The sequence below is a fragment of the Leptolyngbya sp. CCNP1308 genome (assembly GCF_034932455.1).
Taxonomy (GTDB): domain Bacteria; phylum Cyanobacteriota; class Cyanobacteriia; order Phormidesmidales; family Phormidesmidaceae; genus Nodosilinea.
The window spans coordinates 1-113019 of record NZ_JAYGIH010000003.1 but is presented as its reverse complement, the minus strand read 5'-3'; the positions used below and the strand labels follow the sequence as shown (position 1 = coordinate 113019).

Here is a 113019-nt window from a genome sequence, read left to right as displayed (position 1 = left end):
CAGGTCGTAGCGGCTAATCACGTCTCGCCGGGTCTGGTCGAGGGCGTTGACCAACTCCTGGCGGTCAAAATCGCTGACGATATCAAAGGAAGAACTAGAAGCCATGGGTACCGTTGGGTATCTGCGCACCAACAGACTACATCAAGGCCGACCGACAGCTCAAGACATAGAGGGTAAAGGTGCTGAGGTTAGCCACGGCAAACATCAGCGATCGCCCGATCGGCACATTCAAAATGTAGGCCACTGGGTACAGGGTGCGGGCAATCAGGTAGGCGATCGCAGCTCCCAGCGCCAGCCCCGACTGCTGCTGGGTAACATAGGCCATCAGTGCCGCCGGAGCGTAAAGGGTAATGGATTCAAAGGCATTTTCATGGGCCCAAGTGGCGCGCTGGGCGTAGGGGGGCAGTTTGGCCAGCATGGCTCGGGGCGCAGCCTGGTCGTAGCCCACCGCAAAGCGCCCGTAGCCCACCGCCAAGAACGGCAGATAAACCAGCAGTGCCGCCAGCCCAATGCTGACCAGCAAAAAACCTGGCATGGTGAGTACAGATGCCATCGATCGCTATCCTCGCTAATTTTTTCTATTAAGGAGACTGTGGGAGACGTTAACAGGTTGACAAATTAGAACGTTCTAAACCTGCCAACGTTCTAACCTTCTCCCCTTGTAACCTTCTCACCGTCCGAGAATCGCTAGTCGAAGTAAAACAGCGTCACAATCTTGCGCTGGTCTTCCGCATCCTGGCAGGTTTTCAGCAGGGTGGTGCTGTCGTGGAAAGCGAAGCAGATCAGCTGCTGACAGCGGGAAATTATTTCCTGGTTGCACACCGAACTGGCCTCTGCCAGCGAGAGGCTGTCGTTGGCTGGGTTCTCTACCAGGTGCATTACCTGCTCTAGCTGGTCTTTCGACTCCTGGGGCTGTCGCTCTAGGCTCTGGGGCAAAATGACGGTCAGCAGGTTGGGGTCGGCTTTCATCGCCCCCTTGATGGCGGCAAAGTTAGTACCCGTCGCCCCCGATGTAATGATGCGGTTACCCCCGAGGGCCAGGGCATAGGCCATTAGCTCGATCAGCTGCTGGTGGGTAATCGGCACGTGGCGCGACCCCAAAATAGCCACCCGCTTAGAACCCGACTGCTGAATGGCCGCGAGTTCCTGCAAAAACGTGTCGACTTTAGCGGATTCGAGCGACGCTTCCATGGACTGACTCAAAGGCTGCACCGAATGCGAGAATAACGCGCTTCATTGTATCAGACCAAACGGCTCAGGCTACATTCTGTCGCCAGGCCAGCCCGATCTCAGGTCGCCGACACCGGCAGTTTGAGATCGAGCAGGTGCAGCAGACGCTCTAAGTCGAAGTGGTCGGCCACCAGTTCTTGAATGCACTGCACCTTGATGGGCTCGTGCAGGCGCACCTGGCCAAACAGCTCGTCAATGCGCTCCACCGTCGAGAGGGTATCAGAGTCCACCGACACAATCGGCACCTCCAGGTCTGAGGCCCGCTCCAAAATTTCTGGGGACGGCGGAATTTGCCCCGTCAAGACGAGGCATTGGGTGGAGGTTTCTAAGGCCGCAAACTGAATGTCGGTGCGATCGCCCCCCGTCACCACCGCCATATTGGTCGCTTTGCGGAAGTAGCGCAGGGCCGAATTCACGTTCATGGCCCCAATGGTGAGGGTTTCCACCATTAGATCCAGTCGATTTGAACAGCACAGTACCTCAGCGTTAAGGCGAGCCACAATCTCGCGCACGGTGATGCTGCGCATGATGGGCGATCGCGGCAGCAGCGCCAGTACCGGAATCCCTTGATTTTCCAAAAAGGGGCGCGCCAACTCGGCGCAGGCCGCCGCCGCCTCGGTGGGCACGTCGTTGATAATCACCCCGATCAGACGCGAACCCAGCTGGGCCTTAGCGGCCAGCAGCCGATCCACCAGCAGCAGCGAATCGTAGCGCGTCACCAACAGCACCGCAGCGTCAATCTCCGCTGCAATATGGGCCACAGACAGGTTCAGCAGCGTGCCCTCGGTCAAATTGCCAGGCCCTTCTAGCAGCAGCAGATCTTCGCCTCGCTGTTCGGTGTATTCCTCCAGGCTGTAGCTGTCTAGCGACGGGCCGTTGGGGGCGAGGCGATCGGCTACCGTAGCTTCGCTCAGCGAAATGACGGGGGGGTAAAACCGCTCCCCCGGCAACCGCAGCGTCTCGACAATAAAGTCTAAATCCGGGTCTTTTTCATCCCCGTTGATCGAATTGCCCATGGGTTTACCAAACCCAATATCCATGCCCAACCCCTGAAGCTGGAGTCCAAAACCCAGTAAAATTGCCGATTTGCCGCTATACGACTCGGTTGAACCAATCACCAAACGCTTCGCTGAACTGGGCACGCCACAAGTCCTCCATGGGGGTAATGCACTGCTCCCTAACCCCTAGCGCCGATGCTGCGAAGCAATCCGGTACTTAGGTCAAAACGTCAGTGGGCACAGCACCATCCCCATTCTGCCACCTCAGGGGGTGTCAGCGTCGGGTATCTTCTCACCCTGATCTCAGCCCCGGCATGGCCTTAGTCGTCTAAGCGCAATAGCTTGCGATAGAATCCTTGGGAAAAATCCGCTGGGCGCTTCTGGCGCAGCGCCACGATCACATCAAACAAAAAATCTACAAATTCAAAGGTCGCCATCGTAATCTCATAGCTGAGATCGCTGTCACCCTCAAACTGCATTCGGCAGCGAGTCAAGTCTGCTGGCAGTACAGACACGTTCCAGGTGGCCACAAAGGCAATGCTATCGCTCCCCTCAATTTGTCGTTCCCCTTCCAGATTGCCTTGCTTATAGAGAGAAATGGCGTAAGGCAGCGCATTACGCTTATTGCCCTGGTAGTAGGGCATGTAAACGCTGATATCCTGCTTGCCTGCGGGCTGAATCGCCTCAAACGTCAAACTCATGGGTCTGGCCTTAGGTCAAGTTTCAACAAACGATCATGCGGACGATCATCGGGGCTAGATGCTTAGGATACTGGATACCCATCTCGCCGGATTGCCGATGATGACGCGACATAGAGCTAGCATTCCCCAGGAGGGTCTTAGGGGTATCACCAAAATTTTCTGCAAAATCGAGGATGATAGACCTAGGCCGAGGCCGTGCTGGGCGTTAAGGTATTGATTCTATGGCGCGGTCTGATCGCGATCGTTTTCTGTTGTGCTCTCTCCCTGATTAAATGCCTGATTTTCCTGGACGCTTTTCTCCTAGGCGCTTCTACACTCCGATCGACGAGTTGGAAATCGAAGATTTTCCGGGATTTGCCGGTCGGCGCTCTAAAGCGGCCCTGACCCTAACGGTGCTGTGGGGCATCACCGTCGTGCTCCATCTGGTGTCTTGGGGCAGCTGGGTTGTACTGGGGCTGACAGCTCTGCTTACTGCCCATGCGCTGCGAATTTTGTCGGGTCGGCCTTTGCCGCCGCCGCCGCCGCTACTGTCTACCGCCCCCAGGGGTCGTCAGATTACCGATGCGATCGCCGAAGGCCGGTCTATGTCCATCGCAGCCCCTCCTTGGGAAGCTTGGCCCTACGTATCTCTACTGGTCGCTGCTAAAAATGAAGAGACCGTTATCGAACCCCTAATTGCCGCCCTGTGCCAGCTAGACTATCCAGCCTGCCGCTACGAGGTCTGGATTATCGACGACAACAGCACCGACGGCACTAACCAGCGACTGCAAGCGCTCACCACTCAATACCCCCAACTGCGAGTACTGCGCCGTGCCGCTGGAGCCAGCGGGGGAAAGTCGGGAGCACTCAACCAAGTATGGCCCAGTACCAAAGGCGACATCATTGGCGTGTTTGATGCTGATGCCCGAGTTCCTGAAGAGCTGCTGCGCCACATTGTGCCCCTGTTTGACCAAGCTGAGGTTGGTGCTGTGCAGCTGCAAAAAGCCGTTGTCAACCGAGCTAAGAATCTCTGGACTCGTGGTCAGCAGGCCGAGATGGCTCTCGACACCTATTTCCAGCAGCAGCGTATCAGCCTCGGCGGCATTGGTGAACTGCGGGGTAACGGCCAGTTTGTCCGTCGCGCCGCCCTAGCCCAGTGCGGCGGTTGGAACGAAGAAACCATCACCGATGACCTCGACCTCACCCTGCGCCTGCACTTTAGCGGCTGGGAGATTCAGTTTTTGCTGCAACCTGCCGTAGGGGAAGAGGGAGTGGAGCGGCCCTTGGCTCTGTGGCACCAGCGCAACCGCTGGGCCGAAGGGGGCTACCAGCGCTACCTCGACTACTGGCGGCTGATTGCCCAGCACCGTCTGGCTCCAGCCAAAACCTTTGATATGGTCGCTTTCTGGATCATTCAGTACGGGTTGCCCACGGTGGCCCTACCGGACTTTGTCGTGGCGGTGTTGCGCCATCGGCTACCGCTGTTTTTACCGCTGTCGAGCCTGGCCCTGACGCTCTCTATGATTGGTATGTTTTGCGGGCTACGCCGCACTCGGCAACAGTCTGTATGGGTGAGCGGTGTGCAAACCCTGTGGGGTAACCTGTATATGCTGCACTGGCTGGTGGTAATCGCCACCATGGCGATGCGGCTGTCGGTACGGCCCAAGCGACTGCGCTGGGTCAAAACCATTCACCTGGGCAGCGAAGATGACCTCCAGGTTGACTTGCCCTAGCCTACTTTTCTGTGCCGCCCTGCCATGCCGTGGTTCGTTAAAATCGAAAAAGGCGTTGTTAGCAAAGCCACCTTTGATCAATACGTAACGGCCCACGTCGCCTACGTCAAAGACCTAATCGCCCAGGGCCACGCCGCTAAAAGCGGCTACTGGGCCGAATATGGGGGTGGTATGCTGTTGTTTAGGGCTGATTCTATTGAAGAAGCCCGCGCCATTGTGGCCGCCGACCCTCTGATTGCCAACCACTGCGTCGAGTATGAGCTGCACGAATGGCGGGTGGTGGTCGAATAGGAGGGTGTGTCGTGGCCGATTCAAGCAATGGATACAAAATTGTCAGCGATAACCGCCAGGCCCGCCACGAGTACGAAATTATAGAAACCTATGAAGCTGGCTTAGAGCTAATGGGTTCGGAGGTCAAATCAATTCGCCAGGGCAGAGTTAACCTGCGCGATGGCTACGCTCTGATCAAAGATGGCGAGCTGTGGCTGCACAATGTGCATATTTCTCCCTACACCATGACCAACAAGGCCTACAACCACGAGGCCAAGCGTGCCCGCAAGCTGCTGCTGCACCGCGACGAAATCCGCAAGCTAATCGGCAAGGTGGAGCAAAAGGGGCTGACCCTGGTGCCACTCAAGCTCTATCTCCAGCGGGGCTGGGTCAAGGCCACTATCGCTCTAGCCAAGGGCAAGAAGCTTCACGACAAGCGCGAAAGCCTCAAGCGCAAGCAGGAAGGTCGCGAGACCGCTCGGGCTCTGAGTGGCCGAGATTAGACAAGGTTGTACCGCTCTTCGCATGGGAAAGTGCGGGGAATATCCTGAACTAGGCGGGGCTATTCAATACTTACTCCGCCAAAGGTTTCGGCCTTTTTGCCTGCCCGAGCAGGGGCCGCCTTTTCGAGCTGGCGAGCCTGCTGGCGATGACTTTGAAAATGGCTGAGCCAGGCTTCCGGAGCGTTCATGGTCTCGCCGCCGTGCTGGGTCAGGCGTTTGCGCACCTGGCAGAGTACCGGGGTATTGACGCAGGCCCCTGATACGATTACCTGGCCTTTGGTGAGCGAGGGCAACTCTTTGAGCAGATCGCGCCCGGCGGCTTCAACACCGTACTTGAGGCTGTCCTGGTCTACCGGGTTGACGATGCGCATGAGAAACTGGCTCATACACTGGCTGAGCACATCGGAGTCAAGCTTGCCGGGGCGTTGGGTGATCAGCCCCACACCCATGCCAAACTTACGGCCTTCGCTGAGAATCGTCCGCAGCACCTGCTTGCAGCGAGCGGGTTCATTGGCCGGGGCAAAGCGATGGGCCTCTTCGATCAAAATGAACACCGGGTAGGGCAGATAATTTTCGTCGTCAGTAGAGATTTTATCTTTGGCGGTGTTGATGCGGGCCTGGTAGCTCTGGCGCAGTACGGCGGCACAGATTACCTGCTGTTCTTCCTGGCTGATCTCGTTCATTTGCAGCACCGTCACCTGTCCAGGGGCGAAGAGATCCTTGGGGGCGAGGTGCTCCATGCGGTGAAAGTAGTCCGATCGCTCCAGTTTACCCAATTTCCACTCCAGAGCCGGGGCCGAGGAGCCGGTCTTCTCGTTGCCCTCGTCGTCGGTGGTGCGGTCTGACTCGTAGCAGGCCGAGATTAAATCCTGCACATCCCAGCGGTGTTCGCCAAACTTATGCTTGCCTAGAAGGCTAAAGGCTTTGTTGAGAATGGCCTGCTGGCGATCGCTCATATCGGGCAAGAGCGTCAGAATGTCGTAGTAATCCAGCGACGACATGCGAATGCGAATGTCGTCGGGGGTAAGCAGCTTGACCTCGGGGCTGTAGCCGTCGTCGCTGGCAAAGCTGGGGTGGCCCCGCATGTCGGACAGGGTGCCATACTCGCCGTGGGGGTCAAAGATCAGCACGGCGGCGCGGTTGTAGGGGCTGAGTAGTTCTTCGATCAGTACCCCGGCGGTGTAGCTTTTGCCGGAGCCGGTGCCCGCCAAAATCGCCATATGGGTGCTGACCAGCTCTTTCACATCCAGCGTCACAGGCACCCGCCCGCCGGGGCGCAGCAATAGAGAGCCAATCTGAGCCGATCCCACTTCTTGGGGCTGCTTTTTGTTGATGATCTGGCGCAGGCTTTCGTCGTCAGCCAGGCAGACCTTAGCGCCGGGGTCGGGGGCAATGCGGGGGTTCATGAACCCCAGGGCGGGGTGAAAGTGACCCACCACATCGACGGTAACTTCGTAGATTTCGGGATTGGGGTGGGCAAAGCCCACCAGGGCGGCGATCGCCTCCGGGTCAATATCCGGGTCGGCAAAGATGCGATCGGGTAGGTGGTCAATTAGGCGGCGTTCGGAGATCTTGCCGAGGATTTGGGCGCTGGGGATATCCGCCAGATCCACGGTGTAGTAGACAAACTCGCCGATCTTGACCTGGCGGTTGTCGGCGGTGATGAACACGTACTGGTTGCCGGTTTCCCCTGGCCCCTTGACGGTGCCAATCACTGGAGAAGCCGAAGGTTGCTTTGACCGTGCCATAGGAACCCGCTAGAAAAGATAGTGCTGCCAGAGTAGCGAAAGTTGAACTATTCCCAGCGCTGACTTCATTAATACTAATGTCCTGCTGACGATTAGGGTAGAGGCAACGTCATCAGGACATGAAGAAGCTGTAACGCTGGCCTCGCCCCAGCGCCGGAGATTGCGGATCTCTAAAAACTAGAGCGGTCAAAAAATTGGCGTATTCACGGATACTGCTCGGCGGGCAAGTCAGTAGGCTGGGGGGAGTCGGGGGCGAAGCTGGGTTAGCCCCAACTTTCCCCCCGGCTGAGGAGATCAGGAACACTTCGCTCGATGGTTGCCCATGGCATCTGAAAATCCGACGGTTCTGTTCCAGGCGCGCCCCTCTGAGGGGGTGGCGCTTACCTCTCCCAATCTTTGTGATGGTCGCGAGACCTGGCCCATCGTCCACGCCTTGGCCGCTACGCTCAACGAGCCTGACCCTCTGCCTGCCTTAGCAGAGGTGTTGGGAACCCATTTTGGGGCGGGGGCCTGCCTGCTGCTCTGCCACTATCCCGATACCCACGGGGTCACCTACACCTGCTGGCACCGAGGCGCAGCGCCCGCTGGTGGTCAACTAAGGGTCACCGAAGCGGACTCGCCTCTGGAGGGGCAGCGCCACTTTGCTCTGGGGCTGATTCAGCAAACCCTTGATCTGTCGGCGGGTAGGGCTCGGCTGTGGTGGCAAAAGGGGGTAGCCGGGCTGCTGCGAAATGAGGCCGGGCCACCGGCTTGGCTGCGCTCTATGGCTAACTGCACCGCCATTGCGGTGGATGGGGCCGGGCTGCGGGGGGCAGTGCTGCTGCTGAGGGCTGGGGGATTGGCTGTGGAGCCCACGGTGCAAGCTAACCTGGCTAGTCTGGGGGCGATCGCCTTTCACCAGCACTATCTTCAGGGGCAGGCCCAGCGCCATACCGAGCAGCTGCGCTACCTCAACTATCTCAAAGAAGACTTTCTCAGCACGCTCAACCACGAGCTGCGCACCCCTCTCACCAGCATGATGCTGGCCATTCGCATGCTGCGCCGCCCCGACCTCACCCCTGAGCGATCGGCGATGTACTTAGATATTTTGGAGCAGCAGTGCACCCGCGAAATCAACCTGGTGAACGATCTGCTGATGCTGCAAACGATGGAGTCTAAAGTACCGGTGGCGGTGCGCCAACCCACGGATTTAGGAAAGCTGCTGACTGATTTAGCCGATCAGCACCAGGCATCGTTTCAGCAGGCTCAGCTCAGGCTGGCCTTGCAGCTACCGTCTCATCCGGTACTGCTGTCTACCGATGCAGAGCGGCTGACCAAGGTGCTGATCGAGCTGGTGGGCAATGCCCGCAAGTACTCGGCCCCCGAAACAGTCGTCACCCTGGCCCTGGCCGACAATCAGGCTGAGAACGGGCGGGTGACCCTGCAAATTAGCAACCTGGGGGCGGCCATTGAGGCTGACGACCTGCCCCACATTTTTGACAAGTTTCGCCGGGGAGCCAATGCTACCAAAGATGGCATTGCGGGAACCGGCACCGGCCTGGCCCTGGCCCGTGGGCTAGTGGAGCAGCTGGCGGGCACTATAAAGGTGTCGAGCCAGCCCAGCGATGCCCAACTCTGGCAAACCTGCTTTACCCTGGAGCTTGAACGCCATGACAGATCCCCCAATTCATAGAGCCATAATTCATCGGGGCAACACCATGCCAGCAAATTTTGCTGGTATTCTGGGCACAGGCGTGGTGGCCTGGCCAAACTACACCGTTAATGGCTGGTTTTAACCCATGACTGCGATCACCCCCGAAACCCCCAACCTTGAATCGGCGCTCTTAGACGCTGAGGTTTCTGCCCAGGCATCAGGTGTTACTATCCACACCGAAAAGCTGGCGGGGCAGCAGCGTCGTCTCTTGGCCTCTACCCATATTCCAGCCACGGCTGACCAGGTTTGGCAGGTGCTGACCGATTACAACAACTTGTCGAGTTTTATTCCCAACCTCTCCCACAGCCAGCGGTTGAGTCATCCTGAAGGAGGCATTCGGCTAGAGCAAATTGGCTCCCAATGCTTTCTCAACATCAAGTTTTGTGCCCGCGTGGTGCTGGATATGGTTGAGTCGTTCCCTAAAGAACTGCGGTTCTCGATGGTAGAAGGTGATTTCCGCCAGTTTGAGGGTAAATGGACGCTGGAGCCGGTGAAAGATACTGCTGGCGAGGTAGTTTGCCTAGGCTATGATCTGGTGATTTTGCCTCCCCGCGCGATGCCAGTGGCGCTGATCGAGCGGCACATTCGCAATGATCTGAGCCGCAATTTAAAGGCCATTAGCGATCGTACCCTCGTACTGTTCGGCGCTTAATTCACTAGCTTTCACTGCTGGGCCAAGGCTAGCTGGACACCAAAGGTTCCTGGCGTTCGGCGATGACGGCGTAGAAGGGGTCGCCACCGGCCATACCTAGCATTTGCAGAATAGACGGAACGCTAGGGGTGTGGGCGACTACCTCTGGGTTGCTAAAGCCTGGCACTGAGCCAAAGTAGCCTTTAACCAAATTGACTCGACGGGTTTCGCTGCCGTCGCGCCAGGCAGCGATCGCCTTTTGATAAAACATGCGATTTGAGAAGCTGACAATGGCGATGCCGCCCGGCTTGAGAATGCGGTAGATCTCGCCAAACACTACCTCAGGCTGCTGCAGGTACTGTACCGACACCGTGTTCAGCACCGCATCAAAGGATTGGTCATCCAACGGTAGCTTAGGATTTTCGTTGAGGTTTTGCACAAAGTAGTGGTTGAGGCGGGGGTTTTTGGCCAGCTCTTCGGCGTTCAAACCGTGGCCTTCAACCCATTCAAAGGCAATCTCTTTGGGCAGGTGTGAGACCCAGCTGCTCATCATGTCGAAGATGCGGCTGTTGGGAGTTAACCGCTGGCGATAGAGGTCTGTGAGCTGCTGAATGAAGCCATCGTCTACATGGGTGACGAAGCGGGGGGCATCGTAGAAAGCAGTGTCGCTAGACTCATCGAGCTTGGTGCGTTGGTCGGGCTGAAGCAGCATGGCAGCAGAATCTAAGGGCTTTCTTTGAGTGTAAACAAATATTAAGCCCAGGGCCACGGCTGTCTACTAAGTAGTTGCTGTAGTCCTGGGCTAGAACGTTTTAGTGGCGACTCGCCAGCCGACTTGTTCTGGGATTGTCCTGCCATCTTAGCTTTTGTCGATCGCATGCAAGCTAAGGCTCGACCCGCATCACCGGAGGCTGCCACTCGCTAAAGCCTTCCATATGGCCCCAGTAGGCGCGGAAGCCAATGATCGCCCACACCAGTGCCGCCACCAGCAGCACGATTGCCCCCAGGGTGCGCCAGTTTTTGTTGCCGCGCAGGTACACCAGCGTGGGGGCCGCCAGTACTCCGCCCAGACCAGTCAAAACAAAGCCCAACCCAGCCACTAGCGGCTGCTGGGTCTGCCCCAAATTGATAATGCGTGCCCCCACGACCACCGAAGTGAGGCCCGCAAAAAAGGCGTAGACCGCCAGCGAGAGCAAATCCCAGCCCTGGGCGATCGCGATCGCCGCCGCCACGTACAGACCGCCAAACAGCACTGTAGTTTCACCAAAGGAAATGTTGAAGCTACCCGGTACGGGCCAGGTTAGGGTCATGTGCAGGCCGGTGACGAGGGCGATCGCCCCCACCAACCCAAAGCCCGGTATCCAGCGTTTGAGGTTGGCCCCGTCTAGCCCGCGATAGACAAAATCGGCCAGCAGCACCAGCCCTGCAACCATATTGATCAGCATCAGGGTGATGTAGTCGATAAACATGACGGCAACGTTTAGAATGCAACGTTTTACATCCTACTGGGCGATCGGCCGATCAAGAGTGATGAGTTGATCTGACGATGACCTGGCTAATGGCGTTGGATGGGGCATTCAAAAGTTAGGAGCACCTGATATTGCCGTCTGCCAATCGTATTGGCTGATACTGACCCGCCCTAAACCAATTGATACGTATAGATGAAATCGATTTGCCCCTTGGCAGATCGACTGTCGGCATACCAAGTGCGGCGTGTAGTCCGCAAGGTATTCGTTTTCTTGACAAGCTTGAGAGCATAGCATCTAGGGTTCCGACTGGGCCGAGGGAAGGTTTATTCCCAAAGCGCTCAGTGACTGGTCCAAGAGGTGCAGCCGGGTACGACCTGTGACGACCTGGTTCACGGAGGGATAAAAGCCCGGGAGGAAAGATGTAGGCCGCAGGCGGTCTGCATTTGCTCCTGGGCTTTTGGTATCTACCGCTCGATGGTCATCAACAGTAGGTCAGGAGCTTAAACGGTATGGAACAGAGCATTTTTTCCTACGGCATCATTGCCTTTTTGCTGGGTACCCTCGGCATTGGGGTGTGGGCCTCGCAGCAGATTAAGGGCGATAGCGTTAATTTTTTGGTAGCAGGTCGAGGGTTGGCTTTGCCCTTAGCTGCCGCCACGCTGATGGCGCAATCGGTTGACTCTAACGCCACCCTAGGCAACACCGATCTCTCGTCGGCCTTTGGCTTTTGGGCGGGGGCGGCGCTGCCCCTGGGGTTATCCTTGTGTCTGTTGTTGACGGGTTTGTTTTTGGCCAAACCCATGAACCGCATGGGGCTAATCACCATTCCTGACTTTTACCGGGTCAAGTATGGCCGCACCGTAGAGCTGATTGCTGCCTGCATTATGTGCGTGAGTTTCTCTTTTTTATTGGCAGGCAACCTGGTGGCCGGGGGGTACATGTTCCAAAACTTTTTGGGCACCAGTTACTTTGGCGGTATTACCCTGCTGGCGCTGCTGGTGCTGGTATACACGGTATCGGGCGGGCTGTTTGCGGTGGCCTACACCGATTTTATTCAGGTGATGATTGCTTTAGTGGGGGCCTGGGCACTGCTGGCGTTTGTGTTGGCTAACTTTGGCCTGACCGTTGACCCCGGTATGGGGCCTGGGGCGATCGACCAGCTCACCGCTGTGAGTTCTGGGGCGGCAATTAACTGGGCGAGCATTATTGCCCTGGGGTTTGGCAATATGGTGGCGATCGACTTTATGGCCCGCATTTTTGCCGCCGAAAGCCCCGAAACCGCGCAGAGAGCCTGCTTTATTGCCTCTGCTGGCACGCTGATTATCGGTATTCCTTTCTCAATTATTGCGCTGGGAGCTAACGGCATTCTCAGTCAAGCGGGTATTGTGCCCGACGGCCCGGTGCTGTTTGCCCTGCTCGACGGAGTGATTCCGCCGCTGCTGGGCCTGCTGGTGCTGGCGGCGATTTTGTCGGCCTCTTTATCGACGGCGGATGGGGCCATTTTGGGAACGTCTTCTGTACTGGCCCACAACGTTGTGGGCATTCGCCACGCCACCGCCCACGGAGCCGGCGGCGACAAGCTGCTGCTGATCACCCGATTGATGGCGGTGGTCATTACGGTGGTGGGGGTGGTGCTGGGCCTGAAGGTACCCCAGACTGGGGTGCTGCTGCTGCTGGCTTTTGATATGAGCTTTGCAGGGCTGGTGGTGCCGCTGATTGGTGGTCTGTTTTGGGCCAAGGCGACCCGGCAGGGGGCGCTGGCCTGTATTGCGGTGGGATCGCTGTCGCGCCTGCTGATGTTTTCGCTGATGCCGACGATGTTTGGGGTTGACAACACCCTGCTGTATTTCCCCAATGGTTTGTTTACCGCCGATTTTGACGGCTTCCCTACGCTGATTAGCCCGCTGTTGGGACTGGTGGCCTTTGTGGCGGTGTCGCTGCTCACCCACAAGCCGCTCAGTGCTGAGCGACAGCGGAATCAGGTACTGGAGAAGGTGCGATCGCTTTAAAGCAAAGTTCCTGCTCTACTCGAAAGCCCCTTGTCCCAACATGGGGCTTGTTCGTTTGAACTCTTTGGTCGTAAGGGATGCACAATGCATCTCTGCAAAGCAAATCGATAGAATCTTCGCCAAGTACCTATAGCAAAAGCAACAAACTCGATATTGCGGGTAGCAGCTTAGCGCACTCTGTAACAAACGTTGTTGTCTCAGATAGTCCTGCGGTTGTGCCCTTTAATATTTTCATAGCCGTTTTAGCGGCTTTTTGCATAGCGTCATCTTCAGGATTTTGCCCGGCCTCAGCCAATACTTGAACTTGGGTAAGTGCCTCAGCTTTGTCGCCAGGTTCAAGAGCTGGCTCTGCTTCGATCGCGGCTTGAAGCTGCTGTAGTAAAGCTTTTAGTTCGGCTTTCTCTGCAGAGTCATCCGGGAGTTGACCAATCGAGTTAGTGACGTTACCACTAATGGTACCAAGGTTCATAACGCCACTGACGTTACCTCCCACGATGCCGCTGAGGCTGCCAATGTCACCACCGGCATTGATGTTGATTGAACTTTTTTCGGTCACGGTATCCCCCAAACTATAAACGGTTTCAACGTAAAACTTGTCGCTTTTAATCGCTGTCGTCACCATATTCTCAAGGCTGCGAATCCGCTCGTCTTTTTCTGCCATGCCTGCTAGTAGAGATTGTAGGTCGGCGTAGGGCATCGCCGACATCTCACGATACGCGGCGAAATATTCGGCACTAAGCTGAGAGCGATCGGCGATGCCCTTGACCTTGGCCTGCAACCGCACTTTGTCGTCGCCCCGTCCTTCGAGAGCGACGACTTCGAGATTTGCTTCGGGGTAGTGCTCGGCTAGCTGCTTGAGTGCAACTGCCGCCGCCGCCGGATCAATGCCTTCATGGTGAAACAAGTCTAACGTTTTAAACTGCTGCGCCACAACTCGCAGATCAACATTCTGGGTTTGATAAAGGTTCAATGTTTTGATGATAGGCGCAATGAAATCGGCGAAATCGCCCGGTTCAAAGTTCTCGTTACGGTTGTCGGGTTTACGGCAGGGGTCGGGGTCGGCTTTGGTGGGCAACTGCATATAGACATAGTCGCACTTCACTCCGTCAAACCTGGTGTCGGTTGAAATACTCCAGTCCTGGATGATTGCCCCGGTTAAGCTAGCACCGCTGAGATTGGCACAATAAAGCTGTGTTTGCACGAGCTTAGCGCGATCGAGGTTAGCGCCCTCTAAGGTTGCTTCGCTGAGCTTGGTGCCAATGAAGCTGGCATCTGCTAAGTTAGCACCCTGCAAGTTGAGGCCGCGTAAGTCCATATGATCAAAATTTTGGTCTTGCCCGTTGAGGGTAACCACTAACTGACGAATTTTAGGATTATCTAGATAAGTTCCAGTTGTTCGTGCTTTAGAAAGATCTATTGATTGAAACCAACGAGCACGAGTAAGATTTGCCTGACGAAAATCAGCTTGCTTGAGTTTGGCTGCGGTGAAATTAGCATTGGTCAGATTGGCTTCTTGAAAGCTCGTTCCTCTATAGCTACAGACTGCAATCGCAATCTTGCGAATTAAACTATATCTAGAGTCATCTGCGACCGCTTGCTTGCTGATGTACACACTTAGCCCTAACAAGACCAAAAACGTCAGAACCGCAGCCATCACCGCTAAAGTCACAGGTGTTTCCGTTGCACCTTCAGCGCCAGATATTGTTCCTAGTGGAGCACCAGCTAGAATAGCCAGGATGACCAAAGCAATCATCCATTTGTCGGACAAAATCCGAGCTGCTGTTACAGCAATTGTTCCGGCCACTACGGCAGTAATTTCAACAGCGAGTCCAAATACAAAAATCAGGAATATGAGTTTTGTATTGTTCATTGTTGGAAGCACAAGAGGAATTGTAATCGCTGCTGTAATAGCAAGCGCAAATCCCCACATCAAATTACCAAAACCTCGCCAAAGCGCAATTCCAATAAATGCGACAAACAACAGTGATGGAGCTGTGACAGCAAAAACTTTTCCGGTGACCGTTGCCGTTATTGGAATTGCGGTTGCAACAAACGCTCCTATATAAGCAGATATAAGACTGACTATCGTACTTAGGAACAGTAAGCCAACTGACAGGCCAATATTCCATCCGAAACTTGGGCCAGTGTGAACGCCCTCGAAATTAGTAGCTATTAAGCTTAGGCTGGCAAAGTTTACTCCTCGGATATCAGCACTACTTAAATCTATACCGTCTAATAATCTCCCTTCTCGCAACCTCCTCCGTAAATTCTTATGGTCAGAGATTGTAGTCATTGCTACGAGCGGTGATGATACAACTTACTGTATGAAGCTAAGCAGCCTGGCTCAATGAATGTACAACTGTAAAGCTGGAATTTCTAACCTGCAAGCAAATACTCACTTGGCCAAGCTTCTGACAGAAATCAAAAATTTCTTCTCCAATTATTTGCACGTTCGATTCAAGAAACAATTTGCTATTGTCTGACCATCATCACCACAGCCAGCGTACTTGACGTATTGACCGATGTACTCGTTAAAAGCAAAGGCTGAGGGATCATTCCTCTTTTCGCGGCGAGTACTCAAGTCTTCAAGATTGTTTTGTAAAAAAAAGTCTTGAGTATCTGATCCCATTGCTTGAAGAGTAGAAGCAGCTCTCCACCGAATAGTGATGTTTTCATTTCGGTTTTTCATCACAGCTTGCAAGGGCTCAACTGCATCACCAGTTGTAGTGGGCGGCATTTTACTCAGCGCAAAAGCAGCACCATAACGGACTTTTTCATCTGAATGCTGTAAAGCCTCTATTAGCTCAGGGACAGCCTCAGGACCAATATTTGCGATAGCAAGTGCCACCTTTTCTCGACTAAGAGCTTCACCGCAAAATCCTGTTGCACTTATAGTAGAAAATTCGTCATTTATGCTTTGCTCTTGAACATCCAGATTCGTTTCTGAGTATTCCCAGTCATCAAATAGAGTGATTAGAGTTGGCACCGCTGCTTTTGCGGCCGGGCCTATTTCAATCAGAGAATCAATTATTTTCTCGGCAAAGTATTCAGACTCACTTTTATCATTGAGCAATTCTATTAGAGGACGAACTGCATGTCCTGCATCTTGACCAAATTTTCCGATCGAGCTTACGGCAGTTGCCCTTATACCTTCTCTCATGCTTTTACGCATCTCTTCTTCTGAATTTGTAGGATCTGAATTATCTTTACCTTTTGCAAGCGAGATTAAACTTGGAATAACTCGCTCTGCATCTGCTTTAATATTACCTAGCGCTTCAATAGCAGTGTTCCTAATAGTATTGCCGCTATTTTCATCTTCTGCAATTTTCAGTAAATCAGGAACAGCTTGATTAGCATCCGCTCCGACATTTCCTATTGCTTTAATAGCACCACTTCGAATAAAAATTTCGTCATTATTTTCGTCTTTTGCAATTGTAAGCAAGGCGGGAATGACACGATTTTGCTCGTCACCACCAATATAACCCAACGCCTCAATAGCCTTGCTGCGGACGTTATGCTCCTCACCTGCATTAGATGACAGAGTTACAAGACGCGGGATGGCTTCTTGGGCGTTGACTCCCATGTGACTTAGCGCCTCAGCAGCACTGGCTCGAACGGAAGCATCCTTACTAGAGAGTAATGCTATTAGAGTAGGAACCTCATCCTGCGCATCAGCTTTCAGGATGCCTAGAATCGTCGCTGAATATGTCAACGTCGAGCCATCGGCACCACTGGCCAATGGCTCAGTGTATTTTCCACCACTCTTCATCTGTGCAGCGACGGTCGAGATGATTTGAGATTTTTCTTTTGGCTGCAAGTTTGCAAGTGCGGGGGCAATTTCCCCAAAAGTTTTACTGTCTAGATGCCTTAACAAGGCTAATGCTCTTGGCGTCCAAAGAACTTCAGAATCTAGGGGATCAAAGATGCTATCTTCCTTTAAACCGAAAAACTGCTCAAATTCCTCAAGAGCAGCTTGGGTCGCAGAATCAAAGGTGCCTGTTACTTGCAGTCGTTGACTGATTAGCGGAAAGCCCCAGTTGTTGAGCTGAGTTTGCAATAGGCGCACCTCCTCGCCCTCATCACCAAGCTTTAGGGCGGCGTTATCTTCTGGTGCATAACACATCTTGCCGTCTTCGATCGCTTTAGCAGTTTGTTCGTCAACAACGCCACTCATCAGCAGGCCATGCTGCCGCTGCAAACTTTTGACGGCGGCGGCTGTCACTTCGTCATAGCTATCGTTATTCATTATTGCTTGAGGCAAGCACCACGCTTCACGGAGGCGCTCTTTTAAGTACTCGACGTCTGCGCCTGGGTCTCCAAGCTCTAAATTAGTAGGTGCCGCTTCGGTCGATTGGGAGCCTGTGATGTATGCGCAAAATGCTAGTGACAGCCCCACTAAACCCTTGAGGGGTTTGAGGCAGATGTGTGTTGTTTCGTCGTTTTGTTCGTAGATGCAGCTGTAGTGCAGGTAAGCTAAACCTTCCAGCATTGGTCAACCCTGTGGTAGTGAGAGGAAAATAGCACACTACTAGCCAATTTAGTAAGAGAACAAGCGTTTTAGCTGCTTGAAACTATCTAGAGTTGCAAAGCCTGCGACCGCACCCAACCCAGCTTTATTTTGCAACTGCCTCCGATTCCAGTGCCGGTTGCAGCGTCGCTGGAACAGTTGGCTGTGGAGTGGCTTCTTTCACCCGCAGCGTCAGGGGTACAGCAATTAAAAAGCAAACCCCGCCCAGCACCACCGCCAGCAAGCGGTTGTTGTCGAGCAGATGGGCCATAATCCACCCCAAGCCCAGCGAGATAATAATCTCGGGCAGCACAATAAACATATTGAAAATGCCCATGTAGATGCCGCCTTTGCGGGCAGGCAAAGCCCCAGCCAGCATGGCATAGGGCAACGACAGAAGGCTCGACCAGGCTATCCCTAGACCCAGCATAGGCAGCAGCGCCCAGCGAGGCGACGGCACAAACCAGAGCGAAATCAACCCCAACCCGCCGCAGGCGAGACAGAGCGCATGGGCGATCGGGCGACTGGTCGCAGCGGCCAATCGAGGCAGCAAAAACGACGCCCCAAAACAAACCGCGTTGTAGGCCGCAATGCAGATGCCCGCCCACTCAATTCCTTGGCTGTAGAGGGCCGAAGCCTCATCAGTCGCGCCAAACAAGTTGTGGGCCACCGCCGTAGGAAAGTACAAAAAGACGCAGTACATGCCCAGCCAGCTGAACCCCTGTACCCAGGCCAACTGCCGCATGGTGGCAGGCATTTGCCGAAAGGCGGTGACAATTTCTCGAACCGTGGCACCGACCCCTAGCCGCCGCTCCTGCTGCTCCTTAAAAGCCTCCATATCGCGGGGAGGGCGCTCTTCGGTGGTGAGCACGGTCCACAAAACGGTGCCCAAAAAGAAGACGGCCCCCGTGTAAAACGACATTTTGACGGCTAAGGGCACGTCGTTGGCAGTGCTGGCCTGCACTTTAAAGACATTTGACAACAACCACGGCAGGGCGGAGGCCAGCACTGCCCCCAGGCCAATGAATAAGCTCTGCATGGCAAAGCCCTTGGTACGCTGCTTGGGGGGTAGCAAGTCGCTGACAAAGGCCCGAAAGGGCTCCATGCTGATATTGGCGGCTGTGTCTAGAATCCACAGCAAGCCAACGGCCATCCACAGACTGCCCGCATTGGGCATCAACAGCAGCGCTAGAGAACCAAAGACAGCCCCAATTAAAAAGTAAGGGCGGCGGCGACCTAACAGCCCCCAAGTGTTGTCGCTCAGATTGCCGATAATGGGTTGAACGATCAGTCCGGTGAGGGGAGCCGCTAACCACAGGATAGGAATTTGATCGGCATCCGCCCCCAGGTGCTCGAAGATGGCGCTGGTATTGGCCATTTGCAATCCCCAGCCAAACTGAATGCCGAAGAAGCCAATATTCATATTCCAAAGTTGCCAGAAGTTTAGCTCTGGCTTTGCCTGTGGTGAAGTCAAATGGGGCCTCCAAATTTCGTCGGGGAGCAGCAGCTGTCAGCAACGACTCGCTCGCTCGCGACTTACTGGTACCCAATTTTCTGCCACAACTGGCTTGCCACACCTGAACTGTCTTCAGCTGCCGCTAGGGCGAATGACATCCCCAGTGCTGTTCAGCGGCAGTTCTTCCGATCTCGATATAGGTCAAGATGCAACGAAATTTGGGACCAGCATTGCCAAACAGACTACAGACGCCCTGACTAAGACTTAAATGCCAGGACTTAAATGAATGGGCGGCGGCGTTTGCGCCAGCTCAAATCTGTAACCCGAACACTTCAAACGCGATCGCGTTTGTTGAATGCCGAAGCTGTCGATACACAAATCGTACTGCTACCTCTATAGTGACAGATTTTGGGCCAGGGCACCTGCTACCGCCGACCGATTGATCGCGCGATCGCCAGAGATCTACACCGCAACGGCTGCGGCTTGCTCACGTAGGCGATCGATCAGATCCTTCAATCCGTAGGGGTTGACCCGGTAGCTCAGCGGGTGGGCAATCAGCCGGGCGGTGCTGTGGTAGAGCACTTCCAGCTCCATCAGGTTGTTCTCCTTCAGGGTTTTGCCGGTGGAAACCAGATCCACGATCGCCTCCGACATGCCCGTAATCGGCCCCAGCTCTACCGAGCCGTAGAGCGGCACAATTTCTACCGGCAAATCTAGGCTCTCGAAATAGTCGCGGGCGCAGTTGACGTATTTAGAAGCCACCCGGCTGTGGGCAGGCAGATCCAGCGCCGAGCGGTAGGGGCTGTTGGTCTTCACCGCCACCGATAGGCGACAGCCGCCAAAGCCGAGATCGGCCAGGTGAGCCACGGCAGGCTTTTTCTCGCGCAGTACGTCATAGCCGACCATGCCTAGCTGCGCCTGACCGTATTCCACATACACGGGCACATCCTGGGCGCGCACCAGCAATCCTTTGGCCTGGCCGGTGGGGTCGGTAATTTGGAGCTGGCGGTTGGCGCTGTCTTGAAACAGGCTAAAGTCGAGGCCAACGGCTTGCAGCAGGCGAATGCTGTCTTTGAGCATGCCGCCCTTGGGCAGCGCGATGGTGAGCATGGTCGAGCTTCCTTAAAATTGCAGATGAGGAATGCGAATAGCAGAAATGAATGGCACGACATTCACCCTCAGTCATCATTGGGGTTAACTGGTGTAGGTAGCACCAGCTCATAGAAGGCCAGATCTAGCCATCGGCCAAATTTGAAACCAGCCTGTCGAATAGTGCCGCAGTGAATAAAGCCTAGACTCTCGTGAAGGTGGATACTCCCTGAGTTGGTAGTGTCGATACCTGCTACGAGAATATGATAATTTTGCTCCTGCGCGGCGGCAATCAGTTCTTGCAGCAAGCGCTTCCCAATGCCCTGACCCCGAAAACGAGCATCGACATAAACTGAGTGCTCGACCGAATACTTGTAAGCTGGCCACGCCCTGAAGGTGCCGTAACTTCCGAAGCCCATCAGGTCGCTTGACTCATTCTCAATCCCGATTACAGGAAAGTTTCCCTTGATTTTGGCATCAAACCACTCAGTCATCATCTCAGTGGTTCGAGGCTTGTAATCGTAGAGCGCTGTAGAATTGAGAATGGCATCATTCAAGAGCGCTAGAATCTTTTCTCCATGCCGTTCTGGCTCACACTGGATAATTCGCATCATCTTGCAGCCGTTGACAGCAACAGACAAAGGCATAGGCTTTGCGCTCAGCGTCTCCGGAGGGGACACGCAACAGCGATGGGCTTGGTTGGGTGCCGCTAGCGCTCTACTAACTTATAAATTCAAGCATGGCAGACCAAGCTGTATCTAGCCAAACTCTGCTGCGGCCCCCTTAAGCCCCAAGCTGAGTAAGTGTACTACTCTACCCGCGAAACTTCTCAGTGACGCGGCGCATGGCTTCGTTGACGTTTTCGCGGCTGTTGAAGGCCGAAATGCGGAAGTAGCCTTCGCCTGCGGATCCAAAGCCTGAGCCGGGAGTGCCGACCACATGGCAGCTGTGCAGCAGCTTGTCAAAAAAGTCCCAGCTGGTCAGGTCGTTGGGGGTTTTGACCCACACGTAGGGGGCATTGACGCCGCCGTAGACGGCGATGCCTGCGGCGGTGAGCTGCTCGCGAATGATGCGGGCGTTCTCCATGTAAAAGTCGATTAGGGTTCTAGTTTGGGCTTGGCCTTCAGGAGAATAGACCGCCTCGGCTCCCCGCTGCACAATGTATGAGACGCCGTTGAACTTGGTGGACTGACGGCGATTCCACAGGCCGTGGAGGGCGACCTCGCTACCGTCAGCAGCTTTGCCTATGAGTGTTTTGGGTACGACGGTCAGGGCACACCGGGTGCCGGTAAAGCCCGCATTCTTAGAGAAAGAGCGGAACTCGATCGCACATTCCCGCGCTCCCTCGATCTCATAAATAGAGTGGGGAATGGCCGGATCGGTAATGAAGGCCTCGTAGGCGGCATCGAACAGAATGATCGATCCGTGGGCGCGGGCATAGTTGACCCAGGCTTGCAGGTGCTCTTTGCTGGCCACCGCCCCGGTGGGGTTGTTGGGGAAGCAGAGATAGATGAGGTCTACTTTTTCGTGGGGGATGCTGGCGGTGAAGGCATTCTCGGCGCTGATGGGCAGGTAGGTGAGGCCGCCGTACTCGCCGGTTTCGTTGGCGGGGCCGGTGTGGCCAGCCATTACGTTGGTATCTACATAGACGGGGTAGACCGGATCGGTGACGGCGATCGAGTTATTGCTGCCAAAAATATCGAGAATGTTGCCGCAGTCGCACTTAGAGCCGTCGGAGATAAAAATCTCGCTGGCGTCGATGTCGCAGCCCCGGCCTTGAAAGTCGTGCTGGGCAACTTTTTCGCGCAGCCAGAGGTAGCCCTGCTCGGGGCCATAGCCGTGGAAGGAGGCGCGATCGCCCATATCTTCCACGGCTATGGCCATGGCGGTGCGGCAGGCTTCGGGCAGGGGCTCAGTCACATCGCCAATGCCCAGCTTAATAATTGGCGCATCGGGGTTGGCCTCGGCAAAGGCCGCCACCCGGCGAGCAATTTCGGGGAACAGGTAGCCCGCTTTGAGCTTGAGATAGTTGTCGTTGATGGTGGCCATGGAGCGTTGCGCGATGGTGACAGTTACTTAACTAAGGGTACAGCGCGATGGGGAACCCAAGGGTGTCCCCTGAGCAAACCAAGGATGAACTCAGAGCGCTACTATGGGATGTCCCTGATACCGCCCTACGACCATGGCCTCTGGTGATACTTCCGGCGAAAACATGTCTGGCGAAAACAATTTCGGCGAAAAACTCTACGAAGGCAAGGCCAAGATTATTTACGCCACCGACGACCCGGCGGTGCTGCTCACCTACTTTAAAGACGACGCCACTGCCTTTAACGCTCAAAAGAAAGGCCAGATTGTCGGCAAGGGGCAGATCAACTGCGCCATCTCTACCTATTTGTTTCAGCAGCTTGAGGCGGCGGGCATTGCTACCCACTGGTTGGAGACGACGGGCGATCGCACCATGCGGGTCAAAGCCCTCCAGATCATCCCCCTCGAAGTCGTCGTTAGAAATTTGGCGGCGGGCAGCCTCTGCAAGCAGACTGGTCTGCCCCTGGGCCAGCGCCTCGTTCCGCCCCTGGTGGAGTTTTACTATAAAAATGACGACTTGGGCGACCCGCTGCTGACAGGCGATCGTATTCGCGCCATGGCGATCGCCAGTGAGGAACAGATCGCCACCCTGCGCCGTCTTGCTCTCAACATCAATCAAATCCTGACGGATTTCTTTAGGGGCTGCGCCATCACCCTGGTGGACTTCAAGCTGGAGTTTGGCCTTGATGCCCAACAGCAGATTTTGCTGGGCGACGAAATCAGCCCCGACACCTGCCGTCTGTGGGATCAAACCACCGACGACGAAGCTCAACGGGTGCTCGACAAAGATCGCTTTCGGCAAGATTTGGGCCAGGTCGAAGCGGCTTACCAGCGTGTGCTAGAAAAGGTGGCGGCACAATCGGCCAAGAATTAGCACCATCAATGCGGTAGAATTTGTCCGATTGTGGGGGCAGCGGCCCGCCCAGGGCAGTTTTCCCTGGCTCTCAGCCCGGGAGAGGGTCCTTTGATTGGTGTGTGGACGTGTTTAGCAGGTGTGTTTAGATGCGGGTTTCTCCTAATTATTTATTGGCCGTGTTGGCCACCTCTGGGCTGGTAGGGCTAATTGCTGCCCCGGCCCAAGCCGATCCAGACGCCCCAGAATCAGTTGTCCAGTCAGCTCCCTCCGAAGCCGAACCCTCGGAGCCCCTCGAACCGGGCTATAGCCAAAGTGCTTCCGCCCTGGCCGAGCCGGTTATAGGCACTTCCGATCCCGCCAGCACTATCGACTTCGGCCAGATTCAGCCCGACCTCGGGCCTAGCCCCGTCGCCGAAACTCTTCAGAGTGCGATCGACGGCTACCGCTCCGTTGAGGGTGAGACCACCGCCGATGCTGCCACGGCCCTCTCGCCCGCCCCTGACTCAGAGTCTATTGTTGAACAGAATGCCCAGCTAGAGAGTGCTCAGCTGGCCCAAACCCCCAGCACCCAGCGCGAAATCACCCGCGAAGAGGCCCAGCGCATCCTAGATGGAGCTGTGCAGCGCCGTAACCAGTCCCAGTCTGGGCAAACCGAGACTCCCGAGGAAGCCGCGCCCACGGATGAGTCTACCGACGAAGCAGCCGACGAGCCCGCCGAAGCAGACCCTGAAGAACCAGCTGCCGAGGTCGAAGAACCCCGAGTTCTAGTCGCCGAAGTTCAGGTGCAGCCCAATCAGGGTGAGCTCGACCCGGCCCTTGAGAACCTGATCTACAGCGTCATTGAAACCCAGGCCGGGCGCACAACTACCCGCACCCAGCTCCAGCAGGATATCAACAGCATTTTTGCCACCGGTTACTTCGCCGATGTCGATGCCCAGCCCGAAGACACCGATCTGGGGGTACGCGTTACCTTTTTGGTTCAACCCAATCCGGTGCTCACCGACGTGAGGCTGCAGGGCAACGAGGTGCTGCCCCAAACCATCGTCGATGACATCTTTGACGAACAAAAGGGTGAGATTATCAACCTGATTGACTTTCAGGAAGGCATTCTAGAACTCAACCAGTGGTACCAAGACCAGGGCTACGTGCTGGCCCAGGTGGTTGCCGCTCCCCAGGTCTCGCCCGATGGCGTCGTTACCCTAGAGGTGGCAGAGGGGGTAATTGAAAGCATCGAGGTACGCTACATCAACGACATAGGTCAGTCGGTTGACGATGAGGGCAACCCTGTGCGAGGGCGGACTCGGCCTTTTATCATCACCCGCGAGTTTGACACCGAGCCCGGCGAAGTGTTCAACCAGGCCCGCATTGAGCAAGACTTTCAACGGGTATTTGGCCTGGGAATTTTTGAGGATGTGGTGCCGGGGCTAGAACCCGCCGAAGACGACCCCCGCAAAGTCAAGCTGATCGTCAATGTGTCTGAGCGCAACACGGGCTCAGTCGCCGCTGGTCTAGGCTTCAACTTTACCGGCGACCTCTTCGGCACGGTCAGCTTCCGTCAAGATAACTTTGGCGGTAATAACCAAAAGTTCAGCGCTGAAGCTCAGATCAGCACCCGAGATATCCTGTTTGATTTGTCCTTTACAGATCCCTGGATTGCGGGCGACCCCTTCCGAACGTCCTACACCGCCACGGCCTTTGCCCGCTCGGCCAACAACCTCAACTTTGAGGATGGCCCTAATCCGATCAACCTAGCCAACGGCGATCAGGTGCGCATTCGCCGCCTGGGTACCGGCATTACCTTTAGTCGGCCCCTTGACAATGGCTGGACGGTGGCCGTGGGCACGCTGTTTCAAAACGTGTCGGCTCGAGATCAGGGGGGCAGGGTCAACGCAGTAGATGCTGCTGGCAATCCCCTAACAGCTAGCAGCGGCGGGGTGGATGACCTGTGGACCTTTCCTGTCAGCGCTACCCTCGATCGCCGCAACGATGCCTTTAACCCCACCAGCGGCAGTATTCTGCGGCTCAACAGTGAGCAGTCGGTGCCCCTGGGGCGGGGCAGCATTTTTATGAATCGGCTGCGGGGCAGCTACAGCTACTACATTCCCCTCAGTTTGCTGAACTTTGCGGAGGGGCCGCAGGCTCTGGCCCTCAATATCCAGGCCGGCACCATTGTGGGCGATGTGCCGCCCTACGAGGCCTTTGCGTTGGGCGGTACCAACTCCATTCGCGGCTATGACGAGGGCGAAGTGGGGAGCGGACGCAGCTATGCTCAGTTCACCGCCGAATACCGCTTCCCGCTATTTTCGTTTTTGGGCGGGGCGCTGTTCTTGGATGTTGGCAGTGACTTGGGCAGCGGCAATGCCGTACCCGGTGCCCCTGGCCCGTCGCGGGGTAAGCCCGGCAGCGGCATTGGCTACGGAGCTGGGGTGCGGGTCTCGACTCCCCTGGGGCCGCTGCGGGTTGACTATGGCTTTAACAATCAGGGCGAGGGCCGCATTCACTTCGGATTTGGGGAGCGTTTCTAATGGTGCAGACAGGTCTTGACTGCGATCGCTTGGCCCGGTCAAACTGGGGCACAACCACTGGGCAAACCACGCTGGCCAGTGCGGTAGAGCGTCAGGGCGTAGGGCTGCATTCGGGCCTTGCCACTACGGTCACCCTGGGGCCAGCGGAACCAGGCCAGGGTCGTTACTTCGTGCGAACTGACCTGCCGGGCCAGCCCGCAGTGCCCGCCAGCCTCGCAGCGGTCAACCCAACTCTACTCTCGACCGAGCTGCGTCAAGGGGAGGCTTCGGTACGCACGGTCGAGCACCTGTTAGCGGCGCTGGTGGGGCTAGGGATTGACAATGTCCGCATTGACATCACTGGCCCGGAGGTACCTCTGCTGGACGGGTCGGCCCTGGGCTGGGTCGAGGCGATTTGCCAGGCGGGGCAGCAAAAGCTGGATGCTCCGCGCAGCGTGGCATATTTAGAACAGCCTGTGACAGTTCACCACGGAGATGCCTTTGTGGCTGCTTTCCCGGCACCGGTAGCGCGGTTTACCTACGGCATTGATTTTGACGTGGCCGCCATTGGTAACCAGTGGTTTAGCTGGTTGCCCAGCGCTGCCCCCTTTGGCCCAGAGGGGTTTGCCACCGCTGTGGCTCCGGCCCGCACCTTTGGCCTGGCCCACCAGATCGAGCAGCTGCGGGCGAGCGGCTTGATTCAAGGGGGCAGCCTTGACAATGCCCTGGTGTGCGGCGAAGAGGGCTGGCTAAACCCTCCATTACGGTTTGAAAACGAGCCCGCCCGCCACAAAATGCTTGACCTAATTGGCGATCTCGGCCTGTTGGGCGGCCTGCCCACAGCTCACATTGTGGCCTACAAAGCCAGCCATCGACTTCACGGTGAGTTGGCGGCGGCGCTGGAACTGGCCCTCGTCTATGGCACCCTCTAGTGGCAAAATCAACCTAGGCATATTTGCCTGCTGCACCTTAATATACCGACCCACCCCATTGTGATTGACGTAACTGCATCGAGCCCCGTGACCACAACCCTAGATGGCGTTGAAGCCACCCCAGCGGCAGCAGAGCCGGTGGCGGTTCCCAAGACCAGCTACAGTTCTGAAGAAATCTACGCCCTGCTGCCGCACCGCTATCCCTTTGCCCTGGTCGATCGCATCATCGACTATGTTCCGGCTAAGCAGGCCATCGGCATCAAAAATGTCACGTTTAACGAGCCTCATTTTCAGGGGCATTTCCCCGGTCGCCCGATTATGCCGGGGGTGCTGATTGTCGAGGCCATGGCCCAGGTGGGGGGCATTGTGCTAATGCAGATTCCGGGCGTTGATGGGCTGTGCGTGTTTGCGGGTATCGACAAGGTGCGGTTTCGTCGCCCTGTGGTGCCTGGGGATCAGCTGGTGATGACCGTAGAACTGTTGGCCATGAAGCGGCTGCGGTTTGGCAAAATGCGGGGTCGGGCTGAGGTCGATGGGCAACTGGTCTGCGAAGGTGAGCTAATGTTCTCTGTGGTGGAGTCGGCAACAACTCCCCAGGGGAAATAGGAAAGGCATGTGTCTATGTTGCAATCTCTGGGTTTTGGAGGCGGGCCGTTGACTACCCTGATTCATCCCACAGCAGTGGTTCACGAGGGGGCTCAGGTGCACCCCAGCGTCAAGATCGGCCCCTATGCGGTGATTGGTGAGCAGGTGACCATTGGCCCTGGTACCGAGATTGGCTCCCATGTAGTAGTTGACGGCCAGACGACCATTGGGGCTAAAAATCGAATTTTTCCGGGGGCTGCTATCGGTTTAGAGTCTCAAGACCTCAAGTACGACGGCTCCATGAGCCGGGTGGTGATCGGCGACAACAACCTGATTCGAGAGTACGTCACCATCAACCGGGCGACCGATGCCGGGGCGGCTACCCTGGTGGGCAGCAACTGTCTGCTGATGGCCTACTCCCACGTGGCCCACAACTGCGTGGTGGAAGACCACGTGATTATTGCGAACTCGGTGGCGCTGGCGGGGCATGTGTACGTGGAGTCGGGAGCGCGCATTAGCGGCATGGTGGGGGTGCACCAGTTTGTGCGCATTGGTCGCCTGGTGATGATTGGCGGGCTGAGCCGCATCGATCGCGACGTGCCGCCCTTTACCCTGGTCAACGGCAACCCCGCTGAGGTGCGGGGGCTCAACCAGGTGGGCCTGCAGCGGGCGGGCTTGACCGCTGACCCCCAGGCCTATCGCGAGCTGAAGCAGGCCTACCGGTTGGTCTATCGCTCGGGCGAGTCGCTCAGTCAGGCGGTGGCCAAGCTCAATCAGGATGAGTCGAACGATCTGGTGCGTCACTTTAGCGAATTTTTGCGGGCGGCCCAGCAGAGCGATCGCCGTGGGTTGACCCCAGGCCGCCGCCGGAGCAAGCACAGCGATGATGATTAATTGGGGAGCAGCATAGCGGATGGCTGATCCCACTGGACGGCGAATTTTTATTAGCACGGGCGAGGTGTCGGGCGACCTGCAGGGGGCGCTGCTGGTTGAGGCGCTGGTGCAGCGATCGCGCGATCGCGCCATTGACATCGACATTACGGCTCTGGGGGGGCCGCGCATGGCCCAGGCCGGGGCTGCGCTCATGGGCGACACCACGGGCATTGGCTCAGTAGGCATTTTGGAAGCCTTGCCCTACGTGCTGCCCTCCATGCGCCTGCAGCGCCAGGCCAAGCGCACCCTGGAGATCTCTCCCCCCGACTTGGCGGTCTTAATCGACTACATGAACCCCAACCTGTCCATGGGCAGTTACTTCAAAGCCCATCATCCCCAGGTGCCGGTGATCTACTACATCGCCCCCCAGCAGTGGGTGTGGGCTTTTTCGAACCAGGACACCGAGCGGCTGGTGCAGTGCAGCGATCGCATGCTGGCCATCTTCAAAGCCGAGGCCGACTATTACCGGGGCTTTGGTGCCGACACCACCTGGGTGGGCCATCCCCTGGTCGATCGCTACCCCGCCCCCGCCGACCCGGTCGCTGCCCGCCAGCAGCTGGGCCTGCCGTTAGATGCCCCGGTGGTGACGCTGCTGCCCGCCTCTCGGCAGCAAGAGGTGAAATACCTGATGCCGGTGCTGCTCAAGGCGGCGCAGATTATCCAAGCCCGCTATCCGCAGGTCACGTTCTTGCTGCCGGTGTCGATTCCGGCGCTGCAGGCCAGTTTTGAGCAGGGACTAGCGGCCCATGGGTTAAACGGACGGGTGGTAAGTGAAGGCAGCCAGAGGGCGATCGCCGCCGCCGATGTGGCCATTACTAAGTCGGGCACCGCCAACCTCGAAATTGCTCTGATGGATGTGCCCCAGGTGGTCGCCTATCGCATTAATCCCCTCAGCGCCCGCATTGGCTACTACCTGCTCAAGTTTGATGTGCCCTACGTGTCGCCGGTCAACCTGGTGGTAAACCAGCCGGTGGTGCCCGAATTTTTGCAGTGGGAGGCGACCCCTGAGGCGATCGCCGCTGCGGCCCTAGAGCTGCTGCACAGCGAAACCGCTCGCCAGACCATGCGGGATGGCTACGCCAAAATGCGCGCAGAACTTGGCCCCCCCGGCGTTTGCCAGCGCACCGCCGATTTGATCCTCGATGCCCTGCCCAAAAAGCCGTGCCCAAAAAGCCGTGACTGAGCGCCCCCGACAGAATTGGCCTGAAACTGTTGAAGCGTCCCTAAAGTCACTACAATTGTTATGCTTTGCCCGAGAGAGGTCGCTCTGTCTCGTCTGACAGCCCGGCCCGGTGGTGACAGGAGGATCCTTGTGAACATACCTGAGCTATTTGCCCGTGGCGGCATTGCCATGTGGCCGCTGCTCCTACTTTCGATCTTGGCCGTGGGCACCATTTTGGAGCGCATCTGGTTTTGGTCGCGCATTTTGACCCGCGAGCGCGAGGTGTCTGGGCGCGTGCTAGAGGCTGCCCGCCGCGACTGGGCCGCCGCCGCCGATATTGCCTATCGCTCTACCGCACTGCCCATGGGGCGATTTCTATCGACTCCCCTCAAGCTGCAATCCCCCGATCCAGAGGTGTTTCGGCTGGCCTTAGAAACCTCGGCCAACGAAGAACTGCTGGCCATGAGCCGGGGCGAAAAAATTTTGGAGGCCGTGATTGCCCTGTCTCCTCTGCTGGGGCTGCTGGGTACCGTGCTCGGACTGATCAACTCCCTCAGTTCCATTCAAATTAGCGACCTGGGCAGCGGGGATGCCACAGCGGGCACCTCCCTGGGCATCAGCGAGGCGCTGATTAGCACCGCCACCGGCTTGATTGTGGCTATTACCGCCCTGGCCTTCTATCGCCTATTTCAGGGGTTTGTGTTTGGCCAGGCCAAAATGTTTCGTCAGGCGGGCAGCGAGCTAGAGCTGCTCTACCGCCAGAGCTGGGCCCAGCTCCATGGATTGTCGCCAGTGCCAGTGCCAGTGCCGGTACCAGCGGAGGCTCTGCCTGAGCCAAATTCCGCTGTGCCCGATGCGCCCTCTGCGGAGAAACCCTCGCTATGAAACTAGACCTGCTCGACAACCCCTCCAAGGATGTCCACCTGGAGATTGTGCCGCTGATCGACATTATCTTTTGCATTCTGACGTTCTTTATTTTGGCGGCGGTGGGCCTCACCCGGCAGCAGGCCATTGACCTAGATCTGCCCACGGCCCAGACTGGGCAACCCCTGCCTGGGCAGGTGGGTCAGGGGGCCGATCGCCTCTACGTCAGCATTGATGGCTTTGGCCAGATTTACCTTGACCAGCAGCCCGTACCCATCGAGCTGCTCAGGGATGTGCTCGGTCAGTTTAGCCAGGTTAACCCTGGCGGGCTGATTGTGCTCTACGCCGCCCGCGACGCTCGCTATGAAGATGTCGTCGTGGTGCTCGACGAGCTGCGGGCGGTAGGGGGCGATCGCGTTGCCCTAGCCACCTTGCCCGCCGATACCACCCTGGGGCCAGAGGGCACCGCACCCACCGACGATCCGGAGCAATTTCCCGAGGGCTTTCCCCAAGAGACGCCTGAAGGCCAAACCCTTCCCCCTGGGTTTGGGCAGCCTGATGGCGATCCCAGTGCCCCTACATTGCCCCTGGTTCCGAGCGAACCCACCTCACCCTTGCAGCCAGCTCCTACGCCGGAGCCGGCTCAGCCGTAGCGCAATCGGCTAGTAAAATCTGTCCTAGGATAGAGGTTGCCGACTCGGCGTTCCGGTTTTATGGGGATGCCTGGGTTGGCCAGTACCGAACTTGAGCTTCGGCTTTGCAACAACTGCATGTCTGGTTTAGATAGCCCGGGAATGTTCGATTTCCGGGCTTAATTTTGTTTGAACATCGGTTTTTTCTAATTCTGAGGCGCAGTCGCCTGCGTGTCGGCCGTTTTGTGTTGGCTTTGGTTGTCGTTGCCGCCACGGTGTTGTTTGGGGCCCAGGTTTGGCCCCAGCAGCCGGTGACTATTTCCTTTCTGCTGCGGGCCGTAGAAGCCGACCAAATGCAGGGTTTGGCTGAGCAGTTTATGGCCGAGAACCCCGACATTCGCATTGAGATGGTGCGCGGCCCCAACGCTGCCGACGCCGTCGAAAACCTCTACACCACCTCGTTTCTGCTGGGCGACTCGCCCTACGACATTCTGTTTTCAGATGTGGTGTGGATTCCCAAATTCGCGGCGGCTGGGTGGCTGCTAGACCTGTCCGATCGAGTCAGTGAAGCCGATCTTTCTGACTTTCTAGAGGCCGACGTGGCCGCTGGCTTGTACCAAGACGGCCTGTACCGCATGCCCTTTCGCTCCGACATGGGCATGCTCTACTACCGCACCGACCTGCTCGATCAGGTGGGTCTAGAACCGCCCGAAACCTTTGACGATCTGATTGCCGCCTCCCAAGCGATTCAAGAGCAGACCGACGTAGACTGGGGGTTTGCGTGGCAAGGGTTGCAGTACGAGGGTATTGTGACTAACTATGTTGAACTGGTCGCGGGCTATGGCGGCTTTTGGATTGACCCAGACACCTTGGAGGTGGGGCTCGATCAGCCCGCTGGCATCCAGGCGGCTGAATTTATGAAGACCGTGATTGACCAGGGTGTTTCTCCTCCGGGGGTGACCAACTACGTCGAGGAAGACTCCCTGCGCCAGTTTGAAAACGGCAACGTGGCTTTTCTGCGCAACTGGCCCTACGTCTGGGCCGAGGCCAACCGGGAGGGCTCTCCGGTGGCGGGCAACATTGCCCTCAAGCCGATGGTGCACGCTGAGGGCGAGCAGTCTGCGGCCTGCCTAGGGGGATGGGGTTTTGGCATTTCTTCTGCAACCCCTCACCCCGAGGAAGCCTGGCGAGTGGTGGAGTTTTTCACCAGTCCTGGCCCGATGAAAGACTTTGTCACCGAATTTGCCTACGTGCCCAGCCGTCGCGCCCTGTTCACCGATCCAGATGTGCTGGCCGTATTCCCTCACTATGAGCAGCTACTAGAGGTGGCCGAGACCACCATTCCTCGCCCGCCTGTGGGGCAGTACGCTCAGCTCTCAGACATTCTGCAACGCTATCTGAGTGCCGCTATTTCCAATCAGATGACGCCGGAAGCGGCCATGCAGGCGGCGGCGGGAGAGAGCCGGCGGGTGCTGGGGATAAAGGGGTGATGCGATAGATGGGAAAGGGGCAGATGGGTAAGGGATTAGAGGGACTATGACTAAGGACTATATTCGTCAGCGAGAGCAGCGAACCGGGTGGCTGCTGCTGTTGCCAGCGCTGCTCTTGCTGCTGTTGGTATACGCATTCCCGATTTTGCGGGCCTTTTGGCTGAGCTTTTTTACCGAAAACCTCAGCACCAACCTGGAGCCTGTGTTTACTGGCCTAGATAACTACGGGCTGATGATGCGGGATGGCCGCTTCTGGCAAAGCATGCGAAATACGGCGGTTTTCACAGTATTCACGCTCTTTTTCGAACTAATTCTGGGCCTGATTATCGCCCTCGCCCTGGATCAAGCCTTTCGCGGTCGCGGCCTGGTGCGGACGATCGCCATTCTTCCCTGGGCCTTGCCCACCGCCCTAATTGCCCTGGCCTGGCGCTGGATCTTTAACACCGAGTTTGGCGTTTGGAACGACCTGCTGCTGCGGCTACAGCTGATTGCCAGCCCGGTGAACTGGCTGGGGGAACCTTTTTGGGCCATGGTGGCAGTGATTGCCGCCGACGTGTGGAAGACGACGTCTTTTGTGGCGATTTTGCTGCTGGCGGGGCTGCAGTCGATTTCTCAAGACCTCTACGAGGCCCACGCCCTAGATGGGGCCAGCCCTTGGCAGAGCTTTCGGCAAATTACGCTGCCGCTGATTGCGCCGCAGATTGTGATTGCCATGCTGTTTCGCTTTGCCCAGTCCTTTGGCATTTTTGACCTGATTCAGGTGATGACCGGCGGTGGCCCCGGTGGCGCTACCGAGATGGTGTCGATCTATATCTACGCCGCCGTCATGCGCTACCTGGACTTTGGCTACGGGGCCGCCCTGGTGACGGTGACGTTTTTGGTGCTGGTGGCCGTCGTGGGGTTGACCTGGCTGTATCTCTCGCGCCTGCGGGCCAAGACTGAATAATTTTGAATGTGAGAGCCGCCATCTCCTAATCCAAAATCCCCAATCTAAACTCCCTTCCCCCATCCACCCATGACCACCCTTCCCCAAACTACCGCCTCTCCACCCCAAACCACCGATCGCGGCATCCCCTGGATGCGGGTGCTGCTGTGGGTGGCGATCGCATTCACCGTCATCTTCAGTCTGACCCCAGTGCTGTGGCAGGTGCTGACCTCGTTTAAGACTAACGCCGCCATCACCTCCGATGCGGTGGTCTATTTCCCCGGCTTAGATCAGCTCACCTTTGACCATTATTTAGATCTATTTCGGCAAAACCAGTTCTACATCTATATGGTCAACAGCGCTCTAGTGGCGATTGTTTCCACGGTGCTGTGTCTGGCGCTGGGTTCCCCGGCGGCCTACGCTCTGGCGCGCCTGCGAATTCCGGGAGAGCAGGTGATTTTAGCGACGGTGCTAATTGTCACCCTCTTTCCCTACATTTTGCTGTTCTTGGGCCTGCTGGAAGTGGTGCGCGCCCTGGGGCTGGCCAACAACTATCTGGCACTGATCATTCCCTACACCGCCATCAATCTGCCGCTCACCATTTTGGTGATGCGCAGCTTTTTTCAGCAGCTGCCCCGCGATTTAGAAGACTCGGCCCGTGTAGATGGCTACAACACCGTGCAGATGCTCGGGCGCATTGTGCTGCCCATGACCCTGCCCGCCCTGGTGACCACCGGCATTCTGGCCTTTATCTTCGCCTGGAATGAGTACCTGTTTGCCCTCACCTTCATGACCCGCGAAGGCATGAAAACCATCCCCGTCGCCGCCGCCCAGCTCGGCGCGACCACCCTGTTTGAGGTGCCCTACGGCCCCCTAGCCGCCGCCACCGTCGTCGGCACCCTGCCCCTGGTGCTGCTGGTGCTGTTCTTCCAGCGCCGCATTGTGCAAGGCCTCACCTCCGGCTCTGTGAAAGGGTGATGGGGAGGTGGAATGCAAAATTGAAAATTCAAAATTTTGAACTTTCAATTTTGAACTCACCACTCCTTCCCTCCACTCTCCCACCCCCCTACTCCCCTACCTCCCCAAAGACCATGGCTAAACTCGAACTCCAAAACCTCACCAAAGCCTACAGCCGCAACATTGTGCCGGTAAAGCAGCTCAATCTGGCGGTGGAAGACAACGAGTTTTTGACCCTAGTGGGGCCATCGGGCTGCGGTAAATCCACCATTCTGCGGCTGATTGCAGGGCTAGACCAGCCCACGGAGGGGCGGGTGATGATTGGCGATCGCGATGTTAGCTCGCTGCCGCCGGGCGATCGCAACATCGCCATGGTGTTCCAAAGCTACGCCCTCTATCCCCACATGACCGTGCGCGACAATGTCGCGTCGGGGCTAAAAATGCGCCACCTGCCGGCGGGCGACATTCAAAAGCGGGTGCAGGAGGTCTCTGAGGTACTGGGCCTCGATCCCCTGCTCGATCGCAAACCTGCGAAACTCTCAGGTGGACAGCGGCAGCGGGTAGCCCTGGCCCGTGCCCTGGTACGCAATCCCGATGTATTTTTGCTCGACGAACCCCTCAGCAACCTGGATGCTCTGCTGCGCGAGCAGGTGCGGGCCGACCTCAAACAAATTTTTGCCGACCAAAAATCGCCTATCGTCTACGTCACCCACGACCAGACCGAGGCCATGACTCTCTCCACCAAGGTGGCGGTGCTCAACAATGGCTATCTGCAACAGTTGGGACATCCCCACGACATCTACAAAACCCCGGCCAATCGGTTTGTGGCCAGCTTTATCGGCAGCCCCCAGATGAACCTGATTCCCCTCAGCCGTACTGGAAACACCGTAGCTCTGGGCGATTTCAGCATTCCCTGCCCCGGTGGGGTGCAGGGTGCCTCGGTGGTGCTGGGCATTCGCCCCGAGCATCTGCGGCTGCCCCGCGACGGCGACGCCCACACCGTCAGCGGCCAGGTGTTTTTGGTGGAGAACCTGGGCATGCACGATCTGGTGAGCCTCAGGGTGCAGGGCGACTCTACCCTCACCCTGAGGGCGCTGCTGCCCGCCGATGCCTCTTGGAGCAAAGAGAACCTGAAACTGGCACTGCCGCCCGAGGTGATTCACTGGTTCGACGGCGAAACCGAGCAGCGGCTTATGGCATGAGGAGAAATGCCTTAACCAAACTGGACGCTGAAGACTGTCATTAGGGCAACTCAGGTCTGCGTCTTTCCCATGGTATGCGCAAGCTCAGAAAATCTGTAGCGCGGGCAGAGTTTAGAATGGGGCCAGAGCTGCGATCGCCTGCCCGTTTTGCCCACGATCGACCAGTATTCCTGAGTAAACCTCAATTGCCCATGTACGACTCGCCCGTCAGCGAGAGTACCAACAGCAGCCCCATCCACAGCAGCAGAATGACATACAGGGTTAGCGCTACGCTTTGCAGCAGCAGCTTGATCAAGGCCAGGCGCTGATTTTGCCTGCGGCGTATGGCCCCAATCAGATCCAGGGCAGCGGCGATTACCAGCATCAGGGTTGCGATCGCCGCGACGACCCAGCTGCCATAGATCACGGGCAGCGAATTGGCCCCCAGCAGTGCTACCCCGGCGGCCACTATCAACAACCCCGCACAGACCAGCTCCACGCTGACCAGTACCGGGCTAAAACGAGCCAGACGGCTCTGGTCAAAGGCATTTCTGGCGGTTAAGGCACCCTGTATGCCAGGTAGGATCAGCAGCACCATGACCCGGAGCGCTTGAGTCCAGGGGGCTTGCACCAGGGCAAACACCACCACCATTGCGCCAAGGAATGTCAGTCCAGAAAGGAGTTGGGTCTTGGCAAATCTAACTCTGCGCAACGTGCTTTCTCCTCAAAGTTGGCTAAACGGTGGCAATGATTGTGGGTTAGCCCCGCCAGAGAGACTCTTCGGTGGCGGGGTCGAACAGGTGAGCTTTTTCGGGGGCGATCGCCAGCCAGACCTCATCGCCAATGCGCACCACCTCATCGGGGGGAATTTTGGCCAGCAGCGTCAGTTGCTCGGTCTGCACCGTCAGGTAGGTTTCGCTACCCAGGGCTTCTAAATGAGTAATGTGGCCGCGAATATTTTTGGGCGCGGGCAGAGCCAAACTGAGATGTTCGGGGCGAATGCCCAGCAGCACATCGCGGTGGTCGTGGGGCAGCAGGCGGTCGTCCCAGTCGCTCAGCAGCGACAGGCGAAACTCGGGGTGCACCAGCAAAAACGGAGCCTGCACCTGAACCGGAATCATATTCATCGGCGGGGAGCCAATGAACCCAGCTACAAAGCGGTTGGCGGGGCGGTTGTAGAGATCGAGCGGCGTAGCCACCTGCTGAATCTGGCCCTGGTTCATCACGGCGATGCGGTGGCCCATGGTCATGGCCTCCACCTGGTCGTGGGTGACGTAGATAGTGGTGATACCCAGCTGCCGCTGCAAATTCACGATCTGGGCGCGGGTTTCCATCCGCAGTTTGGCATCCAGGTTAGAGAGGGGCTCATCCATCAAAAACACCTGGGGGTTGCGGGCCATGGCGCGGCCCAGGGCCACCCGCTGTTTTTGCCCGCCGGAGAGCTGCCGGGGCTGGCGGTTGAGCAGTAGGTCGATTTGCAGCATTTTGGCTACGGCCCGCACGCGATCGTCGATTAGCCGCTCGGCGTCAGACACGTAGCGCAGACCGGGGGGCAGCCTGCGAGTGATGGAAACCAAGGGCTTTTCCCACCAGTGGCTTTGGGTGAGCAGGCGCTCTAGCTCCTGGTTGGCGGGGGAATCGCTAGGGGGGAGAGGCTTTTCGCCTAGCTCAGGCAGGGAAGTTTCGAGATCGGCTCCCATGCGGCGCAGGCCAAAGGCGAGGTTGTCGTAGACCGTCAGGTGGGGGTAGAGGGCGTAGCTCTGGAAGACCATGGCGGTGTCGCGCTGCTTGGGAGGCAGGTCGTTGACTTTGCGATCGCCCACCCAAATGCTTCCCCCGGTAATCTCCTCCAGCCCCGAGATCAGCCGCAGCAGGGTGCTTTTGCCGCAGCCCGAGGGGCCGACCAGCACCATAAATTCGCCGTCGTCGATAGTGAGGTTGATGCGCTTGAGCACCGCCGCCGCCTCGTGGTCGGTTTCTAAAGCCGTCTCGGCCTCGTGGGCTTGGCGAGACTTGGGGAAGGTTTTGTAGACGTTTTCAATTGCGACTTGGGCCACGGCAGATTGAGCGATAGAACTAAGGATCTACGGATGAATAATTTACAGAAAGGGGTTGGTAATCGTGAGTTGATCGAAAACCCTGAGATTGTTTTGCATATCTTCCGAGTAGAGGATAGCTACATTGGCCGTTAACGCGGCAGCAACAATCAGCCCATCCCAAAAAGACAGACTGTAGCGGTCACGGGTCTCAGATGCAAGGGTTAGCAAAGCCTGATCAGCGGTGATTACTCGACAGCCATTGTAAAAGTCTTGGATCAAGCTTTGAACTTGCGATTCATCAAATCGTGCTTTTGTGATGAGATTGACGCAAACCTCATTAACAACTTGAACAATGATGACAACCCCTGGAGCATCAATTAGGTCATTAGAAACCTGGGCTTTGTGAAGCTCTCCTGGAGCAGGCTGACGTTTTTTCAGCAGGGCATATAGCCAGATATTTGAGTCTAAAAAGTGAGTGTTAGAAGTTGCGGTCATGCGCTTCCTCGCGGCTGAGGGGCACGAAGTCATCAACAGCGATAGGGTTTTCGAGCAGTTTGGCAATCAAGCCGGTCTTTGCCGTGTCGGGCTGGGTCAAGATCGTCACTTCGACCTGGTCAGTACCGCTCAGAGCTTGTTTGTATTCCGCCGGAATCTCGATCATCCCATCTTTAATTGGCGCTTTGAACGTGATGAATGACATCGGTATCCCTCGGCTAAAGTCGAGTAGAACATCATCTACCCAGGTCAAGTACTGACCCAGACCAACGCCTACTCTACAAAACTATCCTAGCCTTATTCTGATGCCGCCCCGTTGCTGGCGTCTGGTTCCGGCCCAGTCACACGACGCACCTGGGTGATGGTTTCGCCTTTGTTAGGTTTGACGATGCGATCGCTCTCTCCAGTCCGCCCCTGGCGCGGCACCGAGTCGATGGGGATGACGGCGGTGCGGTCGGCGCTGGTAAACAGCGTCACCGATTCCTTGGGCACGGCGGGCAGCATTTCTACCAGGCTGTCGGTTTTAAGGCTGAACTGGAAAGATTGGGTGCCAATATCGCCACGCTTGGCCACTCGTAAACCCTCGATGGGCAGGCGTTTGGCATAGCCCGCCGCCGTCACCAGCAGTAGGCAGTCTTTGCTCGACTGCACCGCTACGCAGCCCGCTAGGGTTTCGGTTTTGCCCATGCGAATGCCCTGGGGACCCTGGGCGGCGCGGCCCATCACCTGGAGATTGTCGTCATCGATGGGGAAGCGCAGCAGTCGCCCGCCGGTCGTCCCCAGCACCAGGTCATCGCCCAGCTCGGCCAGGGTGACATGGGCCAGCTCATCGCCATCTTTGACCTTAATCGCCGTTAGACCGCGCCCGGTAAGGTTGGTGAACTCTTGGAGCGGGGCGCGCTTTATTTTGCCCTTGCGGGTGACGAGGATGAGATCCTGCTCCAGTAGGTCGTCGCGGATGATAAACTGCGCCACGATCGCATCGGCGGCGGGCGGCACCGAACCCGGCAGCAGATTCACCAAGGGTGATCCCTTGCCCTGTCGGGGGTTGTTGGGAATATTCTCCACCGCCACGGTGAAGGCGCGGCCATCGCGGGTGAGGGTGAGCACCTCCTGGGTGGTGAGGGCGGGTTCAACCTGCACCACTGGGTCGTCATCAACCTCATGGAGTTTGGGGTTGGTATCGACTTCTAAACGAGCCTGCCGCCGCTGATAGGATTTTTGCGAATAGCGACGCACGTAGCCTTTTTGGGTGAATTCCACCACAGCGGCTTCTTCAACCGTTTCGGCGATGATTTCTTCGACCTGCTGCGACTCTTCGGCCCGTTCGGCGTCGGTCTGGATGCGGGTGCGGCGGGGGTCGTTGAACTTTTTCTTCAGCGATCGCAGCTCTTTTTTCATCCCTTTGAGCAGTTCGTTGCGATCGCTCAGCAGCCGGTTCAGCTCATTGCGCCGCTGGGTCAGTTCTTCTGCCTCGGTGGCGAGGCCCTGGCGCTCCATGCCGGTGAGCTTGCGCAGGGGCATGGCCAAAATCGCGTCTGACTGGCGCTCGCTGAGGTCAAATTGCTGCTGAAAGGTTTGCTTAGCGGTGGTGCCGTCGGGGGCGTTGCGCAGAATGTCGATGATCGCATCCAGGTTATTCAACGCCGTCAGCAGCCCCTCGGTGATGTGCAGCTTAGCTTCAGTTTTTTCGAGCTGGTGCTGGTAGTGGCGGGTAAGGGTGATTTCGCGAAAATCAAGAAACGCCTGCATCACGTCGCGCAGGGGCATCTGGCGGGGCTGGCCATCATCCAGCGCCAGCATAATGACGCCAAAGTTGGTCTGTAGGGGGGTGGTGCGATAGAGGTCTTGCAGCACCCGCTGGGCCGGGGTGTCGCGCTTCAGTTCGATCACGACCCGCATGCCGTCGCGATCGCTCTCATCGCGAATATCGGCAATCCCCTCCAGCCGTCCGGCATTTACCAGTTGGGCGATCTTCTCAATCCACCCCGCCTTGTTCACCTGGTAGGGCAATTCAGTGACGATAATCGCGTTGCGCCGCTGCCGACCCCGGCCCGGGTGGACTTCCTCAAATTGGCAAATGCCGCGCACGGGGATACTGCCCCGCCCGGTGCGGTAGGCATCGAGAATGCCCTCGGTGCCGATGATCTCGCCCCCGGTGGGGAAGTCGGGGCCGGGGATGAGACGAAACAGGTCGTCGTCAGTGAGGTTGGGGCGATCGATCATCGCCACTAGCCCGTCGATCACCTCCCCCATGTTGTGGGGCGGAATGTTGGTGGCCATGCCCACGGCAATGCCCGACGAGCCATTCAGCAACAGGTTGGGCAACTGGGTGGGCAATACCACCGGCTCCTGCTGGGAGCTGTCAAAGTTGTCGCTAAAGTCAACCAGGGCTTCGCTGATATCGGTCAGCATGGCCTCGTTGCTGACTGGCGACAGGCGGGTTTCGGTGTAGCGCATGGCCGCCGGGGGGTCGTTATCGACCGAGCCAAAGTTGCCATGGCCATCCAGCAGCGGGTAGCGGCTAGAGAAGGTCTGCACCATGCGCACCAGGGCCTCGTACACCGCCTGGTCACCGTGGGGGTGGTATTTACCCAGCACGTCGCCGACCACGCGGGCGCACTTTCGGTAGGGGCGATCGGGCGTCAACCCCAGTTCGTGCATGGCGTAGAGAATACGGCGGTGCACCGGTTTGAGGCCGTCGCGCACGTCGGGCAGCGCCCGGCCCACAATCACGCTCATGGCGTATTCCAGGTACGACCGCTGCACCTCGGTGTGGAGCGAGGTGGGCACAATTTGCCCAGAGGCGAGGATGTCGAGTTGGTCGGCCATGGGCGGGGGTCCTGGATGAGACTAAAAGGGGGACGGGTTAGGCGGGGTAGACGGGCTCTAGCTGAGTTTAGCCATAGCCTACGCATGAATTGACGCTTCAAGGCCCAATGCGCAGTCTAAATTTAATCGGCCTTGATAAATCGGCGTTAACAATGCTGTAACTTATAGGCAAGCTTGTGGGTATGGCAAGCATCTGGGCACTTTAGTCTACCCGGCATGGGTCGCTCACCTAAAAAGCTTATCCAGGAAAGTCATGGCTGTGGCAGCCTAGATAGATCTGGCGCATCAACCTGACGACGACTTAACGACCATATTCCTCCAACGACAGGGGTAGACACACGCAATGAAGACCGTCTTACTCGTTGAAGACGACCTGGTAAATGCCCGAGTATTTTCTAAAATATTGACCAAGCGTGGGGGCCTGGCGGTTAAGCACACCGAAGACGTCGCCGAGGTGATGAGCATAGCCCGCAGTGGTGACGTTGACGTAGTGTTGATGGATGTGTCGCTGGCCCACAGCATGTACCAGGGCAAGCCGATGGATGGCATCAAGATTACCCAACTGCTGAAGTCTGACCCGGCCACGGCCAAACTGCCGGTGATTTTGGTGACCGCCCACGCCATGGAGGGCGATCGCGAGAATTTCTTGAGCCAGAGCGGAGCCGATGGCTATATTTCTAAGCCAGTCATTGACCATCAGGAATTTGTGGATCAAATTAAAGCCACGATGGGAGATGCCGAATAAGTACACTTGTACTTTATTTGTCGCATTTCTGCAACCCGCTAATCCCTGTGGCGGCTAATCCCCATATCAGCGGCTATACTCCCTAGGCCGATCGCACCCCAGGCGGCTGCGCGGCTCGCTGCACGGCACTCAACCCCACCTCTGCCAGCAGTGCCAGCAGCGCCACCGGCACCGCCCCCACCAGCAAAATCGCCGGGTCGTAGGCGGCAAACCCCAGCACAATAAACGCTCCCAGTCCGCCCGCCCCCACAAAGGCTGCCAGGGTGGCGCTGGCGATCACCTCCACCGTGGCGGTTTTGATGCCCGCAATCACCACCGGCAGCGCCAGGGGAATTTCGACCTGCTTGAGAATATCGGCCTGGGGCATACCCATGCCCGTAGCGGCTTCACGAATGGCGGGGCTAATGGTGCGAAAGGCGACATCGGTGCTGATGAGAATGGGCGGCATCACCAAGAGCGTCAGCGCCAGCACCGCCGACCAAAAGCTCAGCCCCAGCACCGGCACCGCCAAAAACAGCACCGCCAGGCTGGGGATGACTCGCAGGGCGTTGAAGCTGTTGAGCATAACCGTAGAAACAAGGCGCGATCGCGCGCTCCACAGCCCCAGGGGCAGTCCCACCAGCAGCCCAATCGCCAGAGGCACCGCTACTAACAATAGGTGTTGTTGCAGGGCGGTGAGGATGCGATCGCTGTTTTCCAGCGCGTACTGATAGGCGTTTTGCAGAGTCGGCAACATCGATATGCCTTTAAGGAACAAGCCAATCCTCGACGGGATTGATTAACTTCAAGGTCTTAATTGTAGAGAATATTCCAAAGCTGTTGACCCCACACCCATTTTGCCGCAGCTCATCACTGCCCCTGGGGGCCGCAGTGACTCATCTGCCAAGAGAGAGGCTGGCGGCTCTGCCAGCCCTTTACACCGGGTGGAAGAAAAACGAGGCTCCGAGAATGGCGAAGGTAGACAGCAACAGCACCCCCTCTAGCCAGTTCGATTTGCCGTCCTGGCTGATCAGGTTAACCACGGCGACGGCGATCACTACCGCGATCGCCTCAAAGGGGCCAAAATTCAAATCCATCGGCTGGCCAATAAAGTAGCCGATAATCACCAGAATGGGGGCCACCAGCAGGGCCACCAGCAGGCTCGACCCCATGGCGATCGACACGGCCAAATCCATGTTGTTCTTCACAGCCATGCGCACGGCGGTGACATACTCCGCCGCACCGCCCACCAGGGGCAGCAAAATCACCCCCGTAAACAGGTCGGTCAGCCCTAGCATGTTGGCCGTTTCTTCCACCGCGCCCACAAAAATTTCTGACTCAACCGCCACCCCAATGGTGGCCGCCAGCAGCACCCCCAGCCAAAGCGCCACATTGGGCTTTTCGCCTTCACCGTGCTCCCCTGCGCCGTGCTCGCCCTCAGCGTCGCTCACCCCCACGTCGTAGAGGTAGCTGTGGGTTTTGAGGGAAAATAGCAGCGTTAGCCCGTAGACCACAATCATTACCACCGCCACGGTCAGCGACAGGCGGCTAATGGCGGTCGGCTCCACAATGTTTGAGGTGTTGATCACCATGGCGGGCAGCACGATCGCCGTCACCGCCAGGGCCATGGTGCTGCCGTTGATGCCCGCAACGTTGCGATTAAATTCCTGCTCTTTGTAGCGCAGCCCGCCAAAGAACATCGAGAGGCCCAAAACCAGCAGCAGGTTAGCCAAAATTGACCCGGTGATGCTGGCCTTGACGATATCGATCAGCCCAGCCTTGAGGGCGACCAGGGCAATAATTAGCTCGGTGGCGTTGCCAAAGACGGCGTTGATTAAGCCACCAATGGTTGGCCCGGTGACCACGGCCAGCTCTTCGGTCGCGGTGCTCAGCCAAATCGCCAGGGGCACAATGGCTAGCGCCGACAGCCCAAACACCGCTAGGGCACCCCACTCTAGGCGTTCTGCTGCGATCGAGATCGGAATAAAGAGCAGCAGACCTAGAGAGACAATATTTTTTATCGACATAGATAACCAGCCAAAGGGATAGATGGAGAATCCAGACGTAATAGTACCCGCATTAAGCTCTGGAGTCAGGGGGCGATCGCCCTTGAGGGCGGGTTGTTTGCCATCGTCCTTGAGGGCGGGTCGTTGACTGTTGTCCCAAAACTCACTTAGCTACCCCGCTAGCAGCTGCATCATCTGTTCCTGGCTGAGAACGCTTCCCACCACCCGGCGCACGGGTTCTGGAGAAACCTGAATTAGCGTGGGGGTAGCGGTAATATGGGCAGCCTCGGCCTCGGCGGGGTGGGTGGTCACGTCGATGACCTGGAGCGTGTAGGCATCGGGCAGGGTTGACTCTAGGGTAGTGTACAAAAACCGCAGCATTTTTTCGGTAATGGCGGCGTCGGTGCTGCTGACGAAAAGCTTAAAGGCGTAGGTCTCGGGTAAGGGATCGATCAGCGCCAGGGGTGTTTCAATTCCACTGATGGGGGGGCGGGGCGCGGCGATCGCCTGCTCCACGCGCATCACTAACTCATGGCATTCCCACAATTGGGGAAAGGTTGACTGGTACGACTCGATCAGCGCCACCGAACATTCTTCAGCGTTAGTGTAGTTGGGCTGCCACTGCAAACTGCCGAGGCTAAAGAGGGCATTGAGCAGAGGCTGAAACCGCAGGGCACGGGGGTAGGCCTCGGCCACGGTCACCGGGGTCTGGGTCGTGGGGTTAACCCAGCGATCTACAGTGGCCGTAAAGCAGGGCAGCAAAAAGTAGGGCGGCTCCGGTAGCTCTAGATGGGTCTGTAGCGCCGCACAGAGATCGATGTGCCAGTGGGCTCGTTTTTGCTCATCGATGCAGTAGACGCAGTCGCCCCCAGGAGTAAATAGGGCAATGCCTTTAAAGCTAGAGGCGACTGAATCAACCACTGGGCCAACTGCGGTGCCGTTAGACACGGCCGCGCAGCATTTGGGCCATCTCATTTTGCTTGGGCGACATTTCCAGCGCGGTCTCTTCGGTGATGCGCCCTGACTCGTAGAGGGCGTAGAGCGACTGGTTCATGGTGCACATGCCGTCGAAGGTACATTTGGGAATCAGCGCTTCGACCTCGTCGAGCTGGCCCCGCAGAATATAGTCTTTGATGGCATCAGTGTTGATCAAGATGTCGTGGAAGGCGGCTCGCTTGCCGTCGGTGGTGCGGCAGAGGCCCTGGGCAATCACCGCCACCAGCGACTCAGCCAATGAGACCCGCACCGGAGCCTGCTGCTCGGGTTCATAGAGGTTGAGAATCCGCTCTACGGTTTTGACGGCGCTGTTGGTGTGCAGGGTACCCATTACCAAGTGACCCGTTTGGGCCGCTTTCAGGGCGGTGTTAACGGTTTCCTTGTCCCGCATTTCACCCACCAGAATGATGTCGGGGTCTTCCCGCAGGGAGGCCTTGAGGGCGTTGTCGAACTTCTGGGTGTGCATGCCCACTTCCCGCTGTTTGACCAGCGATCGCTTGCTCTGGTGCACAAATTCCACCGGGTCTTCGATGGTGATGATGTTTTTGGGCATCTCGGTGTTGACGTAGTCAATCATCGCCGCCATAGTGGTCGATTTACCCGAGCCCGTCGGCCCCGTCACCAGCACCAGACCCTTGTGGTAGTGGCACACATCCCGAAAGATGGGCGAGAACCCCAGCTGGTCGAGGGTGAGAATTTTCACCGGAATTAAACGCAGCACCATGGCCGGGCCGCGCAGGGCGTCAAAGATGTTGATCCGGATGCGGGTGAAGTCGTACTGGGCGGCTCCGTCAAAGTCAAGGGTTTGGCGAAATTCTTGAATTTCGTCGGGCTTGAGAATTTCCCCTAGCCAAGAATAAAAGGTGGCTTCGTCGGTAACGGGGTACTCGGTGGTTGAAATATCGCCGCGATCGCGGAACCGAGGAATTTCCCCCACCCCCAGGTGAACATCCGAAAAGCCCTTATCGAAGGCCTCGCGCACGATTTTTTCAAGGGTCGGCCCGCCGCTCACCTTGAGGGTCTCTGCCGCCTTGGGCATGGGGGGCGGTGACGCCGGGCGGTGACGCGCCTGGCCCGGTGCCGGTGCCGGGGGAGCCTGAGGAGCTGCCGCTGGGGCCTGGCCTACTGGAGCCTGACGGGCCGCCGGAGCTTGCCCAGCCGCCGCCTGGGCCGCTGCTTGCCCCGCTGCCCGAGCGGCGGCTTGAGCCCGGGCCTGGGCTGAGGCCTGGGCCTGGGCCGCCGTCTGGGGCGGGGGCGGTGGGGGCGGTGGTGCCGGTTGGGCCCCAGGGGCGTTGGGTAACTCAGCCATAAAAGGGTTCTCCATGATGGACTCGACAGCGACAGGTACAACAGCTGGGCAGGGACAGGGGCCCGTCTACCCGTGGAATACAGTCAGGTTGCCCACATTGGGTGCAGAACTTAGCTAGCCCATCACCTGCGGCGATGCGACGACAGTCAAAGGAGCGATCGCAGTATTTGCTGGGCTGGTTATCACCCCTGAGTATACAACCTGTGCCCAATTAGCACCCTAATGTGCTAGGCAGTGTTTTAAAACCGGCGATACGATGGGAGTGTAGATTAGTACACTTAAACGTCTGCGACGGCGGGGGATTGGCGCCGTGATTCCCCGTCGGGCAGATGAATCTCGCCAGGGCACTCGCTTTGACCACGCCGCCTATCGAGAACGAAATCGGGTCGAGCGTACGCTAAATCGATTGAAGCAGTATCGGCGCATTGCCACACGCTATGAGAAACGAGCGGTCAATTATCTCGCCATGCTGACGATTGCAGCCATGATGCTTTGGCTTTAAACTTCCAATCCTGACTTCCAATCCTGAAGCTGTCTCACGGATCGATGGGTCAATTATTCTTGATCGATACCGGTTAACTCGTTAATCACCGAAGAAAGATTCTGCTACCATTCAGGCAAGACAACTAGGGGGTAGACTAGAGCAACTGTTAGGCGCACCCTTAGGGCTTGCCCCTCCTGGCTGAAGGTAAGCTGGCGTAAGTGAGCTTAGGTTTGGGCTTTATCTGCGGTGGGTAGGTCTGGTCTATAGGAGCGATCGCGGCGATGGGGTGGGTAAACGCGATAGGTTCTATGTTTCCCTGGTGATTTAGGTCGTCGTTCCATTCTCAACCGATTCTAAGCTCCGTTTTTGCTAGTGTCAGCGCATGCCACTCCACACCAAACTCAGTAATATTCTCATTGTTGAAGACAGTAAAGGCCGCCGAGAAATTGTCTTGGATGGGTCGGTATATTCCATTGGGCGAGATCCCAAGTGCGACATTCGCCTGTCGTCTCAGTTCGTGTCGCGGCACCACGCCACCCTAGTACAACTGCCGAAGGATGACGATACGTTTTACTACCGCATCGTTGATGGCAATCTGAAGGGTAAACCCAGCGCTAACGGAATGCTGATCAACGGCCGCAAGCTGCAGGCCCACGATCTCAAAAATGAAGATGAGATCGTGTTTGGTCCGCAAGCTCGCGCTATCTACTACCAGCTAAAGCGTGATAGTCAGTCGACCCTGCCTCCCGATGAGTTTGATATCACCCTGATTAGCCCCAACATGGTGGAAGAGGGTGACGAGGAGTCAGACAGTCTAGACGACGATACCCAAATTTAGACAGCTGCAAAGGGCAGCTGCTAGATGGTGTTCTGAGCCTTACACTAAGGCCACAATGGCCTCATTTATGGTGCTGAACACCTGCTCGCAGTGATTGTTGCGGTGCAGAGGAAGTTCTTCGTTGCTGACGACTAGGTTTACCAGAGCAGCGTCGGCAGCTACCGTAGGCGGGTTGATCAGCACCTCAATGGTGGTGAGCTGGGCCAGAGATACCTGTCCGGGCTGTTCTTTGGCCATCAGGTAGTCGCTAGTTTCGTAGACCATATTGAGCCCACAGGCTTGCAGTGAGCTAACAATGGCGTCGCGCAGCCGAGCGGTGGCGGCAGAGACAGGAAGTGTGTTGGTATACCGGGCCATAGGCGTCCTCGCTGAGACCGTTGTAACTACAGGGTAATGCATGGTCATGGTAGACCTGTGGTGACAAGCCCATTGCTACACCCCTGACCTTAGTATGCACCAGTCCGGTTTGTATCTTAATGTATACCATAGCTCGCTGGGGGGCTGAGCTGTCCCTAGGGCGGGTGGCCCCCTTGTCTGTAAGCTGGAGAGGCGATATTGGGACAAACTATGGCGGGTAAGCTGCTGGTGTTTGAAGGGGTGGAGGGCTGCGGCAAATCGACCCAGCTCAAGCAGCTGCATGGGGCTTTAGAGCAGAGCGATCGCCTTCAGCAGCTCCAGCGACAGGGTCTAATTCCCCAAGTTCTCGTCACTCGCGAGCCGGGGGGAACAGAGCTGGGGTTGGGGCTACGTCAGCTTTTGCTGGGCTACCACGGTGGGGCACCGATGGCCAGCCGGGCAGAGCTGCTGCTCTATGCCGCCGATCGCGCCCAGCATGTCGAAGAGTTGATTAAGCCTGCTTTGGCAAGGGGATATTGGGTGCTGTGCGATCGCTACACTGATTCCACCGTCGCCTACCAGGGCTACGGGCGCGGCCTTGATCTGGCGCTGATTGACCAGCTCAACCAGGTGGCCACAGGTGGCCTAGAGCCCGACCTCACCCTGTGGCTCAAGCTCGATGCCGCTACTGGTCTGGCCCGCACCCGCCAGCGCGGAGCCGCCGATCGCATGGAGCAGGCCGATCTGGCCTTTCACCAGCGGGTGCAGCAGGGCTTTGAGACATTGGCGGCACAGCACCCAGACCGAATTGTGGCGATTGATGCTGCCGCCGATGTCGGGGCCGTGGCCGCCGACATTTTTACCGTTATCGATAGGTATTTACAGCAGTGGTACGCCCCCAGTTTGATGGCCTAGTAGGCCAAGATACCGCCGTTGCCCTGCTCTGTCGCGCGGTGGATCAACAGCGGATCGCCCCTGCCTACCTGTTTGCTGGCCCCCACGGGATTGGGCGGCGCGTGGCCGCAGAGCGCTTTGCGGAGATTTTGTTGGCCCCAGCGACTATGGTGGCCCCTGCCTTACGGCGACGCATTGCCCAGCGCAACCACCCTGATCTGCTGTGGGTTGAACCCACCTATCTGCACCAGAGCAAGCTGATCGGAGCCTCTCAGGCAGCGGAGGAAGGGCTCGCCCGCAAGAGCCCGCCCCAAACTCGCCTAGAGCAGGTGCGACAGATTGCCCAGTTCCTCAGTCGTCCGCCCCTAGAATCGCCCTGTGCCGTGGTAGTGATTGAGGCCGCTGAAACCATGGCCGAGGGAGCCGCCAACGGCCTGCTGAAAACCCTGGAGGAACCAGGTCATGCCACCATTATTCTGCTGGCTCCTGGCCCGCAATCGCTGCTACCCACTCTGGTGTCGCGCTGTCAGACGATCGCCTTTCAGCGGCTGAACCCAACGGATATGGCAACGGTGCTCCAGCGGGTGGGACAGGCAGAGGTGCTACAGCAGCCGCAGATTTTGGCGATGGCCCAGGGAAGTCCGGGGGGTGCGATCGCCGCCTACCAACAGCTTCAAGCCATTCCCGCTAACCTACTCACCGCCCTACACCAGCCCCCCCGCAGCCTGCGCGAGGCTCTAGAACAAGGTCGCCAGGTGGCTAAGACGCTAGATACCGAATCGCAGCTCTGGCTGCTCGATTACCTACTCAACTGGTACTGGCAGAGCTACCCCGCTAACAGTGCCCGTTGGCTCCCTGGATTTGAAACCGCCAAGGGATATTTACGCCGCTTTGTGAACCCTCGGCTAGTGTGGGAAGTAACGCTCATGCAGCTATGGGAAGCAACACCGTAACTGTCCTCTAGCTGTCTTTTACCCTATTGTTGACCGCTATATTGAGACTAACCAGAAGCGTGGAGACGTTCCATGGCTACACTGCTAGAGATAGAGACTGCCATTAAACAATTGGCCGAAGATGACCTTCGCCAGCTTTTCCATTGGCTACAAGATTACCTGGATGGGCTATGGGATCGGCAGATTGAAGCTGATCTATCGTCTGGGAACTTGGATGAGCTGATGGCCAAGGCAGAGTCAGTTATTGCTGCTGGCGAAGTAAGGGGGCTAGATGAAGTCCTTCACCACTCCTGATTTTGGAAGGCTTATGCAGCACTGAATTTAGATGAAAAAGAGCGAGTCAGAAAGGCCTATCGGCTTTGGCAAGAGAATTCTCTACATCCGTCTCTCCACTTTAAGAAAGTTGGCAAAAATCTTTGGTCTGTGCGCATTACGGGTGGATACCGAGCGCTGGCTATCAAGAAAGGTGACGATCACTATTGGTTTTGGGTGGGTGCCCACGATGCATATGCCGCTCTTTTGAAATAGCTTTTCCTAGAATGCTGCAACATTTTCAGCCATCGGAAGATTCTCGTCAGAGCCGTACTATTCTCAATCGAGCGATCGCTCAATCCTCTTCTACCATGAGTCGCCAGCGGATGGTTTGGGCGGTGACGCTGTCGATTTCGCCCAGGCGTACCTGAACGGTTTCGCTGGTGACGGGGCCGAGGGCGGTGAGCAGGGCGCGCAGATTGGGGGTACTCTCGCCGCTGTCCACAAATACCCGTTCTGCCAGCTGGTTGATCCGCTTCCAGGCGGTGAAAAGCTTGACGGCGGTCTGCTCGATCTGGGCGGCCTGGGCCACCATGTCGGCGGCAGAATTTAGACAGCCCACCCGCAGTGCTTCTTCGAGGGCGAGTTCTAGGTCGATGCCGCTGGCTTCGAGCAGCTGCACCTGGTTGGCGGAGGCTAAATACTTCGACAGGTAGCGGGCTTCGGCGGTGACCTGTTTGAGAGTGTCTAAATCAGGATTCAGCTCTACTTCGGTTTTGAGGGTGCTTTGGTGGACAGGGGGCAGCTTTTCCATCTCCTTGACCAGGGGCGCGATGTAGCGGGTGGGGATGGTGTTGTTGGCGGCTTTTTCCCGCAGGGTTTCGGGGATTAAATCGGAGGTCATGGCGGCCCACTCGTTGGCCACCTGGCGCACTTCGCGGCGGGTGATGTGGTCGCCTTTGCGGGCGGAGTCGCTAACCAGTTGCTGCACTTCGGGGGCCGATTTGGCGGTTTCGACAAAGGCGCGCTTGCTGAACTGGTTCACCTCCTTGGGGGTGAGCATGCCCGCATCGAGCAGTTGATCGGCGCTTTCCGCCAGTTCGATCAGGTTATAGGCATGGCTTTTGGTGATTTCGCGGTCTTTGAGCCAGTTGAGAAAGCCGGTGCCGCGCCCGTCGCCGCCGCGCTTTTCGCGATCGCGCACCGTCCTGAGAATCCTCCCCCGCCAGATGTCGGTTTGCAGGTCAAAGCGATCGCACACCTGCCAGGCCGCCTCCATCTGCTGGTTAAACTCATAGTCAGAGATGTTTTCGTCGGTGGGATCGGGGAGGGCAAAGGTCAGCTCCCCCGCCTGCATCGCTGACTCAATTACCTCAGAAGAATAGGGCATTGCCGCCGTCATACCGTTGTTACCATTTGCGCACAGGGTGTTTATTCTCCCACGTCTGTCTCCGTTACCGCGCCCTGGTTAGCGACTGGTTCAGGTTCATCGGTGCGATCGCAACGGGGCTCAACTCGTACCACCAACCTAGGGATGGTCGATCGGGTTGGTCGGGTCAAGATTCTCTCAACTCAGCGCCCCAGAACGCGTCTGTAACCCCTTCGATAAGCTTCGTGAAAGCCGTCACGAGAATTAATTTTGCGGGTGGTAGGATGGCCGGGTGAACCCTGTGATTAGACCTCAAATAGCCCATATATATAGGGATCAGGACTGTCTATGCCATCCAAAACGTTGCGGAAATTTGCCTGGGGAGCGATCGCGCTACTGTCCACGGGATCGCTGTCGGTAACCCCGGCCTTCGCCCAAAACACCCGGGCGCTAACCGAGAATCCGGCACTGATTCGGGGCTGTCGTCAGCTCAACCAAGCGACTGAGGTATTTGATAACTCCACCCTAGGGCCGATCTCCACCCGCATTGGCACCCTCCAGGCGGGCACCCAGGTCAGGCTCACCGGGGCGGTCTCCCCAGGGCGAGCACAGGTCTTTCTCAGCAGCGGCAATCTGTCTTCGACCCAGCCCGTAGGATGGATTAACGCCAGTGTTTTGACCACCTGTGGCGGCACTCCGACTCCTCCTACCAGAGCCTGCTTTAGGGCCGATCGTGAACTGGTAGTTAGGTCTAGCCCCACCGCTAGCTCTAGCGCTGTCGCTGGCTACAACGTAGGCAACACGGTGATCGCCAGCACTAACCCACCGACTCAGCAAACCTCCGCAGACGGTCGCCGCTGGATGCAGGTGACGATCTATAACGGCAGTACCGGCTGGATTGCCCGCACTGGCACCAACGGTCTTGGCAGTAACGTAACGCCAATCACTTGCCCCTAGTAAAAGCGCTTGGGCCTGGCGGTTTAACGCATCAAAGCCCTGCTTCAATGCGAATTGAAGCAGGGCTTTGACCTAAATCTAGGCTCTCAGTCTCCAGACCCTAAGGTCTAGAGCAATCAAGGCTCTGAGTTACCGTACCAACTACTCGGCCAGCCGCTCGACAATCACCTGCTGCAGAGCGGGGTCTGCCTGGGCCTGGGCCATAATCTGCTCAAACTCTTCAACGGTCAGCGCCTCAGCCTCAATGGCGGCCTGCATCTCAGTTCGAGCGCCCTCTCGCAGGGTCGCAACCTGTTCCGCCGCCGCCGCAAACTGTTCGACCTGCTCCGGAGGAACTTCGGCGGCAGCTTCGGGAGACTGCTGCGATTCTGCGATCGCATTGTAGTCATCCACCGTTAGCCCCTGGGCTTCTACAGCGGCCACCAGGTCGGCCTGCACCGCCTGCTGAATGGTTTGAATCGCCTGGTAAGCGCTAACAAACTGGTCGATTTGAGTCTCAGTTACCTCTATCGGAGCAGCTTGAGCTGGTGCTGGCGCTGGTGTCTCTTGCTCCTGGGCCACGGCAGCGGCTGGAACCCCCAGCAGCAGGGTGGCGGCTAGCAGACCTTTAAACAGTGTGGAAGGTTTCATAGGCGATAATCCTCGCATATCGTCAGTCGCAAACCTCACTGGGGAGATTCACACCAGGCACCGCGCTGGATGCCCATGGGTTGATACCCTAGGGGGCAATCATGACAGCGACATGACAGCCCTGTGACGATGGTGTGACCCCCGCCGCTGCCAAAACGGTGCGACTCTGTACCCGCAGGCTGTTAGAGAAAATGCCGGTCAGAGAGTCAGCTGTGGGGCGATCGCTGACAAAGCTAGGATGGCTAGGGTCGGGGCTGCCGTGCCCAGGCTGAGCCGAATTTGGTGTTGTCTCAGAGGTTCCTATGGCCAACTTCGAAATTATTGAGCGAGAAGGGACAAGGCTAGTCAAAGTCACTTTAAACAACGAGACCGTGCGGACTGAATCAGGGGCCCTGCACTACATGCGAGGCGCTATTACGATGCAGACTCACCCCCCCTCAGCGGGAGGTTTTCTGAAATCTTTAGCGACCGGGGAAAATATCTTTCGGCCTACCTACACCGGCACAGGGGATCTCTATCTAGCGCCATCGCTGTCTGGATATCACACGTTAGATCTTTCGGGTGAAGAGTGGATTCTAGATCGAGGTGCCTATTGGGCCAGCGAAGGCAGCGTTGAGATTGCCGTTGAACGCAATAAGTTGTTGAGCGGTATGGTGGGTGGTGAAGGGCTGTTTCAAACCAAGGTAAAGGGCCGTGGCCAGGTGGTAATGGTGGCCCAAGGCCCCGTGGAAACCGTTGCGCTGCGGGGGGAGCGTCTGGTGGTAGACGGTAGCTTTGCGATCGCCCGCACCAGCACCCTCAGCTACCGGGTCGAAAAAGCCACCAAATCGATGGTGAGCTCCATGACTTCTGGGGAGTTTCTCGTCAATGTTTTTGAAGGGCACGGCACGGTGCTGCTGGCCCCGATTCCCTACTGGCAAGTGCTGCTGCTGCGTCAGGTAGCGGCCTCAGCGGCGAGAACCGCTAGCTAGGGTAGGCAGCATAGGCCCATCGTTTCACCTCGGCCAGTGTCATACTAAATAGGCAAAAACCCTCGGCTACCGATGACTGACTTTCTCGCCCTGCTCAACCCCGCCCAACGCCAAGCCGTCGAGCACTACTGCGGCCCGCTGCTGGTGGTGGCGGGGGCGGGGTCGGGCAAAACTCGGGCGCTCACCTACCGCATCGCCAACCTGGTACTCACCCACAAAACCGACCCCGACAACATTCTGGCGGTGACCTTTACCAATAAGGCCGCTAAGGAAATGAAGGAGCGTATTGAGGTGCTGTTTGCCGAGCAAGACGCCCAGGCTCGCCACGGCAAAGCTCTCTCGTCGCTGCCCCAGTACGAGCAGACCAAGCTGCGATCCCAGGTCTACAAAACCGTCACCAAACACCTGTGGATTGGTACCTTTCACGCGCTGTGCGCCCGCATTTTGCGCTTTGATATTGAGAAATACCAGCACCCCACCGGGTATCGCTGGACCAAGAATTTCTCTATTTTTGACGAGTCCGATGCCCAGGGGGTAGTCAAAACCATCGTCACCCAGACGCTGAATCTGGACGATAAGAAGTTCAACCCGCGATCGGTGCGCTTTGCCATTAGCAATGCCAAAAACCAAAACCTCACCCCCGACGAACTCGAAAAAGAACAGCCCAACTATCGGGGCCGGGTGATCGCCGATGTCTACCGCCACTATCAAAAGACTCTGGCAGAGAACAACGCCCTCGATTTTGACGATCTCATTCTGATGCCTGTGCACCTGTTTCAGCAAAACGAGCAGGTTCTCGCCTACTGGCACAAGCGCTTTCGCCACATCTTGGTGGATGAGTATCAAGACACCAACCGCACCCAGTACGACCTGATTCGCCTGCTGGCCACCAACGGGGAATCTATTGGTACCTATAAAGACTGGAATCACCGCTCGGTTTTTGTGGTCGGGGATGCCGATCAAAGCATCTATTCCTTCCGCGCCGCCGACTTCACCATTCTGATGAACTTTCAGGATGACTTTGGCGACGGTCTGCCCGACGACGATACCCGCAGCATGGTCAAGCTGGAGGAAAACTACCGCTCCACCTCCAACATTCTCGAAGTCGCCAACCACCTGATCGAAAACAATACCGAGCGCATTGACAAGGTGCTGCGGGCTACTCGGGGCGAGGGCGAGAGCATCTACGTCTACCGCGCCGAGGATGAAACCGCCGAGGCCGATTTTGTAGTTAGCCAGATTCGCAATCTCGAAACCCAGCACCCCGAGCTGAACTGGGGTGCCTTTGCCATTCTCTACCGCACCAACGCCCAATCCCGCGCCTTTGAGGAGGTGCTGACCCGCTACAGCATTCCCTACCAGGTGGTAGGGGGGCTGCGGTTCTACGATCGCCGCGAGATCAAAGACGTGCTGGCGTATTTAAGGGCGATCGCCAACCCCTTCGACACCGTCAGCCTTAAGCGGGTGATCAACGTGCCCCGGCGCGGTGTCGGCAAGGGCACCATCGACAAGCTAGAGCAGGCTACCCAAACCCTGGGCGGCATTCCCCTGTGGGAGATTTTGGCCGATGATACCTCGGTGAAAACGCTGGCGGGGCGATCGGCCAAGGGCGTGCTGGAGTTCGCCGAGCTAATCAAAAAGTACCGTCAGGATATGGACACCCAAAAAGGCTCTGACATTATTCAGGGGGTACTCGAAGACAGCGGCTACCTGGCGGCCCTCAAGGCCGAAGGCACCGACGAAGCCGACGATCGCTTCGGTAACGTGCAGGAGCTCTACAACGCTGTGCTGCAATTTGAAGAAGAAAACGTAGACGATCCATCGCTGCTGGCCTTTTTGTCCAACGCCTCCCTGGCCTCCGACATGGATGACAACAAAGAGGGTAAAAACGCCGTTTCGCTGATGACTCTGCACTCCTCCAAGGGGTTGGAGTTCCCCGTGGTGTTCCTGGTTGGCCTAGAGCAGGGCCTGTTCCCCAACCATCGCTCCCTCGAAGACCCTGCCGCTACGGAAGAAGAGCGCCGCCTCTGCTACGTCGGCATTACCCGCGCCAGGGAGCGCTTGTTCATCTCCCACGCCCGTGCCCGCCGCCTCTACGGCAGCCGCGAACCCGCCAGCCCCTCGCTGTTTTTGAGCGAGCTACCCCTCGATCTGGTCACCGGCAACAGCACCACGGGCCTGCCTCAAAAGTGGAGCACCCCCATCCGCGAAGCCCGCAACCGCAGCGAGGCCGCCGCTAAACCCGGTAGCGGGGCCCACGAGTCAGACTGGACTGTGGGGGATGTGGTGGTGCATAAGGCCTACGGCGCCGGAGAAGTTACCCACATTTTTGGGGCAGGCAACAAGATTTGTCTGGCGATCAACTTTCCTGGGCAGGGCCGTAAGATCATCGACCCTAAGATCTCGGCGCTGCAGCGGGCCGAGTAGGCATTGCTCAAACCCTCGAATGCCCGACAAATACTCAGGTGGTTACGAAAGCCTCACCTAAGCACAAGAAAGTACATAGAGATTCTGCGTATATTCCCTTAGGTTATGACCCTAAACCGAGGTAGGCCGCTAAAAAGCGGTTTTAACCTCCGTTTTTTTTCGGTTTAGGCCTCGAAGCGGAGATGCGACTATAGCGGCATCGGTCAGGTTAACGGTCAAACGCAGGCCAATGGTTGACGGTCGGCCTTTGCAGATGGGTTTAGCCAGCTCGATAACTGCCACAGGTCTGTCTAGACCGTGGCAACCAAGATGGGACTCTATGGAAGTTCCTGCTTAGACGATACGGGTCGAGGGGTTGCCAACTCCTGCAAGCCCGCTGGATTGGTTTCACGGTTATGAGCACACGACAGGACTACAACCATGCACATCTACCGACCACAGCAGCCTCTGGTTTGCACGCTTCCCCGGCAGACCCAGGCCAGCCCTAGCACCCCAGCCGCTACCCACGCTTCGGTGACCGGAGCCTACACCACCGACGACGATACCCTGAGTCGGCTGGCGGCGGCGGCAGTCAGTCGGCAGCAGTATGCTGAGGCCCTAACGCTGCTGAATCAGCTTGTCGAGCGGCATCCCCAGCGGGCGATGTACTACAGCAATCGGGGGCTGGTTCACCTATGGCTAGGTGAACCCCTTATGGCCCTGGCCGACTGCGATCGCGCCATCACCCTCAACCCAGACCTCGACCAGGCCTACAACAACCGGGCCATGTGCCATGCGGCCCTGGGCGATCTGCCCGCCGCCCTTGATGACTACGAACAGGCCGTAGACCTCAACCCCTTCAACAGCCGAGCCCGCATTAATCTGGGGGCTACGTTAAGGCAGATGGGCGACTTCGATCGCGCCCTCGACTGCTTTGAAGAAGCTCTAATGTTTCACCAATTGCCGGAGTTTATCTACGCCGAGCGAGGCCGCACCTACCATCTGCGCGGCGACTGGAACTGCGCGATCGCCGACTACCGCCGCACCTTGGCAGCAGCAGCAGCCCATCAGGCAAGCGAGCAGCTCCAAACTTTAGTGCAGCGAGTCAATCGCTGGGCCGAGGAGCTGCTGCCCCAGCAGAGTTGGGCTTAATCCAGCAGTTATGGCCCCAGCCCGCCAAGGGAGAGCGCCTAGTATCCAACTAGTCAATTGAAATGCTTTGGGGGCCGCCGTTGCGATCGCTGCCCCAGGTCGTACCGCCGCCGCCACCCGTAGGAGTGACCCCCTGGTTTTGCAGCCAGCTTCTGACCGGGTCATCCGATAGACTGAGCCGCAGCAGGCCCGAAGCCAGCCCGCCCAAAAACGCCACCGGGTGAGCCGTTAACTCTTGCACAAAGGGAGTGAGCTCGTCTAAAAACATTGGGTATAGCCAGTCCGTAGCGACGGCTTGATCCTAACCTGAAAGCTCTCAGAAAGGGAATCCGCTAAAAGCTAGAGTCTAATCTCGACCAGCTCCGTCGTCCCAAACCCTTCCCAAACCCTTCACTGACACAGCATCCACCCACCTGCTCACCCACTTATCCACTCATTACCGCCCGATCGCCTTCACCAGACCAATGCCGCCAAAGTAGAGAAACAGCACCGCCCCTGCTAACAAGCTCTGGGTTACCGGGTCGGTCGAGGGCGTTAGCACCGCCCCCAGCACCGCTGCCCCCAGTAAGACGTAGCGCCAGCCCTTCAGCATTTGGTCAGAGTTGACGATCCCCAGCAGCCCCAGCAGCATTTGCAGAATGGGAATCTGAAAGGCTAGCCCGGTGCTAAACAGCAGCAGCAGCACAAATTCAAAGTAGCGATCGATCGACCAGAGCTGCTCAACGACATCGGCCCCGTAGCTGATAAAAAAGTTCAGCGCCGCCGGAATTAGCGCCACGTAGGCAAAAGCTAGCCCAGCAAAAAACAGCACGCTCGACCCCAGCACCAGCGGCCCTACCAGCCGCCGCTCTCGGCGGGTAAGCCCCGGCAGCACAAACAATACCACCTGGTAGAGAATAAACGGGCTAGCCGCCACCAGACCGCTGTAGCCCGCCACCTTAAAGGAGACAAAGAAGTACTCCCCCGGCGACAGCTGCAAGAACTTAACCCCCTGGGCCGGCACCTCCAGCAGGCTGACGATGGGCTTGACCTGCCAAAAGCAGGCCACAATGGCCAGCACCACGGCAATTAGGCTGTAAAAAATGCGCTGCCGTAGCTCTTCCAGATGGTCGAACAGCGACATCTCGACATCGTAGGGCACATCGTCGAGGTCGTCGGCACCACCGTTAAGGATAGCCGTCTTGGTGGTGGCAGTCTCAAGCTCGGTGGGCGGTGTCATAGGTTGGGCAAATAAGCAGTAGGGCGATCGCTTCTATTGTAAGCCCATGATTTAGTCAGCTTGTGATGACGGCCCAGGCTAAGGCGATTCAACGCTCTCTACCCCAGAGTCTGGGGTCACGGTCAGGGTTCTAACTACTCCTGAGTCGCCCATCACGACGGCGCGATCGCCATTGACCGACAACTCTACCCCGCCTGCGTTCCCCGTCCTAAAGGTCAAGCTGGTTTGGGCCGTCCAGGTTTCTTCAAAACCGCTCTCGGCAACACCCTCGTAGACATTCTCGCCGTCGGCTACGACGCTCAGCCAGGCGCGTTCACTCAGGTTGGCGCTGACCACCACAGGCGCTTCTAGAGGGGCGCTAGCCTCTTCATCCTCGGTCTCTAGCGGTTCATCAGGAGCAGTCTCTGCTGGTTCTGGGACTTCGGCATCAGTGCTCGGCGTTTCAGGAATTGTCTCCGCCGCCGAATTGTCATTGTTGGCGCGAGACGGTTCGTTGCTGCGGCCAAAAAGAGCCCAGGCCCCCAGCCCCAAAACCGCCGCTAGGGCCACCAGGCTCAGCACTAGCGGCAGCGACAAGCGATTTTCTGAGGGGATTTTTGCCGTCGAGGGGGTGCGATCGACCCGATCGACCATCTGAGGGGCAGGGCGAGGTTCGGGCTTGGCAGCGCCGTTGGTGTCGACCCGTTCGATTAGCTCAGGGGTGGGCAGCACATTGACCGGCGTAACCCGAAATTCTTGGGAAATGGTCTGACCGTCGAGCCCTAGGGCTTCTGCATAGCGACGGATAAACCCCTGAATAAACACCGGCTCAGGTAGCTCAGCATCGTTCCCTGCCTCCAGCGCTTTTAACAGAGCCGGGCGGATAAAAATCTGGTTGGCCAGCATGTCGATGGCCAACCCCTGCTCTTGACGCACCTGGCGCAGATACGCCCCGATGCTCTGGAGCTGCTCGACTTGGGTAGGAGCTAACTTAGCCACGGCACCTCACTGAACGACACTACGGGGAACTATACCCCGAGTGATGAATCCGAACCTGGTTATTTTAATGGGAAATGACCGCCAATGTAGCCAGAGCAATTGAAAACCTCTAGCCGGTTCAAAACACCTGGTTCCAGGCGTAGATCTCGTACTCAGTCCAAACACCGTTTTGCCAATAGGGGTCGCCTTCGACTAGCTGCCGCACCGTTGCCTCGCTGTCGGCTTCGTAAATGCCAAATACTCGGGTGTTGTCGGTGGTCGGGCCTAGGGCCACGAGCAGGCCATTGTCTTTTTGCTGTTGCAACCCCTGGAGATGGGCCTCTCGAAAGGGAGCGCGCCTTTCAAGCACGTCTTCGCAGTAGCGGCCCCACATCACATATTTAGCCATAGCTGAGTGCCTTAAAAGTTCATCGCCGATGGTATCAGATTAAGTAGTGTTCTATACAGAAAAATTGCTGTCTGAGCAAGACTGATGGGCTGTATAACCCAGTTGCAAAACTGTCATGACATACACGCAAAAGCCGCTTCCGTTCTAAATAATTGAGTACAGGCCGCTTCGGTAAAACTACTCGATATTATTTCGCTGCATCTGCTGCCGCAGTGGCCGATAGCTCATATATACCAGACCTTTCCGGAATTAACCTTGGCCCTATTGAAGTTGCTCTTTACCGGAGCTTTAGTTGAAATCCACCGAGCTTTGTTGATGCTTTACCCGATACCTAAGGGAATTCTTTAGCTTAAGCAAAAGGCTCACCAACATCTAAGTTGTGTCTATGTTCGCTCCATCGAGTATTGAGTTTCCATACCAAGTCCGGCTCAATGCTCGCCTGTTTCTCAGACAGTCTCAACTGTTGGACTTGCGAGAGGTTTAACTATGAAACGCTTGCTATCTTCTCTCCGTCAGGGGCTGCACTCAGTGGGTCAAACCCTTCCCCTAGACCTGTTTCGCCCGCTGCGCCAGTGGGTTAGCCACCTGCGGGTAGAGACTCCCCGCCGCGCCCGCAAGGTGGCAGAGCTGATCCCCGCCCAGTGCCCCTTTGAACGCGACATCGTATTGTTGGGGCGCTCGGTTGCCCACATTCCGCCCCTGTGTAAGCTCAACCCCATCTACAACGAACTGGTCGAGCTGCGGTTTCGGGCCCTGTGCTATCTAGCCGACGAGTGCGGCGAAGATATTTCGGCCTACATCTGAAGGCTGGCTCGAAAGGTTGCATTGTCTGGCGTTTAATCTGGCCTGGGCACAAAGATACAGACTGCGTTGCGTCTAAACATCTCCCCCTCCGAAGGCCTTTGGTCTAAGGAGGGGGTTTATTTTGGGTGGATAATGCTAAAAAACGCCTTGGCCTGATCACCGTCAGGCGGCATCTCATTTTGATAGCTGCACTTTGATAGCTGAACTGTTTGACTATGCCCTACAACCTACCCTCCGCTGACCTAGAGGACGAGACTGCTCTACGCCATCATCCCTGGATGCTGCGGGCGTTAGAACTGGCTGAGGCCGCAGGTGCTGCGGGGGATGTGCCGGTGGGGGCGGTGGTGGTTGGCCCCGGCGAGGTGGTGCTGGCCGAGGCGGGCAACCGGCGGGAGCAGGATCAAGACCCTACCGCCCATGCTGAGGTACTGGCCTTGCGGGAGGCTGCCCGCCAGTTGGGCAACTGGCATCTCAACGAGTGCACTCTCTACGTCACCCTCGAACCCTGCCCGATGTGTGCCGGGGCCATTGTTTTAAGCCGTCTGGGGCTGCTGGTGTACGGTGCCCACGACCCCAAATCTGGAGCGGTGCGATCGGTGCTAAACCTGCCCGATGGCCCCGCTTCTAACCATCGGCTGAGGGTGGTGCCCGGCCTGTTAGCCGAACCCTGTCGGCAGCAGCTGCAGCAGTGGTTTCAGCAGCGCCGCCGAGAAAATCGCCGCCCCCTCTCTGACCATGACACCGCCTGAACTGTCCTGAGCCAGGGTTGCATCGCGCAGGAGGGGCTGTAGCGTAAAGCAATAGACCAGGGTTAGACCTGTTTTGTTTCCGGTTGTGGGCTGTATGACGGTCAGCGCCGGGCATACTGGGAAAGCCTGGTATCGGCACTATAGGATTTAGCTGATCATGGCTCCTGCATTACGCCTTCCTATGAAATCCTCTGAGCTTCCTGAATCGTCTGCTGCATTGGTTAAGGGTGGTGCCATTGTGCCTTCCCAGTCTCGCTGTTCACCCGTCTTAACTCCTCTGGCCTATTTTCTGGGTCAGCACCTGGTAGTGCCCGCTTACTTTGGCCCTATTACGATTACAGGCCAGCACCATGTGCCCACCGCTGGCCCGGTAATCTTGGCCCCTACCCACCGCGCCCGCTGGGACTCGATTTTGCTGCCCTACGCCGCTGGCCGAGCAGTTACAGGCCGCGACTTGCGCTTCATGGTCACCGCTGATGAAGTTAAGGGCGTGCAGGGATGGTTTATTCGTCGATTGGGGGGCTTTGCGGTCAACGTGCGGCGACCCACGGTGGCCAGCCTGCGCCACGGCATCGAACTGCTGCTAGAGGGCGAAATGCTGGTGATTTACCCCGAGGGGGGCATTCGCCGAGAAGACAAAATTCATGGCCTCAAGCCTGGGCTAGCTAGACTGGCTGTGCAGGCCGAGGCTGCTAAAGCTGGTCTGGGGGTGCAGGTGCTGCCAGTAGACATTTACTACGGCGCGGCCTACCCAGGCTGGCGCAGCCCAGCCCAAATTCACATTGGTGCACCGCTGCCGGTAGAAGCATACCTGCATAGTGACGAGTCTCCTGAGGCGCTGAAGGCGGGAGCCGCACAACTGACTAAGGATCTGAAGGTTTGTTTAGAGAGCATGGTCAGCATTCGGCACGACAATAATGTCGCATCGGAAACCTCTGTGTCGTCCTAAACCCAGCTGTCCTTAAGCTGTCTGAAGTGCTGATGACAGGACAACCTGACTAGAGCGTGGTTTATTAAAGGCGTTGGCCCCGTAAATCAGGATGTCCTATGTTTGATAGCCTTTTTACTCCCAATCCGCTGAGTGATCTGTCTTCTGACCCGCTGCGACCCCTTAAGGGAGTCATTGTAGGGGCCGGTCAGGTGGGCCTGGCTTGCGCCTACGCCATGATGATCCAAAACGTGCTGGATGAGATGGTGTTGGTGGATATCAACCAGGACAAGCTGATCGGCGAGGTGATGGATCTAGAACAGGGCATGTCATTCGTAGAGCCAACGTCGATCAAGGCGGGCACCATGGCCGATGCTGCCGGGGCCGATGTGGTGGTGATTACCGCTGGGGCTGCCCAAAAAGAGGGCGAGACCCGCCTGGATCTGGTGCAAAAAAACGTCGAAATTCTCAAAAAGCTGATTCCTGACATTGTGGCCCACTGCCCTGAGGCCATTTTGCTGGTGGTGTCTAACCCCGTAGACGTGCTCACCTACGCCGCGTGGAAGCTGTCGGGATTGCCCAAGGCTCGGGTATTTGGCTCGGGGACAGTGCTGGATACGGGGCGATTTCGGTATTTGCTATCGCGTCGGCTGGGTATTGACCCGCGCAGCCTGCACGCCTACATTATTGGCGAACACGGCGACAGCGAGGTACCGTTCTGGAGCCATGCTAACGTCTGCGGCACCCCTCTCTACTACGAGGGCATGGCGGAGGGCGATCGCCAGGCGATGGACGAGATCTTTCAGCAGACCAAAAATGCGGCCTACGAAATCATTCGCCGCAAGGGCTACACCAACTATGCCGTGGGGCTGGCGGTGACGCAGATTGTGCAGTCGATTATGCGCGACCAAAACCGGGTGTTGACGGTAAGCTGCGTGATTGACGAAATCTTTGGCGTCCAAGACCTGTGCCTGAGTGTTCCAGCGGTGGTGGGGCGTATGGGGGTGAGCCGTCGGTTAAATATATTGCTCAGTCCCTATGAAGAGGAATTGCTTCAGCACTCGGCTCAGACGCTGCGAGAGGTGATCGATCGCATTCAGTTTTAACCGCTTAGTCAGTACTGGCTGCGGGCCACAGCAGCTTGACGGCCAGTAGGGCAAACCCAATGGCAGCAACGGCTTTGACCAGGTGCTCTGGTAAAACCTGGGCGGTGCCTTCTCCGACGACTACCCCCAGAAAGCTGGCCAGCAACAGGGCAGCGGCGGTACCCAAAAAGACGGCGCGGGGAGACTTTGAGCTACCGCCGAGGGCGATCGCCGCCAGCTGGCTCTTATCCCCCAGTTCTGAAATGAACACGGCGGTAAAGCTGAGGGCGAGGAGGTTCCAGTCCATGGAGTCGGTGAGTGAGTGGATAGGTAGGGTGTAGGGGCGGTGCCTGTGTGCCCGCCCAGGCTACAAATGGACGATATCCCAGAGAAGACAGACAGTGATGCCGAGCAGCATGGTTCCGGCGGCGGTGTCGAGGGTGGCAGGGGAAACGCGGCGGGCTAGCCACTGCCCCAGCAGTACGCCAATCAGGCTGGTGGCGATTAGGGCGGTGCCAGCCCCTAAAAAAACAATCCAGGGAGACTGAGACTGGGCGCTCATGAGCAGCGTAGTCACCTGGGTTTTATCCCCCAGCTCAGCTAAAAAAATAGTGATAAACGTAGAGCCAAAAACCCGCCAAAAGGCTGCTCGACTGAGAGTCGCAGAGGGCTTGGCCTCAGCGCTGGCAGGGGAGGGAGGAAGAGGACTAGAAATAGACACGATGGGGTAAAAGACAGGCTAGTTAAGCGATCGCCCAGGCCAGCCACAGAGCAACGCCAAGACCGTTGAGTACTGCCGGATATTTCATAATGCTTTCATTATCTGCAAGAGTCAACCCAATCGCAACCCCATCCCCTCACATTCCCTACCTCCTCATCTTCCTTCACTCCTCTACTCCCACCGCCTGATTAAACCGCTCCATCTCCGGGCTGGCTTCGCCGTAGATGTCCGCAATGTGTTCTTGGCAGCAATCGATGGCAAAATCGTCGAGTTCGTCGGCCTCAACGCCAAACATAGTCTCGAAGGTGCTAAAGGTGACTCGGCAAAAGCTGGGGCGGTCGGGGTAGATGCTACAGAGGCGATCGCCCGCATTGTAGTGAATGCACCAGCCATCTTCGCCCACCATGCTCAGGTACAGCGCCAGCTGGTCAGGGGCGAGGTACGACTCTAAGTCGGGGCGCTCGTCGGGAGATAGGAAGCAGCAGGCCCCGCAGGATTTTACACATTGCCAGGTGGCCATTGGGTCTCCTTTGGCCGTCTCGGGCCTAGCGTCTGGGCGGCAGCGGATGCTGCCTTAGAATTTTGTTAAGTTATCTAAAATAGGGGCCGCGTTAGCAGGTAAAATGAGCCCGATAAGCAAGCTTTACACCAAGCCCAGAGCGGGGTCTGTAGCTCTCTATAGGCGCAGCCTTACTTTTGGGATTGAATGAAGTTTATATCAGTCCAGTCGCCTTGTGTTGGGAGGTTTCATGAGCTTTCTGAGTGGTTTTTTGAGCAGCATTAATTTTGAGCTTATTGCTCAGTTGACCATGCTTGCCATGATTGTCATCGCTGGCCCAGCGATTGTGTTTCTGCTGTTTTTGCGCGGCGGCGACCTCTAGCGTCGCCGCCCCAGAGGCAAATCCTAGGACTAAAATCCTGGGACTTAGGCCACAACAGCGCTTGGGAGCCTCTTGGCTAACCCAGGCGCTGTTTTAGTATGAATTCGGCGATCGCTAAATCCATCGGCGTCGTCACCTTGAGGTTGGTTTCTTCGCCGGGCACCACCTGTACCGGCAGGTCGCATTTTTCAAACAGGGCGGCATCGTCGGTGACGATCCAGCCCTGGTCAATGCCCTGCTGGTGGCCCTGCTTTAGCAGGGCCACATCAAAGCCCTGGGGGGTTTGGGCGGCCCACAGCCGCTGGCGATCGGGGGTGGCCTCAATGCGCTGGTCGGCATCTACGACCTTAATTGTGTCTTTGACCGGCACCGCCGCCACCAGGCCAGGGCAGGTGGCTAGGGCGACGGCGCAGCGATCAAACAGGTCGGGGGTGGCCAGGCAGCGCGCCCCGTCGTGGATCAGGACGTGGGTAGCCTCGGGCGGCAGCGCTTGCAGCCCGTTGTAAACCGATGCTTGGCGGGTGGTGCCGCCGTCGATAAAGGTCACTGGCTTAGACAGGTTTAGGGTATTGGCGATCGCCTCCAAAGCAGAGCGATCGCTCCCTTGACAGACCACGCCAATCCACACCACTGCCTTGGCCTTGGCCGCAGCCTCTAACGTCCAGGCGATGATGGGCTGCCCCAGCAGATCGAGAAGGACCTTGTTGCGATTGGCCCCCATGCGGCGGCCGCTGCCAGCGGCGGGGATGAGCACGTAAACAGAGGGCATAGACACAGGGCAAAACCGTAACGGGCTAGTAAATTGGGGAATTTCTATCCCCTTTGAAGAAATTTAATTCATTTTGTAAGCCAGATATCCCCTAAACCTTGGCCAGGTTCCACTACAATACTTGCGAACAGGCATGGACGTAACATATGCGGGTACTGGCTCTTGTTCCAGGAGAAACGGAGACTCAGCTGAGCTTCTTTCCGATCGTTAATCAGATCAAGGATAGCTTTGAAAACGCTGAGGTATCGGTAGTTGCGCCCCCTAGCGCTACGGCTATCTATCAGCTCTCAAAGGGGGTCACCGAGGTGGTGCCCTACAACTTTGAGGCCAGCAACAGCCCCGCCGACTGGGCCAACCTGCTGGGGATCGTGCGCGATCGCGAGTTCGACGCCGCCCTCACCCTGACCGACTCTTGGTCTATAGCCCTGCTGCTGTGGCTCAGCGGCGTGCCTACACGTTTGGGCTACAGCGGGTCGGCCAACGATCTACTGCTGACCGCAACAGCCCCCCGTTCTGCTGAGCCGGCCCACCACAGCGATCTGCTCAAGCTGATCAATGTCACCAGTACACCGCCTGCCCTCTCGGTCAATGTGCCGCGCAAAGACTTAACCGCCGTGGACGCCATCCGTCAGGGCAACGGGCTCACGAATGGCTATGTGCTGGTTTATCCCGGGGCCACTGCCAGCGGCACGACCTACCCCACCGAAAGCTGGATTGCCATTCTCAAAGACTTTCAGCAGCGCCAGCCCGATATGCCCCTGGCCCTGCTGCAAACCGACGATGCGGCACCTCAGACGGTGGCGATCGCCAGTGCCGTGCCCAATCTTAAGATTTTGCGACCCGATACCCCAGGACAGACGGCAGCACTGATTGCCGCCGCTAATCTATTAGTAGCGGTAGAGGGGTACCCCCTAGCGCTGGCGATCGCCCTCAATGTCTATACCCTCGGGCTGTTTACAGGCGATAGTATGGCCCAGGCCATTGCCGCTGGAGAAGATCGCCTGGTCGCCCTCACTTCTGCCACCGGCACCCTGGCCGACATTACCCCCGACCAGGTGCTCAAAAAAATCTGGAGCGAGGGCTCATGAGGGCAAGGCTTTAGGGCAAAGCTTTCTCTGACATTAACTTTTTATAGCCGCCCCATAGACGCTGCACCTACCATGTCAGCAGAGGGACGTCATTTCCTGACTATGACCAGCCATTGAAGCGTTGACACCTATGGACAAGATTAAAGAACAGGCCAGTATTGTTAGCCAGCTATTGTTTTCCGCCGATACCGGCGACATTTACAAAAAGACCCTGGCCCGCACCTGGGATATTTTGCGTGAAGTGGGCCTGCTGCTGTGGCTGGTGCTTTGCCTGACCTTTGTGGCTGGCGAATGGTTCTACCGCACCGCCGTTGGCCTGGGGCGCAGCACCCGCGCCTGGTATGTCAACCTTAGCGAAAAAGACCCCAACACCGAGCCCCAGTCGATGACCTCTACGGGGCAAGCGCTGTTCGATAGCGTGCAGTCCAGCGCCGCCTACCTGCTGGCCCAGGCTCGCCAGCAGTTGGGCATCCCAGAACCCGAGCCTCAGCCATCCGCTCCTCCGGTTCCCTCACCGCCCGTAACGCCGCCGTTTCCGACCCCGGATGAGCCGCCAACCCCCAGTGGCCCGCCAGCTCCAGCTGAGCCACCAACCCCAGATGAACTGCCATCTCCGGTTGCGACAGTGAGCGCTGACATCGCTGATGACGATGACCTAGCCTAGAGAATGAATCCGCTGGGCCGACAGATCTAACCGGCCTAGTGGGGTAAACAGAGATTATTGCTCGCTGAAAGTTGTGCTCAATAACCTCAAAGCCGTAGTGATTTAGATCGCTGCGGCTTTGAAGTTATTGAGCCCGACGGTCGATGACGGCAAATTTATTACTTCGCCTTCGCCTCTAGGGTCTCTAGACGGCTCTTGAGATCTTGGTTCGATTTCTTCAGATCGTCCAATTCTTGGCGCAGTTTCTCCACCGCCTTATCTTTGCCGATCGCTTTCTGTACCTGCTGCACGGCCTCTTGGGCGCGGCGGCGCACGCGGCCATCGGGGGTGTGGTCGGCTAAACTTTGCAGAATGGCGATCGCCCGCCCGGTCTCTATGCCGCTCAGACCCGACACCGCCGACACCTGGGTAAGAAAGAACGATTCGCTGGCAATAGTCTCCAGCCGATCCAAGATCCGCTCCACGTTGGGCTTGCTCTGGCCTTTAGAGATGGCCCCGAGAGAGCGAATCGCCGCCAATCGCAGGGCTTGGGGGGTGCCGGGTTCGGTGTACTTCAGCAGCAAATCCAGCGCTTCTTCGGAGGATTTGAACTGGCTGAGGGCGGCGATCGCCCCCGACCGCACCGTCTCATTCCACCCCCGGCGCTCTTTGAGAATGCTCTCCAGCAGCTTCAGGGTTTTCTTATCTTTGGCTTTGCCCTCCAGATCGGCCGCGCCCACCTTGCCGAGGGAGCGGATGGCGGCGGCTTCGACGTAGTAGCTGGGGTCGCCTTTCTCGGCGATTTTCTTCAGTTCTTTATAGCTGTCGGCGGTTTTAATATCACCCAGGGATTCCACCACGGCGCGGCGCACGCGGGCTTCGGGGTCGTCGAGTCCTTTGAGCAATCCTTCGACCGCTTGATCGAGCTTGATGGAGGCTAGTTGCTCGGCCACTTCGGCGCGGACGCCCCAGAAGGGTTCGTCGGTGAGGGCATCGCTCAGGGCGGTGACGGCTTCGAGGCTGCCTTTTTTGGCCAGGGCGATCGCCGCCTCAATCCGCGATAGGGGGTCGGGGTCGTGCTTGAGCTGGGCCTTGAGTTCCGCAACGGGATATTCCAATTCCACCGTTTTCAAATAGTGGTTGCCCACGTCAAAGCTAATGAAATCGGGCTTTTTGTCGAGGGGGAAGAACAGCGCCTGATCGCGCTCGTGAATGCGCACGGTGAAGGGCTTGGCCTCAACCTTGGTAGACTTCCCTTTGCCCACAAAGCCGAAGCCGATGGGGATTTTTAGATCGAACAGGCCGCTAGTGCTGCTGGTGTCGCCGTCTTTGGCCTGGGTTTGGGTGACAGTGACCTTGGCCAGGTTGCTGTCGCCATCCCAGCTGTAGGCCACTTTGTAGTCGGGGTGGCCGCCGCGCAGCACGTACTGGTCAAACAGGGGCCGCAGGTTGCGCCCGGTGGCTTTGTCGATCGCCCGCAGCAGGTCGATGGTTTCGACGGTCTGGTGGGCGTTGTCTTGCACAAAGGTGTGGATCGCCTTCCAGAACAGGGCATCGCCCAGCTCGGTGCGAATCATGTGGTAGACGCAGGCCCCTTTTTCGTAAATGTGGCGATCGTAGAGCTCGATCGCCTCGCGGTACACATGGGTGACCATGGGGCGGCGGTAGCGGCTCTTGTCTTCGTTTAGGTAGCTGCGGGCCTCGCCCAGGCGGTAGTAGGCGGCATCATCGGCCCCGTACTCCTGCTCGGTCCACATGACTTCGGAGTAGGTGGCCATGCCCTCTTTGACCCAGGCGTGGCTCCAGTGGTTGATCACCAGCAAATCCCCGAACCACTGGTGGGCCAGCTCGTGGACGACCAGGGACTCGGAACTGCGGTTGTCGATCGCGGCCCGTTCATCCAGCAGGCAGCGATCGGTCAAGATCGTCACCGAGGTATTTTCCATGCCGCCAAAGATGAAGTCGGCGGCGCAGACCTGGGCGTACTTGGGGAAAGCGTAGCGGTAGCCGTACTTCTCGCTCAAGAATTCCACCATACGGGGGGTTTTGCCCATGGTGATCTGGCCCTGGTCTTGGCGGCCCTTCTCGACGTAGTAGGTGACGGGAATGTCTTGCCACTGGTCTTGAATGACGTCGAACTCGCCCACGGCCAGGGCCATCAGGTAGGTGGGGTGCACCTGCGGCTGATGCCAGTGGTAGATTTTGTGGTCGCCGTCTTCCTTGGTTTCCACCAGGTTGCCGTTAGAGACGACCTGGTACGTTCCTGGCACCCGCACCTTGATCTCTGAGGTGGAGAGCATGCCCGGATAGTCGAAGCAGGGAAACCAGAATCGCGAGTCTTCGTCTTCGCCCTGGGTCCACACTTGGGTGGGTTTGTCGGGGTAGTGCTTGTCGGGGCCAATGAAGTAGATGCCGCGCTCGGGCTTGACCAGGCGGTAGGCGATCGCAACGGTAAAGCTCTGACCTGCGATCGCAGGCTTTTTCAGCCGTATCACTAGCTGTTCGCCGTCGTAGTCAAAGTCTTGCTTGGCGGTGCCCACCTTCACCGACTCGATCTGCTGGTTCACCGCATCCAGCGTCAGGCTGTTGACGCCGTCGCGCACGGGGTTAATGCGAATTTTGCAGGTGCCCTCGCAGATTTTGCTTTCCAGATCCAGGCTTAAATCCAGCGCAATGTGTTCGACCTGGCCGGGGCGATCGGGGTTGTAGTGGGGTTTGGCCCCCGGCATTTCAAACGACTTGTGGCCGTTCTTGTCGTCCTGCAAGTATTCGATCTGAAATGTGCGGTGGGCGATGGACATAGAGAAATGAACCTTTTGGTGACGTTAAAGCTTCAGGGCCAAGGTGATAGGCGATCGCGCCGCATGCACCCTAGGCCAAACAGTTTACCCTGATTGACCTAAAGCCATCCTACCCTGAATCAGCTAAAACGTAGTCATTGTGACATTGCTTAAGCAGGCTCAGCAACTCCCAAAGGTTTAAGGCAAGCGCTCACACCATAGCAGGAGGTAGGGTCAGGCTAAACCTCATTATTTTTTGGCCATTTGGGCCATCTATCGACTGACGACGCCATGAATTTTCAACCGACTGAAACTAGGTTTAATTAAGAGGATGTTTGAAAAGTCCTATTTCTTATAGCAAAAGTGGAGATCCCCCTAAATCCCCCTTAAAAAGGGGGACTTTTACCCCCCTTTTTAAGGGGGGCAGGGGGGATCGGCAGGTGACTAAAACTACAGCAAATCACTTTTCAAACGCCCTCTAAGACCACTTAACTAGCCTAAATAGACGTTTCTCTGTTGATTTGTCTGTCAAAAGGGGGATCTCAATGCAATGCCTAAGAGCTCCGTCTGGAGACAGATAAGGGAAATGGGTAGTCTTGGCTACAGTTAAATAACTAAGCTTCACAGATCTCGAATAAGTGTCGAGATAATAACGGTCGGGCGTTGGTTAGCTCTCTTGAAACCAGCTGACTAGAGCCTCATACAAGATTTCCAAGGATATTCCATGGCTGCCACCATAAACGGTCTTGATTTAAGAAAAACTATCCAAAATCATCCTGTCTCCACAACTAAAAATACTGACTTTGCCGCCGTAGAAGAACAATTTACCGCCCTACTAACCCTCGAAGATCTCGATCATCAAGTAAGTCAATCTCCCCAGAGCGTTAGAGATCTAGAATCTGCGATCGCCACCGCAATTCCCCTAGCCTATGGCGATAGCTCTCAGCCCGGCGATCAAGCAGCCCACTTATTTTTGCAGCGAATTTTATATCTCATCAACCGTCTCAACCTCTTTTGGTACGACGACTTACGGCACTACAGAAACGAGCGATCGTTGTATTTGCAGTGGGTGCGCGATCGCATTGAATCGGTCTGGCAACAGTGGGAGCTAGAGCAAATAGATGTTGAATCGCTGAAGCAGCAAAATGTAGAGCAAACCCTGCAAGCCTGGTACGAAGCTGATCTCAACCCTTCCATCACCGAAAACAAACGGTTTCTGCGCGAAGACCTCGATCGCGAGGGCTATCGACGGTTGCTGGCGATCGCCTCCCTGGATGGGTTAGTTGAAGCTAGCCGGATGTCTCGAATTTTGGGAGGGGCCAGCAATGAAGTTCAGGCAACCCTAATTCGAGTGCTGCTAGAAGAATATGGCAATGGCCGCCTGGCCCGCAAACACTCAACCTTTTTTGCCAAAATGATGGCTGAGATGGAGCTCAACACAAAACCAGAGGGCTACTTTCACCTAGCACCTTGGCAATTGCTGGCCAGCATTAACCACAACTTTTTGCTGACTGAATGTAAGCGCTATTTTCTTCGCTACAACGGTGGGCTAACCTACTTTGAAATTGCTGGTCCCTCGATCTACACCGACTATCTGTTGGCAGCCCAGCGATTAAATTTGAGCGAAACATCGTCTGGATACTGGGCTTTACACATTAAAGAAGACGAGCGCCACGGCCAGTGGATGCTAGATGATGTTGCCCTGCCGCTGGCAGAGCAGTATGCCGATCAGGCTTGGGAAGTTTTGCTGGGGTACGCCCAAGAAAAATTTATCGGAGACCGGGCTGGCGACGCGATCATTCAACAGATCAAACAGGCTGATGCTCCCCTGCCTGCGATCGCCTCTGTGTAAGCCCTCTACATCGGCCCCCTGCCTTGGCAGAGGGCCAATTTCCTACTCTCTTACTCCTTCAAACCCCTACTATGAAAAACGGTGTTTTGGCTTCCCCTGCTGAGGTTGTAGTTAAGTCTCCCAATCAAGTATTTTTCTGCCCTGAAGAATCACAGTTTTATGCCCAGTGTCTAGAGAAGATGGTGCTGACCCAAAGCCACGCAACCGATCCAATTGTTGAATTTGGGGCCGGGGATGGGAGCCCGGTCATTCAGGCGCTGCTAAAAAGTTCCTTTGAAGGCATTATTCAAGGTTACGAGTTAAATAGAGAAGCATCTCAGCTGGCAAGACTCCGCATTGAGCAGTACGGCCTTAGTTCCTACTACCAAATCCACAATGACTGCTTCTTTACTAGCGCCTCTGCCAACGCTCGCTATTTGATCGCCAATCCTCCCTATTTACCGGCTCCAGATAACCAGCTCTACATGCCCTCCCTCCACGGCGGCGACGATGGAGCAAGGATCACCAATCGGCTCCTAGCCCAGGGGTGTGAGCAGGTCATGCTGATGATCTCAGCCTACTCAAACCCGGTTGATACCGTTGACTATGCCATTCAGCAGGGATATGAGGTGGTAGACTTTATGGTCACCCCGCTCAAATTTGGCTATTACAGCTGTGAGCCCAAGGTTAGAGAGTCGATCGCAAGGCTTAAGCGTAGAAAGCAGGCATTTTATTCGGAGAGAATTTACTTTCTAGCCGGAGTTCTTTTCCGTCAAAAGAGTGCTTCAACAACCTGCCTATCCGAGGAATTTCTCAAAGTGATGACGGCGCTGTAAGTCGTTCAGACTGCTCCACAACAGCACCCTGCGATCGCCCCCGTTACAGTACTCCTTAAACCCTACAATCATGCCTACCTTAAATCCTCAACAAGAAAAAAACCTGGCGGCTTTCATAACCGCCTTGGGTCAGCAAGACAATGCCTTGCCGGAGGCACTGCAAAAACAGCTGCACGCCATCGGTCTAAATCTAGAAGCTCGAATTTTGGAGCTGCCTGCGATCGCAGCTAGCCTGCCAAACTTAAATCAGGCTTACCAAACGGCCTTATCGGATACCCAAGCCGCAGGCGCACCGGCTGCCACTTTTGTTGCCAATACCAATCAATTCGATAGCGACAAACAGTACGATCGCGCCGTTGATATTCTCACCGCTGACGACCCGGTGCAAGCGGCTCGGCGCAGTCGCACCCCGCTGGGGCAAGTTGCCTCAAATCCGCTGAAGCGGATCTTTGGTAGAGGTTAAATCTGTTTACACGCTGCCCCACGCTCGCCTGTCGGCAGCGCTAGACTCAGAGCATTGATGGGTTAAACGCCATGGCTCACCTCCGCGATCGCCGTCCCCAAAACGTAGAGGGCGATATCTACGTCGATAGCTCTTGTATCGACTGCGACACCTGCCGCTGGATGGCCCCCGACATCTTTAGCCGCGCAGCTGAACAGTCGGCGGTCTTCCATCAGCCCGAGACAGAGGCCGAACGGCTGGCGGCGCTACAGGCAGTGTTGGCCTGCCCCACAGCTTCCATTGGCACCGTGGAGCCGCCCAAAGACATGAAAGTGGCCCAGGCCAGTTTCCCGATTCTAATTACCGAAAACGTCTACCACTGCGGCTACCACTCCGAAAAGTCTTACGGGGCAGCCAGCTACTTGATTCAGCGGCCCGAGGGTAACGTGCTGGTCGATTCGCCCCGCTTTGCTGCCCCCCTGGTGAAGCAGCTCGAAGCCCTGGGCGGTGTGCGCTATCTCTACCTCACCCACCAGGATGATGTGGCCGATCACCAGCAGTTTCATGACCGATTTGGCTGCGATCGCATCCTCCACGCCGACGACATCGGCTCTGGCATCGCCTCGGTCGAAATTCAGCTCAAAGGCACCGACTCGGTCGAACTAGCGCCCGACCTGACGATTATTCCAGTGCCGGGGCACACCAAAGGCCATACGGTGCTGCTGTACGACAATCGCTTTCTGTTTACCGGCGATCACCTGGCCTGGTCAGAACGGCTCCATCAGCTCCACGCCTTTTACAGCGTCTGCTGGTACTCGTGGCCTGAGCAAATCAAGTCTATGGAAAAACTTGCCGCCTACGACTTTGAGTGGGTGCTGCCCGGCCACGGTCGCCGCCACCACGCCGACAAAACCACCATGCGCCAGCACATGCAAAAGTGCCTTGCCTGGATGAAGGCGCAGTAGGGTTGGGGATGGCCGTAGGAGAAAGGAGGCGATCGCGATCGCAGCACCGTAGGGTGGGCACTGCCCACCTGCCAACCCCGCTATCACCAACCCATCGAGAGCACTACCTCAGAGTGTCTTCCAAAAATCCTTAAATTCCCGATTATCGACGCACCTACAATTCTGGCGAGATAATTTTTCTCACCCTGGTCACCTTCAACCGCAGACCCATCTCTGCAGAAGCCGATAACGTAAAACGCCTGCGCCAGGCCGCAGCCGCTGTTAAAGCTGAAATGCCCTTGAGTTTGAGGGGGAGGGGTTGGTGGTGGGTGAATTGATGGGGTGGTGGGCAGTGCCCACCCTACTCGTTATAGATCGAAGACGTAGCGCACTGCTCCAGAGTCTGGATCGTTGGTGACATCGGCATAGCCGCTGTGCAGAGCGGCTTGAATTAGGGCTTCTACTCGCTCTGGGCTTAGCCCCGTGTGCAGGGCCACCTGGGCCTTAGAGAGTTTGCCTCCGTTAGCATGGGCGGCCTTCAGCAGCAGCAGCATTGGGTCTTCTTTGGGTTGGGCGATCGCCTGAACCGCGACCAAATTTCGATCTCTCGGCATCGGCATCGCCAGGCCATCTTCACTCCACTCGGCCAGGTACTTCCGCCGCAGTTGCTCGTTGCGGGTTTTGACCATGCCGGGCACCAGCACCAGATCGATGAGTTGGCCAATGCCAAACAAGCCAAAGGTAAACAGGTAGACGACACCCCACACAGTCTGCCCGGCATAAAACCGATGCAGCCCGCAGAAACCAAACAAACCCAGTGCCCACAGCAAGTAGGCTGTTCTAGTTTTTGCTCGTGACATGATGGGTCGTTCCTTGAAGGCGCTGATTTCAGGGGCAGCAAACCGGAGAGCGACTTACACCAGCCGCCTAGAGCCCATTATAGACAGCCGATTTTTTGGCGTGCCGCCCCTGTAACCGACCCGTAATACCGTCCATTGAGTTATAGGGCAGCACCGTAGGGTGGGCACTGCCCACCTTCCCACCCAGCTATCACCAACCCATCGGGAACACTACCCTAGAGTATCTTCCCCTAACCCCCAAATGCCCGATTATCAACGCGCCTACACTCCCGGCGGGGCAATCTTTCTCACCCTGGTCACCTTCAACCGCAGACCCATCTTTGCGGAACCCGATAACGTAAAACGCCTGCGCCAGGCGGCAGCCGCTGTTAAGGCTGAAATGCCCTTCGACATTACAGCCGCCGTTGTGCTTCCCGACCACATTCATTTTGTGTGGACTTTGCCCCAGGGCGATGATGATTACTCAAAGCGGGTCGGACGGCTGAAGGTGTTGTTTACGCGATCGCTGAAGGGAAGTTGTGCGCTACCGCAGGATGTTTGTATTTCTCGCCAACGGCAGCGCGAAAGCGACATATGGCAACGACGATTTTGGGAGCACACCATTCGCGATGAGGCTGATTGGGTGGGGCACATCAATTATTTGCATTACAACCCGGTGAAGCATGGGCTGGTAGAGTGCCCACATCAGTGGGAGTTTTCAAGTTTTCGGCGGTTTGTCAGAGATGGGTTTTATGGAGAGGATTGGGGATGCAAGTGCGAAGGGAAGGAGACAGCAGTTGAGTTTGAGGGGGAGGGGTTGGTAGTGGGTGAATAGATGGGGTGGTGGGCAGTGCCCACCCTACGAACTACTAGGCGAGCGTGGCAGAGAAAATAGTCGATAAGGATTAATTATTCTTATTCTCTATTTAGCTGGTGTTATAGCGTCTCTATTGTACTCGTGCAGCAGGTAGGTATAAAACATGAGGCTTGCGTGTATCCACAGGATCTTGATGCCCTAGTTTGAGTTTCTGATTTTCCAGCCAAGTCACTACTCCGAAATTATCAGGATAATACTGCTGTACAAACTGAATGAAATCTTCTGGCATAGATGGCTTTCCCTTTCCGCCCATATAGTGATCGTGAAACTGATTATGAACCTCTACAGTAATTGTGATCAGGTTATCTATACAGTCTGCTAAATGGGGATAAGTGCTCCGTGAATATAGATGGTGGGCAGCTAGTTGCTGAGTTTCTACTCTATTAACCTTAACTGCTGTCACTTGACAAGTTTTATTATCGCGTTTTTTAGCGTCAGATTTTGCCTTATTAATTGCTTTCTCACGATCAATAATTCTTTTGACAATATCTTCAATCTGAGGCACAATTACCTCGCCAACATCAAGACATTCTTCCTGCCTGTTCTTTTTCTGTAATGATCCAGAAAAGGCTCTTGATAGCTTTAGGAAGCCGGACATGGAGAAATATCTATCGCCTTCATTTCCAAAGTCGTCGTAATCCTGACCTTTAATTAGAGGTTGATCAAATTTTTTGGTATACTCCTCCATTTTTTGGAGGTAGTCTGAACGTGTTCCAAATATAGCAACAGCATCAGAACGTGAGATCCAGAATGTGTCTCGGCGTCTAACTAACGATGAGCAGTTGTCAAGAATCTTTTTTCTGATGAAACTTTGTCTAATTTTCTTCCGGGTCTGCGTGAACCAATCAAATACTTTCTGCCAAAAACTTAGTTTTTCAGTTGCCTCTAAATACCGAGCAATTGTGTAAGCACCTGATTGGGTATACTCTCGCAATCCGTTCCCGCTCACAACCCGATAATCTATGTTTATCTTCAGCTCCCATTCATCGTCAGGAATTGCATCAAAGTGATTCTCTATCTCAATTAACTTCTCTGAGGTAATGTTTAGCTCTAAGATCAATTGCTTGCTGGTGATGTAAGTGACTGCCATCTTAAAACTTCTCGGTCAAGCTTTTATAGAACACGGTTAAACGGTCAAAGACTTCTGCATCCCCTGTTTCAGGATTATCGGGATGATAAATTTTGCTGAGTTCCCGATAAGCTTTTTTTACATCTTCCGTATCTGATTGCTTAGGATCTAGACCGAATGCTTTCCACGGCATATCATACTTAAAAATGTTGATATTATTTACGCAGCCACGACCTTTTTCATTAGCTTCATGAGGTAGCACACCAATCCACTTTCGGTAGATAGCTTCCCAACTCTCTTTTCGGCCATAGTTCAACTTACCCATACCGCTGATAGCTAGCTTGAACTCGCCATTTTTTTTCAATCCAGTTGTATCTTTTACCCCAAAGCGCTCGTAAACAGCCTGTTTTAGCTGAGGCAGCGTAAGAGGCTTGTTAGATTCCTTCCCTAGAACAAAGTGAGCAAACTCAGACAGGATCGCTTCGCTATAGCCGTATTCAGCAGCAAGTCGCTGAATCTCGGTATTAATCCGTGGCGTTAAATTTTTTGTAGCCATATATACGCTTAGGTTTCCATTGAGGGCATTTAGGGAAAGGAGACAATAGATTTTTCTCCTAACGTTTAGAATTCCCGGTTACTTTTCAGAAATAACAAGGTAGCTTAATAGTTACTTCATCGGTACGATTGCTGACCCCGATGCTATTGCACCGACTTTGCCACGTCATCAGACAAGTTTCTAGTAATTGTAGGGTGGGCACTGCCCACCTTCCCATCCAGCTATCATCAATCCCTCGGGAACACCACCTGTAGAGTTATCTTCCCCTACTCCCAAATGCCCAATTGTCGGCGCGCCTGCACTTCTGGCGGGGTAATCTTTCTCACCCTGGCCACCTTCAACCGCAGTCCCATTTTTGCAGAAGCCGACAACGTAAAACGCCAGCGCCAGGCTGCAACTGCCGTTTAAGCTGAAATGCCGTTGAGTTTGAGGGGGAGGGGTTGGTGGTGGGTGAATTGATAGGGTGGTGGGCAGTGCCCACCCTACTTGAGGTCAAATAGGGCGACTGTTGGGGCGATCGCGTCATTGTTCATATACTTTGGCTTCGCGATCACCACCTTGTCGGTCATGCCACACAGTTGTGAGTTGGTACAGTGCTAAGCTAAAATTTGTAGGTTAGCAGCATGGCGTCAAGTTTACGAGACCTAAAATTTTATGGATAGGCCGTAAAATCCTCTGGATATCCGTATCAAAATTTATAACTATAAGAGCATTCGTACCCCTTTCCTAATAAAAGCTTAAAGATTTTTATGATATTTTATAGTAGCTGCTACATTATTTAATGAGAGTAAATTATTCAAGGAGCGTGTAAATGACCACCTCTGGTACTAATCCTTCTTTTTGGAAGCAGCTCTTATTGGGTGGAGGCTTGCTTGGAGTGGTAGTTGCAGGATTATTCAAAATTGCTGAAACTTACATTAATAAAAGTTTGCCAAACCAAAAGCCAGCAGTTGCTGTTAAAGCTTTTGTTTCAAACGGAGAAGTTACTATTAAAAATGATAGCCCGACTAGAATTCCATACGTCTCTGGGGAAGAGCTTACTTTGGATGGGGCTGGATCAGATGACAAAGACGGAAAGATAAATAAATATGAATGGCTAATTGATGAAGAAATAGTCGGAGATCGCAATTATTTACTTTTCAAAGAGGAGTTTGACAATCAATCTGATAATAAGTATCGAGTTGTATTTAACGTATATGACAATAAAGGAGAATCTAGCCAAGTTTCTTTTTGGGTAGATGTAAGCCCTGGTGTCGCTCAAAAATCTAATTTTTACGAATGGAGTTCCGTAAATAGCGAAAGTGACTTATCTAAGCTCAACGCCTTTAGGATTGGCGATGAAGATGGCCAGCCAAGATACCTTTGCCGTGCACTATATGAGGGCGAGTATAAGATTGGCAAAACTGTTTCAGGCCAATGTAATGTTCCTTACTATTCAGGACTTCAGGTTGAAACGGATAAAGAGGTACTTACGTTCGACGAAAATGAGATTATACTAAGCGATTATGAGATTTTAGAAGACAGTGAGAGTATTCTATTTTGGGCTTCATACGAGCCGTTTAGTGATAATGAGTATCCTGAAAATGCAGTTCGATTTATTTCATCCGCTGCGGGTGAAGAATCGTTGGTATGCAAGGCAAAATATAGAGGGGCTGAACATCCGGGCATAGTAGACCAGGGGTTCTGCCTTTTTTCATATGGTGGTGCAGTTGGATTCGTGCCCAACAACGGCTCTGACTCGCAAATCTTTAAGATTCTTGTTTCTAAGTAAAGATGAATTGAGAAACTATCTATTTGGTATCGTTATTTAAAGGCATTCGAAATCGTTGTTTCAGCATGAGTTAGTGAAGCGTAATCCATGTTACGGATAATTGAGTTGATCTACTTAGGCAAAGCCGCTGAACTAAAGAATTGAGGAAATCAAGTTTCGCTTGGGCGTTACTTGATTAGCAAGCCCCATTCATAAGTAACGCTGCAACAAAATCAAGTTTCGCTTAAGCGTTACTTAACTATGGCATTCCATTCATAAGTAACGCTGTAACGAAATCAAGTTTCGCTTAGGCGTTACTTAACTGTCAACCTGCATAATCAAGTAACGCAGGTCGGTAATCAAGTTTTGTGCCGGGGTTACTCGATGCGCTCCCTGGTTTGGCTAATGCGCTAGGGCACTAACTGCCCATCCCCTTAGCCGTAGTCGAAAAAATAAACAGAATACTCAATAATCCCTGCAAGTAATCAAGCCCGCTGCACTCTAAACACCTGCTGCTCGCTCTGCTGCTTAAAAATACGCAGAATCCTTTTTTATTTGTGCTGAACAGATTCCGTATTGATCGGGGGTTCACGGATTAAGCCCATTTGCCATAGTCAAAGGGTAAACGGTTACGGGGAATTCTACCGATGGGCAGACCAAAAAGAAGTTCAAAACCAGTAGAGCAGGCCCAGCGTCGCGCGGCCGCCCTGCGATCGCTTGGGGCAAATTTAGACCTGGGTAATGGCCTCACCCTGGCCGAGTATAACCAGTTGATTGATGCCGTAAGAGCCGATATTGCCACCTACAACGAGGCCCTATCTCAGGTAGACAATGCCGCGAATAACGTGCAGGCAGGCGAGAAAAAACTGCGAGATTTGTCTGAGCTAATGCTGCTGGCCGTTGCGGCCCGGTATGGCAAAGATAGCTCCGAATACGAAATGGCAGGTGGCACCCGCAAGAGCGATCGCAAAAGACCAAAACCCCGGCAAATTCAAGCGGCTTAGCTTATTTAAAATTCCTAAAAATCGTTGCAATTCGAACCCCTTTTGTCTCAGCCACTCTGCGGAGACAAAAGGGGTTTAACTTTAGGAATGAGCAGTACGCTCACAGATGGTTGCGACACCGAATCTTGTTTGGTTGCACCCGGTTTTCAGGGGTAGCTCTCTATGCCTGCGATCGCCAAGGCCCAGTATCATCCAAAAAAGGCGAAAACTCTGGGGTTGACCAGGTGAGGGGCAAGCTACCTTCGACGCGATCGCCCTTTTGCAAATGAAAGCGCAGCAGGCGTTCGGCTCCCTCGTAGGCAGTCACCTCAGACCCATCCCAAACAACTTCAGCGGTGCCGGTGAGGTAGAGCAGATCGCCCTGCTCAAAGTCGATGAACACCAGCCCAGCGCGGGGGTTAAGCTCTAAATTGCCAAAGGTGTTGAAGTGCAAATTGCCCGAGAAATCGGGAATGGTGAGGGTTTGCGGGTCGTCAATGCGCACAAAGCCAGGCTTGCCGCCCCGGTGAGATACATCGACGCCGCTGGCGCTCCCCGCTGCCTCAGATTGGTAGGCCGTAGCAATAAAGAACGTATCGGCGGCGGCGATCATCGCGCTTTCAGCCTCTCCCAGCGCCGTGAGGGCATGTGCTGGTCTGGGGGTTATCGGGTCAAAGGCGCGCCAATCAAACCGCCGCGCCTGAATGTATTGGGGGCAGTTGCCGAAACTCTGGCCCACCGCCACAGTAAACCCGTCGGGCTGCACTGCCGCGATGGTGCCATTGATGCGGTTGCGGCGGCGGCTGTGCAGCTCAATGCCCAACAGGCCAATGTCGGCCCCTGCTGCCAGATTGTGGTGCAGCGGGTCGCCCGCGAGGGGTGGGGCGGCAATGTGCAGAGTGCGCTCATTGGGGGAGGTGATAAACCCCGGTTCCCCAACCAAAATAGAGGCCCAGGGCTGACCATTGCCATCCACCGTACCGACCAAAACATAGGGCAGCTGGGCAAAGAACTCGCGGTGCTGGTCGGGCAAATAGTCGCGAATGATCCGCCGCCCCTGGCGATCCATCCGCTCTTGCACCCCCAGCCGGGCCTGAATCGCCAGTTCCCCGGCATGGAAGGGTGATGCTGCGTAGGGCCAACTAAGATTTACCATCCTATGCTCCTCCTGTTAAAAATCAGGTCTGTCGAACAGCGATGTAGACACCAGTGCCCACCATCAACGCGCCTGCCCCCTGGTTGCATCGCCGTCGGGCGCGGCGATCGCGCAGCAGCCCCCTAGCCCGAGCAATGCAGGTAAACACCCCAGGCCCAGGCACCGCTGCCGAAATGAGCATGGCCACAAACAGCGTTGCGATCGATTCAACAGTCATGGGTTCTTCCCCCGCCTAAGGTCTGTTGGCATTATTGCCGATAGACCTTAGGCGCTGATGAGGCTGCCTCCCGCTCTATACCCCCGCCATAGGAACAAAGCCGGGGAGCTGCTTGACGCGCTCGATCCAGGTCAGCACGTTGGGGTAGGCATCGAGGTTAATCTTGCCGTCGCGGGCCAGGGCCACGTAGGGAAACACAGCTACATCGGCGATCGTGGGGCTATCAAACTCCAGCCACGAGCGGGTACTGAGGTGCTTGTCGAGCTGGGTGAGAATATGGTCGGCCTTTTGGTGCGATCGCTCAATGTTGATATTGGCCACCTTGAATAAATGGTAAAGCCGCGCATTCTCAGGCCCCTGGCGCACCTCTCCGGCGGCGGTTGAAAGCCAGCGCACGACCTGGGCCAAGGGCAGCGCATCGACGGGCAACCAGGTATCGCCACCATACTGCCGGGCCAGGTAAACCAAAATTGCCTGGGCATCGGCCAAAGTAACCTCGCCATCGACGAGCACGGGCACCTGACCAAAGGCGTTAAGGGCAAGAAAGTCGGCCGCTTTATGTTCGCCCTGCATCAGATCAACCTTGACCCATTCGTAGTCGAGGCCGAGCAGTTCTAGAAAAAGACGGACTTTGTAGCTGTTGCCAGAGACGTCGTGGCCGTAGAGCTGAATCATGGTGGATTCCTTGGGGAGTGGGGGGAGATGGGGGGATGAGGAAGTGGGGGAGGCCAAAGAATTGGAGGACTAATTCCCCACGCGCTTGCAGATTACAAGAGCGACGCTGGACTCAAATCAAGTACCGAACGATCGGTACATAATGACTGTACTGATCGTTCGGTATGATGTCAACAGGTGAAAAACTTTTTAGGTGATGCGCGGCGATGTCTAAACAAGCCTACGTGCCGTCTCTGCTAGATTTATTTCGGCAGTATGGCTACGACGGAGTCAGTCTGTCAAAAATCTCGCAGGCAACGGGCTTGGGCAAAGCCAGTCTCTACCACCACTTTCCCGGCGGTAAAGATGACATGGTGACGACGGTGCTAGACACCCTCGACCAGTGGCTGCAAGAGACGGCCTTGGCAGCGCTAGAGGGCGAAGGCGATGGCTTGACTCGGCTAGGGTGCATGGGCGATCGCATCTGTGAAGCCTACAGCCATGGCCAAAAACCCTGCATACTCGCATCCCTCATGCTTGGCTCTGCGAAGAATGACTTTCAGCCCCAGGTGCAGGGAATGCTCAGGCGATGGATGGGGGCGATCGCCGCCGTCCTGACCCAAGCCGGTATGGCAAAATCCTTGGCCCAGGATCGCAGCGAAGAGGCCCTGGTTGTCATTCAAGGCGCGCTGATTATGGCGCGGGCCATGGACGATGCCGCCATCTTTGAGCGCACCATGCAGCGCCTGCCCCAGCAGCTTTGCCGCTAGACTTCTGCGAACTGCACCGGCTTCCCGTCTACAGAAATCAGGCGATCGAGGCGGATTTCGGTGCCGTCTTTCAGCCGCAGGTATTCGGCCCTATCAACCACAAAGAAATCCTCGATTTGGCCCTCAACGCTGACCACCGCGTCAGACGCCGTTCGGTAGTGAATGGTGCAGGGGCGGCGCAGGGTGGCCAGGGATTCTAGCTCATCGTGAAAGCTACAGCTAACTAACCGATGCCTGGTCATGGGTCAGTACCTCTGCGGGAAGGTGGGGCAAAATTTCTTGGCCAATTTCCTCCAGCACCTCTGCGGCTGGGCGCTGGCCATACTTGAGGTTGAGGCCGACGTGATTGACACCAATGTCTCGCAGGTGCCGAAAGAGGTCGAGCAGGCGATCGCGCCCCAGTCGATAACCCAGATGAATCGGGGTTGGTGCAGCCGTTGGGTCATCCACCAAATCGACATAGAGCGATTGGGCGTAGGGTTTGAATGTGCCCGGGGAAACGCGATCGACCAGGGTACGCCAGTCTTGAATCATGCGGGCCTGCATCTGGGGATGGCGGGGGTAATAGAGCCAGCCGTCAGCCTGTTCGGCGATCCACTCGGGGGTTTGGCGACTGTGACCTGTCACCAGCAGGGGAATGCCGCCGTTGACAGGCTTGGGCAGCACATCGGCCCCCTCTAGCTGAGTAAGGGAAGAACGAATCACGGGAAAGTCTGACGCCAGCGCCTGTTTGAAGTCGGCAAAGGTCTGGCGAAAGCGATCGCCCCGCGACTCAAAATCGACCCCAAAAGCCGGAAACTCTACTGGGCGATCGCCCGAAGCCACCCCCATCACCAGCCGCCCGTTGGAGAGCTGATCGACCGAAGCGGCGGCCTTAGCTAGGTGCAGCGGGTGGCGCTGGCTAAAGATAATGCTGCCGGTGGCCAGGGCAATGCGATCGGTCTGGGCCGCGATGTAGCCCAGGTAAACCCAGGGGTCAAAGATCTGCCCCACATCTCCAAAGGTAGGGTCGTAGAGCGGCACATCCCTTACCCAAAGGGCGGCATAGCCCAGCGCCTCGGCCCGCTGCGCCAGCCCCGCCTGGTTCTGCATAGTGGGAATGCTGCCCCGATACGCTTCGATGGGAAAGAACACGCCGACGGTCAACTGGTCGGGCCGGAACATGCGATCAAACCCAGTTTGGGCAAGGGATGGACTCATGGGTTATGCCGTTAAGGGGTTAGCGGGAGGGGTTAATAGCGTGCGAATTTCTGTGCCTGCGCTGAGCAAGCGGTGGACGGGGCAGCGATCGCCAATTTCCCGCAACCGCTGGCGCTGTTCCTCCGTCAAGTCTCCTGCTAGGGTCAGGCGAACCTCAATGATCGACTGGCGATCTACGGTCTTTAAATCTGCCACAACGCCGACCCGATCGACTGACCAGCCCTTGCGCTCGGCATACATTTGAATGGTGATCGCCTTGCAGCTGCCCAACCCAGCCAGCAAAAATTCTGTGGGGGTTGGCCCGCGATCGTCACCGCCAATGGCGGCTGGTTCATCGGCGGTGAGCTGAAACTGGCGGATGGCAACGTCTTGGCCAAACCAGGACGCATTCGATGAAACCTGTACCAATGCCATAGCGCGTTGTCTCCCCTTAGGTTAGAGCGATCGCAGGCGACAGCCCCCCTGAGACAATCTGCACCGAGTCTGGGTTGGCCCAGAGCACCAGTTTGGGGTCGTAGGGGCTGTTGAGGTATCGGTGTCGGGGCAACAGTCGCAGCGAAAGCCCCTGCAAACCGCTGGCGGTGTACTCCATTTCGAGGGCGTAGAGGCTTCTGCCCTGGGTATCTTGCCCCTGGTAGGCCATGGGCACCGCCACCCCAGCGTGAATTTCGCCATCCACCGAGACGGTGCCCTGGTAGAGTTCTACCTGCACATCGTCGGGGGTGAGCGCCCCAAGCTGAATGGCGGCGGTCACTTTAAAGGGCTGGTTCACCCGCAGATCGGCGGTGTCGGAGATGGCGACTTCTTCAAAGCGCACGTCGTACCAGTGGTCGGTCAGGCGGGTCTGCCAGGTGGCCAGCTCTTTGCCGGGGCCGTAGTCGGCAGAGGCCAGGGTGTGGGCGCGATCGCTGGCCGCAAAGTACCCCAGGTTGGCATAGTCTTTCACCATGCGGGCGGTGTTGAACTGGGGCGTGTTGAAGTAGATTGCCTGCTTCATTTTGGCCACCCAGCCCCGAGGGATTTCGTCTTTGTCGCGCTCGTAGAACAGGGGCACCACCTCTTTTTCAAGGATGTCGTAGAGGGCGTTGGCCTCCACATCGTCCTGGTAGTCGGGGTCGTCGTAGTCTTCGCCGTGGCCGATGGGCCAGCCGGTGCTGATGTAGTCGGCCTCATCCCACCAGCCGTCGAGCACGCTGAGGTTGGGCAGGCCGTTCATGGCCGCCTTCATGCCGCTGGTGCCGCTGGCCTCGCGGGGGCGGCGGGGGTTGTTGAGCCACACGTCGCAGCCCGCCACCATATCCCGCGACAGGTGAATGTCGTAGTTGGGCACAAACACAATCGAGCGGTTCAACCCCTCGTCGCGGGTGAAGTGAATAATGCTGCGAATCAACTCTTTGCCGGGAATGTCTTTGGGGTGGGCTTTGCCGGCAATCACAAACTGCACCCGGCGACCCGTACCATTGCCATTGATAATGTTGCGAATGCGCTCCAGATCGTGGAGAAACAGGGTGGCCCGCTTGTAGGTGGCAAAGCGGCGGGCAAAGCCAATGGTGAGCACAAAGGGGTCGAGGCATTCCAGAGCTTCGGTGAGTTCGCGGGTCGAGCCGCCGCGATCGCGCGTGCTCTTGGCTAGGCGATCGCGCACCTTAACCACCAGCTGCGATCGACACTGCTCGTGGTTGCGCCACAGCTCGTCGTCGGGGATGGTGTACACCCGCTTCCACAGCGATGCCCCCGGGCTCGCTTCGGCCCAGTTGGGGCCAAGGTAGCGATCGTAGAGCGCCTGGGTAGACTTAGCCACGCAGCTGCGGGCGTGCACCCCGTTGGTAATCGCATAGATCGGCACTTCGTCCTGGGGTAGCTCAGTCCACAGCGCACCAAACATGTCGCGCGACACCTCGGCGTGGAGCTTGCTGACGCCGTTGATAAAGGTCACCGTCTTAATCGCCAGCACCGCCATGCTAAACGGAGCCGAAAAATCCCCGGTGTCGGTGCGGCCCAGGGCCAGAAACTCGGCATCGCCCAGGCCAAAGCGATCGCGGTAGTGGCCCAGGTAGTGCAGCACCTTCTCCGGCGGAAACAGGTCAATTCCGGCGGGTACCGGGGTGTGGGTGGTAAACATCTGGCTGGCCTGGGCCACTTGCAGCGCCTCGGCAAAGCCCAGGTCGTGCTCATCCATCAGCACCCCCATGCGCTCTAGGGCCATAAAGGCCGAGTGGCCCTCGTTCATGTGGTAGGCGGTGGGGGCCAGCCCCAGGGCTTTCAGCATGCGAATGCCGCCAATGCCCAGCATTACCTCCTGGTGAATGCGCATGTCGATGTCGCCGCCGTAAAGGCGATCGCAGATATCCTGGTCGTACTGGTTGTTGGGTTCGATATTCGTATCGAGCAGATACAGCGGCACCGTGCCCACCTGCACCCGCCACACCCGCGCATACACCACCCGACCGGGATACTCCACCTCGATTCTGAGTTCCTGACCGTCCGCATCGCGCTCCAGGTGCAGGGGCATGTTGTAGAAGTCGTTGATCGGGTAGCGCTCCTGCTGCCAGCCGTCGGCATTTAAATATTGGGCAAAGTAGCCCTCCTGATAGAGCAGACCCACCGCCACCAGGGGCAGGCCCAGATCGCTAGCCGACTTGAGGTGATCGCCCGCCAGCACCCCCAGCCCACCCGAGTACACCGGCATGCAGGTGGTGAGGCCAAACTCCATCGAAAAGTAGGCGTAGCATTCCCCCGAGACCGGGGCTTTGCGGTGCTTTTTGTACCAGGTGCGATCGCGCAAATAATCGCCCAGCCGCTGGGCCGCCCGATCCATCTGGGCCAAAAACCCCTCATCTTCCGCAATCTCATTTAGCCGCGCCTGGCTGATCGTGCCCAGCATCAGCACCGGGTTGTAGCGGCTCGACTCCCACAGGTCGCCGTCCAGCCGTCGAAACAGGTCTACCATCTCCACATCCCAGTCCCAGTGGAGGTTATAGGCCAGGGTGCGCAGCGCCTCTAGCCGCTGGGGCAGAGCCGGAGTAACGTTAAACGTGCGAATTGGACGCATAGGAAAGCAACCATTGTGGCGGTTTTATCGTATATAGAGCCATTCTGCCCTCTATCGGCGACGGGGGTAGGGCTTTTAATACTCTCTTCGGCCCAAACCATCCTTAAAGTAGCCTGTCCCTCCAGGGTGGGCTTCTCCCCGCTCCCAGGTTGTGAAATCCCTACCCGGGGGCATAGCGTAGAGGTAGAAGCTCAGGGAATAATAGGCAGGTAAGAAGAATCACTACTCGCTACCCAAAGACAACAAGGACAAGACCATGACGCAGGATAGGAAGACCCAAGGTTTTGGAGCCACCCTCGAAAACGACGCCCGCCCCGAAGTCGAGTTTGATCAGTGGGCCAGGGCCGTCCGCCAGCAGATGGTTGCCGCCCTCAAGCGCCGCGGCAGCAGCAATAGCTAGAGCCGTCAAAGACTGGCACTGGGTGCAAGGGTTGAGTTAGCCCCAAACAAACCCAGCACCCAGCCACAATCTAACCCCTAGCCCCGCAGCTCGCTTCCTTAGTCTTGGTAGACTACTGGTGCACCTACGCTTAACAGCACCCGTACCCTACCCCGCCAACTCTGTGGCCACCAAAAAAAGCAGCGGCAAGCCCAGCGAAAACCCTCTTTCACCCACCGCCAAGACTGGCGGTGGGTTTAAGGTGCAGGTGTTCTATCTGGCAGCCAGCAGCAATAGCCCCAGCGCCCCCATTAAAGACGCCCTGTGGTTTGCCACGTACCCGATCATTCCCCGCATTGGCGACTGCGTGTTTAGAGACGGCGTGTACTACCGGGTGGAGCGCGTCTTTTTGTATGAAAATTTGGCCGCCGGATGGTGCGCCGATGTCGAAGTTACGTTCTACGGCAGACGCTAATTGAGCCCCTGCCAACGGCTCTTAGCACTGTGTTACAAAACTTATGAGAAGCCCCGCCCCCAGGGGCTGTAACGACCACTGCCGCAGTGTTACAGAACGCATAATCTCCAGAAACCTTATGCTAAAGTAGGCGGGTAACATGTTTTGCTTTCGGTAGGCTGGTTCATCACAGTCTGATCTCAGTTTTCGGGTAATCGGTGTGTACCACTCCGAATCGAACTTGTCTACATTACATGTCAATTTTGGAGTTGTGCCATGTCGATCTATGTAGGAAACCTCGCCTACAATGCTACGGAAGGAGACATCACCGAAGTCTTTGCCGAGTACGGGGCCGTTAGCCGAGTAACAGTGCCCACCGATCGCGAGACCGGTCGCCCCCGGGGCTTCGCTTTCGTCGAGATGGAGAAGGAAGCTGACGAAGACGCTGCCATTGAGGCCCTTGACGGGGCCGAGTGGATGGGGCGCGAGCTGCGCGTTAACAAGGCTCGTCCCAAAGAAAAGCGTGCCGGTGGCGGTGCCCCCCGTGGCAACTTCGGCGGTGGCGGCGGCAGAGACGGTGGCAACCGCGAGTTTTCCCGCTGGTAAGTGGTCTGACTCTAACTAAATTCAGTTGCGATGGCAGAAGATGCGTTATCTTCTGCCATTTTGATGTGGGTTAACCGCGTGATCAGCGTCCAGTCTGGCGATGTAGCATTCGAGCGTCGGTAGCCTTAGCTCTTCACCACAGGCGAAGTATGCTGCCAAACAACCGTGCGATCGCGACTCAAACCGGCAAAAACGAGAGTTTCTATCTCAGAAAGCCCCATAGACGCTAGTTCTTGATGAGTCAACAGCGCTTGCACCTGGTTAGCTGCATCTTCGGGGTTAATCACACGAACCGCCAACCAGGAAATATGTAGCTGGATACCCTGGGCGCTGACCTGAGCCACAACGCCACGTTCTTTCAGGAGTGCTTCGACGCGCTCTACCGCCGTAAGCGACTCATCTTGGGAGGCTAAAACAGGGGTCTCGGCCTTGGCCGAAGCCTCTTCTGCTGGCTTCGGGGGTGGGTTTTCTATGTATTCTTTGATCTGGCGAAACGCCTGTTTCAAGTCTTCTACCTTAGCTCGATCGCCCTCACGGAGAGTCTGGGCTTTGAGCTTAAAGTAGGTACCCTCAACCTGCTGTAGCGAGTCACCCAACTCTAGCCCCAACAGACTGTAGGCATAGGTAATGCTGCCTGGATCTGCTGCAGGCGATGCCGAGGTGACCACGGGCTCAGGGGCGACGGGCGCGTCAGGCTGATGGGCAGATTCGGTCTCTAGCGGTAGCGATCGCAGCTCACCGTTGGGCGAGCTGCGGTCAACTTCAACCCCCCAACCAGGCTCCTGCCCATCGGCCTGCTCTGCGTAGAGTTGCAAGGTTGTGGTTGGAGCGACCTGCAAACGCTCCAGCCCCCGAAGCACATAGGTCACAGTTGCGCCCTGGGGAGGTAAGGTTTGCCCCGTCAGCCACAGCTGTAGGCAATCGTTCTGGCGATCGCCGCGGACGGTAATGCCCTTGGGTTGTAGAGCCTGATTCATGAGCGTGGCGATCGCGGCAGCATCACCGTTTTTGGCCTGCTCTAACAATGAGGTGGGCACCATGGGAATTTCTCAACCAGCTTTCTTTAGTCTAAGGTTACCCAATTTGACTCTCTTCAGCGGTTTAAGTCCGGCGGTTGCCGATAGGACTCGGGTAGTGCTTTACAGCCTAAGCGCCTTAGGTCGGAGGCCATTCCAGCACCCACTGCCCCAGTAGCCCAATGCGAAAATCGTTGAGAATGCGCTTGGCGGTGCGTTCGATATTGCCTTGAAATTTTTGCTCCGCCACCTGGGCGACAAAATCTTCGCCGGTGCCGTCGTCTAGGGCTAGGCCGTAGCGGGCTTGCAGAATCGCTTGGTAATCATCCGGAGAGTTGTTTTGCTGTAAGCCTTTGAGCACATCTAAAAAGGCCGCCGCCGTGCGCTGGGTGTCGTAGGAAGCCTCGCCGATATCGTCGCAGATGGCCAGCTTCAGTGCCGCCGCCTGATCATCCATCCGTGAGGGAATAACCCCCGGCGCATCCAGCAAGTCTAGATCGCCCGACAGTCGAATCCACCGGAGCTGGCGGGTAATGCCAGCCCGGCGAGCGCTGGCCACCACTTTGCGGTTGAGCAGTCGGTTGATCAACGCCGATTTGCCCACGTTAGGAAAGCCAATTACCACAGCGCGAATGGGGCGCGGCTTCATGCCTCGGGCCTGGCGGCGCTGGTTGACGGCCTCCCCTGCGGTTTGGGCGGCTTTGGCGATCGCCTTCACCCCCGTACCCTGTTGCCCATCGGTGAAGTAGGGCACCTCCCCCTGCTGGCGAAACCAGGTCTCCCAGGCGGTGCGGGCCTCGGTTGAAATCATATCGACCCGGTTGATCACCAGCACCCTGGGTTTATCGCCTACCCAGACATCGACCTTGGGGTGCCGCGTCGAGACCGGAATGCGCGCATCCCGCACCTCTAGCACCACATCCACACGGCTGAGCTGATCGACCAGGGCTTTTTCTGCCTTGGCGATATGGCCGGGGTACCACTGAATTTCGGGGGTGGACATGGGGGAGGTGGGGTGATGGGGGAGATGGGAAAAGTAAGGAGGATAGGTAAGGGCAGATCTATGTGTCTGTCCGGCATTGGGTCGATGGGTAGGTATTCTGGGGCGGTGGAGGGAATGGTCGAGCTAGCAGCTACCATCTCTACAAACCTACAATAGGGTCAACTGCCGTACTCTACCTTACTAGGTTCTTTCCTATGAGTAGTCATCCGCTTCTCAAGGTTGAAATCTCGCAATTAAGCATTGCTGAGCGCATCCAACTGGCTGAAGACCTATGGGATAGCATTCTGGACAATCCAGAGGAACTGCGTTTAACAGATGCCCAAGAACAAGAGCTAGATCGGCGGTTAGAGGAGTATCAGCGCGATCCAACCGCTGGTTCGACCTGGGAAGAGGTAAAGCAACGCCTAGGATTTTCCCAGTGAGCTACCGTCTGATTATTCGTCCCAAGGCAGAGCGGGATATTCAAGACGCTTTCGAATGGTACGACGCTCAAACCCCTGGGCTAAGGTCTGAATTTATCCGAGCCGTAGATGTCTGCTTGTCAGGTGTAGGGCGCAATCCATTCGCTTATTCTTTAGTCTATCAACAGGCACGACGAGCACTGGTGCGGCGCTTTCCCTATGCCATCTTGTTTGTTTGTGACCAGGAGTTAGGCGACTTCTGGAAAACTTTTTCCCTGATGGTGGGCAGTGCCCACCCTACGGTGGCTACAGTCGCCGGATAAAGCGGGGATCTTCTTTTCTAGAAATCTCCTTAGTTGTAGTTATTGCCTGTCTTCATAGCAAACGGAGCCCCAAATCTTGGCAAGACCGTCTATAGGTTTGTCACGAGAGGTCTTTGAGATTGCCGCCAGAGTGGGGGGGACAATAGGCCCTTTAGCAGCGCTTGGCCTTAGGGCTATCCCGGTTTAAGTGTCTCCAGATTGGTTAGGGTTTCGTCGCACCAGGTGAGCCAGCTGGTTTCGTAGTGGATGCCGTTGCGCAGGGTGATGTACTGAAACCGGGCCGGTGGGGACAGCGTTTCGCAGTTCAAAAAGTATTTGCTTTCGATGTCTCGGTAGGCTGCCAGCGCCGCCACATGCTGGGCGCGTTCGTGGTGAAGGGTAGCCTGCACCGTTTCGGGTGATACCAGGTGGCCCACAAATAGCTTGACGAGCAGGTCATCTTTGGTGGGGACGCATTTGGAAGGCTGGGCAATCCACTCTTTCAGAACCGTTTTACCCGATTCAGTAACGGAAAAGATCTTTTTGTCGGGTTTGCCCTCCTGGGCGACAGCCTCGGCGGTGACCAGCCCCTGATCTTCGAGCTTGGTGAGTTCGCGGTAGATCTGCTGGTGGCTGGCGTGCCAGAAAAATCCCACCGAGCCGTCGAACTGCTTGGCCAGGTCGTAGCCGCTACAGGGGCGATCGGTCAGTGCCGCGAGAATTGCGTGGGAAAGGGCCATAGAAAGGGCAGAGGAATTTACAAAACTATATATGCAACAGATTGACTATGCATAAAAATGCATATAGTATTGAGGCGTTGGAAATGCAAAAAGTTGCATATTCACTCAGTTGCACTTTCATTATGTCGGTTTTGGGGCGATCGCCTGTGCCTGCGATCGCATTTGTTCACATCCTTATCCCCACCGGAGAAACGCCATGACTATGATCAGTCCCCTTCAACCTAGCGCCAAGTCTCGTCAACGTTCGCCCCTGAGCGGCATCAACTGGTCAGAGCTAGGGGCCGCCTACCGAGCCTTTTTGAGCGATCCTGCCACCGGTATTTTGCACATTCTCGCCGCCGGACGCCACAGCCAGTGGCAGCGCTGGGTGGAGCGCCGTCTAGAGCACCAGGCCGCTCACCTGGCCTACCGCACAATTGCAGTCGATCTCGGTGCCCTTGTGCAGCTGCCGCCCGATACCCTAGGGGGTGCCTACGCTTGCCACATGCTCCGCTACGGGTTTAACCCTGAAGTCTTTAGAACCGACGAGGCCAGCAGCGAGTGGCTGCGTCAGCGCATGGCCATCAGCCACGACATTTACCACATCTACACCGGCTTCGATGCCTCGCCGATTGGGGAGTTTGGGGTAGCGGCCTACACCCTGGTGCAATATAGGGATTTGCTGAATGTGTTTGTACTCTCCTTTGTGCCCCTGAGTCTGACCAATCCGCTGTGGACGGTGCCGCTGCTGCGGGCGATGGTGCGAGGGTTTCGCATGGGGATGAAGGGGAGGGCTGCGATCGCCTACCCCCCCGAACTCAACTGGGAGAAACCGCTGGCGATCGTCCGCCAAGAACTTGGCTTAGAGGACTTCTTCAAACCCTGCTAAGGCGACTTCTCGAAAACTTTTTCCCTGATGGTGGGCAGTGCCCACCCTACGGTGGCTACAGTCGCCGGACAAAGCGGGTATCTTCTTTCCCAGAAAACTCCTAGTTTTAGAAGTCGAAATAGATATACGGCAGGGTTTCTGCTGGGGCCAGCAGCCAGGCCAGCATGCTAAACAGCGGCACCAGCAGCAGCTTGACCGGCCAGCTCAGCTCTAGCTTTAGTCCCCGTTTCACCACATAAGACCCGGCCATTAGCCCCATTACGCCACAGAGCAGCAGCAGCAGTTGCGTAATGGTAAAGCCCAAAGACTCTAAATAGACCAGCTGACTAAACTGCGCATCGGATGGGGTGCCCCACAGCCGCTGCAGGGCCAGGGTGTAGCGATCGGGCTCGGGCAGGCGAAAGAAGAGCCAGCTAAAGAACACCAGCCCCTGGGTGAGCAGCCAGCCCAGCCCCGTGCCCGGCAGCGTTCCCCAAAACGCCTTGAGTTTTGGAACCGCTTTGCCCCAGGACTGGGTCAGCCGGTGGATCACCAGCCCCGCCCCATGCATAGCGCCCCAGATTAAAAAACCCCAGTTATTGCCGTGCCAGACGCCCGCAATCAGCATGATCGCCATCAGATTGAGGCAGGTGCGCAGCAATCCCTTCCGCGACCCACCGATGGGAAAGTAAAGGTAGTTGCGCAGCCAGTCGCCCAGGGTCATGTGCCAGCGCCGCCAAAAGTCGGCCAGACTGGTGGTGAAGTAGGGGGCATCGAAGTTTTGGGGCAGGTTAATGCCCATCAGCAGGGCGCTGCCGCGGGCAATGTTGACGTAGGCGCTGAAGTCGAGGTAGAGCTGAAGGCCGTAGGCGAAGGTGGCCAGCCAGATATCGACGCTGCCCGCCCGCTCCAGGTTGTCGAAGCTGAGGTTGACCAAAATGGCGATATGGTCGGCGATCAGCAGCTTTTTCATCGCCCCGTAGGCGATCAGCCACAGCCCCTCAACGGCGGTGTTGAGGCCCGGCGGCTTCTGCTGCTCAACCTGATCAATGAAAGGGTGAAACCGGGTAATGGGGCCAGAGATTAGCTTCGGGAAGTACAGCTTGTAGGCGGCAAAGTCTGAGAAGTTGAGCGCTGCTGGCGACCCGCGATACACATCCACCAGGTAGGCGATGCACTCAAACACAAAAAAGCTTATCCCCAGGGGCATGATGATGCGAGTGAGGGTGTCGTCGGGGGTGGTGCCCAGCTCGATCCCCAGCCAGCGAAACAGCCCTTCGGCGTACTTAAACCCCAGCAGCAGTGCCACGTTGATGCCCACGCCCAGCCACAGCAGTTGGGTGCGGCGCTGGTTCCACCCCCGTTCAGCTAATTGCCAGCGGGGGTTAGGAATGCGCCAGTCGAGGGGGGCGGCGATCGCATTGCCAATCAAAAACGTCGCGATCAGCAGCGCCACCATCAGCAGCAGATACTGCACCTGAATTGAGGCGTAGAAGATTAGGCTAGCGACCACCAGCAGCCACAGCCGCGCCTGCAACGACTCCAGCGTCCAAAACACGCCGACAACGCTGAGCAAAAACAGGGCGTAGACCAGGGAGGGCAGGGTCATGGCAGGACGGGGGGTTCCGGGGGAGCGGCGGGGCGGGGCCAGGCGATGAGCGGGTCTTGGCCCAGCTGGCTAGACACCTGGTAGGCACCGTAGCGGTTTAGGTGGCTGGGGTCTGAGAAGTAGTCGTAGCGATCGGGCCAGAGCTTGGCAAAGTCGCGGAAGAGAAAGCCGGTCTCGCTGGTGGAGAGTCTGAGCATGTGCTGCAAAAACTCGGCTTCGGCATCTTGGCGGTAGTCATCAAGGTATTCATCGGTGAGGGGGGTGTTGATGAACACGATGGGGATGTCCTGATCTTGGGTAAAGCTGAGCAGGTTGGCGAAGGCCTCCACCTGCTGCCCCTCTAGGCGAAAACTGTCGTAGTCGCCGTCATAGCGGCCCGAAACTCGGGCAAAGTCTTGATAGTAGGTGGCCGGGTTAAACCGCACCGAGAGAGCCAAAAAGCCGTCGTAGTCGATGGTGCTGCCCTCGGGCATGGCGGCGTCAAGGGCTTCTTCGCTGGAGCCGGTGGGGGCGGCGACCATCAGCCGCTGCTGAAACCAGCCCTTGAGCCGATCGCGATCGCCATACACTGCCGAGACCGTGGCCAGCCGACCGCTGAGCCACTCATCCATAGCGGCATAGCTGTTGGGCAGCGACCCGGTGGGGGTTTCGGGACTGCCCGGGGCGGCGGGAGCGGCAGAGTCGGCAACGGTCTCAAGCTCTTCGGAGCGGCGGCTGGCCACCTCGCGGTAGCCGGGGGAGGCCGCAATGGCGTTGTAGGTAGCATCGACCCGCCCGCTGTTAAAGGCCCGCGCTCCGTCGGCCCAGATAATCAGCTGGGGCAGCTGGTCGGGTTCTAGCACCTGGCGAATCACCAGATCCACCACCTGGGCAGTGGCTCCGTTGATGCCAAAGTTGAAGACGCTGACATTTTCGTAGCCGATGGTGGCCAGCTCTTTACGCAGGGCCACCGGGTCAACCCCCCGCAGGGCGCGGGAACTGCCCACAATCATCACGTCTGGGGGGCCAGACTGCTCTAGATGCTGGTAGTAGAGGGCCAGCTTTTCGTTCATTTGGTCGCTGTTAAAGCTGGCGAACGAGGCCTGATCGACTAGGGCATCGATGGCGACGATGGGCTGGCTGGGGCTGGTGTCGAGGGATTGCGCCCCGCCAATGTCGTCGGTGTCGCCGTTGGAGTCGCTGGTAAAGCCGCCCTCGCCCCAGCCGTTGTCGCTGCTTTGGGACCCGGGCCAGTCGAGCTCGGCCAGGTCGTCGGCCAGGGGGTCGCTCGCCGGGGGGGGCTCGCTCGTCAGGGGGGCAATCTCTTCGGCCTTGGCCTGCTGGCTCGGCGGGGTCATAATCTGCCCCAGCAGCCAGTCCACCTGAAGGGCGACGAGGACGCCCACCGCTGCCCACACCACAGCAATTTTGAGCCCGTCGGAGCGGCCCAGGTCGGCCAGACTCTCGACGCCGTCGCCCAGGTTTTCGGGGGTGGCGCTGGTCAGCAGCTGCGATCGCAGCAGCAGTCGGCGTCCCTGGGCCAGCACGTCTTGCACCCACTGGCTGAGGGCAACGTCGTCCTCCAGTTCGGCTTCGATCTCGGCGGCGGTGACGGGGCCGTCGGGCCGCACCAGCAGCTCATTGACGTAGGAGTCGGAGGCAGTGAACTCAGGGGTGGCCTCGGGCACCAGGCGGCGACGGGCCAAAAAGTCTTGGCCAAAGGTCCAGGCGGGCTGCGATTGGCCCGATCGCCGCCCGTAAATCCGCACTCCCTCAATGCCCACGGGGCTGAGGGCCAGCAAATACTCGTTGATGGGCGGGGCCACCAGGCGGCGGCGGGGAGCCACCGGGCCATCGACCATGACGTGCAGCAGCCCGTCGCGGCGCAGCAGCTGCACCCGCTGGCCGCCGGTGGCCAGGCGATCGTCGAGGCTGGGGTTGAGCAGCCGGGTGAGCAGGAAGGCGATCGCAGGCAGGTCGCCGGTCTGGCCCAGATACTCGGGAGTGTCGGCCAGGGCGCTGTGCTCGGCGGCGGGCAGGTCGAGGTAGTGCACCCAGGCGGGGGTGGCATTGGCTCCGGCTTGGCCGTAGATCACCGCTCGGGGAATGCCCTGGGGGGCGAGGTCGTTGAGGGGCGTTGTCAGGGCTTCGAGCACGGCCTCCTGGGCGGCTAGCCCCTCGGCCTGCTGGGTGTCGTGGTCGCCGCTCTGGGGTGAGCAGATCAGGTGCAGGGTGCCGTTGGTGAGTTCGGCGGTGACGCCCAGGTGCCAGCTGGCCACTGCGGCCGAGAGTAGGCGGGCGATCGCATCGGTATCGCCCCAGCGGCCCCACTCCCGCAGCATTTCCTCGGGTGGGGTGAGGTCGATGCGCAGGCTCCAGTCGGGCTTGCTTTCGCCCCGCACCTGGAGCAGCAGCACCGCATCCTTAAACTGGGTGAGCTGGAGCTGCCGCAGCCGTTCTGCCGTGGGCCGGGCAATCAGCGAGGGGTCGGGGCTGTAGGTGGCCTCGCAGAGAATCCACAGCCGCGAGATGGTGGTGTCGGTGCTAGCCGGGTCGCTGGCCTTGGCCGGGTCGCCATCGTCGAGGGCGATGGCCATGCGGTGCAGGTGGGCAGTGCCGGGGATGGCCTTGATGCTGACCCAGACGCCGACATCGAGGCTGCTGAGGGTCTCACTCAGGTACCAGGCGATCGCCTCGGGGTCACCCTTGCGGGCCAGGCTCAGGTTCGACATCACGATCGCCCCGCTGCCGCCCTCGCCCCCCCGCGCCCCCTGGCCCTGGTTATATTTCTCCAGCAGCGACTGGGTGGCCTTGATATCGGCCTCGTCCTGGTTTTCGAGCACCAGCTGGGCTAGGTGGCGCTCCAGCCGGTTGAGATAGATCGGGGCCGTCCAGGCCGGGGTGGGGTTGCCGGTTAAACGACTGTAGACGTAGAGCTGATACACCTGGGGGTAGTGCTGGCGCACCAGGTCGTCGCCGCCTTCGAGCAGCGATCGCACCAGCTTCAGCAGCACCGCTGACTGATCTAGCGCCGCCGGGGTCTCGCACAGCACATGGAGAATATTGCCCCGCAGCTTGATGTGCAGCTCTGCCGTGGGCAACCCCATGGCCTGCTTCAGCCAGCCCAGCACGGTGGCCGCTGGCGAGTTGGGGCTAAGGGTGGGGTTGGATAAAGACACAGGCATAGGGGATCAGGGTAACGGCTAGGCTAGGGCCACACTCCCGAACAGTGAGACAACGCCTGGCCATGGCGCAGTCGGTTTAATTTATACCAACTCCAGCGCCAATCAGCCGATTTCTTTTAAGGCAATTTCAAAACCTGGGTCAGCCTAGGCGTGGCTAGACACCGACCCTGCCCTAATTGATGGACAATGTATGAGGTGCCCTGGCTAAGGCCACCTGGCCAGGCTAACGGCCCTTTGTCTAATATCTAATATATTAGTGACCAATTGCGCCGATGGTACGCTCGGGCGATCGCCCCCACCGCTGCCTACCACCGCCGTCCTGCCCCAAGTTCTTCCCATGATTAGCGCTGCCCTATGACCTCGTCGAGCTCTTCTATGTCTGCCCCGGTGGCCCGCCAGTCTGTCGAGGTCGCGGTGGGCCTGCTGGTGCCCCCGGTGCTACTCGGCATTTTGGTGGCCCGAGCCCTGGCCGACGGGCTAACTCAGATGGGTCTGGCCAGCGAGCAAATCTTCGCGGGCGATCGCCTCCCCACCCTGCATATGCCCCATATTTCGCCCGATACTGCGGCCCCTGCGACAGAGGTTTAGATCGGTTCTGGCCAAGTTTCTATTTCTCGAAAACCCTTGCCAGACATAGATTTGGTGGCCTTGGCAAGCGCTTGTCAAGCTGTAACGTTTTCAGTTTGTTCATCTAGATAAACTTCTTCGGGTCAGGGTAATCCTATAGAATCTTTGCGATATCCCCATTCTCTCTGCTGTCATACCCATGAGTTCAACGCTCCACTCCTCCGGGGATGCCCGGCCCGCAGCTCAGACTGACCTGGCTAGCTCGCCCGCAGCTGTGGATGATCAGTCCTCCTGGCAAGATTTGCTGCTGCGCCACCGGCTGCGAGTGGTCGAAGATCTGTGGGAAAACGTTTTGGAGCACGCCTGCGGCCCCGAGTTGTTGAAACTGCTCCAGCAGCTGCGGCGCATGTGCTCCCCCGAGGGGCAGGCACCCACCGCCGCCGAGGCCCGGGTTAAAGCCGTGGTCGAGGTGGTTGAGGCCCTCGACCTCGAAGACGCCATTCGCGCTTCGCGGGCCTTCGCCCTTTACTTTCAGCTAATTAATATCGTCGAGCAGCACTACGAGCAGCGCGACCAGCAGCAGCAGTACCGGGCCGCCTACGAAACCTCAGAACTGGCCCAGCGCATTGGGCAGTCAATTTTTGGCAGCAACGGCAGCGACAGCGAGTCGAGCAACCTCTTTCAGGCCGATTTGCTCACCCGCAGCATTGCCGAACCCCCCGGCAGCCGCAAAGAGGCGGGCACCTTCCACTGGCTGTTCCCCACTCTCAAGCGGCTGAACGTGCCGCCCCAGGTGATTCAAAATCTGATCGATCAGCTCGATGTGCGGCTGGTGTTTACCGCCCACCCCACCGAAATTGTGCGCCACACCATCCGCGACAAGCAGCGGCGCATCGCCAGCATTCTGCGCCAGATGGATCAGGCCGAAGAGAGCGCCCAGGGCCTAGGGCTAGCCTCCTCCTGGGAGATCGAAGAACTCAAAGACCAGCTCACCGAAGAAATTCGCCTCTGGTGGCGCACCGACGAGCTGCACCAGTTTAAGCCCTCGGTGCTCGACGAGGTTGACTACACGCTGCACTACTTCAACGTAGTGCTGTTTGAAGCGCTGCCCCAGCTTTACCAGCGGTTTGAACGGGCGATCGCCACCACCTTCCCTGAGCTAGACCCGCCCCGCCATCGCTTCTGCCGGTTTGGCTCCTGGGTAGGATCCGATCGCGACGGCAACCCCTCCGTCACCCCCGAAGTCACTTGGAAGACCGCCTGCTACCAGCGCAACCTGGTGCTCACCAAGTACATGGCCTCCGTCGATCGCCTGGTCGAGCTGCTCAGCCTCTCGCTGCACTGGAGCGAGGTGCTGCCCGAGCTGCTCGAATCGCTGGAGCAAGACCAGGTCAAAATGGCCGACATCTACGACGAGCTGGCCATTCGCTACCGCCAAGAGCCCTACCGCCTCAAGCTGGCCTACATCAAGCAGCGGCTGAAAAACACCTGCGATCGCAGCCAGCGCCTCTACCACAGCGATCCCTTCGCCGACCACTCCAACGACCCCGTTGGCGCACCTATCTACCGCTACGGCCACGAGTTCTTGGCCGAGCTGCGGCTGATTCAGCGCAACCTGGAGGCCACCGGCCTCAACTGCCAAGACCTCAACACCCTAGTCTGCCAGGTCGAAATCTTTGGCTTTAACCTGGCCCAGCTCGACCTGCGCCAGGAGAGCACCCGCCACTCCGACGCCCTCGACGAGATCGCCCAGTACCTGCAAATTTTGCCCCAGCCCTACAGTGAGCTGCCCGAGGCCGACAAAATTGCCTGGCTGGTCAGCGAACTCACCACCCGCCGCCCCCTCACTCCCCGCGAGCTGCCCTTCTCCGACAAAACCCGCGAGACCATCGCCACTCTGCACATGGTGCGCCAGCTCCACCAGGAGTTTGGCCCCGACATCTGCGGCAGCTACGTGATCAGCATGAGCCACACCGTCAGCGACCTGCTGGAGGTGCTGCTGCTGGCCAAAGAGGCAGGCCTCTACGACCCCGCCACCGAACTCAGCAGCATTCAGCCGGTGCCGCTGTTTGAAACCGTCGAAGACCTCCAGCGCGCCCCGGCGGTGATGGATGAACTCTTTCAGCTGCCCCTCTACCGCAACCTGCTCGAAGGCCAGGCCAACCAGCCCGCCGACTCTGGCCCCGGCAGCGTGGCCGCGCCTCGGGCGGTACCCCTGCAAGAGGTGATGCTGGGCTACTCCGACAGCAACAAAGACTCCGGCTTTCTCAGCAGCAACTGGGAAATTCACAAGGCCCAGCAGGCCCTCCAGACCACCGCTGATCGCTACGGCGTCTCCCTGCGGATTTTCCACGGGCGGGGGGGCTCGGTGGGGCGCGGCGGCGGCCCCGCCTACGAGGCAATTTTGGCCCAGCCGGGCCGCAGCATCAAAGGCCGGATCAAAATCACCGAGCAGGGCGAGGTGCTGGCCTCTAAGTACAACCTCTCTGACCTGGCCCTCTACAACCTGGAGACGGTGACTACCGCCGTGATTCAGGCCAGTCTGCTGAGCAACAGCGTCGATGACATTCAGCCCTGGAAAGAGACCATGGAGGAGCTGGCCACCCGCTCCCGCAGCCACTACCGCCAGCTGATCTACGAAAACCCTGACCTAGTGAACTTCTTTCACCAGGTGACGCCGATTCAAGAGATCAGCCAGCTCCAGATTAGCTCCCGCCCCTCCCGGCGCGGCGGCAAAAAAGACCTCGGCAGCCTGCGGGCCATCCCCTGGGTTTTTAGCTGGACTCAAGCGCGATTTTTGCTGCCCTCCTGGTATGGAGTGGGCACGGCTTTGCAAGAGTTTGTGGACGAAGCCCCGGAAGAACACCTCAAGGTGCTGCGCTACTTCTACAGCAAGTGGCCTTTCTTCAAAATGGTGATTTCAAAAGTTGAGATGACCCTGGCTAAGGTTGATCTACAAATTGCCGAGCACTATGTGCGCGAACTCACTACCCCCGAAGACAAAGAGCGGTTTTTGGATCTGTTCAGCACCATTTCCCAGGAGTTTTACCTGACCCGCGACATGGTGCTGCGGATTACGGACTGCGATCGCCTGCTCGACGGCGACCCCGATTTGCAGCGATCGGTCTACCTGCGCAACGGCACCATTGTGCCCCTGGGCTTTTTGCAGGTGGCCCTGCTCAAGCGCCTGCGCCAGTACAAAGACCAGGCGGCAACCGGGGTGATTCGATCGCGCTACAGCCAGGGCGAACTGCTGCGCGGGGCGCTGCTCACTATCAACGGCATCGCCGCAGGGATGCGGAATACGGGCTAAATGCGATGGACGAGCGCAGTTATGCTTAGCTGAACCCTTAAAAGCACCGGAATTTTAATTAATTCTATGAGTCGGCAAACTTACTTGAAAGTGCCTTTTGTTTGGGAAGAGCCTAAACCGCTGATTGAGGTTCCTTCTCGATTGGAGTTCAAAGCTGCTAAAACGCTGAGCCACGAGGTATTGCTTTCAATAGTTGCTCAGGTTATGGAATCGTCGCTCGATGCCAGCGATCGAAAACAAGTTATGGAACATGGTTCTCGCCAAATTGCCGAGCAGTTTCTAGCCGAGTCAAAAGACGGGTTCTCGTATCAAGATGAATGGTGGCAGGTAGGAATTAGTAGCGACGATAGAATTACTGGGTTTGTTTTCCCTGTGATTTATCAGGGTAGTGCTAAAAATGGCTTGGAAGAAGCAACTATTTATTACATTGGGGTTTTGCCGGAACATCGTGGGCAGGGCTTTGCAACCGATTTCCTTTTAAAAGGAACAAGGATACTCCAAGATGCAGGAATTTGGAGAGTGTTCTGTGATACAGATGTGAACAATGCCCCGATGATTTCTACCTTTGAACGAGCTGGATATCAGCAGCACAGTGAGCCTTGGCAACGTCCTCTATGAATATGCAATATATACAGCCCAATAACGCCCATGCACACCGATTGCTGAGAGGTTATTTATGAGCCATGTAGGATGGGCAGTGCCTACCATTTGAGAGAACCTTTTCCCAAAATCACCTAAGTTATTAGATAGCTATGCGGCTTGCTCGCCTTGAACTGTGACAGAGAGCTTTAGCCCCAGGCTATTTAAGAGGTTTGCAATCAGGGAGAAGCCTGGTACTTCTCCTTTGGCAATTAAGCGATCGCAAGTGTCCCAGTTGGTATCAAGCTGGCCTGACCGTGCGGCTACCTCTTTACGGGCCTCAGCCACATGCTTGAACGCCAGCAAAATATGCTCAAAATCGCCATCTTCTAGCACCGCATTAAGGTAAGCCGCTGCCTCGGCTGGGTCTTCTAAGGACTGAACTATATAGGACTGATAGCTTTTATGAGTTGGCATCGTACTGCTCCTGAAAATCTGTCCAGTACTGCTTAGCTCTCACAATATCTTGGGTTTTACGATAGATAGATACCCCCTTTTCGTCGATGTGCTGCTTTAGTGCTTCGCGGGTGATGGTGCTGTAAGCTACAAAGTCAAAGAAATAAGGCAGGTAGGTGTCTTCTTCAATGTCAAATTTGAGCCGGGCTGCCAGCGCCGAGTTTACCCCATCGCCCTTGATGGCAATATCCACGTCTGAAGCGGGTTTGTAGGTGCCGATCGCACGGGAGCCAAACAAAACTGCCTCTTCCACCTGCGGGTAGGCGGCGATGAACTGGATAATTTCCTCAAGCTGCTGATCCGACAATCCGTAGCTCATGGTTTTGCGTTGCGATCGCCTCTCCTACTCAGCCTTTACCCCTGACCGCCGATTTCCCCCAACAATCTTACCGACTGGGCAAAAATTGGTGTGTCGAAATCTGAGCCATGCAGTAAGCTTATCGGCAGACTAAGGGTATAAGGGCCAAAATCGCCCTACAGCGATGGGTTCAGGTCGGCATCGGTAAGCCCGCACAGTCAGCCAACACAAAATCGTTTGAAGGGTTGAGGAGTAACTCCATGAAAAGCTTAGGGCGTTGGATCAGCCATGCGGCAGGGGCCGCTCTGCTGGCGGTGGCAGCTACTGCTGCGGGTGCGGCGATCGCTCCCCAGGCCGCCGAGGCCCAGGTGGCCTACGGTAGCTATGTCGGCATTGGGGCAGGTCTCGGCCTGACCAGCGACGCGGCTACAGGGCGGGGCGGCGGTGTGCAGGGCGTGATCTCCGGTCGCTATCGCCTGTTGCAGTATCCGGTTTCGCTACGGGCCCAGGGCTTTATCTTTGGCGGCGACTTTGCCTTTGTGCCCACTGTTTCCTACGACATCCCGCTGAGCTGGAATACCGATGTGTACGTGGGGGCCGGAGCCTCCTTTGTCGGCGGCGGCGGCGACGATCCCTCCTTGGTGGGCGACAAGACGGCCTTTGTAGTGCAGCCGGGTATTGACCACCTGTTCCCCAACAGCAACCTGGTCGCCTTTGGCAACGCCATTTTTGCCTTCGATGCCTACCGCCAGGGCGGCAATATGGCCATTTCGGTGCAGGGCGGCGTCGGCATCCAGTTCTAGCGATTGGGTTTCGCCCTGCGCCAACGGTTTTGCTTGAGCGGTTGAGTTCTGAGTTACCAACGAACTGGGTGGCTCAGAACTCTTTTTTTGTGCTGGGGCAAATCAGAACAAATGTATTAAAATCGGCTAAGCTGGCGGGGCGATCGCTCGCTGGCCTGCTATGCGAAGTTCACACAGAGGATTGTCCATGGGGATGAGTCAGCCGCTGGGGTCGGTCATCCAGGGTTCGCTGAGCCAGGGGCTAGAGGTGCGCCTGCACCCCGATATCTCGGTAGAAGATATGCGGGTGGGCAAGTTTTTGGTGGTGCAGGGGCGGCGATCGCAGTTTTTCTGCATGCTCACCGATGTCACCCTGGGCACTGGCAGCCAGCGCATTTTGGCCCATCCGCCAGAGCCGTCGAATCTTTTCCTCCAAGAAGTCTTGGCCGGGACAGGCACATACGGCACGATCAATCTGACGCCGATGCTGATGTTTACGCAGCAGGAGGGTGAGGGAGTTGGGGGTGATGGGGTAGGCGGTAGGGGGAAGGCGAAGAAAAAGGCTGATAGCTCCTACGGATCGATGGAGGTGCAGAGTAGCGCTGAGGTGGAACTGCTGCCGGTGAAGACGATTCCGGCGCACTTTAGTCAGGTGTATGACGCCAGCGATCGCGACTTTCGCATCATCTTCGGTTGGGAAGATGACCCCCATCGGCGCAACTTTGCGATCGGTCAGCCCATCGACATGGAGGTGCCGGTGTGCTTAGACCTCGATCGCTTTGTGGAGCGCAGCAACGGCATTTTTGGTAAGTCGGGCACGGGCAAATCCTTCCTCACCCGATTGCTGCTGGCGGGCATTATTCAGCGGCAGGCGGCGGTGAATTTGATTTTCGATATGCACTCCGAGTACGGCTGGGAGGCGGTCAGCGAGGGCAAGCAGTTCAGCACCGTTAAAGGGCTGCGGCAGCTGTTTCCCGGCCAGGTGCAGATGTTTACCCTCGACCCCGAGGCCACCCAGCGGCGAGGAGTGCGCGATGCCCAGGAGCTTTACATCAGCTTTGACCAAATCGATGTGGAAGACCTGAATCTAGTGCGGGGCGAGCTGAATTTGTCGGAGGCCAGCCTAGAGAACGCGATCATTCTGCGTAACGAGTTTGGCAAGGCCTGGATCAACCGCCTGCTGACCATGACCAACGAGGAGATCCAGGAGTTCTGCGAGACCAAGATGGGCAGTAAATCTTCCATCATGGCGCTACAGCGCAAGCTCACCCGGTTGGCCGACATTAAATATATGAAGGCGGCCAGCGGCACCAACTACATCACCCAGATTCTCGCCGCGATCGATGAGGGCAGGCATGTGGTGGTGGAGTTTGGCTCCCAGTCGAACATGCTGGCCTACATGCTGGCCACCAACGTGATCGCTCGGCGCATCCACGCCAGTTACGTCAAGAAGGCCGATCGCTTCTTGCAGACCAAGAATGTGGTGGACAGGCCCCGCCAGCTGATGATCACCATTGAAGAGGCCCACCGCTTTCTCGACCCGGCCACCGCCCGGCAGACCATCTTTGGCACCATCGCCCGCGAGATGCGCAAGTACTTCGTCACCCTACTGGTGGTCGATCAGCGGCCCTCGGGCATCGACAACGAGGTGATGTCGCAGATCGGCACCCGCATCACCGCCCTGCTCAACGATGAGAAAGACATCGACGCCATCTTTACCGGCGTGTCGGGGGGGCAGAGTCTGCGGTCCGTTCTCGCTAAGCTTGACTCCAAGCAGCAGGCGCTGGTGCTGGGTCATGCGGTGCCCATGCCCGTGGTGGTGCGCACTCGCCCCTACGACAGCACTTTTTATACTCAAGTTGGGGCTACCGCCTGGGAAGAGCTGCCCGACGAGGTAGTGTTCAAAGCCTCAGAAATGGCCCGCGCCGATCTGGGATTTTAAGGAAATTTTAGTGGTTAGGCAGGATGGGGGAGCCGTCGCCACAAGCCCTTTGGGAGCCCTCTAACGGTTGTGGTGAAACCACTTTGAATGCTACTCAAAGAGTGATGCGTGAAAAGATCTGGCCGATACTCGGCCAGATTAGAACAGAAGCCAAAAATCATCCGGACAAAAAATCTGCCTCTGGATAGAGATGATATCTATAGCTGAGTAGAGCTGGCCTGTCGTGATACCCTAATGGCTAATCGTTGCTAATAGTGTAGTATTCCTGCCACTTCAATCTTAAGTTTCTAAGTATTGTTGGGAGAATTGCTAAGGTAGTGGATAACGTCTGCACAGCGGATAGCTTCCGTCTCGTCAGCCCCGTGGGTTCCTGCGCATTTTTAACTGCCATCGAGGCCAGCCCCGATGGGTTCATTATTAAACTGGGAAACAGGCATCTTCCCCTCTTTTGAGGCCAGGACAAACAAATATGGTCAATTCACCGAGCCAACCCCTCGACCGGGCCGCCAATTCTGAAATTCGCCACTATTACCAGTCGCACCGGCTGTTTCGCGATCGCTACCGCGTGCTCAAAAAGCTGGGTCAGGGAGGCTTTGGCGTTACCTACCTGGCCCAAAATGCCACCCTGCCGGGGGAACCCTACTGCGTGATCAAGCAGCTCTGCCCCAAGGCGGGCAGCGAGCTATCCCTAGAGCGGGCCAAGGTGCGGTTTCGTCGCGAGGCCAGGGCTTTGGCCAGTTTGGGTAGCCATTCCCAGATTCCGCAGCTGCTCGACTACTTCACCACCGGGGGCGAGTTTTACCTGGTGCAGGAGTACGTCCACGGCGAAACCCTGGCCCAGGAGGTGCGGCGGGCTGGGCGGCTGACCGAGGCCCAGGTCAAATATTTTCTGCGCGAAATTATTCCGGTGGTGCGGTTCATTCACCGCAATCGCATCATTCACCGCGACATTAAGCCCCCCAACATCATTCGCAGCGAGCGCGATCGCCGCTTGGTGCTGATTGACTTCGGCGCGGTGCGCGAGTTTCTCTCCGATGTGGATGACCAGGGTTCGATGCAGGCTCCGGCTACCCAGTTTGTCGGCACCCCGGGCTTTGCCCCGCCCGAACAGTTGGCCCTGCGCCCCTGCTACGCCAGCGATGTCTACGCCCTGGGCATGACCTGCCTCTATCTGCTCACCGCCCGCACCCCCATCGAGTTTGACCAAGACCCCCACAGCGGGGTGATTCGCTGGCACCACACCGTCACTGTCAGCCCTCACCTGACGACCGTGCTCGATCGCATGCTGCTGCCCGACTCCCAAGACCGCTACACCACGGTCGATGAACTGGAGCGAGCGCTGGATCTGGAGCCCCATCTGGAAGTGCTGGCGGGCTGTATGAACACCCGCGATCGCCCGCTCTACGATGCCGATGTCGATGCCCGTGATCTGCCCAACGATGCCTATCTCACCCCAATTCAGCGGGAGGCCCAGGCGATTCGCAAGTGGCGCACGAAGCGATCGCTGAGTCGAGGGCAGCAGGGCCGACCGGCGGGGCCAGTGTCGCGGCCTTAAGAGGACGTTTGAACAGTCATCCTTCTGGTAGCAAAAGTGAAGATCCCCCTCAATCCCCCTTAAAAAGGGGGACGTTTACCCTCCTTTTTGAGAGGGCAGGAGGGATCAGCCGGTGACTAAAGCTACAGCGACTCACTTTTCAAACACCTTCTAAATCGCTATGCCCTGAATCGCTACGATGAACAAGCCAAGGCGGTGGGGAGTTATCCCCGCAGCCAGGCCAGGATGCGCTGATTAAAGTCGGCGTCGAGTTCGTCGTAGAGGCAGTGGCCTGCGTTGGGCACCACCTCTAGGTCAATCTGCTGGCTGAGGGCCGCTAGCCCTGGGGCCAGGGCAACGGGGATCACCCGGTCTTGGTCGCCCCAGAGCAGCAGGGTGGGTATCGCTAGGGTGGCCACCATGTCTTTGACCGAGGGGCTAAAACCGGCATCGGTGCGCGATCGCACCAGGTAGCACAGGGTGCGGGCAGCACCGCGATCGCCGGGGGGCAGAGCAAACACATTCACTAAGTCATCGTCTACCCGCTCAGCGACGGTATAGATGCCCGCCAGCGCCCGCCGCAAGATACTGGGGCGGCGCACCAGGGCAAAGAGCGATCGCATCAGCAGCGGGTTGGCCACCAGACTCTCGACCCGCAGCGCCAGGGTCGCCACCCAGCCCGCCACCAGATCTTCGCGGTTGGCCTCCAGCGGCAGGGTAATCAGCGCCAGCTGCCTCACCCAGTTGGGATGGTTGTGGGTGGCAGTCAGCGCCACCAGCGCCCCGAGGGAATGGCCCACCAGCGCCACCGGCTGACCAATCACCTGCTGAATAAAATCGCTCACCTGAGCCGCCCACAGTTCAGCGCCGTAGAGCGTTGCCGCCTTCTCAGAATCGCCAAAACCCAGCAGGTCGATGGCATAGACCGGAGCCACCCGACTGAGGGCCGGTAGGTTGTGCCGCCACTGGTTGAGGTTGGCTCCAAACCCGTGAATCAGCAGCACGGGCGGCACCAACCCATCCCCCGGCCCGGGGTTAAACCAGTAGCGAATGCGCCAGCCCCGCCAGTACCAAAAACGCTGGTAGCCTGCCGCGCTGAGGCTAGACGAGAGACTGCTGAGGAGTGTCGGCGGTTGGAGCACAGAACAACGTCTAGGTAGAGAGCCTGGAATTCAGTCTATCGCTTCAGCGATCGCCGCCGCTCACTCAATGGGGACTCACTCAATGGGGGCTTCCAGGCTTTTGACTGTCTTGGGCAGCAAAAACGACAGCCCCAGGCACAGTAGGCACAGCGCCAAAATCACCAGCAGGGTGCTCTGCATCGCCTCAATGGAGGCCGTTTGCAGAATGCCCTTGAGGGCGGGCTGAATTGACTCCGGCAGCTGGGCAAACAGGTCTCGCCGTTCGCTACGGCGCAGCGTCTGAATGGCCACCTGGAGCGATCGCACCGCATTGCGCCGCACTTCAGGGGCGACGGATTGCCCCAGCTCGGCCAAAATACCGTCCACAATTTTAAGCGAGGCCAAACTCACCAGCAGCGTGCCTAAAATGCCCCGACCCAGCGAAGCCCCCAGGTTTTGAAACGGACGGTACACGCCGCGCGCTTCGGCTTTTTGGTCTTTGAGCGTATCGGCAAAAGTGAGGGAGGTAATGTAGGTAGTAAACAGCCCTGTGCCCGCCCCCATCACCACCAGGGCAGGCAGTAGACCGAGGGAGGTCACGGGAGGGCTAACGGCAGCCATCAGCATGGCAATGCCCACGCTCTTGACCAGCAGCCCTGCCTGGAGTAGGTAGCGAGGCGGAAACTGGGGCCGCCGCTTGACCAGCAGTAGCAGCACCGCCAGCTGAGCCATGGTGGAGGGCATGACGGCAATGGAGGTTTGCACTGGGTTAAGCCCCACCACCGCCGGTATGAACTGAAACAGGTTGAACTGCACCCCTACGGTGGTCATGGTGTGCAGGGTGCCAATGGTTAAGCCCAGGGTGTAAACGCGGCGGTTAAACACCCCCAGACGCAGCAGAGATGGCTCACCCTGGCGCGATCGCTGTCGTTCCCAAAACACCAATATTCCCAGGCAGATCAACCCCGTCGCTATCAGCACTGGGGCAATGGAAATGCCAAAGGGGGCCAGGGCAAAATCTAGGATTTGGGGATTGCCCTTGGGCTGCCACCAGCCCAGTTCTGAGGCCAGGCTCAACCCCACCAGCGTAAACCCAAACCCCGCCACCGACAGCAGCCCCCCCAGCCAGTCAATAGATGGCGTCTGGGCTGGGGTAGGCACCGCAATGGGGCTTACCAGTAGCCAAATGATCGGAATCAGCCCCAGCTCGAAGGCAAAGGCCCAGCGCCAGCTAAAGTCAAAGGCCATCACGCCGCCAGTGATGGAGCCGACCAGAGCACCGAGCACCCCTGCGATCGCCAACGCCACCAGACTATATCGCTGGGCCAGCTCATTGCGGTAGAGCGTATCCATCAGCGCCACGGGGGTGCTGACCAGCACCGCCCCCGCCACCCCAACCAGCCCCGCTAAACCCAGGGTAAACAGGCCAATGCTAGGGCTCAGCATAATCACCATTAGCCCCAGGGCAAAGAGCCCGAGGGCGATCGCCAGCACCGGACGCCGCCCCAGCCGCTGGCTGAGGTTTTCTGCCGTGGGGGTAAACGAGGCCGTCACCAGCGACATCAGCACCAGAGCCGACTGGATGTAGCCCACGCTGGAGTTAAACTCCTGCACCAGGGGCGGCATAATCGGCTGCACCACCCCAATGGTGTATGACAGCATAAACAGAATCAGGCACAGCCCCAGGGGCTGGCCCCAGGCCTCTAAAAACGTTGGTTGCCGAAGGGTCGGTTGGTTAACCATCTGACTCGGGTGGTGTATCTAGCGGGGTTAGGAACCGTTGGTATCTGGCTTGGTGTCTGGCCTAGACTCCTTCAACCTAGAGTCTCCTAACGGCGGCTGACCGTTGGTGCCCTGCACCACAAAGGCGGGGGCGGCGTAGTCGGCGGGCAGATAGTCGGCGGGAATGGTGGAGTGGTTGCCGTCGCGTAGGGCTGAGAAGGTGGGCGACAAAATTTCGATATCGGCGGCGTTGCAGTAGTTCTGAATGTTTTGGTGGAGGTGAGAGTAAATTATCGGCATCTTGTGCGGATACGCCGTGTAGGCGTTGAGCTCATAGCTGACGTTAAAGTCGTTGAGCGCGGTTTGCAGCACAAAGGGCTCTGGCACAGGGGTAATGTCAGGGGTCGCCAGGGCCGCCTCAATTAGCACCTCATGCACTTTGCGCCAGGGCAGGTCGTAGCCCAGGGTAATGGTGGTGTAGAGCACCAGAAACCCCTTCGATTCGCGGCAGATGGCGCTGTAGTTAATCACGTTGCTGTTCAGTACCGACGCATTGGGAATGGTCACCGTCTCCTGCTTGGGGGTGAGCACCCGAGTCACAAACAGCGACTTGTCTTCGACCTCCCCCACCACATCGTTAATGCGAATAAAATCCTTGAGCTGAAAGGCGCGGGTGTAGATCAAAATGATCCCTGACAGAGCGTTGGCCACCGCCGAAGAAGATCCCAGGGTGAGCAGCGCCCCCAGAAAAATCGAAATGCCCTGAAACGCGGGAGAGCCAAACCCCGGCAGGTATGGCCCGGCGATCACCATGGCGATCGCCACAATCAGCAGCATCGCCAGTCGAATGGTCGGCTGCACCCACTCGGGGTAAAACCAGGGATACACATCGTGGCGACCCAGCTCAATAATCACCTGCCGGGCAAACTCAATCACGTAGTAGGTGACCAGGGCAATCACGCCGATCATCGCCAACTCGGGCAGGTAGGCCACAAACCCCTGAGCCAGCAGGCTGAGGCGAAAGGCAATATCTTGCAGCAGACTGTCGCCAAAGGCCGCCGTCGCCGGAAACTGGCTGAGCACAAAGGGCACGTACAGGTATAGCGCCAGCAAGATCAGCACCGGGCGCAGCAGCCGCACCAGCCCACCCAGCAGATAGCTGGTGGCCCCAGACCCCAGCACCTGTACTGATTGAATTTGCAGGGTTAGGCTGTCGGCTTCTCGCCGCTGGCGGATGTAGGTCAACAGCTTAGAACTGCCAAACAAAATGCCCCGCAGCACCAAAAATACCAGCAGGGTGCTGAGAATGGTCATCCCCAGACTGGTGCCAATGCGCCGAATGCTGCGGCGATCGCGGTAGTCAATCACCCCCTGCCGAATCCGCTCGACCGCATCGGCGGCCAGTTCTGGATGGGAGAAACCGTAGGCCGCCACATCATCCTGGCGCACGGTAAATAGCACGGTGTCGCCCGCCAGCACCACGCTTTAATTGGCCTCGGTTTCGGCGCGAATGGTGTCTGGGGCCAGGGTAGCGTCAACGGCGATCGCCCCTACCCGCTGAGTAATAATCGCGGCCCGCTCTTCAGCCGTAGTCACCCCGGCAATCCCCTGCCTGACGTAGAACAGTGGCTCCCCATCCAGCACCACCGGAAAGCCATCGACTACGTTGCCGACCATTGCCTCTGAGGGAACTGGGCTAGCGTTCTCGGCCCTGACGTTTTCTGCTTCGGTACGATCGACAGATGGGGTTATGCTATCGCCTGTTGCCAAGCTGGGCGGCACTATCACCAGCAGCACCATCGCCAGACTCAGTGGCAGCCAACGCCTAAGCCAGTCCCCCTGAATGCGCCACTCTGCTAAAAAAACCATAGCGTTGATTGCTAGCTGGATGGAGAACACTAAACCCTACCTCAGGCTGGGCTGAGTATAAGCAGTGTATGACGGCTAACCGCTGGGCCTACAAAATCATGCATTTCCTTAAAAACCGGGCGATCGCGCCCAGAGTCTGTGGGCTTGTCAACGCTGCCTCACCTCAACACAAAAAAGCCGAGGGCTATGACTTCGCTTAACCCTCAGCTTTTTTCAAATTAGAATTTGCAATCTCTAGAGCTTGCGCACGCTGGCCTGGCCATCCTTGACTTCGCCCACCAGCACTTCAGTGGCCACGCCGACAAACAGGCCGTTATCCAGCACGCCGGGAATGTTGTTGATCGTCTTCTCTAACCCAGCGGGGTCATCGATCGCATCGAACTTAACATCCAAAATCATGTTGCCCTGGTCGGTGATCACCGGGCCGTCTTTCTTGATGCCCATGCGCAGGTCGGGCTTGCCGCCGAGGGCTTCCAGTGCCTTGGTGACCGGGGTCACGGCCAGGGGCATCACCTCCACCGGCAGGGCAAAGGTGGTGCCCAGCTTGTCCACGAGCTTGGAACTGTCAACCACAACGATGAATTCTTTAGCGAGGGAATCGACGATCTTCTCGCGGGTGTGGGCGGCACCGCCCCCCTTCACCAGGTTCATTTGGGGGTCAACTTCATCAGCGCCGTCGATGGCCAGGGCAATGGTGTCAACTTCGTCCAGCGTGGTGAGGGGAATGCCGTACTGTTTGGCCAGCACCGATGCCTGAAAGGAGGTGGGCACGCCTTTGATATTGCTAATTTCGCCGCTGGCCAGCCGTTCGCCAATGAACTGGATGGCATAGGCGGTGGTCGATCCGGTGCCCAGGCCCACCACGGTATTTGACTGCACCCGCGCCGCCGCCTGGCGACCCACTTCCTGCTTCATTAACTTGACAGGATCGATCTCGGTCATGACTGTAAGTCCTCTACACATCGCTGCGTTTTCGGTCTCTAGCATGACCTAAAGCGGGGCGGCTGCATAGGTGCTTAGGCAAGGTGATCGGACAGAGGGGCGATCGCCCCCCACAACGCAAAAGCGCCCCCCGCAGGGAGCGCTTTCACTATCCATCAATCAATGGAGTAGTCGCTATCGACTAGCCGATGATTTCAGGTGCCTCAGCCGTGGCCAGGTCGAGGGGGAAGTTGTGAGCATTGCGCTCGTGCATCACTTCCATACCCAGGTTGGCCCGGTTGATCACATCCGCCCAGGTGCCAATCACACGACCTTGGCTATCGAGGATCGACTGGTTGA

113 protein-coding genes, 2 pseudogenes and 1 riboswitch (1 of these 116 only partly in view) are annotated in these 113019 nt (G+C 57.1%); of the genes and pseudogenes, 56 read left to right on the top strand and 59 right to left on the bottom strand.

Features of this window, described 5'->3' with window-relative positions:
• The 5 genes from VB780_RS02620 to ebsA form a co-directional block, all read right to left on the bottom strand.
• Positions 1-105, bottom strand: partial view of a YajQ family cyclic di-GMP-binding protein gene (locus tag VB780_RS02620; protein ID WP_323349580.1) — the 5' portion only. It extends 387 nt beyond the left edge of the window; the window shows 105 of its 492 coding nt (coding positions 1-105); the start codon lies at positions 103-105; its stop codon lies beyond the left edge, outside the window.
• Positions 106-136: 31 nt separating this feature from the next.
• Positions 137-553: an MAPEG family protein gene (locus tag VB780_RS02615; RefSeq protein ID WP_323349579.1), complete on the bottom strand. Its 417-nt coding sequence runs from the start codon at positions 551-553 to the stop codon at positions 137-139.
• A gap of 134 nt (positions 554-687) precedes the next feature.
• A complete protein-coding gene (locus VB780_RS02610; RefSeq protein ID WP_323349673.1) occupies positions 688-1191 on the bottom strand; it encodes a DNA recombination-mediator protein A in 504 nt (167 codons plus the stop codon).
• 98 nt (positions 1192-1289) lie between these two features.
• Positions 1290-2372, bottom strand: a complete 1083-nt coding sequence (locus VB780_RS02605; protein ID WP_323349578.1) for a phosphotransacetylase family protein — start codon at positions 2370-2372, stop codon at positions 1290-1292.
• A 176-nt stretch (positions 2373-2548) separates the two neighbouring features.
• A complete protein-coding gene (gene ebsA / locus VB780_RS02600) occupies positions 2549-2929 on the bottom strand; it encodes a type IV pilus biogenesis protein EbsA (protein WP_323349577.1) in 381 nt (126 codons plus the stop codon).
• 272 nt (positions 2930-3201) lie between these two features.
• Between ebsA and VB780_RS02595 the strand changes: the two genes are divergently transcribed.
• Genes VB780_RS02595 through smpB form a run of 3 tightly spaced genes read left to right on the top strand, consistent with a single transcriptional unit; the run spans position 3202 to position 5414 of the window.
• Complete coding sequence (locus VB780_RS02595) at positions 3202-4641, top strand: glycosyltransferase family 2 protein (protein ID WP_323349576.1); 1440 nt, start codon at positions 3202-3204, stop codon at positions 4639-4641.
• 24 nt (positions 4642-4665) lie between these two features.
• Entirely contained in the window at positions 4666-4932 is a 267-nt protein-coding gene (locus VB780_RS02590) for a YciI family protein (protein WP_323349575.1), read from the top strand.
• Positions 4933-4943: 11 nt separating this feature from the next.
• Positions 4944-5414 (top strand): SsrA-binding protein SmpB, encoded by a 471-nt coding sequence (smpB, locus tag VB780_RS02585; protein WP_416349195.1) that lies wholly within the window; start codon positions 4944-4946, stop codon positions 5412-5414.
• A 59-nt stretch (positions 5415-5473) separates the two neighbouring features.
• On the opposite strand, the gene VB780_RS02580 is transcribed toward smpB, so the two are convergent.
• Positions 5474-7162 (bottom strand): ATP-binding protein, encoded by a 1689-nt coding sequence (locus VB780_RS02580; RefSeq protein WP_323349573.1) that lies wholly within the window; start codon positions 7160-7162, stop codon positions 5474-5476.
• A gap of 322 nt (positions 7163-7484) precedes the next feature.
• On the opposite strand from VB780_RS02580, the gene VB780_RS02575 reads away from it, so the two are divergent.
• Both VB780_RS02575 and VB780_RS02570 read left to right on the top strand, forming a co-directional pair.
• The gene (locus VB780_RS02575) at positions 7485-8834 is read left to right on the top strand and encodes a HAMP domain-containing sensor histidine kinase (protein ID WP_323349572.1); all 1350 of its coding nucleotides are present in this window, start codon (positions 7485-7487) and stop codon (positions 8832-8834) included.
• A gap of 106 nt (positions 8835-8940) precedes the next feature.
• Entirely contained in the window at positions 8941-9507 is a 567-nt protein-coding gene (locus VB780_RS02570) for an SRPBCC family protein (protein WP_323349571.1), read from the top strand.
• 28 nt (positions 9508-9535) lie between these two features.
• On the opposite strand, the gene VB780_RS02565 is transcribed toward VB780_RS02570, so the two are convergent.
• Together VB780_RS02565 and VB780_RS02560 are read right to left on the bottom strand one after the other, a co-directional pair.
• On the bottom strand, positions 9536-10198 hold the full coding sequence (locus VB780_RS02565) for a class I SAM-dependent methyltransferase (protein ID WP_323349570.1): 663 nt from the start codon (positions 10196-10198) through the stop codon (positions 9536-9538).
• Positions 10199-10370: 172 nt separating this feature from the next.
• Positions 10371-10955: a DUF981 domain-containing protein gene (locus tag VB780_RS02560; RefSeq protein WP_323349569.1), complete on the bottom strand. Its 585-nt coding sequence runs from the start codon at positions 10953-10955 to the stop codon at positions 10371-10373.
• A gap of 283 nt (positions 10956-11238) precedes the next feature.
• Positions 11239-11371: riboswitch (guanidine-I (ykkC/yxkD leader) on the top strand.
• A 93-nt stretch (positions 11372-11464) separates the two neighbouring features.
• On the opposite strand from VB780_RS02560, the gene VB780_RS02555 reads away from it, so the two are divergent.
• Entirely contained in the window at positions 11465-12964 is a 1500-nt protein-coding gene (locus tag VB780_RS02555; RefSeq protein ID WP_323349568.1) for a sodium:solute symporter family transporter, read from the top strand.
• Positions 12965-13091: 127 nt separating this feature from the next.
• On the opposite strand, the gene VB780_RS02550 is transcribed toward VB780_RS02555, so the two are convergent.
• The 6 genes from VB780_RS02550 to VB780_RS02525 all read right to left on the bottom strand — a co-directional run bounded on the left by VB780_RS02550 (position 13092) and on the right by VB780_RS02525 (position 22065).
• The gene (locus VB780_RS02550; protein WP_323349567.1) at positions 13092-15257 is read right to left on the bottom strand and encodes a pentapeptide repeat-containing protein; all 2166 of its coding nucleotides are present in this window, start codon (positions 15255-15257) and stop codon (positions 13092-13094) included.
• 147 nt (positions 15258-15404) lie between these two features.
• Entirely contained in the window at positions 15405-17453 is a 2049-nt protein-coding gene (locus VB780_RS02545; protein ID WP_323349566.1) for a HEAT repeat domain-containing protein, read from the bottom strand.
• A 124-nt stretch (positions 17454-17577) separates the two neighbouring features.
• On the bottom strand, positions 17578-18945 hold the full coding sequence (locus VB780_RS02540) for an MFS transporter (protein ID WP_323349565.1): 1368 nt from the start codon (positions 18943-18945) through the stop codon (positions 17578-17580).
• Positions 18946-19389: 444 nt separating this feature from the next.
• A complete protein-coding gene (gene hisG, locus VB780_RS02535) occupies positions 19390-20037 on the bottom strand; it encodes an ATP phosphoribosyltransferase (protein WP_323349564.1) in 648 nt (215 codons plus the stop codon).
• A 68-nt stretch (positions 20038-20105) separates the two neighbouring features.
• The gene (locus VB780_RS02530; RefSeq protein ID WP_323349563.1) at positions 20106-20663 is read right to left on the bottom strand and encodes a GNAT family N-acetyltransferase; all 558 of its coding nucleotides are present in this window, start codon (positions 20661-20663) and stop codon (positions 20106-20108) included.
• 166 nt (positions 20664-20829) lie between these two features.
• A complete protein-coding gene (locus VB780_RS02525) occupies positions 20830-22065 on the bottom strand; it encodes an LL-diaminopimelate aminotransferase (protein ID WP_323349562.1) in 1236 nt (411 codons plus the stop codon).
• Between the two features lie 133 nt (positions 22066-22198).
• Between VB780_RS02525 and purC the strand changes: the two genes are divergently transcribed.
• From purC to VB780_RS02465, 12 genes are all read left to right on the top strand, one after another.
• Positions 22199-22975, top strand: a complete 777-nt coding sequence (purC, locus tag VB780_RS02520) for a phosphoribosylaminoimidazolesuccinocarboxamide synthase (RefSeq protein ID WP_323349561.1) — start codon at positions 22199-22201, stop codon at positions 22973-22975.
• Positions 22976-23103: 128 nt separating this feature from the next.
• A complete protein-coding gene (locus VB780_RS02515; protein ID WP_323349560.1) occupies positions 23104-25482 on the top strand; it encodes a BamA/TamA family outer membrane protein in 2379 nt (792 codons plus the stop codon).
• On the top strand, positions 25482-26393 hold the full coding sequence (gene lpxC / locus VB780_RS02510) for a UDP-3-O-acyl-N-acetylglucosamine deacetylase (RefSeq protein WP_323349559.1): 912 nt from the start codon (positions 25482-25484) through the stop codon (positions 26391-26393). Before VB780_RS02515 ends, lpxC begins: the two co-directional genes overlap by 1 nt.
• Before the next feature lie 138 nt (positions 26394-26531).
• Positions 26532-26999: a 3-hydroxyacyl-ACP dehydratase FabZ gene (fabZ, locus tag VB780_RS02505; protein WP_323349672.1), complete on the top strand. Its 468-nt coding sequence runs from the start codon at positions 26532-26534 to the stop codon at positions 26997-26999.
• Positions 27000-27047: 48 nt separating this feature from the next.
• Positions 27048-27872 (top strand): acyl-ACP--UDP-N-acetylglucosamine O-acyltransferase, encoded by an 825-nt coding sequence (lpxA, locus tag VB780_RS02500; protein ID WP_323349558.1) that lies wholly within the window; start codon positions 27048-27050, stop codon positions 27870-27872.
• Between the two features lie 19 nt (positions 27873-27891).
• A complete protein-coding gene (lpxB, locus tag VB780_RS02495) occupies positions 27892-29094 on the top strand; it encodes a lipid-A-disaccharide synthase (RefSeq protein ID WP_323349557.1) in 1203 nt (400 codons plus the stop codon).
• Between the two features lie 129 nt (positions 29095-29223).
• On the top strand, positions 29224-29958 hold the full coding sequence (locus VB780_RS02490; RefSeq protein ID WP_323349556.1) for a MotA/TolQ/ExbB proton channel family protein: 735 nt from the start codon (positions 29224-29226) through the stop codon (positions 29956-29958).
• Entirely contained in the window at positions 29955-30590 is a 636-nt protein-coding gene (locus tag VB780_RS02485) for an ExbD/TolR family protein (protein ID WP_323349555.1), read from the top strand. Before VB780_RS02490 ends, VB780_RS02485 begins: the two co-directional genes overlap by 4 nt.
• A gap of 224 nt (positions 30591-30814) precedes the next feature.
• A complete protein-coding gene (locus VB780_RS02480; protein ID WP_323349554.1) occupies positions 30815-32059 on the top strand; it encodes an ABC transporter substrate-binding protein in 1245 nt (414 codons plus the stop codon).
• A 46-nt stretch (positions 32060-32105) separates the two neighbouring features.
• Entirely contained in the window at positions 32106-33005 is a 900-nt protein-coding gene (locus tag VB780_RS02475) for a sugar ABC transporter permease (RefSeq protein WP_323349553.1), read from the top strand.
• Positions 33006-33074: 69 nt separating this feature from the next.
• Entirely contained in the window at positions 33075-33962 is an 888-nt protein-coding gene (locus VB780_RS02470; RefSeq protein WP_323349552.1) for a carbohydrate ABC transporter permease, read from the top strand.
• A gap of 113 nt (positions 33963-34075) precedes the next feature.
• The gene (locus tag VB780_RS02465; protein WP_323349551.1) at positions 34076-35143 is read left to right on the top strand and encodes an ABC transporter ATP-binding protein; all 1068 of its coding nucleotides are present in this window, start codon (positions 34076-34078) and stop codon (positions 35141-35143) included.
• A 181-nt stretch (positions 35144-35324) separates the two neighbouring features.
• Here the strand turns inward: VB780_RS02465 and VB780_RS02460 are convergent, their stop codons facing one another.
• From VB780_RS02460 to gyrA, 5 genes are all read right to left on the bottom strand, one after another.
• On the bottom strand, positions 35325-35834 hold the full coding sequence (locus tag VB780_RS02460; RefSeq protein ID WP_323349550.1) for a hypothetical protein: 510 nt from the start codon (positions 35832-35834) through the stop codon (positions 35325-35327).
• Between the two features lie 46 nt (positions 35835-35880).
• Positions 35881-37179 carry an ABC transporter ATP-binding protein gene (locus VB780_RS02455; protein ID WP_323349549.1) on the bottom strand — a complete coding sequence of 433 codons (1299 nt, stop codon included), beginning with the start codon at positions 37177-37179 and terminating at the stop codon, positions 35881-35883.
• A gap of 42 nt (positions 37180-37221) precedes the next feature.
• Entirely contained in the window at positions 37222-37656 is a 435-nt protein-coding gene (locus VB780_RS02450) for a PIN domain-containing protein (RefSeq protein ID WP_323349548.1), read from the bottom strand.
• Positions 37640-37861: a hypothetical protein gene (locus VB780_RS02445; protein ID WP_323349547.1), complete on the bottom strand. Its 222-nt coding sequence runs from the start codon at positions 37859-37861 to the stop codon at positions 37640-37642. The genes VB780_RS02450 and VB780_RS02445 overlap by 17 nt, the downstream gene beginning before the upstream one ends.
• A 92-nt stretch (positions 37862-37953) precedes the next feature.
• Complete coding sequence (gyrA, locus tag VB780_RS02440; RefSeq protein WP_323349546.1) at positions 37954-40488, bottom strand: DNA gyrase subunit A; 2535 nt, start codon at positions 40486-40488, stop codon at positions 37954-37956.
• A gap of 343 nt (positions 40489-40831) precedes the next feature.
• Between gyrA and VB780_RS02435 the strand changes: the two genes are divergently transcribed.
• A complete protein-coding gene (locus tag VB780_RS02435) occupies positions 40832-41233 on the top strand; it encodes a response regulator (RefSeq protein ID WP_323349545.1) in 402 nt (133 codons plus the stop codon).
• 82 nt (positions 41234-41315) lie between these two features.
• On the opposite strand, the gene VB780_RS02430 is transcribed toward VB780_RS02435, so the two are convergent.
• The 4 genes from VB780_RS02430 to VB780_RS02415 form a co-directional block, all read right to left on the bottom strand.
• Complete coding sequence (locus VB780_RS02430; RefSeq protein WP_323349544.1) at positions 41316-41969, bottom strand: ABC transporter permease; 654 nt, start codon at positions 41967-41969, stop codon at positions 41316-41318.
• Positions 41970-42147: 178 nt separating this feature from the next.
• Positions 42148-43239, bottom strand: coding sequence for a calcium/proton exchanger (gene cax / locus VB780_RS02425; protein ID WP_323349543.1), 1092 nt, complete (start codon positions 43237-43239; stop codon positions 42148-42150).
• A gap of 150 nt (positions 43240-43389) precedes the next feature.
• Entirely contained in the window at positions 43390-44139 is a 750-nt protein-coding gene (locus VB780_RS02420; protein ID WP_323349542.1) for a circadian clock KaiB family protein, read from the bottom strand.
• Between the two features lie 19 nt (positions 44140-44158).
• Positions 44159-45523 (bottom strand): type IV pilus twitching motility protein PilT, encoded by a 1365-nt coding sequence (locus tag VB780_RS02415; protein WP_323349541.1) that lies wholly within the window; start codon positions 45521-45523, stop codon positions 44159-44161.
• A gap of 283 nt (positions 45524-45806) precedes the next feature.
• Between VB780_RS02415 and VB780_RS02410 the strand changes: the two are divergent.
• Positions 45807-46025 (top strand): annotated as a pseudogene (locus VB780_RS02410) (transposase); the annotation flags it as partial.
• 364 nt (positions 46026-46389) lie between these two features.
• On the top strand, positions 46390-46845 hold the full coding sequence (locus VB780_RS02405) for an FHA domain-containing protein (RefSeq protein WP_323349540.1): 456 nt from the start codon (positions 46390-46392) through the stop codon (positions 46843-46845).
• 39 nt (positions 46846-46884) lie between these two features.
• On the opposite strand, the gene VB780_RS02400 is transcribed toward VB780_RS02405, so the two are convergent.
• Positions 46885-47202: a hypothetical protein gene (locus VB780_RS02400; RefSeq protein WP_323349539.1), complete on the bottom strand. Its 318-nt coding sequence runs from the start codon at positions 47200-47202 to the stop codon at positions 46885-46887.
• A gap of 198 nt (positions 47203-47400) precedes the next feature.
• Here VB780_RS02400 and tmk point away from each other — a divergent pair, with 198 nt between their 5' ends.
• The 3 genes from tmk to VB780_RS02385 all read left to right on the top strand — a co-directional run bounded on the left by tmk (position 47401) and on the right by VB780_RS02385 (position 49322).
• The gene (gene tmk, locus VB780_RS02395) at positions 47401-48096 is read left to right on the top strand and encodes a dTMP kinase (RefSeq protein WP_323349538.1); all 696 of its coding nucleotides are present in this window, start codon (positions 47401-47403) and stop codon (positions 48094-48096) included.
• On the top strand, positions 48069-49028 hold the full coding sequence (locus VB780_RS02390) for a DNA polymerase III subunit delta' (protein WP_323349537.1): 960 nt from the start codon (positions 48069-48071) through the stop codon (positions 49026-49028). Before tmk ends, VB780_RS02390 begins: the two co-directional genes overlap by 28 nt.
• Positions 49029-49100: 72 nt before the next feature.
• Positions 49101-49322: a hypothetical protein gene (locus VB780_RS02385; RefSeq protein WP_323349536.1), complete on the top strand. Its 222-nt coding sequence runs from the start codon at positions 49101-49103 to the stop codon at positions 49320-49322.
• A gap of 313 nt (positions 49323-49635) precedes the next feature.
• On the opposite strand, the gene VB780_RS02380 is transcribed toward VB780_RS02385, so the two are convergent.
• Positions 49636-50670, bottom strand: a complete 1035-nt coding sequence (locus tag VB780_RS02380; protein WP_323349535.1) for a hypothetical protein — start codon at positions 50668-50670, stop codon at positions 49636-49638.
• Between the two features lie 327 nt (positions 50671-50997).
• On the opposite strand from VB780_RS02380, the gene VB780_RS02375 reads away from it, so the two are divergent.
• Positions 50998-51606: a hypothetical protein gene (locus VB780_RS02375; RefSeq protein ID WP_323349534.1), complete on the top strand. Its 609-nt coding sequence runs from the start codon at positions 50998-51000 to the stop codon at positions 51604-51606.
• A 141-nt stretch (positions 51607-51747) separates the two neighbouring features.
• Here VB780_RS02375 and VB780_RS02370 read toward each other — a convergent pair whose 3' ends face one another.
• Both VB780_RS02370 and VB780_RS02365 read right to left on the bottom strand, forming a co-directional pair.
• Entirely contained in the window at positions 51748-52236 is a 489-nt protein-coding gene (locus VB780_RS02370) for a DUF4168 domain-containing protein (protein WP_323349533.1), read from the bottom strand.
• An 88-nt stretch (positions 52237-52324) separates the two neighbouring features.
• On the bottom strand, positions 52325-52546 hold the full coding sequence (locus VB780_RS02365; RefSeq protein WP_323349532.1) for a hypothetical protein: 222 nt from the start codon (positions 52544-52546) through the stop codon (positions 52325-52327).
• Between VB780_RS02365 and VB780_RS02360 the strand changes: the two genes are divergently transcribed.
• The 3 genes from VB780_RS02360 (at position 52539) to VB780_RS02350 (ending at position 56765) form a co-directional block, all read left to right on the top strand.
• Positions 52539-53207: an AIM24 family protein gene (locus VB780_RS02360; RefSeq protein ID WP_323349531.1), complete on the top strand. Its 669-nt coding sequence runs from the start codon at positions 52539-52541 to the stop codon at positions 53205-53207. The genes VB780_RS02365 and VB780_RS02360 overlap by 8 nt on opposite strands.
• A gap of 72 nt (positions 53208-53279) precedes the next feature.
• The gene (gene pcrA / locus VB780_RS02355) at positions 53280-55634 is read left to right on the top strand and encodes a DNA helicase PcrA (protein WP_323349530.1); all 2355 of its coding nucleotides are present in this window, start codon (positions 53280-53282) and stop codon (positions 55632-55634) included.
• Between the two features lie 420 nt (positions 55635-56054).
• Positions 56055-56765 (top strand): tetratricopeptide repeat protein, encoded by a 711-nt coding sequence (locus VB780_RS02350; RefSeq protein WP_323349529.1) that lies wholly within the window; start codon positions 56055-56057, stop codon positions 56763-56765.
• Positions 56766-56814: 49 nt separating this feature from the next.
• On the opposite strand, the gene VB780_RS02345 is transcribed toward VB780_RS02350, so the two are convergent.
• From VB780_RS02345 to VB780_RS02330, 4 genes are all read right to left on the bottom strand, one after another.
• Entirely contained in the window at positions 56815-57033 is a 219-nt protein-coding gene (locus VB780_RS02345; protein ID WP_323349528.1) for a hypothetical protein, read from the bottom strand.
• Between the two features lie 168 nt (positions 57034-57201).
• A complete protein-coding gene (gene tatC / locus VB780_RS02340; RefSeq protein WP_323349527.1) occupies positions 57202-57984 on the bottom strand; it encodes a twin-arginine translocase subunit TatC in 783 nt (260 codons plus the stop codon).
• Between the two features lie 78 nt (positions 57985-58062).
• Complete coding sequence (locus VB780_RS02335) at positions 58063-58962, bottom strand: helix-turn-helix domain-containing protein (RefSeq protein ID WP_323349526.1); 900 nt, start codon at positions 58960-58962, stop codon at positions 58063-58065.
• A gap of 118 nt (positions 58963-59080) precedes the next feature.
• Positions 59081-59350 carry a YciI family protein gene (locus tag VB780_RS02330; protein ID WP_323349525.1) on the bottom strand — a complete coding sequence of 90 codons (270 nt, stop codon included), beginning with the start codon at positions 59348-59350 and terminating at the stop codon, positions 59081-59083.
• Positions 59351-59836: 486 nt separating this feature from the next.
• On the opposite strand from VB780_RS02330, the gene VB780_RS02325 reads away from it, so the two are divergent.
• From VB780_RS02325 to VB780_RS02310, 4 genes are all read left to right on the top strand, one after another.
• Positions 59837-60154, top strand: a complete 318-nt coding sequence (locus VB780_RS02325; RefSeq protein WP_323349524.1) for a Mo-dependent nitrogenase C-terminal domain-containing protein — start codon at positions 59837-59839, stop codon at positions 60152-60154.
• Between the two features lie 215 nt (positions 60155-60369).
• Entirely contained in the window at positions 60370-60903 is a 534-nt protein-coding gene (tadA, locus tag VB780_RS02320) for a tRNA adenosine(34) deaminase TadA (protein ID WP_323349523.1), read from the top strand.
• A 181-nt stretch (positions 60904-61084) separates the two neighbouring features.
• On the top strand, positions 61085-61852 hold the full coding sequence (locus tag VB780_RS02315; protein WP_323349522.1) for a lysophospholipid acyltransferase family protein: 768 nt from the start codon (positions 61085-61087) through the stop codon (positions 61850-61852).
• A 98-nt stretch (positions 61853-61950) separates the two neighbouring features.
• On the top strand, positions 61951-62937 hold the full coding sequence (locus VB780_RS02310; RefSeq protein ID WP_323349521.1) for an L-lactate dehydrogenase: 987 nt from the start codon (positions 61951-61953) through the stop codon (positions 62935-62937).
• 4 nt (positions 62938-62941) lie between these two features.
• Here VB780_RS02310 and VB780_RS02305 read toward each other — a convergent pair whose 3' ends face one another.
• From VB780_RS02305 to VB780_RS02295, 3 genes are all read right to left on the bottom strand, one after another.
• Entirely contained in the window at positions 62942-63223 is a 282-nt protein-coding gene (locus VB780_RS02305) for a TMEM165/GDT1 family protein (RefSeq protein WP_323349520.1), read from the bottom strand.
• 60 nt (positions 63224-63283) lie between these two features.
• Entirely contained in the window at positions 63284-63637 is a 354-nt protein-coding gene (locus VB780_RS02300) for a TMEM165/GDT1 family protein (RefSeq protein ID WP_323349519.1), read from the bottom strand.
• A gap of 163 nt (positions 63638-63800) precedes the next feature.
• On the bottom strand, positions 63801-64157 hold the full coding sequence (locus VB780_RS02295; RefSeq protein WP_323349518.1) for a YkgJ family cysteine cluster protein: 357 nt from the start codon (positions 64155-64157) through the stop codon (positions 63801-63803).
• A gap of 229 nt (positions 64158-64386) precedes the next feature.
• On the opposite strand from VB780_RS02295, the gene psb30 reads away from it, so the two are divergent.
• The gene (gene psb30 / locus VB780_RS02290) at positions 64387-64518 is read left to right on the top strand and encodes a photosystem II reaction center protein Ycf12/Psb30 (RefSeq protein WP_275337316.1); all 132 of its coding nucleotides are present in this window, start codon (positions 64387-64389) and stop codon (positions 64516-64518) included.
• Between the two features lie 76 nt (positions 64519-64594).
• Here psb30 and ispD read toward each other — a convergent pair whose 3' ends face one another.
• The gene (ispD, locus tag VB780_RS02285; protein ID WP_323349671.1) at positions 64595-65287 is read right to left on the bottom strand and encodes a 2-C-methyl-D-erythritol 4-phosphate cytidylyltransferase; all 693 of its coding nucleotides are present in this window, start codon (positions 65285-65287) and stop codon (positions 64595-64597) included.
• Between the two features lie 146 nt (positions 65288-65433).
• Here ispD and VB780_RS02280 point away from each other — a divergent pair, with 146 nt between their 5' ends.
• Positions 65434-66375 carry a glycosyltransferase family 9 protein gene (locus tag VB780_RS02280; protein WP_323349517.1) on the top strand — a complete coding sequence of 314 codons (942 nt, stop codon included), beginning with the start codon at positions 65434-65436 and terminating at the stop codon, positions 66373-66375.
• A 130-nt stretch (positions 66376-66505) separates the two neighbouring features.
• Positions 66506-67039: a hypothetical protein gene (locus VB780_RS02275; RefSeq protein ID WP_323349516.1), complete on the top strand. Its 534-nt coding sequence runs from the start codon at positions 66506-66508 to the stop codon at positions 67037-67039.
• A gap of 158 nt (positions 67040-67197) precedes the next feature.
• On the opposite strand, the gene VB780_RS02270 is transcribed toward VB780_RS02275, so the two are convergent.
• Positions 67198-69819 (bottom strand): M1 family metallopeptidase, encoded by a 2622-nt coding sequence (locus VB780_RS02270; RefSeq protein WP_323349515.1) that lies wholly within the window; start codon positions 69817-69819, stop codon positions 67198-67200.
• A gap of 703 nt (positions 69820-70522) precedes the next feature.
• Here VB780_RS02270 and VB780_RS02265 point away from each other — a divergent pair.
• The 4 genes from VB780_RS02265 (at position 70523) to VB780_RS02250 (ending at position 73872) form a co-directional block, all read left to right on the top strand.
• A complete protein-coding gene (locus VB780_RS02265) occupies positions 70523-71650 on the top strand; it encodes an iron-containing redox enzyme family protein (protein ID WP_323349514.1) in 1128 nt (375 codons plus the stop codon).
• Positions 71651-71721: 71 nt separating this feature from the next.
• A complete protein-coding gene (locus VB780_RS02260) occupies positions 71722-72465 on the top strand; it encodes an SAM-dependent methyltransferase (protein WP_323349513.1) in 744 nt (247 codons plus the stop codon).
• A 70-nt stretch (positions 72466-72535) separates the two neighbouring features.
• Positions 72536-72928 (top strand): hypothetical protein, encoded by a 393-nt coding sequence (locus tag VB780_RS02255; RefSeq protein ID WP_323349512.1) that lies wholly within the window; start codon positions 72536-72538, stop codon positions 72926-72928.
• 71 nt (positions 72929-72999) lie between these two features.
• Complete coding sequence (locus VB780_RS02250) at positions 73000-73872, top strand: MBL fold metallo-hydrolase (protein ID WP_323349511.1); 873 nt, start codon at positions 73000-73002, stop codon at positions 73870-73872.
• 347 nt (positions 73873-74219) lie between these two features.
• Here VB780_RS02250 and VB780_RS02245 read toward each other — a convergent pair whose 3' ends face one another.
• Entirely contained in the window at positions 74220-74711 is a 492-nt protein-coding gene (locus tag VB780_RS02245; RefSeq protein WP_323349510.1) for a TM2 domain-containing protein, read from the bottom strand.
• A 241-nt stretch (positions 74712-74952) separates the two neighbouring features.
• Here VB780_RS02245 and VB780_RS02240 point away from each other — a divergent pair, with 241 nt between their 5' ends.
• The gene (locus VB780_RS02240; protein ID WP_323349509.1) at positions 74953-75525 is read left to right on the top strand and encodes an REP-associated tyrosine transposase; all 573 of its coding nucleotides are present in this window, start codon (positions 74953-74955) and stop codon (positions 75523-75525) included.
• 112 nt (positions 75526-75637) lie between these two features.
• Here the strand turns inward: VB780_RS02240 and VB780_RS02235 are convergent, their stop codons facing one another.
• Both VB780_RS02235 and VB780_RS02230 read right to left on the bottom strand, forming a co-directional pair.
• The gene (locus VB780_RS02235; protein WP_323349508.1) at positions 75638-76657 is read right to left on the bottom strand and encodes a hypothetical protein; all 1020 of its coding nucleotides are present in this window, start codon (positions 76655-76657) and stop codon (positions 75638-75640) included.
• A gap of 1 nt (position 76658) precedes the next feature.
• A complete protein-coding gene (locus tag VB780_RS02230) occupies positions 76659-77192 on the bottom strand; it encodes a J domain-containing protein (protein ID WP_323349507.1) in 534 nt (177 codons plus the stop codon).
• A 276-nt stretch (positions 77193-77468) separates the two neighbouring features.
• Here VB780_RS02230 and VB780_RS02225 point away from each other — a divergent pair, with 276 nt between their 5' ends.
• From VB780_RS02225 to VB780_RS02215, 3 genes are all read left to right on the top strand, one after another.
• The gene (locus VB780_RS02225) at positions 77469-77600 is read left to right on the top strand and encodes a hypothetical protein (protein ID WP_323349506.1); all 132 of its coding nucleotides are present in this window, start codon (positions 77469-77471) and stop codon (positions 77598-77600) included.
• 403 nt (positions 77601-78003) lie between these two features.
• Positions 78004-78963 carry a hypothetical protein gene (locus VB780_RS02220; protein ID WP_323349505.1) on the top strand — a complete coding sequence of 320 codons (960 nt, stop codon included), beginning with the start codon at positions 78004-78006 and terminating at the stop codon, positions 78961-78963.
• 626 nt (positions 78964-79589) lie between these two features.
• Complete coding sequence (locus tag VB780_RS02215; RefSeq protein WP_323349504.1) at positions 79590-79946, top strand: hypothetical protein; 357 nt, start codon at positions 79590-79592, stop codon at positions 79944-79946.
• Positions 79947-80106: 160 nt separating this feature from the next.
• On the opposite strand, the gene VB780_RS02210 is transcribed toward VB780_RS02215, so the two are convergent.
• The 3 genes from VB780_RS02210 to VB780_RS02200 all read right to left on the bottom strand — a co-directional run bounded on the left by VB780_RS02210 (position 80107) and on the right by VB780_RS02200 (position 81973).
• A complete protein-coding gene (locus tag VB780_RS02210) occupies positions 80107-81081 on the bottom strand; it encodes a pyridoxamine 5'-phosphate oxidase family protein (RefSeq protein WP_323349503.1) in 975 nt (324 codons plus the stop codon).
• 22 nt (positions 81082-81103) lie between these two features.
• Entirely contained in the window at positions 81104-81298 is a 195-nt protein-coding gene (locus VB780_RS02205; protein ID WP_323349502.1) for a hypothetical protein, read from the bottom strand.
• 75 nt (positions 81299-81373) lie between these two features.
• On the bottom strand, positions 81374-81973 hold the full coding sequence (locus tag VB780_RS02200) for a glutathione S-transferase (protein WP_323349501.1): 600 nt from the start codon (positions 81971-81973) through the stop codon (positions 81374-81376).
• Positions 81974-82179: 206 nt separating this feature from the next.
• Here VB780_RS02200 and VB780_RS02195 point away from each other — a divergent pair, with 206 nt between their 5' ends.
• A complete protein-coding gene (locus tag VB780_RS02195; RefSeq protein ID WP_323349500.1) occupies positions 82180-82722 on the top strand; it encodes a TetR/AcrR family transcriptional regulator in 543 nt (180 codons plus the stop codon).
• Here the strand turns inward: VB780_RS02195 and VB780_RS02190 are convergent.
• Genes VB780_RS02190 through glgP form a run of 4 tightly spaced genes read right to left on the bottom strand, consistent with a single transcriptional unit; the run spans position 82719 to position 86974 of the window.
• Positions 82719-82964 (bottom strand): hypothetical protein, encoded by a 246-nt coding sequence (locus VB780_RS02190; RefSeq protein ID WP_323349499.1) that lies wholly within the window; start codon positions 82962-82964, stop codon positions 82719-82721. The genes VB780_RS02195 and VB780_RS02190 overlap by 4 nt on opposite strands.
• The gene (locus VB780_RS02185; protein WP_323349498.1) at positions 82942-83922 is read right to left on the bottom strand and encodes an LLM class oxidoreductase; all 981 of its coding nucleotides are present in this window, start codon (positions 83920-83922) and stop codon (positions 82942-82944) included. The genes VB780_RS02190 and VB780_RS02185 overlap by 23 nt, the downstream gene beginning before the upstream one ends.
• 3 nt (positions 83923-83925) lie before the next feature.
• Positions 83926-84336, bottom strand: a complete 411-nt coding sequence (locus VB780_RS02180; RefSeq protein ID WP_323349497.1) for an OsmC family protein — start codon at positions 84334-84336, stop codon at positions 83926-83928.
• 16 nt (positions 84337-84352) lie between these two features.
• Positions 84353-86974, bottom strand: a complete 2622-nt coding sequence (gene glgP / locus VB780_RS02175; RefSeq protein WP_323349496.1) for an alpha-glucan family phosphorylase — start codon at positions 86972-86974, stop codon at positions 84353-84355.
• 256 nt (positions 86975-87230) lie between these two features.
• Here glgP and VB780_RS02170 point away from each other — a divergent pair, with 256 nt between their 5' ends.
• The 3 genes from VB780_RS02170 (at position 87231) to VB780_RS02160 (ending at position 88413) form a co-directional block, all read left to right on the top strand.
• On the top strand, positions 87231-87374 hold the full coding sequence (locus VB780_RS02170) for a hypothetical protein (RefSeq protein WP_323349495.1): 144 nt from the start codon (positions 87231-87233) through the stop codon (positions 87372-87374).
• 163 nt (positions 87375-87537) lie between these two features.
• Positions 87538-87828, top strand: a complete 291-nt coding sequence (locus VB780_RS02165) for a hypothetical protein (protein ID WP_323349494.1) — start codon at positions 87538-87540, stop codon at positions 87826-87828.
• 255 nt (positions 87829-88083) lie between these two features.
• Positions 88084-88413, top strand: coding sequence for an RNA-binding protein (locus VB780_RS02160; RefSeq protein ID WP_323349493.1), 330 nt, complete (start codon positions 88084-88086; stop codon positions 88411-88413).
• Positions 88414-88538: 125 nt separating this feature from the next.
• Here VB780_RS02160 and VB780_RS02155 read toward each other — a convergent pair whose 3' ends face one another.
• Complete coding sequence (locus tag VB780_RS02155; RefSeq protein WP_323349492.1) at positions 88539-89453, bottom strand: hypothetical protein; 915 nt, start codon at positions 89451-89453, stop codon at positions 88539-88541.
• A gap of 115 nt (positions 89454-89568) precedes the next feature.
• Entirely contained in the window at positions 89569-90432 is an 864-nt protein-coding gene (ylqF, locus tag VB780_RS02150; RefSeq protein ID WP_323349491.1) for a ribosome biogenesis GTPase YlqF, read from the bottom strand.
• Positions 90433-90626: 194 nt separating this feature from the next.
• Between ylqF and VB780_RS02145 the strand changes: the two genes are divergently transcribed.
• Positions 90627-90854: an addiction module protein gene (locus VB780_RS02145; protein WP_323349490.1), complete on the top strand. Its 228-nt coding sequence runs from the start codon at positions 90627-90629 to the stop codon at positions 90852-90854.
• Complete coding sequence (locus VB780_RS02140; RefSeq protein WP_323349489.1) at positions 90851-91156, top strand: type II toxin-antitoxin system RelE/ParE family toxin; 306 nt, start codon at positions 90851-90853, stop codon at positions 91154-91156. Before VB780_RS02145 ends, VB780_RS02140 begins: the two co-directional genes overlap by 4 nt.
• A gap of 173 nt (positions 91157-91329) precedes the next feature.
• Here the strand turns inward: VB780_RS02140 and VB780_RS02135 are convergent, their stop codons facing one another.
• Positions 91330-91875 (bottom strand): PadR family transcriptional regulator, encoded by a 546-nt coding sequence (locus VB780_RS02135; protein WP_323349488.1) that lies wholly within the window; start codon positions 91873-91875, stop codon positions 91330-91332.
• Between the two features lie 196 nt (positions 91876-92071).
• Here VB780_RS02135 and VB780_RS02130 point away from each other — a divergent pair, with 196 nt between their 5' ends.
• Positions 92072-92743, top strand: a complete 672-nt coding sequence (locus tag VB780_RS02130) for a Coq4 family protein (RefSeq protein WP_323349487.1) — start codon at positions 92072-92074, stop codon at positions 92741-92743.
• Between the two features lie 106 nt (positions 92744-92849).
• Here VB780_RS02130 and VB780_RS02125 read toward each other — a convergent pair whose 3' ends face one another.
• Together VB780_RS02125 and VB780_RS02120 are read right to left on the bottom strand one after the other, a co-directional pair.
• The gene (locus VB780_RS02125) at positions 92850-94331 is read right to left on the bottom strand and encodes an MBOAT family O-acyltransferase (protein ID WP_323349486.1); all 1482 of its coding nucleotides are present in this window, start codon (positions 94329-94331) and stop codon (positions 92850-92852) included.
• Positions 94328-97495: a hypothetical protein gene (locus VB780_RS02120; protein WP_323349485.1), complete on the bottom strand. Its 3168-nt coding sequence runs from the start codon at positions 97493-97495 to the stop codon at positions 94328-94330. Before VB780_RS02120 ends, VB780_RS02125 begins: the two co-directional genes overlap by 4 nt.
• Positions 97496-97849: 354 nt before the next feature.
• On the opposite strand from VB780_RS02120, the gene VB780_RS02115 reads away from it, so the two are divergent.
• The 3 genes from VB780_RS02115 to VB780_RS02105 all read left to right on the top strand — a co-directional run bounded on the left by VB780_RS02115 (position 97850) and on the right by VB780_RS02105 (position 101993).
• Positions 97850-98083, top strand: a complete 234-nt coding sequence (locus VB780_RS02115) for a hypothetical protein (RefSeq protein WP_323349484.1) — start codon at positions 97850-97852, stop codon at positions 98081-98083.
• A 178-nt stretch (positions 98084-98261) separates the two neighbouring features.
• Positions 98262-101375 carry a phosphoenolpyruvate carboxylase gene (gene ppc, locus VB780_RS02110; RefSeq protein WP_323349483.1) on the top strand — a complete coding sequence of 1038 codons (3114 nt, stop codon included), beginning with the start codon at positions 98262-98264 and terminating at the stop codon, positions 101373-101375.
• Positions 101376-101441: 66 nt separating this feature from the next.
• Positions 101442-101993 (top strand): GNAT family N-acetyltransferase, encoded by a 552-nt coding sequence (locus tag VB780_RS02105; RefSeq protein ID WP_323349482.1) that lies wholly within the window; start codon positions 101442-101444, stop codon positions 101991-101993.
• Between the two features lie 132 nt (positions 101994-102125).
• Here the strand turns inward: VB780_RS02105 and VB780_RS02100 are convergent, their stop codons facing one another.
• Positions 102126-102431: a hypothetical protein gene (locus VB780_RS02100; RefSeq protein WP_323349481.1), complete on the bottom strand. Its 306-nt coding sequence runs from the start codon at positions 102429-102431 to the stop codon at positions 102126-102128.
• Positions 102418-102789 carry a nucleotidyltransferase domain-containing protein gene (locus VB780_RS02095; RefSeq protein ID WP_323349480.1) on the bottom strand — a complete coding sequence of 124 codons (372 nt, stop codon included), beginning with the start codon at positions 102787-102789 and terminating at the stop codon, positions 102418-102420. The genes VB780_RS02100 and VB780_RS02095 overlap by 14 nt, the downstream gene beginning before the upstream one ends.
• A 239-nt stretch (positions 102790-103028) precedes the next feature.
• Here VB780_RS02095 and VB780_RS02090 point away from each other — a divergent pair, with 239 nt between their 5' ends.
• The 3 genes from VB780_RS02090 (at position 103029) to VB780_RS02080 (ending at position 107047) form a co-directional block, all read left to right on the top strand.
• The gene (locus VB780_RS02090; RefSeq protein WP_323349479.1) at positions 103029-103571 is read left to right on the top strand and encodes a hypothetical protein; all 543 of its coding nucleotides are present in this window, start codon (positions 103029-103031) and stop codon (positions 103569-103571) included.
• Between the two features lie 187 nt (positions 103572-103758).
• The gene (locus VB780_RS02085; protein WP_323349478.1) at positions 103759-105492 is read left to right on the top strand and encodes a helicase HerA domain-containing protein; all 1734 of its coding nucleotides are present in this window, start codon (positions 103759-103761) and stop codon (positions 105490-105492) included.
• Positions 105493-105961: 469 nt separating this feature from the next.
• Positions 105962-107047: a serine/threonine-protein kinase gene (locus VB780_RS02080; RefSeq protein ID WP_323349477.1), complete on the top strand. Its 1086-nt coding sequence runs from the start codon at positions 105962-105964 to the stop codon at positions 107045-107047.
• A 203-nt stretch (positions 107048-107250) separates the two neighbouring features.
• Here VB780_RS02080 and VB780_RS02075 read toward each other — a convergent pair whose 3' ends face one another.
• The 6 genes and pseudogenes from VB780_RS02075 to VB780_RS02050 all read right to left on the bottom strand — a co-directional run.
• Complete coding sequence (locus VB780_RS02075; RefSeq protein WP_323349476.1) at positions 107251-108168, bottom strand: alpha/beta fold hydrolase; 918 nt, start codon at positions 108166-108168, stop codon at positions 107251-107253.
• 75 nt (positions 108169-108243) lie between these two features.
• A complete protein-coding gene (locus VB780_RS02070) occupies positions 108244-109890 on the bottom strand; it encodes an MFS transporter (RefSeq protein ID WP_323349475.1) in 1647 nt (548 codons plus the stop codon).
• A 27-nt stretch (positions 109891-109917) separates the two neighbouring features.
• Entirely contained in the window at positions 109918-111351 is a 1434-nt protein-coding gene (locus VB780_RS02065; RefSeq protein ID WP_323349474.1) for a mechanosensitive ion channel family protein, read from the bottom strand.
• A gap of 3 nt (positions 111352-111354) precedes the next feature.
• The gene (locus VB780_RS02060) at positions 111355-111738 is read right to left on the bottom strand and encodes a hypothetical protein (protein WP_323349473.1); all 384 of its coding nucleotides are present in this window, start codon (positions 111736-111738) and stop codon (positions 111355-111357) included.
• A 234-nt stretch (positions 111739-111972) separates the two neighbouring features.
• Positions 111973-112680, bottom strand: coding sequence for a ribose-5-phosphate isomerase RpiA (rpiA, locus tag VB780_RS02055; RefSeq protein ID WP_323349472.1), 708 nt, complete (start codon positions 112678-112680; stop codon positions 111973-111975).
• Between the two features lie 181 nt (positions 112681-112861).
• Positions 112862-113019, bottom strand: a pseudogene (locus VB780_RS02050) (photosystem II q(b) protein); the annotation flags it as partial.

Bases quoted from the DNA above. Each gene is read 5' to 3' on its own strand.
- VB780_RS02130 (WP_323349487.1), top strand. From the start codon at position 92,072: ATGACTATGATCAGTCCCCTTCAACCTAGCGCCAAGTCTCGTCAACGT.
- VB780_RS02245 (WP_323349510.1), bottom strand. From the start codon at position 74,711: ATGTCACGAGCAAAAACTAGAACAGCCTACTTGCTGTGGGCACTGGGT.
- VB780_RS02400 (WP_323349539.1), bottom strand. From the start codon at position 47,202: ATGGCCCGGTATACCAACACACTTCCTGTCTCTGCCGCCACCGCTCGG.
- VB780_RS02205 (WP_323349502.1), bottom strand. From the start codon at position 81,298: ATGACTGTTGAATCGATCGCAACGCTGTTTGTGGCCATGCTCATTTCG.
- VB780_RS02095 (WP_323349480.1), bottom strand. From the start codon at position 102,789: ATGAGCTACGGATTGTCGGATCAGCAGCTTGAGGAAATTATCCAGTTC.
- VB780_RS02565 (WP_323349570.1), bottom strand. From the start codon at position 10,198: ATGCTGCTTCAGCCCGACCAACGCACCAAGCTCGATGAGTCTAGCGAC.
- VB780_RS02200 (WP_323349501.1), bottom strand. From the start codon at position 81,973: ATGATTCAGCTCTACGGCCACGACGTCTCTGGCAACAGCTACAAAGTC.
- VB780_RS02555 (WP_323349568.1), top strand. From the start codon at position 11,465: ATGGAACAGAGCATTTTTTCCTACGGCATCATTGCCTTTTTGCTGGGT.
- VB780_RS02330 (WP_323349525.1), bottom strand. From the start codon at position 59,350: ATGGCTAAATATGTGATGTGGGGCCGCTACTGCGAAGACGTGCTTGAA.
- VB780_RS02380 (WP_323349535.1), bottom strand. From the start codon at position 50,670: ATGCCCTATTCTTCTGAGGTAATTGAGTCAGCGATGCAGGCGGGGGAG.
- VB780_RS02190 (WP_323349499.1), bottom strand. From the start codon at position 82,964: ATGACCAGGCATCGGTTAGTTAGCTGTAGCTTTCACGATGAGCTAGAA.
- ppc (WP_323349483.1), top strand. From the start codon at position 98,262: ATGAGTTCAACGCTCCACTCCTCCGGGGATGCCCGGCCCGCAGCTCAG.
- purC (WP_323349561.1), top strand. From the start codon at position 22,199: ATGGCCTCTGGTGATACTTCCGGCGAAAACATGTCTGGCGAAAACAAT.
- VB780_RS02375 (WP_323349534.1), top strand. From the start codon at position 50,998: ATGCCATCCAAAACGTTGCGGAAATTTGCCTGGGGAGCGATCGCGCTA.
- VB780_RS02070 (WP_323349475.1), bottom strand. From the start codon at position 109,890: ATGGTTAACCAACCGACCCTTCGGCAACCAACGTTTTTAGAGGCCTGG.
- VB780_RS02220 (WP_323349505.1), top strand. From the start codon at position 78,004: ATGACCACCTCTGGTACTAATCCTTCTTTTTGGAAGCAGCTCTTATTG.
- VB780_RS02325 (WP_323349524.1), top strand. From the start codon at position 59,837: ATGAAACGCTTGCTATCTTCTCTCCGTCAGGGGCTGCACTCAGTGGGT.
- VB780_RS02595 (WP_323349576.1), top strand. From the start codon at position 3,202: ATGCCTGATTTTCCTGGACGCTTTTCTCCTAGGCGCTTCTACACTCCG.
- VB780_RS02430 (WP_323349544.1), bottom strand. From the start codon at position 41,969: ATGTTGCCGACTCTGCAAAACGCCTATCAGTACGCGCTGGAAAACAGC.
- VB780_RS02255 (WP_323349512.1), top strand. From the start codon at position 72,536: ATGCCTACCTTAAATCCTCAACAAGAAAAAAACCTGGCGGCTTTCATA.
- VB780_RS02370 (WP_323349533.1), bottom strand. From the start codon at position 52,236: ATGAAACCTTCCACACTGTTTAAAGGTCTGCTAGCCGCCACCCTGCTG.
- VB780_RS02350 (WP_323349529.1), top strand. From the start codon at position 56,055: ATGCACATCTACCGACCACAGCAGCCTCTGGTTTGCACGCTTCCCCGG.
- VB780_RS02550 (WP_323349567.1), bottom strand. From the start codon at position 15,257: ATGACTACAATCTCTGACCATAAGAATTTACGGAGGAGGTTGCGAGAA.
- VB780_RS02230 (WP_323349507.1), bottom strand. From the start codon at position 77,192: ATGGCTACAAAAAATTTAACGCCACGGATTAATACCGAGATTCAGCGA.
- VB780_RS02215 (WP_323349504.1), top strand. From the start codon at position 79,590: ATGGGCAGACCAAAAAGAAGTTCAAAACCAGTAGAGCAGGCCCAGCGT.
- VB780_RS02545 (WP_323349566.1), bottom strand. From the start codon at position 17,453: ATGCTGGAAGGTTTAGCTTACCTGCACTACAGCTGCATCTACGAACAA.
- VB780_RS02120 (WP_323349485.1), bottom strand. From the start codon at position 97,495: ATGCCTGTGTCTTTATCCAACCCCACCCTTAGCCCCAACTCGCCAGCG.
- VB780_RS02615 (WP_323349579.1), bottom strand. From the start codon at position 553: ATGGCATCTGTACTCACCATGCCAGGTTTTTTGCTGGTCAGCATTGGG.
- VB780_RS02445 (WP_323349547.1), bottom strand. From the start codon at position 37,861: ATGTCATTCATCACGTTCAAAGCGCCAATTAAAGATGGGATGATCGAG.
- VB780_RS02315 (WP_323349522.1), top strand. From the start codon at position 61,085: ATGAAATCCTCTGAGCTTCCTGAATCGTCTGCTGCATTGGTTAAGGGT.
- VB780_RS02125 (WP_323349486.1), bottom strand. From the start codon at position 94,331: ATGACCCTGCCCTCCCTGGTCTACGCCCTGTTTTTGCTCAGCGTTGTC.
- VB780_RS02105 (WP_323349482.1), top strand. From the start codon at position 101,442: ATGAGTCGGCAAACTTACTTGAAAGTGCCTTTTGTTTGGGAAGAGCCT.
- VB780_RS02465 (WP_323349551.1), top strand. From the start codon at position 34,076: ATGGCTAAACTCGAACTCCAAAACCTCACCAAAGCCTACAGCCGCAAC.
- glgP (WP_323349496.1), bottom strand. From the start codon at position 86,974: ATGCGTCCAATTCGCACGTTTAACGTTACTCCGGCTCTGCCCCAGCGG.
- VB780_RS02250 (WP_323349511.1), top strand. From the start codon at position 73,000: ATGGCTCACCTCCGCGATCGCCGTCCCCAAAACGTAGAGGGCGATATC.
- VB780_RS02085 (WP_323349478.1), top strand. From the start codon at position 103,759: ATGGGGATGAGTCAGCCGCTGGGGTCGGTCATCCAGGGTTCGCTGAGC.
- VB780_RS02275 (WP_323349516.1), top strand. From the start codon at position 66,506: ATGGACAAGATTAAAGAACAGGCCAGTATTGTTAGCCAGCTATTGTTT.
- VB780_RS02225 (WP_323349506.1), top strand. From the start codon at position 77,469: ATGCCCAATTGTCGGCGCGCCTGCACTTCTGGCGGGGTAATCTTTCTC.
- VB780_RS02185 (WP_323349498.1), bottom strand. From the start codon at position 83,922: ATGAGTCCATCCCTTGCCCAAACTGGGTTTGATCGCATGTTCCGGCCC.
- VB780_RS02525 (WP_323349562.1), bottom strand. From the start codon at position 22,065: ATGGCCACCATCAACGACAACTATCTCAAGCTCAAAGCGGGCTACCTG.
- VB780_RS02310 (WP_323349521.1), top strand. From the start codon at position 61,951: ATGTTTGATAGCCTTTTTACTCCCAATCCGCTGAGTGATCTGTCTTCT.
- ylqF (WP_323349491.1), bottom strand. From the start codon at position 90,432: ATGTCCACCCCCGAAATTCAGTGGTACCCCGGCCATATCGCCAAGGCA.
- VB780_RS02385 (WP_323349536.1), top strand. From the start codon at position 49,101: ATGGCTACACTGCTAGAGATAGAGACTGCCATTAAACAATTGGCCGAA.
- VB780_RS02080 (WP_323349477.1), top strand. From the start codon at position 105,962: ATGGTCAATTCACCGAGCCAACCCCTCGACCGGGCCGCCAATTCTGAA.
- pcrA (WP_323349530.1), top strand. From the start codon at position 53,280: ATGACTGACTTTCTCGCCCTGCTCAACCCCGCCCAACGCCAAGCCGTC.
- VB780_RS02305 (WP_323349520.1), bottom strand. From the start codon at position 63,223: ATGGACTGGAACCTCCTCGCCCTCAGCTTTACCGCCGTGTTCATTTCA.
- VB780_RS02260 (WP_323349513.1), top strand. From the start codon at position 71,722: ATGAAAAACGGTGTTTTGGCTTCCCCTGCTGAGGTTGTAGTTAAGTCT.
- VB780_RS02530 (WP_323349563.1), bottom strand. From the start codon at position 20,663: ATGCCTTTGTCTGTTGCTGTCAACGGCTGCAAGATGATGCGAATTATC.
- VB780_RS02160 (WP_323349493.1), top strand. From the start codon at position 88,084: ATGTCGATCTATGTAGGAAACCTCGCCTACAATGCTACGGAAGGAGAC.
- lpxB (WP_323349557.1), top strand. From the start codon at position 27,892: ATGGCTGATCCCACTGGACGGCGAATTTTTATTAGCACGGGCGAGGTG.
- VB780_RS02135 (WP_323349488.1), bottom strand. From the start codon at position 91,875: ATGGCCCTTTCCCACGCAATTCTCGCGGCACTGACCGATCGCCCCTGT.
- ebsA (WP_323349577.1), bottom strand. From the start codon at position 2,929: ATGAGTTTGACGTTTGAGGCGATTCAGCCCGCAGGCAAGCAGGATATC.
- VB780_RS02195 (WP_323349500.1), top strand. From the start codon at position 82,180: ATGTCTAAACAAGCCTACGTGCCGTCTCTGCTAGATTTATTTCGGCAG.
- VB780_RS02415 (WP_323349541.1), bottom strand. From the start codon at position 45,523: ATGGCTGAGTTACCCAACGCCCCTGGGGCCCAACCGGCACCACCGCCC.
- VB780_RS02180 (WP_323349497.1), bottom strand. From the start codon at position 84,336: ATGGCATTGGTACAGGTTTCATCGAATGCGTCCTGGTTTGGCCAAGAC.
- VB780_RS02345 (WP_323349528.1), bottom strand. From the start codon at position 57,033: ATGTTTTTAGACGAGCTCACTCCCTTTGTGCAAGAGTTAACGGCTCAC.
- VB780_RS02610 (WP_323349673.1), bottom strand. From the start codon at position 1,191: ATGGAAGCGTCGCTCGAATCCGCTAAAGTCGACACGTTTTTGCAGGAA.
- VB780_RS02100 (WP_323349481.1), bottom strand. From the start codon at position 102,431: ATGCCAACTCATAAAAGCTATCAGTCCTATATAGTTCAGTCCTTAGAA.
- VB780_RS02115 (WP_323349484.1), top strand. From the start codon at position 97,850: ATGACCTCGTCGAGCTCTTCTATGTCTGCCCCGGTGGCCCGCCAGTCT.
- VB780_RS02360 (WP_323349531.1), top strand. From the start codon at position 52,539: ATGGCCAACTTCGAAATTATTGAGCGAGAAGGGACAAGGCTAGTCAAA.
- VB780_RS02405 (WP_323349540.1), top strand. From the start codon at position 46,390: ATGCCACTCCACACCAAACTCAGTAATATTCTCATTGTTGAAGACAGT.
- gyrA (WP_323349546.1), bottom strand. From the start codon at position 40,488: ATGGCCGACCAACTCGACATCCTCGCCTCTGGGCAAATTGTGCCCACC.
- VB780_RS02515 (WP_323349560.1), top strand. From the start codon at position 23,104: ATGCGGGTTTCTCCTAATTATTTATTGGCCGTGTTGGCCACCTCTGGG.
- VB780_RS02060 (WP_323349473.1), bottom strand. From the start codon at position 111,738: ATGGTTTTTTTAGCAGAGTGGCGCATTCAGGGGGACTGGCTTAGGCGT.
- VB780_RS02590 (WP_323349575.1), top strand. From the start codon at position 4,666: ATGCCGTGGTTCGTTAAAATCGAAAAAGGCGTTGTTAGCAAAGCCACC.
- VB780_RS02235 (WP_323349508.1), bottom strand. From the start codon at position 76,657: ATGGCAGTCACTTACATCACCAGCAAGCAATTGATCTTAGAGCTAAAC.
- psb30 (WP_275337316.1), top strand. From the start codon at position 64,387: ATGAGCTTTCTGAGTGGTTTTTTGAGCAGCATTAATTTTGAGCTTATT.
- VB780_RS02170 (WP_323349495.1), top strand. From the start codon at position 87,231: ATGACGCAGGATAGGAAGACCCAAGGTTTTGGAGCCACCCTCGAAAAC.
- VB780_RS02485 (WP_323349555.1), top strand. From the start codon at position 29,955: ATGAAACTAGACCTGCTCGACAACCCCTCCAAGGATGTCCACCTGGAG.
- VB780_RS02470 (WP_323349552.1), top strand. From the start codon at position 33,075: ATGACCACCCTTCCCCAAACTACCGCCTCTCCACCCCAAACCACCGAT.
- VB780_RS02155 (WP_323349492.1), bottom strand. From the start codon at position 89,453: ATGGTGCCCACCTCATTGTTAGAGCAGGCCAAAAACGGTGATGCTGCC.
- VB780_RS02435 (WP_323349545.1), top strand. From the start codon at position 40,832: ATGAAGACCGTCTTACTCGTTGAAGACGACCTGGTAAATGCCCGAGTA.
- cax (WP_323349543.1), bottom strand. From the start codon at position 43,239: ATGTCGATAAAAAATATTGTCTCTCTAGGTCTGCTGCTCTTTATTCCG.
- ispD (WP_323349671.1), bottom strand. From the start codon at position 65,287: ATGCCCTCTGTTTACGTGCTCATCCCCGCCGCTGGCAGCGGCCGCCGC.
- tatC (WP_323349527.1), bottom strand. From the start codon at position 57,984: ATGACACCGCCCACCGAGCTTGAGACTGCCACCACCAAGACGGCTATC.
- VB780_RS02265 (WP_323349514.1), top strand. From the start codon at position 70,523: ATGGCTGCCACCATAAACGGTCTTGATTTAAGAAAAACTATCCAAAAT.
- VB780_RS02295 (WP_323349518.1), bottom strand. From the start codon at position 64,157: ATGGCCACCTGGCAATGTGTAAAATCCTGCGGGGCCTGCTGCTTCCTA.
- VB780_RS02145 (WP_323349490.1), top strand. From the start codon at position 90,627: ATGAGTAGTCATCCGCTTCTCAAGGTTGAAATCTCGCAATTAAGCATT.
- VB780_RS02280 (WP_323349517.1), top strand. From the start codon at position 65,434: ATGCGGGTACTGGCTCTTGTTCCAGGAGAAACGGAGACTCAGCTGAGC.
- tadA (WP_323349523.1), top strand. From the start codon at position 60,370: ATGCCCTACAACCTACCCTCCGCTGACCTAGAGGACGAGACTGCTCTA.
- VB780_RS02570 (WP_323349571.1), top strand. From the start codon at position 8,941: ATGACTGCGATCACCCCCGAAACCCCCAACCTTGAATCGGCGCTCTTA.
- rpiA (WP_323349472.1), bottom strand. From the start codon at position 112,680: ATGACCGAGATCGATCCTGTCAAGTTAATGAAGCAGGAAGTGGGTCGC.
- hisG (WP_323349564.1), bottom strand. From the start codon at position 20,037: ATGCTCACCATCGCGCTGCCCAAGGGCGGCATGCTCAAAGACAGCATT.
- VB780_RS02560 (WP_323349569.1), bottom strand. From the start codon at position 10,955: ATGTTTATCGACTACATCACCCTGATGCTGATCAATATGGTTGCAGGG.
- VB780_RS02580 (WP_323349573.1), bottom strand. From the start codon at position 7,162: ATGGCACGGTCAAAGCAACCTTCGGCTTCTCCAGTGATTGGCACCGTC.
- lpxC (WP_323349559.1), top strand. From the start codon at position 25,482: ATGGTGCAGACAGGTCTTGACTGCGATCGCTTGGCCCGGTCAAACTGG.
- VB780_RS02270 (WP_323349515.1), bottom strand. From the start codon at position 69,819: ATGTCCATCGCCCACCGCACATTTCAGATCGAATACTTGCAGGACGAC.
- VB780_RS02210 (WP_323349503.1), bottom strand. From the start codon at position 81,081: ATGGTAAATCTTAGTTGGCCCTACGCAGCATCACCCTTCCATGCCGGG.
- VB780_RS02090 (WP_323349479.1), top strand. From the start codon at position 103,029: ATGAAAAGCTTAGGGCGTTGGATCAGCCATGCGGCAGGGGCCGCTCTG.
- VB780_RS02450 (WP_323349548.1), bottom strand. From the start codon at position 37,656: ATGACCGCAACTTCTAACACTCACTTTTTAGACTCAAATATCTGGCTA.
- VB780_RS02475 (WP_323349553.1), top strand. From the start codon at position 32,106: ATGACTAAGGACTATATTCGTCAGCGAGAGCAGCGAACCGGGTGGCTG.
- VB780_RS02240 (WP_323349509.1), top strand. From the start codon at position 74,953: ATGCCCGATTATCAACGCGCCTACACTCCCGGCGGGGCAATCTTTCTC.
- VB780_RS02575 (WP_323349572.1), top strand. From the start codon at position 7,485: ATGGCATCTGAAAATCCGACGGTTCTGTTCCAGGCGCGCCCCTCTGAG.